At 60.8% G+C, this 115,343-nt stretch carries 101 protein-coding genes (2 of these 101 cut by a window edge); 46 read left to right on the top strand and 55 right to left on the bottom strand.

Annotated features, from left to right (window positions below; translation table 11 throughout):
• Positions 1-1,305 carry the 5' portion of a cation:proton antiporter gene (locus ACY4LX_RS00790; protein ID WP_463258920.1) on the bottom strand. Its footprint begins 459 nt before the window's first position, so the window shows 1,305 of its 1,764 coding nt (coding positions 1-1,305); it begins with the start codon at positions 1,303-1,305; its stop codon lies off the left edge, out of view.
• Between the two features lie 203 nt (positions 1,306-1,508).
• Between ACY4LX_RS00790 and ACY4LX_RS00795 the strand changes: the two genes are divergently transcribed.
• Entirely contained in the window at positions 1,509-1,991 is a 483-nt protein-coding gene (locus ACY4LX_RS00795; RefSeq protein ID WP_028620392.1) for an acyl-CoA thioesterase, read from the top strand.
• Positions 1,992-2,105: 114 nt separating this feature from the next.
• Here the strand turns inward: ACY4LX_RS00795 and pdxY are convergent, their stop codons facing one another.
• Positions 2,106-2,978: a pyridoxal kinase PdxY gene (gene pdxY / locus ACY4LX_RS00800; protein WP_463258921.1), complete on the bottom strand. Its 873-nt coding sequence runs from the start codon at positions 2,976-2,978 to the stop codon at positions 2,106-2,108.
• Between the two features lie 119 nt (positions 2,979-3,097).
• Here pdxY and ACY4LX_RS00805 point away from each other — a divergent pair, with 119 nt between their 5' ends.
• The gene (locus ACY4LX_RS00805) at positions 3,098-3,511 is read left to right on the top strand and encodes a DUF3301 domain-containing protein (RefSeq protein ID WP_054048264.1); all 414 of its coding nucleotides are present in this window, start codon (positions 3,098-3,100) and stop codon (positions 3,509-3,511) included.
• On the opposite strand, the gene ACY4LX_RS00810 is transcribed toward ACY4LX_RS00805, so the two are convergent.
• Positions 3,495-4,472 (bottom strand): CobW family GTP-binding protein, encoded by a 978-nt coding sequence (locus tag ACY4LX_RS00810; RefSeq protein WP_463258922.1) that lies wholly within the window; start codon positions 4,470-4,472, stop codon positions 3,495-3,497. The genes ACY4LX_RS00805 and ACY4LX_RS00810 overlap by 17 nt on opposite strands.
• A 27-nt stretch (positions 4,473-4,499) precedes the next feature.
• Between ACY4LX_RS00810 and ACY4LX_RS00815 the strand changes: the two genes are divergently transcribed.
• Entirely contained in the window at positions 4,500-4,856 is a 357-nt protein-coding gene (locus ACY4LX_RS00815; RefSeq protein WP_149659392.1) for an NADH:ubiquinone oxidoreductase, read from the top strand.
• On the opposite strand, the gene ACY4LX_RS00820 is transcribed toward ACY4LX_RS00815, so the two are convergent.
• Together ACY4LX_RS00820 and zigA are read right to left on the bottom strand one after the other, a co-directional pair.
• Positions 4,853-5,485, bottom strand: a complete 633-nt coding sequence (locus ACY4LX_RS00820) for a DUF1826 domain-containing protein (RefSeq protein ID WP_463258923.1) — start codon at positions 5,483-5,485, stop codon at positions 4,853-4,855. The genes ACY4LX_RS00815 and ACY4LX_RS00820 overlap by 4 nt on opposite strands.
• The gene (zigA, locus tag ACY4LX_RS00825) at positions 5,485-6,690 is read right to left on the bottom strand and encodes a zinc metallochaperone GTPase ZigA (RefSeq protein ID WP_149659390.1); all 1,206 of its coding nucleotides are present in this window, start codon (positions 6,688-6,690) and stop codon (positions 5,485-5,487) included. Before zigA ends, ACY4LX_RS00820 begins: the two co-directional genes overlap by 1 nt.
• Before the next feature lie 189 nt (positions 6,691-6,879).
• On the opposite strand from zigA, the gene ACY4LX_RS00830 reads away from it, so the two are divergent.
• Positions 6,880-7,257: a glutamine synthetase gene (locus tag ACY4LX_RS00830; RefSeq protein ID WP_463258924.1), complete on the top strand. Its 378-nt coding sequence runs from the start codon at positions 6,880-6,882 to the stop codon at positions 7,255-7,257.
• Here the strand turns inward: ACY4LX_RS00830 and ACY4LX_RS00835 are convergent.
• On the bottom strand, positions 7,254-8,444 hold the full coding sequence (locus ACY4LX_RS00835; RefSeq protein ID WP_463258925.1) for an N-acetylmuramoyl-L-alanine amidase: 1,191 nt from the start codon (positions 8,442-8,444) through the stop codon (positions 7,254-7,256). The two genes, ACY4LX_RS00830 and ACY4LX_RS00835, sit on opposite strands and share 4 nt — an antisense overlap.
• A gap of 86 nt (positions 8,445-8,530) precedes the next feature.
• Between ACY4LX_RS00835 and folE2 the strand changes: the two genes are divergently transcribed.
• The 7 genes from folE2 to ACY4LX_RS00870 are packed head-to-tail and all read left to right on the top strand — an operon-like array spanning position 8,531 to position 14,663.
• Positions 8,531-9,430 (top strand): GTP cyclohydrolase FolE2, encoded by a 900-nt coding sequence (gene folE2, locus ACY4LX_RS00840; RefSeq protein ID WP_463258926.1) that lies wholly within the window; start codon positions 8,531-8,533, stop codon positions 9,428-9,430.
• Positions 9,427-10,095, top strand: coding sequence for a metal ABC transporter ATP-binding protein (locus tag ACY4LX_RS00845; RefSeq protein WP_463258927.1), 669 nt, complete (start codon positions 9,427-9,429; stop codon positions 10,093-10,095). Before folE2 ends, ACY4LX_RS00845 begins: the two co-directional genes overlap by 4 nt.
• The gene (locus ACY4LX_RS00850) at positions 10,095-10,961 is read left to right on the top strand and encodes a metal ABC transporter permease (protein WP_463258928.1); all 867 of its coding nucleotides are present in this window, start codon (positions 10,095-10,097) and stop codon (positions 10,959-10,961) included. Before ACY4LX_RS00845 ends, ACY4LX_RS00850 begins: the two co-directional genes overlap by 1 nt.
• Before the next feature lie 11 nt (positions 10,962-10,972).
• A complete protein-coding gene (locus ACY4LX_RS00855; protein ID WP_463258929.1) occupies positions 10,973-11,848 on the top strand; it encodes a metal ABC transporter substrate-binding protein in 876 nt (291 codons plus the stop codon).
• Positions 11,845-12,405: a gamma carbonic anhydrase family protein gene (locus tag ACY4LX_RS00860; protein WP_149659383.1), complete on the top strand. Its 561-nt coding sequence runs from the start codon at positions 11,845-11,847 to the stop codon at positions 12,403-12,405. Before ACY4LX_RS00855 ends, ACY4LX_RS00860 begins: the two co-directional genes overlap by 4 nt.
• A gap of 2 nt (positions 12,406-12,407) precedes the next feature.
• Positions 12,408-13,745, top strand: a complete 1,338-nt coding sequence (locus tag ACY4LX_RS00865; protein ID WP_463258930.1) for a dihydroorotase — start codon at positions 12,408-12,410, stop codon at positions 13,743-13,745.
• Between the two features lie 24 nt (positions 13,746-13,769).
• On the top strand, positions 13,770-14,663 hold the full coding sequence (locus tag ACY4LX_RS00870) for a His/Gly/Thr/Pro-type tRNA ligase C-terminal domain-containing protein (RefSeq protein WP_463258931.1): 894 nt from the start codon (positions 13,770-13,772) through the stop codon (positions 14,661-14,663).
• Positions 14,664-14,739: 76 nt separating this feature from the next.
• Here ACY4LX_RS00870 and ACY4LX_RS00875 read toward each other — a convergent pair whose 3' ends face one another.
• Positions 14,740-15,261 carry a DUF3617 domain-containing protein gene (locus ACY4LX_RS00875; protein ID WP_054617102.1) on the bottom strand — a complete coding sequence of 174 codons (522 nt, stop codon included), beginning with the start codon at positions 15,259-15,261 and terminating at the stop codon, positions 14,740-14,742.
• Between the two features lie 131 nt (positions 15,262-15,392).
• Between ACY4LX_RS00875 and cls the strand changes: the two genes are divergently transcribed.
• Positions 15,393-16,832: a cardiolipin synthase gene (gene cls / locus ACY4LX_RS00880; RefSeq protein ID WP_149659382.1), complete on the top strand. Its 1,440-nt coding sequence runs from the start codon at positions 15,393-15,395 to the stop codon at positions 16,830-16,832.
• Here cls and cfaB read toward each other — a convergent pair.
• From cfaB to hflK (ACY4LX_RS00905), 5 genes are all read right to left on the bottom strand, one after another.
• Positions 16,829-18,013, bottom strand: a complete 1,185-nt coding sequence (cfaB, locus tag ACY4LX_RS00885) for a C17 cyclopropane fatty acid synthase CfaB (protein ID WP_149659381.1) — start codon at positions 18,011-18,013, stop codon at positions 16,829-16,831. The two genes, cls and cfaB, sit on opposite strands and share 4 nt — an antisense overlap.
• Before the next feature lie 227 nt (positions 18,014-18,240).
• Complete coding sequence (locus tag ACY4LX_RS00890; protein ID WP_463258932.1) at positions 18,241-20,151, bottom strand: heavy metal translocating P-type ATPase; 1,911 nt, start codon at positions 20,149-20,151, stop codon at positions 18,241-18,243.
• A complete protein-coding gene (hflK, locus tag ACY4LX_RS00895) occupies positions 20,148-21,206 on the bottom strand; it encodes a protease modulator HflK (RefSeq protein ID WP_463258933.1) in 1,059 nt (352 codons plus the stop codon). The genes ACY4LX_RS00890 and hflK (ACY4LX_RS00895) overlap by 4 nt, the downstream gene beginning before the upstream one ends.
• The gene (gene hflC / locus ACY4LX_RS00900) at positions 21,203-22,243 is read right to left on the bottom strand and encodes a protease modulator HflC (RefSeq protein ID WP_463258934.1); all 1,041 of its coding nucleotides are present in this window, start codon (positions 22,241-22,243) and stop codon (positions 21,203-21,205) included. Before hflC ends, hflK (ACY4LX_RS00895) begins: the two co-directional genes overlap by 4 nt.
• Positions 22,240-24,201, bottom strand: a complete 1,962-nt coding sequence (gene hflK / locus ACY4LX_RS00905; RefSeq protein ID WP_463258935.1) for a protease modulator HflK — start codon at positions 24,199-24,201, stop codon at positions 22,240-22,242. The genes hflC and hflK (ACY4LX_RS00905) overlap by 4 nt, the downstream gene beginning before the upstream one ends.
• A gap of 221 nt (positions 24,202-24,422) precedes the next feature.
• On the opposite strand from hflK (ACY4LX_RS00905), the gene lpdA reads away from it, so the two are divergent.
• Positions 24,423-25,823 carry a dihydrolipoyl dehydrogenase gene (gene lpdA, locus ACY4LX_RS00910; RefSeq protein ID WP_463258936.1) on the top strand — a complete coding sequence of 467 codons (1,401 nt, stop codon included), beginning with the start codon at positions 24,423-24,425 and terminating at the stop codon, positions 25,821-25,823.
• Positions 25,824-25,937: 114 nt separating this feature from the next.
• Here the strand turns inward: lpdA and ACY4LX_RS00915 are convergent, their stop codons facing one another.
• Positions 25,938-26,414, bottom strand: a complete 477-nt coding sequence (locus ACY4LX_RS00915; RefSeq protein ID WP_169372376.1) for an Lrp/AsnC family transcriptional regulator — start codon at positions 26,412-26,414, stop codon at positions 25,938-25,940.
• Between the two features lie 145 nt (positions 26,415-26,559).
• Between ACY4LX_RS00915 and ACY4LX_RS00920 the strand changes: the two genes are divergently transcribed.
• Positions 26,560-27,189 carry a LysE family translocator gene (locus ACY4LX_RS00920; protein WP_463258937.1) on the top strand — a complete coding sequence of 210 codons (630 nt, stop codon included), beginning with the start codon at positions 26,560-26,562 and terminating at the stop codon, positions 27,187-27,189.
• Between the two features lie 3 nt (positions 27,190-27,192).
• Here the strand turns inward: ACY4LX_RS00920 and ACY4LX_RS00925 are convergent, their stop codons facing one another.
• From ACY4LX_RS00925 to ACY4LX_RS00950, 6 genes are all read right to left on the bottom strand, one after another.
• Positions 27,193-29,334, bottom strand: a complete 2,142-nt coding sequence (locus ACY4LX_RS00925) for a hypothetical protein (protein WP_463258938.1) — start codon at positions 29,332-29,334, stop codon at positions 27,193-27,195.
• A complete protein-coding gene (locus ACY4LX_RS00930; protein WP_463258939.1) occupies positions 29,321-30,517 on the bottom strand; it encodes a DUF3142 domain-containing protein in 1,197 nt (398 codons plus the stop codon). The genes ACY4LX_RS00925 and ACY4LX_RS00930 overlap by 14 nt, the downstream gene beginning before the upstream one ends.
• 246 nt (positions 30,518-30,763) lie before the next feature.
• A complete protein-coding gene (locus tag ACY4LX_RS00935; protein WP_463258940.1) occupies positions 30,764-31,585 on the bottom strand; it encodes a class I SAM-dependent methyltransferase in 822 nt (273 codons plus the stop codon).
• On the bottom strand, positions 31,579-32,736 hold the full coding sequence (locus ACY4LX_RS00940; RefSeq protein WP_149659371.1) for an acyltransferase family protein: 1,158 nt from the start codon (positions 32,734-32,736) through the stop codon (positions 31,579-31,581). Before ACY4LX_RS00940 ends, ACY4LX_RS00935 begins: the two co-directional genes overlap by 7 nt.
• Complete coding sequence (locus ACY4LX_RS00945; protein ID WP_463258941.1) at positions 32,733-34,037, bottom strand: glycosyltransferase; 1,305 nt, start codon at positions 34,035-34,037, stop codon at positions 32,733-32,735. The genes ACY4LX_RS00940 and ACY4LX_RS00945 overlap by 4 nt, the downstream gene beginning before the upstream one ends.
• Positions 34,031-35,596, bottom strand: a complete 1,566-nt coding sequence (locus ACY4LX_RS00950; protein ID WP_463258942.1) for a glycosyltransferase — start codon at positions 35,594-35,596, stop codon at positions 34,031-34,033. Before ACY4LX_RS00950 ends, ACY4LX_RS00945 begins: the two co-directional genes overlap by 7 nt.
• A gap of 439 nt (positions 35,597-36,035) precedes the next feature.
• On the opposite strand from ACY4LX_RS00950, the gene ACY4LX_RS00955 reads away from it, so the two are divergent.
• Genes ACY4LX_RS00955 through ACY4LX_RS00990 form a run of 8 tightly spaced genes read left to right on the top strand, consistent with a single transcriptional unit; the run spans position 36,036 to position 45,021 of the window.
• A complete protein-coding gene (locus tag ACY4LX_RS00955; RefSeq protein WP_463258943.1) occupies positions 36,036-36,950 on the top strand; it encodes a GDP-mannose 4,6-dehydratase in 915 nt (304 codons plus the stop codon).
• Positions 36,947-37,918, top strand: coding sequence for a GDP-mannose 4,6-dehydratase (gmd, locus tag ACY4LX_RS00960; RefSeq protein ID WP_149659367.1), 972 nt, complete (start codon positions 36,947-36,949; stop codon positions 37,916-37,918). Before ACY4LX_RS00955 ends, gmd begins: the two co-directional genes overlap by 4 nt.
• 3 nt (positions 37,919-37,921) lie before the next feature.
• Positions 37,922-39,364 carry a mannose-1-phosphate guanylyltransferase/mannose-6-phosphate isomerase gene (locus ACY4LX_RS00965; protein WP_463258944.1) on the top strand — a complete coding sequence of 481 codons (1,443 nt, stop codon included), beginning with the start codon at positions 37,922-37,924 and terminating at the stop codon, positions 39,362-39,364.
• Positions 39,365-40,162, top strand: coding sequence for an ABC transporter permease (locus ACY4LX_RS00970; protein WP_149659365.1), 798 nt, complete (start codon positions 39,365-39,367; stop codon positions 40,160-40,162).
• The gene (locus ACY4LX_RS00975; RefSeq protein WP_149659364.1) at positions 40,162-41,412 is read left to right on the top strand and encodes an ABC transporter ATP-binding protein; all 1,251 of its coding nucleotides are present in this window, start codon (positions 40,162-40,164) and stop codon (positions 41,410-41,412) included. The genes ACY4LX_RS00970 and ACY4LX_RS00975 overlap by 1 nt, the downstream gene beginning before the upstream one ends.
• Positions 41,409-42,776 (top strand): glycosyltransferase family 4 protein, encoded by a 1,368-nt coding sequence (locus tag ACY4LX_RS00980; RefSeq protein ID WP_463258945.1) that lies wholly within the window; start codon positions 41,409-41,411, stop codon positions 42,774-42,776. Before ACY4LX_RS00975 ends, ACY4LX_RS00980 begins: the two co-directional genes overlap by 4 nt.
• Complete coding sequence (locus ACY4LX_RS00985) at positions 42,760-43,890, top strand: glycosyltransferase family 4 protein (protein ID WP_463258946.1); 1,131 nt, start codon at positions 42,760-42,762, stop codon at positions 43,888-43,890. The genes ACY4LX_RS00980 and ACY4LX_RS00985 overlap by 17 nt, the downstream gene beginning before the upstream one ends.
• Complete coding sequence (locus ACY4LX_RS00990) at positions 43,891-45,021, top strand: glycosyltransferase family 4 protein (RefSeq protein ID WP_463258947.1); 1,131 nt, start codon at positions 43,891-43,893, stop codon at positions 45,019-45,021.
• 118 nt (positions 45,022-45,139) lie between these two features.
• Here the strand turns inward: ACY4LX_RS00990 and ACY4LX_RS00995 are convergent, their stop codons facing one another.
• The 3 genes from ACY4LX_RS00995 to ACY4LX_RS01005 all read right to left on the bottom strand — a co-directional run bounded on the left by ACY4LX_RS00995 (position 45,140) and on the right by ACY4LX_RS01005 (position 49,021).
• Positions 45,140-47,170: a 2Fe-2S iron-sulfur cluster-binding protein gene (locus ACY4LX_RS00995; RefSeq protein ID WP_463258948.1), complete on the bottom strand. Its 2,031-nt coding sequence runs from the start codon at positions 47,168-47,170 to the stop codon at positions 45,140-45,142.
• 49 nt (positions 47,171-47,219) lie between these two features.
• Positions 47,220-47,846, bottom strand: coding sequence for a glutathione S-transferase family protein (locus ACY4LX_RS01000; RefSeq protein WP_463258949.1), 627 nt, complete (start codon positions 47,844-47,846; stop codon positions 47,220-47,222).
• A gap of 275 nt (positions 47,847-48,121) precedes the next feature.
• On the bottom strand, positions 48,122-49,021 hold the full coding sequence (locus ACY4LX_RS01005; RefSeq protein WP_463258950.1) for a LysR family transcriptional regulator: 900 nt from the start codon (positions 49,019-49,021) through the stop codon (positions 48,122-48,124).
• A 147-nt stretch (positions 49,022-49,168) separates the two neighbouring features.
• Here ACY4LX_RS01005 and ACY4LX_RS01010 point away from each other — a divergent pair, with 147 nt between their 5' ends.
• The 8 genes from ACY4LX_RS01010 (at position 49,169) to pbpC (ending at position 63,118) form a co-directional block, all read left to right on the top strand.
• Entirely contained in the window at positions 49,169-49,792 is a 624-nt protein-coding gene (locus ACY4LX_RS01010; protein ID WP_149659357.1) for a CDP-alcohol phosphatidyltransferase family protein, read from the top strand.
• 25 nt (positions 49,793-49,817) lie between these two features.
• Complete coding sequence (locus ACY4LX_RS01015; protein ID WP_149659356.1) at positions 49,818-51,575, top strand: bifunctional alpha/beta hydrolase/class I SAM-dependent methyltransferase; 1,758 nt, start codon at positions 49,818-49,820, stop codon at positions 51,573-51,575.
• Positions 51,575-52,888: a phosphatase PAP2/dual specificity phosphatase family protein gene (locus tag ACY4LX_RS01020; protein WP_463258951.1), complete on the top strand. Its 1,314-nt coding sequence runs from the start codon at positions 51,575-51,577 to the stop codon at positions 52,886-52,888. The genes ACY4LX_RS01015 and ACY4LX_RS01020 overlap by 1 nt, the downstream gene beginning before the upstream one ends.
• Positions 52,878-53,333, top strand: coding sequence for a hypothetical protein (locus tag ACY4LX_RS01025; RefSeq protein WP_463258952.1), 456 nt, complete (start codon positions 52,878-52,880; stop codon positions 53,331-53,333). Before ACY4LX_RS01020 ends, ACY4LX_RS01025 begins: the two co-directional genes overlap by 11 nt.
• A gap of 11 nt (positions 53,334-53,344) precedes the next feature.
• Positions 53,345-53,965, top strand: a complete 621-nt coding sequence (locus ACY4LX_RS01030; protein WP_149659353.1) for a lysophospholipid acyltransferase family protein — start codon at positions 53,345-53,347, stop codon at positions 53,963-53,965.
• A gap of 1 nt (position 53,966) precedes the next feature.
• Positions 53,967-54,899, top strand: a complete 933-nt coding sequence (locus ACY4LX_RS01035; protein ID WP_149659352.1) for a phosphatidate cytidylyltransferase — start codon at positions 53,967-53,969, stop codon at positions 54,897-54,899.
• Between the two features lie 78 nt (positions 54,900-54,977).
• Complete coding sequence (locus tag ACY4LX_RS01040) at positions 54,978-60,803, top strand: alpha-2-macroglobulin (protein WP_463258953.1); 5,826 nt, start codon at positions 54,978-54,980, stop codon at positions 60,801-60,803.
• A gap of 17 nt (positions 60,804-60,820) precedes the next feature.
• Positions 60,821-63,118: a penicillin-binding protein 1C gene (pbpC, locus tag ACY4LX_RS01045; RefSeq protein ID WP_463258954.1), complete on the top strand. Its 2,298-nt coding sequence runs from the start codon at positions 60,821-60,823 to the stop codon at positions 63,116-63,118.
• 71 nt (positions 63,119-63,189) lie between these two features.
• Here the strand turns inward: pbpC and glmS are convergent, their stop codons facing one another.
• Both glmS and ACY4LX_RS01055 read right to left on the bottom strand, forming a co-directional pair.
• Positions 63,190-65,025, bottom strand: coding sequence for a glutamine--fructose-6-phosphate transaminase (isomerizing) (glmS, locus tag ACY4LX_RS01050; protein ID WP_149659349.1), 1,836 nt, complete (start codon positions 65,023-65,025; stop codon positions 63,190-63,192).
• Between the two features lies 1 nt (position 65,026).
• On the bottom strand, positions 65,027-65,803 hold the full coding sequence (locus tag ACY4LX_RS01055; protein ID WP_149659348.1) for a DeoR/GlpR family DNA-binding transcription regulator: 777 nt from the start codon (positions 65,801-65,803) through the stop codon (positions 65,027-65,029).
• Between the two features lie 199 nt (positions 65,804-66,002).
• Between ACY4LX_RS01055 and shc the strand changes: the two genes are divergently transcribed.
• Complete coding sequence (shc, locus tag ACY4LX_RS01060; protein ID WP_463258955.1) at positions 66,003-67,931, top strand: squalene--hopene cyclase; 1,929 nt, start codon at positions 66,003-66,005, stop codon at positions 67,929-67,931.
• 3 nt (positions 67,932-67,934) lie between these two features.
• Positions 67,935-69,506 (top strand): isopentenyl-diphosphate Delta-isomerase, encoded by a 1,572-nt coding sequence (gene idi, locus ACY4LX_RS01065; protein WP_463258956.1) that lies wholly within the window; start codon positions 67,935-67,937, stop codon positions 69,504-69,506.
• 106 nt (positions 69,507-69,612) lie between these two features.
• Here idi and glmU read toward each other — a convergent pair whose 3' ends face one another.
• The 19 genes from glmU to rpmH all read right to left on the bottom strand — a co-directional run bounded on the left by glmU (position 69,613) and on the right by rpmH (position 87,078).
• Complete coding sequence (glmU, locus tag ACY4LX_RS01070; protein WP_149659346.1) at positions 69,613-70,980, bottom strand: bifunctional UDP-N-acetylglucosamine diphosphorylase/glucosamine-1-phosphate N-acetyltransferase GlmU; 1,368 nt, start codon at positions 70,978-70,980, stop codon at positions 69,613-69,615.
• 116 nt (positions 70,981-71,096) lie between these two features.
• On the bottom strand, positions 71,097-71,522 hold the full coding sequence (locus ACY4LX_RS01075) for a F0F1 ATP synthase subunit epsilon (protein WP_149659345.1): 426 nt from the start codon (positions 71,520-71,522) through the stop codon (positions 71,097-71,099).
• 45 nt (positions 71,523-71,567) lie between these two features.
• Positions 71,568-72,947: a F0F1 ATP synthase subunit beta gene (gene atpD / locus ACY4LX_RS01080; RefSeq protein ID WP_149659344.1), complete on the bottom strand. Its 1,380-nt coding sequence runs from the start codon at positions 72,945-72,947 to the stop codon at positions 71,568-71,570.
• A gap of 27 nt (positions 72,948-72,974) precedes the next feature.
• A complete protein-coding gene (gene atpG / locus ACY4LX_RS01085) occupies positions 72,975-73,835 on the bottom strand; it encodes a F0F1 ATP synthase subunit gamma (RefSeq protein WP_149659343.1) in 861 nt (286 codons plus the stop codon).
• 50 nt (positions 73,836-73,885) lie between these two features.
• On the bottom strand, positions 73,886-75,430 hold the full coding sequence (gene atpA, locus ACY4LX_RS01090) for a F0F1 ATP synthase subunit alpha (protein ID WP_121732610.1): 1,545 nt from the start codon (positions 75,428-75,430) through the stop codon (positions 73,886-73,888).
• Between the two features lie 21 nt (positions 75,431-75,451).
• Positions 75,452-75,988 carry a F0F1 ATP synthase subunit delta gene (locus ACY4LX_RS01095; protein ID WP_149659342.1) on the bottom strand — a complete coding sequence of 179 codons (537 nt, stop codon included), beginning with the start codon at positions 75,986-75,988 and terminating at the stop codon, positions 75,452-75,454.
• A 12-nt stretch (positions 75,989-76,000) separates the two neighbouring features.
• The gene (locus ACY4LX_RS01100; RefSeq protein WP_008027535.1) at positions 76,001-76,471 is read right to left on the bottom strand and encodes a F0F1 ATP synthase subunit B; all 471 of its coding nucleotides are present in this window, start codon (positions 76,469-76,471) and stop codon (positions 76,001-76,003) included.
• Positions 76,472-76,527: 56 nt separating this feature from the next.
• Positions 76,528-76,785, bottom strand: coding sequence for a F0F1 ATP synthase subunit C (gene atpE, locus ACY4LX_RS01105; protein ID WP_002555987.1), 258 nt, complete (start codon positions 76,783-76,785; stop codon positions 76,528-76,530).
• Between the two features lie 134 nt (positions 76,786-76,919).
• Positions 76,920-77,789, bottom strand: coding sequence for a F0F1 ATP synthase subunit A (gene atpB / locus ACY4LX_RS01110; RefSeq protein WP_123515495.1), 870 nt, complete (start codon positions 77,787-77,789; stop codon positions 76,920-76,922).
• A 16-nt stretch (positions 77,790-77,805) separates the two neighbouring features.
• Entirely contained in the window at positions 77,806-78,213 is a 408-nt protein-coding gene (locus ACY4LX_RS01115; RefSeq protein WP_054048155.1) for a F0F1 ATP synthase subunit I, read from the bottom strand.
• 148 nt (positions 78,214-78,361) lie between these two features.
• Positions 78,362-79,234 carry a ParB/RepB/Spo0J family partition protein gene (locus ACY4LX_RS01120; RefSeq protein ID WP_133835238.1) on the bottom strand — a complete coding sequence of 291 codons (873 nt, stop codon included), beginning with the start codon at positions 79,232-79,234 and terminating at the stop codon, positions 78,362-78,364.
• Positions 79,235-79,243: 9 nt separating this feature from the next.
• On the bottom strand, positions 79,244-80,041 hold the full coding sequence (locus ACY4LX_RS01125; RefSeq protein WP_133835237.1) for a ParA family protein: 798 nt from the start codon (positions 80,039-80,041) through the stop codon (positions 79,244-79,246).
• 18 nt (positions 80,042-80,059) lie between these two features.
• Positions 80,060-80,704, bottom strand: a complete 645-nt coding sequence (rsmG, locus tag ACY4LX_RS01130; protein ID WP_149659341.1) for a 16S rRNA (guanine(527)-N(7))-methyltransferase RsmG — start codon at positions 80,702-80,704, stop codon at positions 80,060-80,062.
• Entirely contained in the window at positions 80,701-82,599 is a 1,899-nt protein-coding gene (gene mnmG / locus ACY4LX_RS01135) for a tRNA uridine-5-carboxymethylaminomethyl(34) synthesis enzyme MnmG (protein WP_149659340.1), read from the bottom strand. Before mnmG ends, rsmG begins: the two co-directional genes overlap by 4 nt.
• A 550-nt stretch (positions 82,600-83,149) precedes the next feature.
• Positions 83,150-84,520, bottom strand: coding sequence for a tRNA uridine-5-carboxymethylaminomethyl(34) synthesis GTPase MnmE (gene mnmE, locus ACY4LX_RS01140; protein WP_463258957.1), 1,371 nt, complete (start codon positions 84,518-84,520; stop codon positions 83,150-83,152).
• A 79-nt stretch (positions 84,521-84,599) separates the two neighbouring features.
• A complete protein-coding gene (yidC, locus tag ACY4LX_RS01145) occupies positions 84,600-86,285 on the bottom strand; it encodes a membrane protein insertase YidC (RefSeq protein WP_149659338.1) in 1,686 nt (561 codons plus the stop codon).
• Between the two features lie 2 nt (positions 86,286-86,287).
• A complete protein-coding gene (yidD, locus tag ACY4LX_RS01150) occupies positions 86,288-86,533 on the bottom strand; it encodes a membrane protein insertion efficiency factor YidD (protein ID WP_080761984.1) in 246 nt (81 codons plus the stop codon).
• Positions 86,526-86,927: a ribonuclease P protein component gene (rnpA, locus tag ACY4LX_RS01155; protein WP_218585769.1), complete on the bottom strand. Its 402-nt coding sequence runs from the start codon at positions 86,925-86,927 to the stop codon at positions 86,526-86,528. The genes yidD and rnpA overlap by 8 nt, the downstream gene beginning before the upstream one ends.
• A 16-nt stretch (positions 86,928-86,943) precedes the next feature.
• Complete coding sequence (rpmH, locus tag ACY4LX_RS01160) at positions 86,944-87,078, bottom strand: 50S ribosomal protein L34 (protein ID WP_003213577.1); 135 nt, start codon at positions 87,076-87,078, stop codon at positions 86,944-86,946.
• Between the two features lie 566 nt (positions 87,079-87,644).
• On the opposite strand from rpmH, the gene dnaA reads away from it, so the two are divergent.
• From dnaA to ACY4LX_RS01185, 5 genes are all read left to right on the top strand, one after another.
• A complete protein-coding gene (dnaA, locus tag ACY4LX_RS01165) occupies positions 87,645-89,165 on the top strand; it encodes a chromosomal replication initiator protein DnaA (RefSeq protein ID WP_149659336.1) in 1,521 nt (506 codons plus the stop codon).
• 39 nt (positions 89,166-89,204) lie between these two features.
• A complete protein-coding gene (gene dnaN / locus ACY4LX_RS01170) occupies positions 89,205-90,308 on the top strand; it encodes a DNA polymerase III subunit beta (protein ID WP_054048133.1) in 1,104 nt (367 codons plus the stop codon).
• A 20-nt stretch (positions 90,309-90,328) separates the two neighbouring features.
• Positions 90,329-91,432, top strand: a complete 1,104-nt coding sequence (recF, locus tag ACY4LX_RS01175; protein ID WP_149659335.1) for a DNA replication/repair protein RecF — start codon at positions 90,329-90,331, stop codon at positions 91,430-91,432.
• Between the two features lie 5 nt (positions 91,433-91,437).
• Complete coding sequence (gyrB, locus tag ACY4LX_RS01180; protein WP_149659334.1) at positions 91,438-93,861, top strand: DNA topoisomerase (ATP-hydrolyzing) subunit B; 2,424 nt, start codon at positions 91,438-91,440, stop codon at positions 93,859-93,861.
• A 466-nt stretch (positions 93,862-94,327) separates the two neighbouring features.
• A complete protein-coding gene (locus ACY4LX_RS01185; protein WP_463258958.1) occupies positions 94,328-94,573 on the top strand; it encodes a hypothetical protein in 246 nt (81 codons plus the stop codon).
• 92 nt (positions 94,574-94,665) lie between these two features.
• Here ACY4LX_RS01185 and ACY4LX_RS01190 read toward each other — a convergent pair whose 3' ends face one another.
• Positions 94,666-95,385, bottom strand: a complete 720-nt coding sequence (locus ACY4LX_RS01190) for a response regulator transcription factor (RefSeq protein WP_463258959.1) — start codon at positions 95,383-95,385, stop codon at positions 94,666-94,668.
• Between the two features lie 176 nt (positions 95,386-95,561).
• Between ACY4LX_RS01190 and ACY4LX_RS01195 the strand changes: the two genes are divergently transcribed.
• Entirely contained in the window at positions 95,562-97,094 is a 1,533-nt protein-coding gene (locus ACY4LX_RS01195) for a sensor histidine kinase (RefSeq protein ID WP_463258960.1), read from the top strand.
• A gap of 171 nt (positions 97,095-97,265) precedes the next feature.
• Here the strand turns inward: ACY4LX_RS01195 and ACY4LX_RS01200 are convergent, their stop codons facing one another.
• The 4 genes from ACY4LX_RS01200 to glyQ form a co-directional block, all read right to left on the bottom strand.
• Positions 97,266-98,045, bottom strand: a complete 780-nt coding sequence (locus tag ACY4LX_RS01200; protein ID WP_149659331.1) for a lysophospholipid acyltransferase family protein — start codon at positions 98,043-98,045, stop codon at positions 97,266-97,268.
• Between the two features lie 81 nt (positions 98,046-98,126).
• Positions 98,127-98,660 (bottom strand): D-glycero-beta-D-manno-heptose 1,7-bisphosphate 7-phosphatase, encoded by a 534-nt coding sequence (gene gmhB, locus ACY4LX_RS01205; RefSeq protein ID WP_149659330.1) that lies wholly within the window; start codon positions 98,658-98,660, stop codon positions 98,127-98,129.
• A gap of 6 nt (positions 98,661-98,666) precedes the next feature.
• Positions 98,667-100,721, bottom strand: coding sequence for a glycine--tRNA ligase subunit beta (gene glyS / locus ACY4LX_RS01210; RefSeq protein WP_149659329.1), 2,055 nt, complete (start codon positions 100,719-100,721; stop codon positions 98,667-98,669).
• Positions 100,718-101,671, bottom strand: coding sequence for a glycine--tRNA ligase subunit alpha (glyQ, locus tag ACY4LX_RS01215; protein ID WP_008155694.1), 954 nt, complete (start codon positions 101,669-101,671; stop codon positions 100,718-100,720). The genes glyS and glyQ overlap by 4 nt, the downstream gene beginning before the upstream one ends.
• 81 nt (positions 101,672-101,752) lie before the next feature.
• Here glyQ and tag point away from each other — a divergent pair, with 81 nt between their 5' ends.
• The 3 genes from tag (at position 101,753) to ACY4LX_RS01230 (ending at position 103,646) form a co-directional block, all read left to right on the top strand.
• A complete protein-coding gene (gene tag / locus ACY4LX_RS01220; RefSeq protein ID WP_149659328.1) occupies positions 101,753-102,310 on the top strand; it encodes a DNA-3-methyladenine glycosylase I in 558 nt (185 codons plus the stop codon).
• Positions 102,311-102,350: 40 nt separating this feature from the next.
• Entirely contained in the window at positions 102,351-103,238 is an 888-nt protein-coding gene (locus ACY4LX_RS01225) for a lysophospholipid acyltransferase (RefSeq protein WP_149659327.1), read from the top strand.
• 168 nt (positions 103,239-103,406) lie between these two features.
• On the top strand, positions 103,407-103,646 hold the full coding sequence (locus ACY4LX_RS01230; RefSeq protein ID WP_149659326.1) for a PilZ domain-containing protein: 240 nt from the start codon (positions 103,407-103,409) through the stop codon (positions 103,644-103,646).
• Here ACY4LX_RS01230 and ACY4LX_RS01235 read toward each other — a convergent pair whose 3' ends face one another.
• The 5 genes from ACY4LX_RS01235 to def form a co-directional block, all read right to left on the bottom strand.
• Positions 103,647-103,961: a tetratricopeptide repeat protein gene (locus tag ACY4LX_RS01235; protein WP_149659325.1), complete on the bottom strand. Its 315-nt coding sequence runs from the start codon at positions 103,959-103,961 to the stop codon at positions 103,647-103,649.
• Between the two features lie 195 nt (positions 103,962-104,156).
• Entirely contained in the window at positions 104,157-105,530 is a 1,374-nt protein-coding gene (trkA, locus tag ACY4LX_RS01240; protein ID WP_149659324.1) for a Trk system potassium transporter TrkA, read from the bottom strand.
• A 24-nt stretch (positions 105,531-105,554) separates the two neighbouring features.
• A complete protein-coding gene (gene rsmB, locus ACY4LX_RS01245) occupies positions 105,555-106,865 on the bottom strand; it encodes a 16S rRNA (cytosine(967)-C(5))-methyltransferase RsmB (RefSeq protein WP_149659323.1) in 1,311 nt (436 codons plus the stop codon).
• Entirely contained in the window at positions 106,862-107,821 is a 960-nt protein-coding gene (gene fmt / locus ACY4LX_RS01250) for a methionyl-tRNA formyltransferase (RefSeq protein WP_463258961.1), read from the bottom strand. Before fmt ends, rsmB begins: the two co-directional genes overlap by 4 nt.
• 57 nt (positions 107,822-107,878) lie before the next feature.
• On the bottom strand, positions 107,879-108,385 hold the full coding sequence (def, locus tag ACY4LX_RS01255; protein ID WP_074872237.1) for a peptide deformylase: 507 nt from the start codon (positions 108,383-108,385) through the stop codon (positions 107,879-107,881).
• A 167-nt stretch (positions 108,386-108,552) separates the two neighbouring features.
• Here def and ACY4LX_RS01260 point away from each other — a divergent pair, with 167 nt between their 5' ends.
• The 3 genes from ACY4LX_RS01260 (at position 108,553) to tsaC (ending at position 111,371) form a co-directional block, all read left to right on the top strand.
• The gene (locus ACY4LX_RS01260) at positions 108,553-109,578 is read left to right on the top strand and encodes a LysM peptidoglycan-binding domain-containing protein (RefSeq protein ID WP_463258962.1); all 1,026 of its coding nucleotides are present in this window, start codon (positions 108,553-108,555) and stop codon (positions 109,576-109,578) included.
• A gap of 79 nt (positions 109,579-109,657) precedes the next feature.
• Positions 109,658-110,758, top strand: a complete 1,101-nt coding sequence (gene dprA, locus ACY4LX_RS01265) for a DNA-processing protein DprA (protein WP_149659320.1) — start codon at positions 109,658-109,660, stop codon at positions 110,756-110,758.
• Between the two features lie 55 nt (positions 110,759-110,813).
• A complete protein-coding gene (gene tsaC / locus ACY4LX_RS01270) occupies positions 110,814-111,371 on the top strand; it encodes an L-threonylcarbamoyladenylate synthase type 1 TsaC (protein WP_149659319.1) in 558 nt (185 codons plus the stop codon).
• Positions 111,372-111,497: 126 nt separating this feature from the next.
• Here tsaC and ACY4LX_RS01275 read toward each other — a convergent pair whose 3' ends face one another.
• The gene (locus ACY4LX_RS01275) at positions 111,498-112,475 is read right to left on the bottom strand and encodes an NADPH:quinone reductase (RefSeq protein WP_463258963.1); all 978 of its coding nucleotides are present in this window, start codon (positions 112,473-112,475) and stop codon (positions 111,498-111,500) included.
• Positions 112,476-112,639: 164 nt separating this feature from the next.
• On the opposite strand from ACY4LX_RS01275, the gene hemF reads away from it, so the two are divergent.
• Both hemF and aroE read left to right on the top strand, forming a co-directional pair.
• Positions 112,640-113,554, top strand: a complete 915-nt coding sequence (gene hemF, locus ACY4LX_RS01280) for an oxygen-dependent coproporphyrinogen oxidase (RefSeq protein WP_149659317.1) — start codon at positions 112,640-112,642, stop codon at positions 113,552-113,554.
• Between the two features lie 13 nt (positions 113,555-113,567).
• Positions 113,568-114,389 (top strand): shikimate dehydrogenase, encoded by an 822-nt coding sequence (gene aroE, locus ACY4LX_RS01285; protein ID WP_463258964.1) that lies wholly within the window; start codon positions 113,568-113,570, stop codon positions 114,387-114,389.
• A gap of 95 nt (positions 114,390-114,484) precedes the next feature.
• Here the strand turns inward: aroE and ACY4LX_RS01290 are convergent, their stop codons facing one another.
• Positions 114,485-115,343: the 3' portion of a SulP family inorganic anion transporter gene (locus tag ACY4LX_RS01290; RefSeq protein ID WP_463258965.1), read on the bottom strand. It continues 710 nt past the right edge of the window; the window shows 859 of its 1,569 coding nt (coding positions 711-1,569); its start codon lies off the right edge, out of view; it ends in the stop codon at positions 114,485-114,487.

Genomic DNA, 115,343 nt, shown 5'->3' on the forward strand with positions numbered 1-115,343 from the left:
CAGCGCCAGATTGACCCCCACCTGCAACAGAATCCGCCGAATCATCGACGCCAGCAGTGCGCCCTCGCCTTGCGGCTGAATGCTGCGCAGCCATTCGCCATACATCCCCAACACGCGGCTCAGGCGCCCCGGCATGACCGCCGCCAGCTTGATCGACAGTGGATCGGCGGCGCGGATCAGGTAGGGCGTCAGCAGCGTGGTAATCACCGATACCGCCACGGCCACTGGATAGAGGAAATTGCTGGTGACCTGCAGCGTCATGCCCAACGCGGCGATGATGAAGGAAAATTCGCCAATCTGTGACAGACCCATCCCGACCCGCAGTGAGGTACGTCCGTCATTGCCGGCGATAAAGGCGCCGAGGCCGCAGGACAACATCTTGCCCAGCACCACGGCCACAGTGATCACCGCGATCGGCCAGGCGTATTGCAGCAGGATCAGCGGGTCGAGCATCAGCCCGATGGCCACGAAGAAGATCGCGCTGAACAGGTCGCGAACCGGCTCGATCAGGCGTTCGATCTTCAGTAACTGCCGGGATTCGGCCATGATCGCGCCAATCAGGAAGGCGCCGAGGACCATGCTGTATTCGAGTTTGACCACCAGCAGGCAGAAGCCGAAACACAAGCCCAGCACGGTGATCAACAGCATCTCGTTGCTTTCGAACTTGGCCACGTAGGCCAACAATCGTGGCACCAGCAGGATGCCGATGACCAGTGCGACGATCATGAACAGCGAGAGTTTGCCGACCGTGGAGAACACTTCGCCCGAGCTGACGGTACCGCTGAGGGCGATGCTCGACAGCAAGGCGATGATGCCGATGCCGAGAATGTCTTCGACAATCAGCACGCCGAAGATCAACTGGGCGAAGCGCTCGTTCTTCATCTTCAGGTCGTTGAGGGCCTTGACGATGATGGTGGTCGAGGAAATCGCCAGGATCGCCCCGAGGAACAGCGAATCCATGGTGTTCCAGTCAAACCAGCGGCCGATTTCGTAGCCGATCCAGATCATCAGCACGATTTCCAGGAACGCCGCGATAAACGCCGTGGCCCCGACCTTGAACAGCTTGCGCAGGCTGAACTCCAGGCCCAGGCAGAACATCAGGAAAATCACCCCGAGTTCGGCGAGGGTCTTGATCGTCTCTTCGTCGTGGATCAGGCCGAACGGCGGGGTGTGCGGGCCGATGATGAAACCGGCGACGATGTAGCCGAGGACCACCGGTTGCTTGAACCGGTGAAAGAGCACGGTCACCACACCTGCGACCAACATGATCACTGCCAGATCCTGGATGAAACTGATGGCATGCATGGTATGGGGCTCCTTGAAATCGACTTCCCGGAGCGTAACACCGCGACTTCCGGCAGAAAGGCGGTGCAATATATGGAAACAGATCGATCCGCGCGTGACGGCAGCCCCCTGCCCGGCGTCCCGATAACTGTTGGTTTTGAAAAGCCGACCACGCACCCGCAGAGGTGCGCTCCCGAAATCCTGCCTTGACCCGTGAGAACGCTATGGAACCCGGAAACGCCCAACTGTCGATGACGGTATTGATGACCCCCGACATGGCCAACTTCTCTGGCAATGTCCACGGCGGCACCCTGCTCAAATACCTCGACGAAGTGGCCTACGCCTGCGCCAGCCGTTATGCCGGCCGCTACGTGGTGACCTTGTCGGTGGACCAGGTGATTTTCCGCGAGCCGATTCATGTCGGCGAGTTGGTGACCTTCCTGGCGTCGGTCAACTACACCGGCAACACCTCGATGGAGGTGGGTATCAAGGTGGTGACCGAAAACATTCGCGAGCGCTCGGTGCGCCACACCAACAGTTGCTTCTTCACCATGGTCGCGGTGGATGACCAGCGCAAACCGGCCGTCGTCCCGCCGCTGCAACCGCAGAACAGCGAGGACAAGCGCCGCTTCATCCAGGCCCAGCAGCGTCGGCAGATTCGTCAGGAACTGGAAAAGCGCTATCAGGAGATCAAGGGCGACGTCTGAAGCGTTTGGCTTGAGATCGCTTTCGCGGGCAAGCCTCGCTCCTACGGATTTGCGTCGTACACATGATGTGTGATCAACCCAAACCTGTAGGGGCGAGGCTTGCCCGCGAAGCTTTTAAAGGCTGATCGGCGTCGCCTCGAACCGCACCCGCGGATGCGCGATCCGGTCCTGCGCCCGCACCAGTTCCAGCTCATAGCTGGCGCAGGCCTGGGTTTCCAGCAGCACTTCATGCACGGCGGCCGCGGTGAATTCGAACGCCGCCACCAGGCTGTCCCCCAACAGCACGCGGGCCAGGAACAGCCCGGACGTCAGGTCACCGACCCCTACCGGCTGACGCGGAAACGCCAACAACGGCCGACGCAAATGCCAACTGCCCTCAGCGGTCACCAGCAGCATCTCGAACACTTCTTCCGGTTTGCCGGGATAGTCCAGATGCTTGACCAGTACTGCCTTCGGACCGCGCGCCAACAGCGCTCGCGCCATGGCCAGGCAATCGAACAACGACTGCGGCTTGCGCCCCGAGAAGCTGTCCAGCTCCAGCTGATTCGGGCACATGAAGTCCGCCACGGCGGCGGCTTCCTCCAGCAGGAAGTCGCTGACCTCGGCCGGTACGCTGCAACCCTTCTCCGGATGGCCCATTACCGGGTCGCACAGGTACAACGCCTTCGGGTTGACCGACTTGATCCGTGCCACGCCAGTAAGGATCGCCCGGCCCTGGGCCGCACTGCCAAGGTAACCGGACAGCACCGCATCGCAGTTGCCCAGTTCACCGATCGCGGCGATGCCTTCCACCAGCTCCGGGATCTGGTGCGGCGGCAGAATTTCCCCCGCCCACTGCCCGTATTGCGTGTGGTTGGAGAATTGCACGGTGTTGAGCGGCCAGACATTCACCCCGACCCGCTGCATCGGGAAAACCGCGGCGCTGTTGCCAGCGTGGCCGAACACCACGTGGGACTGGATGGCGAGCAGATGGGGCGTACGTTTCATGCGGTGAGTTTCCGTAAAACGATTGAAATTCGAGCCGCGCAGTATGCGACTAAACACAGCCTGTACGACAGACCGGCGACACAGTTAAGCTGGCACTATCTTGTTGGAGCACTTTGTTGATGCTGACCCTCGGAAATATCTTCGTGCTAATGCTGCTCGCCACCGGCGCCGCATGGCTGTGGCACAACCACGGCTTGCGCGAGCGCGCGCTGGAGCGGGTCAAGCAGCATTGCGCCAAGCTCGAGATCGAGTTGCTCGACGGCAACGTGGCGCTGAAAAAAATCGGTTTTATCAAAGATGCGAACGGTCGTCGACGGTTGGCGCGTGTGTATAACTTCGAATTCACCGTGACCGGCGAAACCCGCCATACCGGGACCATCACCCAATTCGGTGCGCACAGCGCGCAGATTGAACTGGCGCCCTACCCGATGCCGTTTGACGACACGCCGCCGGTAGTTGAAGTGGTGAAGCCGCGGGGTGAAGTGATTGAGATGAGCCAGTGGCGGCAGGAACACACTAAGTGGCGGCCTTGATTGTCCGGCAGTCGGCAAGTGCTCGTTGCAATGTATCTACATTCTGCGGCTCGCTAAAAATCAGCTCAATCCGCGAATCCTGACGCCATTCGCTCGGCCGCCACTCCAACGCCGAGTTATCCACCGCATTCGCTGAAATCCAACCACCGCCACTGTGGATAACCAGCTTCGCCCGCCGCCAGGCAAGGCTTTCAAGCCACTTGCCGATGAGCGCTGCATCAAACGTCTGGCTCGGGTGCCAACGCCAGCCAATGCTCCAGCCACCCTCCTGTTCCTGACTCAAGCAAATGGGGAACGCGGGGTCGGTCCAGATGGCCGGCATCTGCGCCAATCCCTTGGGCGCGACGAAGTTATCCACACCCGCGACAGCCTGACTCTCAAGCCCCGGCAACTCGCTCAATGGCAAGACCGCTTGCTGCGTCCAATACAGCCGACGTGCTGGCAACTGCCCAATGATTCGCTGACGATCAGTGTCATCGAGGTGTTCTGACTTGTTCAGCAGCAACAAACCCGCGCTGATTAACGCCTCCTGTTGCGCCGCCGGCAACGGTTTCCCGGCCGCCAGCGCCTGGGCATCCAGCACCAGCACACACGGCTGCACCGCCAGCACTCCAAGCCACGGCGCCTCGCTCAACTGCCGCAGCAACTGCGCCGGATGCCCCAGCCCGGAGGGCTCGATAAACAGCCGATCCGGTCGCGCCTTGCGCAGCAACCGCCCAAGGCCGATCTGGAACGGCGCACCATTGACGCAACACAAACAGCCCCCGGCCACTTCGCCCAGTGCGATACCATCGGCGTCCTGGGTCAGCAGCGCGGCATCGAGGCCGATCTGGCCGAACTCGTTGATCAGCACCGCCCAGCGCTCATTCGCCGGCCGCTGTGCCAGCAGGTGCTTGATCAGGCTGGTCTTGCCGGCACCCAATGGGCCGGCGATGACATGAGTGGGGATGTTCTGCAACATGGTCGAAGGTTTCTGAGGAGGTAGAGAATGCGGTTGATGGGATTGTCGTTGCTGTTGGCGCTGGTGTCGGGCGAGGCGCTGGCCCAGGCCTGCGTGGTACATAGCACGGCGGAACGACTCGACGTGAAAGTCTGCCAGCAGAACCGCAACATCCCGGAAAAACTCTTCGCTGACGGCTTCTGCCAGCCGAATCTTCCCGGGCAGAAAGTCGAGGTGCAATACGTCGACCAATGCCCCACCGGCGCTTTCGGGGTGTGCAACAACGCCCAAGTCGCCAATATGCCCTACCGCCAGGATATTCACTATTACGGCGTGGCCACCGATGCGGCGTATTTACAGCCGTTTTGCGAGGCACAGAGCCAGGGTCACTGGCTCAAGCCCTAGGCGAGCCAGTCGAGTGTCAGGATCAACCGACGCTCGCCGGGCGCCGGTTCCGGTGAACGATGGATCAAACCGAAGCCTTCGTTGCCGTGCCACTTCTCGCCTTTGAGCAACGCTACATCGCCGCTGCTGACTTGCTGGATCTGCGACTGCGGTTCTGCTTCCGGTTTGCCCAGTTGCCGGCGATCCATCGCGCCTTCTTTCAACCACTCGCTGCCGACGCCGGCATAAGTGGTGATCAGCCGAACTGGCACGTGATCGACGTGGAAGCGTGGGCACATGGCTTTGTCGAGCACGCGCAGGCGCAGGCCGATGCGCTTGGCGCCCAACAAACAGGCGAAGGCACTGACCAGCCAGGAGACGTCGGTGATAAAACCTTCGTAGCCTTGCAGATCGCTGAAACCTGAAGCCAATCCGCGCAGGTTGGGCTCGGCGTCTTCGCTGGCAAGTTCCAGTGATAGCGATTCGGCCAGGGGCTCGTTCAGCGACAGCAGCAGACGGGCGAAATCGGCGATGTGCACCGGGAGTTGGCGCTGCCAGACGGCGAGATTGGCGTCGTCGTGGAGGATTTTGGTCAGGACTTTCGGGTTGGCGCCGTGGTGCTGGAGAGTTGGCCGAATCAGGGTCAGCATCAGGCAGCCTCTTCGTGCCAAGGGCCAAACGGATCCGGCAACAGGCGCCAGCTCTCGATCCCTTGGGCCATTTCATCGTCGGTCAGCAGGCAGTTATCGAGCTCGGCGGTGAGTTGCGCGAAGTCGATGTTCTGGCCGATGAACACCAATTCCTGGCGGCAATCGCCGGTGCTGGCGGTCCAGTTTTCCATGATTGCGGCAGTGCTTTCTTCATCCTGCGGCCATTGGGTTTTCGGCACAAAACGCCACCAGCGGCCGGCAAATCCATGACGCATCAAGCCGCCGGCCTGGGACCAGCTGCCGGCGTCCATGTGCTTGCTGGCCAGCCAGAAAAAACCCTTGGAGCGCAGCAGTTTGCCGTTGACCCACGGGCGATCGATAAAGCTGAAAAACCGCTGCGGGTGAAACGGCCGGCGTGCGCGGTAGGCTGTCGAGGCGATGCCGTACTCTTCGGTTTCCGGCACGTGCTCGCCGCGCAATTCCTGCAGCCAGCCGGGTGCCTGAGCGGCTTTTTCGAAGTCGAAGCGGCCGGTGTTGAGGATTTTTTCCAGCGGGATTTCGCCCATGACCATCGGGATGATTTCCGCCTGTGAGTTGAGCCGTTCGAGGATCGCGATCAGCTCCTGGCGCTCGCTGCTGCTGATCAAATCGATCTTGCTGATCAGGATGACGTCGGCGAATTCGATCTGCTCGATCAGCAGGTCAGTGATCGAACGCTCATCCTCCTCGCCCAGGGTTTCACCCCGGGACGCGAGGCTTTCGGCGGCCTGGTAGTCGAGCAGGAAGTTCATGCCGTCGACCACAGTGACCATGGTGTCGAGCCGGGCGATGTCGGCCAGGCTCTGGCCTTCGTCGTCACGGAAGGTGAAGGTTTCCGCCACGGGCAGCGGCTCGGAAATGCCGGTGGATTCGATCAACAGGTAATCGAAACGACCCTCTTTGGCGAGTTTGCTGACTTCGTCCAACAAGTCTTCACGCAAGGTGCAGCAAATGCAGCCGTTGCTCATTTCCACGAGTTTTTCTTCGGCGCGGTTCAGGCTGACATCGCGCTGGACTTCGCTGCCGTCGATATTGATTTCGCTCATGTCGTTGACGATCACGGCAACACGCAGGTTTTCGCGATTACGTAGTACGTAATTGAGCAACGTACTCTTGCCGGCGCCGAGAAAGCCCGACAGGACGGTCACGGGGAGACGATGGGGCATCAGGTATTCCTCACAGGATGTGGCCGGTCGACGCCCGTTTGTGGCGTTCGCGCAGCTCTTCACGTTCTTGGGGCACAAGGGCAAGTATGTTTTTAATGTTATAGTATAACAACACAAATAAACCACTCCCCTCTTGTCCGCCAAGACAAAGGGCACGATGCTTGAGCCGTTCGCTCCTCGAGAAATGCCATGGGAAACGCCCTGAAGTGCGCGCTGTTGAGCCTATCGCTATTGATGACCGCCGATGCCTGGGCACAGATCCCGAGCCTGGCCGCCTGCACCCGCAGTGCCAATCTGCTCGCGTGTGTCGATCCCGATGGCAACGCCTACAGCGTCAATACCGTCGGCAGCACGATCTACCTGCGAGGCTTTGAAGTGCTCGGCAAACGCTATTGGGCGCAGACCAGCAGCCGCTACGGGCAACTGACCTTTTTCACCGGCCTCGCCTCCGACGGCGAAGCTTGGGTCGGCTACAGTCGCCGCGTCGGCTGGACCACCATCAATCGGTTTTCCAGCTCCGGCGGCAGCAGTGGCAAGTTCACCTGTAGCCGGATAACGGGCTGCTAGACCCGGGCTTTTTTCTGTTCCTGCTGCCAGGCGATGTAGCTGTTCATCGGCGGGTTCTTCTGGAAATAGCGCTGCAAACCTTCGAACAAACCGTCAGCGACAGCCTGCTGATGCCGCGCCGTGACCAGTCGCTGACTGTCGCGAGCGTTGGAAATAAAGCCGGTTTCCACCAGGATCGACGGCACGTCCGGCGACTTCAGCACCGCGAATCCGGCCTGTTCCACGCGTTTCTGATGCAGCGTGGTGATGCCCGCGAGGCTACCAAGCACGGTGCTGCCCAGTTGCAGGCTGGCGGCGATGGTCGCATTCATCGACATGTCGAGAATCACTCCGGCGAGCATCGGGTCTTTGTCCTTGAGATTGAGCAGGCTGGTTGCACCGAGCAAGTCCGCGCCGTTCTCGCGCTGCGCCATGAACCTGGCCGTGGCCGAAGTCGCGCCGCCTTCGGACAGGCAATACACCGAAGCGCCGGACGCGGAGAGCCGTGGCGCGGCATCCGCGTGAACCGAGATGAACATGTCGGCGTTGTGCTTGCGGGCAATCTCCACGCGCTTGCGTAGCGGGACGAAGAAGTCGTCGTTGCGCACCAGTTTCACGTCGAAGCCCTTCTCGCGTTTCAGTCGTTTGGCCAGCAACTGCGCGATCGACAGCACCACGTCTTTCTCCCGCTCACCTTTGGCGCCGACTGCGCCAGGGTCTTTGCCGCCGTGACCGGGATCGACCACCACGATGATGTCGCGCTTGGGGTGAGCCTTGTCGATGATCGGCGCAGCGGCAATTTGAAGTGGCGCGGCGGTCTTCAGATCGAGCACCAGTCGATGGCCCTGCCCGGCCTGTGGCGGTAGCTGGAAGCTGTTGAGCTGCACCGGTTCGCTGAGGTCGAGGACGATCCGCGTGTCGCCATGCCCGTAATGCCCGGAGCGAATGGAACGGATCACCGTGTTGTTCAGCACCAACTGACTGAAATCGCCGCTGAGACTGGCGCCATTCAGATCGATGATCAGCCGCTCGGGCGCGCTCAGGGAAAACGTCTTGAATTGCACCGGTCCGCTCAGATCGAACACCAATCGCAACTTGTCATCCGAACGCCAGAGCCGTGCGTTGCGTATCTGCGTGGCCGAAACACCAAAGGGTAAAGCGAAGGCCGCGCTGGCCAGAATCCAGTTGAGCAAGTGACGTCTGTGCATGGTGAAAGCCCGCTCGTGAAAAAGGCATCGTCGATTTTAATGTAATAATATAACATGCCAAATCAACTCCCACGATGGACCTGCTCATGAATGCGCTGACTCTGCCGGATATCGCCGCGCAGGCCTCACGCCAAGCCCTGCCACTGGAGTGGGTGGGCATGTGCGGCATTGCTCTTCCTGTTTTATTCGATGGCCAACGGCTGAGTGCGAAGGCGGATGCCGGCGTCAGTCTCGACGATGGAGAAGCGCGCGGTATCCATATGTCGCGGTTGTATCTGGCGTTGGAAATGCTTGAGCAGGGCAACCTCACGCCGGGATTACTGCGCAAAGTGTTGCGGCGTTTTCTCGACAGCCATGAAGGATTGTCCTCCAGCGCTTACCTGAAAATTCACGCTGACTTGCTGTTAAAAAGGCCGGCGCTGATCAGCCCATTGGCGGGCTGGAAAAGCTATCCAGTGAGCATCGAAGCGCGATTGAAAAACGACATGTTCCACGTGGAACTAAAAATCGACGTGGCTTATTCCTCGACGTGCCCGTGTTCAGCCGCGTTGTCGCGCCAACTGATCCAGCAGCAATTCGTCGATGATTTCGTCAACACACCCCTGCAACATGCCGACGTTTTGGCCTGGCTCGGCTCCACAAAAGGTATCGTCGCGACACCGCACAGCCAACGCAGCACCGCTCACTTACAGCTGCGTCTTGACGATTACCTCGACGACTTACCGTTGATTGCGATCATCAACGACGCCGAAGCCGCCCTCGGCACAGCCGTGCAAACCGCGGTGAAACGCGCCGACGAACAAGCCTTTGCCCTGGCCAACGGTCAGAACCTGATGTTCTGCGAAGACGCCGCGCGACGCTTGAACCTGGCCCTGAAACGCTCCCCCGGCATCAACGGCATCCACCTGCGAGTTGTGCACGCGGAAAGCCTTCACGCCCACGACGCCGTTGCCGAAAGTCGCTGGAACTGGGAGTCCGCCACATGATCCGCTGCCAATCCCTACGCTGGGGCGCACCCGGTCAACCGCTCACGCCCGCCGTGGATTTTGAGTTGCCCGACGGCAGCCTGACCGCCGTAATCGGCGCCAACGGCTCAGGCAAAAGCAGCCTGCTGAAAGTCATCGCCGGCCTGCAAAAACCACTGGCCGGAAAAATTGAACTGGATGTTCCCGGCAAGGGCGGCCTCTCGTTCCTGCCCCAGCAACAACACCTGGACCGACAATTCCCCATCAGCCTCCAAGAGCTGGTAGCCGCCGGATTCTGGGGCAGCAAGCAAACGCCTGAAGCGCGCAGCCAAAAACTCAAAGCCGTGCTGGAAGACTGGTGCCTGTCAGGCCTGGAACATCGCCCATTGATGGCCCTTTCCGGAGGCGAATTACAACGCGCCCTGCTCGCCCGTTTGAGTCTCGCCGAAGCGCCTCTTCTGCTGCTCGACGAACCCCACGCCGCCCTCGATGAACTTGGCCAGGAACTGCTGTGGAAACACATCCACGCCTGGCACGCCAACGGTCGAACCCTGGTGGTCGTGTGCCATGACCTCGCCGCCGTGCGCCAACACATCCCCCGAACCCTGCTGATCAAAAGCAGCGGCTGCAGCCTCGGGCTCAGCACCGAGCTGATCCGCCAACAACCGCAAACGCAGGTGGCTTGATGATTGTCGCCGCACAGCTTTGGCAACCGTTCCACGAGTTCGTGTTCATGCGCCGGGCGCTGCTTGGCGGTCTGGTCCTGGCGTGCAGCACCGCGCCACTCGGAGTGTTTCTGATCCTGCGCCGCATGAGCCTGATCGGCGATGCGGTCGCTCACGGCATCTTGCCCGGCGCGGCGTTAGGCTTCTGGTTTGCCGGCCTCAGTCTCCCGGCGCTGACCATCGGCGGCCTCGGCGCCGGCCTGAGCATGGCCGGTCTCGCCGCTTGGATCACCCGCCGCACCGGCCTGCGGGAAGACGCCAGCCTCGCGGCGATCTACCCAATCTCCCTGGCCAGCGGCATCCTGATCCTCGGCATCGCTGGCAAACGCCTGGACCTTTTGCACCTGCTGTTCGGCTCGGCGTTGGCCGTCGATGGCCCGACGTTGACCGGCATGCTCTGGGTCTCCGGCTTCAGCCTGATCGCCATGGCGCTGATCTACAAACCGCTGCTGCTGGACACCCTCGACCCGCTCTTTCTGCAAACCGTCAGCAGTCTCGGGCCACTCGCCCACGGGGTATTTCTGACGCTCGTGGTGCTGAATCTGGTGATCGGTTTCCAGGCCATCGGCGCGCTGATGGTGGTCGGTTTGATGATGTTGCCCGCCGCCGCTTCGCGATTCTGGAGCCGTCGTTTGCCGGTGCTGATGGCCATCGCCGCCATGCTCGGCTGCCTCTCGGTGTGGTTCGGTTTGCTGCTGTCGTTCTACTACTCGCTGCCCAGCGGCCCGGCCATCGTGCTGGTGGCTGGGGGTTTGTATCTGCTGTCCGTGGTGTTCGGTCCGGTGCACGGCTTGCTGCGCCGCCCGCCTTTGCTCACATCCCAATGAGGTGTTTCCCGATGCGCGCTTTACTCGTGCTGTTCAGTTTGATGCTGTCGATGTCGCTGTCCGCCGCAGAAAAACTGCAGGTGGTCACCAGTTTCAGCATCCTCGCCGACATGACCCATCAGGTCGGCGGCGAGCATATCCAGATCACCAACATGGTCGGCCCGGACGCCGATGCCCACACCTACGAGCCGACCCCGGACGATGCCAAAGCGCTGCTCAAGGCCAGGCTCATCATCAAGAACGGCCTCGGCTTCGAGCCGTGGCTGGACCGCCTGGTGACCAGCACCGAAACCAAAGCCCCGGTGATCAGCGCCAGCCACGGTGTGATTCCGCGCTCCCTGGATGAAGACGGCGAAACCGTTCCCGACCCGCACGCCTGGCACAACCTGGCGAACACCGAGTTGTACATCGCCAACATCACCAAAGCGTTGATCGCCGCCGACCCGGCCAACAAAGCCGACTACCAGCGCAACAGCCAGGCCTACCTGAAACAGATCTACGCCCTGCTCGCCGAAGCCAAGGCCAAACTCGGTTCGCTGCCACCGGGTAACCGCAAGATCGTCACGTCCCACGATGCGTTCGGCTATCTCGGCCAGGCTTACGGTATCGACTTCATGGCGCCCCAGGGTCTGTCCACCGAGCGCGAACCTTCCGCCGCCGAAGTCGCAGCGTTGATCACCCAGATTCGCCAAGCGAAGGTCAACGCGGTGTTTATGGAAAACATCAAGGACGCGCGCCTGCTCAAGCAGATTGCCAATGAAAGCGGCGCGCACATCGGCGGCACTCTTTACTCCGATGCGCTCGCGGCAAGCGGCCCGGCCAGCACCTTCGCCGGACTGTTCGAATACAACCTCAACACCCTCTACGACGCGTTGAGCAAGCCATGATCCGCAAGAACCCTTCAGGTCATCTGCCGGTGATTGCGGAGTCCGCGTACGTGGATAAAACCGCGATCATCTGCGGCAAAGTGGTGATCGGCGAGAACGTCTTCGTCGGTCCCTATGCAGTCATTCGCGCTGACGAAGTCGATGCCTCGGGCGACATGGAGCCGATCACCATCGGCGCCAATTCGAACATCCAGGACGGCGTGGTGATCCATTCCAAGTCCGGCGCGGCGGTGACCATCGGCGAGTTCAGTTCCATCGCCCACCGCTCCATCGTCCACGGTCCCTGCACCGTCGGCGACCGGGTGTTCATCGGCTTTAACAGCGTGCTGTTCAACTGTTCGGTGGGTAACGGCTGCGTGGTACGGCACAACTCGGTAGTCGACGGCCGGGACTTGCCCGCGGCCTTCTATGTGCCGTCCACTACGCGAATCGGCCCCGGCACCGACCTTTCGCAGTTCCCGCCGGTGAGCGTCAGCGCCTCGGAGTTTTCCGAGGATGTGGCGCGCACCAACGTTGATCTGGTGCGCGGCTACAAAGCCCTGCAGAACGAGTTCTGACCATGAGCAGCGTGCTGATTCGCAATGCCCGTTTGGTGAACGAAGGTCGCGTGTTTGACGGCGACCTGCTGGTGAGCAATGGCCGCATCGTCAAGATCGCCGGCAGCATTGAAGGCGAAACCGCGCGCGTGGAAATCGATGCGCGGGGCCAATGGCTGCTGCCCGGCATGATCGACGACCAGGTGCATTTCCGAGATCCCGGGGCGCCGGACAAAGGCAGTTTCTACACCGAATCCCGAGCAGCGGTGGCCGGTGGCATCACCAGTTTCATGGACATGCCCAACACCCAACCGGCCACCCTGACCCTCGAAGCACTGGACGATAAAAAGCGCCGCGCCGCGATCAATTCGGTGGCCAACTACGGCTTTCACTTCGGTGTGAGCAACGACAACCTCGACACCGTGGCCGCGCTCAATCCTTGCGAAGTCGCCGGGGTGAAGGTGTTCATGGGCGCGTCCACGGGCAACATGCTGGTGGACGATCCGCGGATTCTTGAACGCCTGTTCGCTGAAGTGCCAACCCTTCTGCTGGCCCACTGCGAACACACGCCCAGCATCGACGCCAATGCGGCCACCCTGCGAGCGCTGTACGGTGAACACCTGCCGGCCGAGGCCCATCCGCTGATCCGCAATGCCGAGGCCTGCTTTCGCTCCTCCTCAATGGCCGTGGACCTGGCCAAACGGCACGGCACCCGCCTGCACGTTTTGCACCTGACCACCGCGTTCGAACTGGCCTTGTTCGAAGACAAACCGCTGAACCAGAAACACATCACTGCCGAAGTCTGTCTGCATCATCTGCTGTTCGATGATCGCGATTACCCGAGCCTGGGCAACCTGATCAAGTGCAACCCGGCAATCAAGTCCCAGACCGACCGTGACGCGCTGCGCCAAGCCCTGTTGAGCAATCGGCTGGACGTGATCGGCAGCGATCATGCGCCGCACACCTGGGCCGAAAAACAGCGGCCTTACACTCAGGCGCCGTCCGGCCTGCCGCTGGTGCAACACGCCCTCCCCGCGCTGTTGGAACTGGTGGCGGATGACGTGCTGCCCATCACCACCCTCGTGGCCAAGACCAGCCACCGGGTCGCCGATCTGTTCGCGATTCCCGACCGAGGGTATTTGCGCGAAGGCTATTGGGCGGACCTGGTGCTGATCAAATCCGAGCCCGACGGCGTCGCCGTGTCCCAGCATCCGATCCTCTCGCAGTGCGGCTGGACACCCTTCGCCCAGCATCGTTTTCGCTACAGCGTCAGCACCACCCTGGTGTCGGGGCAAATTGCCTGGCACGCCAATCGTCTACATGACAGCTGCCAGGGTTTGCCCCTGCGCTTCATGCGTTAACACCCCAGTACCGAGAACCTGACCATGATCCACATCACCCTGCCCGACGGCTCACTGCGTGAATACGATCAGCCGCTGTCCGTGTACGAACTGGCGGCGAGTATCGGTTTCGCGCTGGCCAAAGCGGCTGTGGCCGGTCGGGTGGACGGCGTGTTGGTGGACTGTGGGTTCATGCTCCAGGGCGATGCGCGGGTCAGTATCGTCACGCCTCAGGAGCCCGATGGGCTGGAGATCCTGCGCCGTTCCTGTGCGCTGATGCTGGCCATGGCGGTCAAGCAACTGCACCCCAGCGTGCTGTTGCTCAAGGGGTCGGCAATGGGGGACGGGTTCTTCTATGAGTTTGCGTTGCAGCGGATGTTAACGGTGGCTGACCTGACACCGATTGAGGAGAGGATGCGCACGCTGGCCGCGACCAACCATTCCATTCGACAGCGGCCTCTGTCCGCAACCGAACAGCATTCGGTGTACCGCCTCGGCGACGGTGAATACTTGTCCAAGGGACCGCACGTTCCTGCCACCCGAGTGCTGCAAGCTTTTACCCTGGATCATGTCGGAGGCACGTCGCTGCAACGGATCTACGGCACTTGCTGGCCCACCCAACAGGAACTGGAGCAATGGCAAGTACCGCCTCAGGTGATGGTGGTGAACATCGATGAACGCCAGATCGATTACACCCAGTCGGTGACCGAGCAGCTGCGACGCAGTGGCGTGCGTGCCCATGCGGATCTGCGTAACGAGAAGATCGCTCACAAAATTCGCGTGCACAGTGAACGCAACGTGCCGTACCTGCTGGTGGTCGGAGCGAAGGAAAAGGACGGGGGGTTTGTCAGCGTGCGCAGTTGTGGCGGGGAGGATTTCGGGCGGATGCGGATTGATGAGGTGTGCGGGTTTTTACACCCTAAAGATTGTGGAGTTTGAAGGGACGCCTTCGCGGGCAAGCCTCGCTCCTACGGACATCACCGTCCGTATGAGCAAAGCTTGCTCGCGATCGCTTTTAGGCTCTCGGCTTAACAGTCCCGCAATCCTGCCCCAGCCAAACGGCGCGGGTATCCAGACTGCCCTTCTGCTGAATCCCGGTCGCATTGAACGTGCCGTTCACCTTGGTGGTGAACTCACGATCGCTGAGGAACGTCGCCACACCCGCACCCTGCGCTTTCGGGCAACTGAAGCGGAATTTCCACTGGTTACCGGTGCGATCCGTGATTTCCTGCTTGCAGCCCGATTGCGGATCGGTCAGCGGAATGTTGTCGGAGGCAACTTGCGCCTGCGTCAGGCACGCACGAATCCCTTTGCCACCCATGGTGATGCCCTGCTTCTCCAGCTGCGCCCGTTGTGCCGGGGTCATCTGGCCCTGCAACTGACCGAGGATCAGTTGCAGATCCGGCAGGTTCTGGTCATCGACTTTCATGTTGCTCGTGGTCAATTCCCACAAACCCGGTTGCAGCATCTGCGCCTGAGCCGCCACAGGAAGGGACAAACCAAGGGCCATGGCCAAACCCAGCAGACGAACGTTCATCGAGTAACTCCTGATCATTAGTGGCCGTTAGACGTCAGCCACGGGCTTCGGTTCATGGGCCAATTAAATAGCGACATTCTGCACGGAACATGGTCTGTTACGTATTGAATCTTCAGGAGCAAGGTTGCCCCATGGATTATTTTGGACCGCATGTTTTCGGATACCTGATCGCGCTATTGCACACGCTGGGCCTGATTGCCGCCATCCACGCCGTGTTGACCGTTCGGACCGCCCAAGGCTCGATCGCCTGGGCCCTGTCGTTGCTGTTCATTCCCTATCTGACACTTATCCCGTACCTGGTCTTCGGCCGCAGCACCTTCGATGGCTACATCAAGGCGCGGCGCCAGGCCAACGAGGAAATGCGCAAGGCCATCTCCGAGCTGAACTGGCGTCCGTGGGTCGAAGAAGCCCTGACCGCCCGCGCCTCCAATGCCTACGCCTCCTTGCGGGCGATGCCGAAACTGGGGCGCATGCCGTGCCTGGCGAACAATGAAGTGCGCCTGTTGATCAACGGCACGGCGACCTTCGAGGCGATTTTCCAAGCTATCAGCCATGCCAAAGAAGCCGTGCTGATCCAGTTCTTCATCATCCACGACGACCGACTCGGCCAGCGCCTGCAAAGCCTGCTGCTGAAAAAAGCCGCCGAAGGCGTGGCGGTGTACCTGCTTTACGACCGCATCGGCAGCCACTCGTTGCCCCACAGTTACGTGCAGCCGTTGCGTGATGCCGGTGTCGAGGTCAAGGCGTTTGCCACCCGCAGCGGCTGGCTCAACCGTTTTCAGGTCAACTTCCGCAACCACCGCAAGATTGTGGTCGTGGACGGTGTGCTCGGTTTTGTCGGCGGGCACAACGTCGGCGACGAATACATGGGCGAGAAACCGCCCCTGGCGCCGTGGCGCGATACCCACGTGCAAGTGAGCGGACCGGTGGTGGCATGCATGCAGGAATCCTTTGCTGAAGACTGGTTCTGGGCCGCCCGCACCTTGCCGCCGCTGATCCTGCCAGACGTCTACCCGGACGACGGCGTGCTCTGCCAATTGCTCGCCAGCGGTCCGGCGGATTCCTACGAAACCTGTTCCCTGTTCTTCGTCGAAGCCATCCACGCGGCGACCGAGCGGGTATGGATCACCAGCCCCTATTTCATTCCGGACGAAGCCGTTTTCGCAGCCTTACGCCTGGCCGTACTGCGCGGTGTCGATGTGCGATTGCTGCTGCCATCGCGCCCGGATCACCGCATTGTCTACGCCGCCTCCAGCCTCTACGCCTTCGAAGCCGTGCGCGCAGGCGTGCGGGTGTTCCGTTATGAACCCGGTTTCCTGCATCAGAAAGTGGTGTTGATCGACAGCGAAATCAGCGCCATCGGCAGCGCCAACCTGGACAACCGTTCGTTCCGGCTGAATTTCGAAGTGATGCTGCTGACCGTCGACAGCGCGTTTGCCGCCGAGGTGGAACAGATGCTCAACGACGATTTCGCCGTTTCCCACGAAATCGCCAAAGAAGAAAGCCGGGAGACCCACCGCCTGCAACAGATCGGCATGCGGGTCGCCCGGCTTATTTCCCCGATTCTCTAAGGGTTGTAGATGTCGTCACGGGTCCAGGGCAGTTCATGGCTGCCGTCCGGGTGCGCTTTGACCGCGAGAATCTGGTGCAGGTTGATCCAGCCCTTGGCGAACGCATACGCGCAGCCGGCCAGGTACAGGCGCCAGATCCGCAGCGCCTGTTGCGGCACCTCTTTGGCGGCGGCTTCGAGGTTGTCTTCCAGGCGTTCGCTCCAGTGGTCGAGGGTGCGTGCGTAATGCAGGCGCAGGCTCTCGACATCGACGATCTCCAGGCCGGCTTCGCTGATCTCGGCAGAGATCATCGACAGGTGCGGCAGCTCGCCGTTGGGGAACACGTACTTCTCGATGAAATCGCCGGCACCGCGTCCCACGGGACGGCCATCGGTGTACTTGGCGGTGATCCCGTGATTCATCACCAGACCGCCCTCCTTCACCGCGCCGAACAGGATTTTGCAGTACTCGGCCAGGTTCGCATGACCGACGTGTTCGAACATGCCGACGCTGACCACTTTGTCGAAACGCCCGTCCTGGGGCAGATCGCGATAGTCGAGCAGTTGAAGCTCAATCAAATCCTCCAGGCCTTCTTCTTTAACCCGTTCGCGGGCCAGGGCCAGTTGCTCTTTACTCAGGGTGATCCCGAACACCTTCGCGCCAAATTCCCGGGCCGCGTAGCGTGCCAACCCACCCCAGCCGCAACCGACATCCAGCAGATAGTCACCCGGTTGCAGGCGCAGCTTGCGGCACAGGTGGCGGAATTTGGCTTGCTGGGCTTGCTCCAGGGTTTCACTGCCGGTTTCGAAATAGGCGCAGGAATAGGCCATGTCGCTGTCGAGCCACAGCTGATAAAACGCATTGGAGAGGTCGTAGTGGTAGGAAATCGCCTTGGCGTCGGTTTCCTTGTCGTGGGCCAGGCGCACCGGCTGACTGTCGGCCTCGCCCAACAAGGCCTGACTCCACTCATCGCAGACGCGGATCACGTCGCTGATGGAGCCTTCAAGCTCAAGTTTGCCTTCGACAAACGCCGCTCCCAGCGAATCAAGGCTTGGGTGGGTCAACTGGGTAACCATCTGTGGGTCCTTTACCACAATGGTGACGCTGGGCGTCGGGCCCAGATTGAATTCATGGCCATCCCAGAGTCGCAGACGAAGCGGTAACTGCAGATTCTGTAAGGCCGGTGGAAGTTGCGCGAGCATGGAAAATCCCCCCTTATTTCAGACGTCTGATGTGAGGGTAGACCATCCTAGAAAAATAGCTGGCTATCGATTTAATAGCCTTTTTCTATATAGCTCGCGACGCTTCGAACCGCCGTCGTGATCTGAAAACCAATGGTCCACACCTAGATGACTACGAAGTGAGCACACAGTTCTAAAAAGTTTAGAGCGCCGATATCTCCCGGTTTAGAGCGTTCCCAAAGGGTATATCAGACTTCATCTTTCAATTTGAGCAGCGGCTCCTGAAACCGCAGCAACCGTCCGGCGTTGCCCAATACCAAGAGCGTGCTCAAGTTGTGCAGCAACGCGGCAATCATCGCCCCCGCTGCGCCGAGCCAGCCGAATGCGGCGAAGGCGACGATTGCCAGGGTCCAGCCTAATCCGATGATCACGTTGACCTGCAACGTCTGCCGGCACTGGCGACTCAAACGCACGCAAGTGCCGAGCCGGCGCAGGTCGCTGCCGATCAGCACAATGTCCGCCGAGGCCAGCGCAATGTCCGCCCCGCCGGCACCCATTGCCACGCCCACAACGCCGGCCTTCAGCGCCAGGGAGTCGTTGATACCATCGCCGACCACCATCGGCCGGAAGCCGTTGCCGATTTCCGTCATCACCCGATTGAGTTTGTCTTCGGGCAAGGCCTGGGCTTCGACGTCGCTGATGCCGACGTCCCGGGCCAGGGTATGCGCGACGCTTTGCCGATCCCCCGTGAGCAGCAACTGCCGTCCCAAACCCAGCTCGCGCAATTCATTCAAGGCAAAGCGTGCTTCCGGTTTGATCGTGTCTGCCAGTAGCAGCCACGCGAGGAATTCGCCATTGAGTGCCAACCCGGCAATCGGCCCGTCGTGATCGGGCACGGCCGAAGTGGCGATGCCCAATTGTGCGAACAACTCCGGACGCCCGAGCGCCGCTTCGCCCTGTTCGGTCATCGCCACCACGCCCAACCCCTGGCGCTCGTGAATGTCCGAGAGCAGCAGGAAATGCTCCTGCGTCACCAGACTGGCCAACGCGCGACTGACCGGGTGACTGCTCGCCGAGCCCAGACTGGCCGCGAGTTTGAGTACGTGGCTGCGATCTTCCAATGGACTGTCGATGGATTGCAGGCGCAAGGTGCCGAAGGTCAGCGTCCCGGTTTTATCCACCACCAGTGACGTCAGGTCCGCCAGCTCTTCGAGGAACGCCGAGCTGCGAATCAGGATCCCGTGACGCGCCGCCACCGCCACCCCGGCAATCGCCGTGGCCGGTGCCGACAACACCAGCGCACAGGGGCAAGCGGCGACCAACACCGCGAGCATCGCCTGCGCATCGTTGGTCACGAACCAAGTCACCGCCGCCAGCAACAACACCAACACCATGTAGCTGCCGGCGTAACGCTCCAGCAAACGGGTGATCGGCGGCTTGGAACGTTCGGCACTTTGCATCAGCGCGATGACTTTGCCGAGGGTCGATTCGTTGCCGGTGCGGGTCACTTCAATGCGCAGCAAACCATCGAGGTTGATCGCGCCACCGAACACGGTCATGCCGACCACCGCCTCCAACGGCACCGACTCGCCGGTAATCGATGCGGTGTCGAGGCTCGCCTGACCGGACAACACTCGGCCATCCGCCGGCACGCGATCGCCGGCGCGCACTTCGACAATATCGCCGGCCTTGAGCGTGCCGTTATCGACTTCGACAATGGCCCCGTCAGCCTGCACTTTGCGCGCGTGACTGCGGGTCAGTTTGCCGAGGGCATGAATCGCTTCCTGGGAACCGATCACGCTGCGCTCTTCCAGCACGTGGCCGAAGATCATGATGATCGGCAGCAACGCGGCGGTGAGCAAATCACCGGTGGCCCAGGCGCCGAGCATCGCCAGGGCGATCAACTGATCGGTGATCCCGTGCAGGCTCAGGTAACGCAAGCTGTACCAGGCCGAGCGCATCACCGGCACGGCCACCAGGATCGAGGCAAAACCCAATAGCAATTGGCTGACGCCGGTTTGCTCCGGCGAGACCCAACGCCAGATCAGCCCCAACGCGAGCAAGCCCAGGGCAAGCATGGCCAGGGTCAGTTGGCGCGCGGCGCTGCGTTGCTCGGCCGAGGACAACATGCTCGGTGCGGCGGCGGTTTGGGCGGTCATTGTGCAGCTCCCTGAATGATCAGGCGGGAATCGTCTTTCGGATCGACCGTGGTCACCGAGCCGGCCTGACCGAGAATCTTCGGCATCCGCTCACGGTAAATGCGCAGGAGCATTTGCGGGTCGGTGCCCTGCTGTTGCGCCTGAGCCAGACTCAATACCGTGGCGGTATCGGCCGACGCTTTGGCCAGTCGTTCACTGGCTTGGGCATGGGCAACCTGCAGGGTGCGGTCGGCTTGTTCGTTGGCGGTCTGGGTGAGCTTCTCGGCGTCGGTGCGAGCGTTGGCCACGGCTTTGTCGGCCTGCTGACTGGCAGTGAGTACGGCGTTGAACGCATTCACCGCCGGGCCGGGCAGACTCGATTGCACATCGACCCGGGCGACTTCAATACCAATCCCCTGCCCCGTCGCAGTCAGTTCGGCGAGGCGTTGATTGATGCTTTGCACCAAGTCACCGCGCAGGCGTTCGCGGCGTTCGGCGGCTTTGTTGTCGGTACCGATCAGTTCGGGGCGCGCCACCAGGATGGTGTCCAAGTCGCGAGCGGCAGTGAGCGCCACCGCGCTGCGCGTGACCAAGCGATCCAGCGCCGGCAGCACATGTTCGCCTTGCAGCACGAACGCGTACGGCTCGGTGACTTTGTAAAACACCCGCACATCCAGTTGCACCACACCGGCATCACCGGTCAGCAGATAACCGGAGCCGGCGAGTGCATCACTCAGCGGCGTGGCAAACGTCGCCACCCGATCCGCCTGTAACGCCACATCACTGCGCAGCAGATTTTCCACTCGACGCTCAATCACCCGATCCGCTGCCGGCAACAAAATCACCTGCTCAAACGGACGCGGCCACGCCAACAACAGACCGGCATTCTGAATGCGATCCAGCGCACCAAAGTGCAACACCACGGCGCGATTCTGCGGATCAATCTGCCGCACATTGGAGAATGCCCACGCCAAAGCCGCCAGCACCGTCACCGCGTAAAGCGCCAAAAACGCCAGACGCCCGGCCTGAATCCAGGGACTGCTTAACTCATTTGTTCCACGTGGAACCAAATTCATGGCTGCGACCCGGACTTGTTATCAAGGCTCGGCGGGCCGTCCACCAACACGCGGAATGGGGCGGCATCGGTGCGCAAAATCAGTTTGGTGCCCGGTGAAACAATCGTGCCCAAGGTGTCGAGGGAGCGCAGCAAGTTGTAGAGCTGCGGCGATCCGGCGTAAGCGTGGCCATAAATCTGTGCGGCTTCGACCCGGGATTGCGCCTCGATGTCGGCGGCTTTCACCGTGGCATCGGCCTGCACAATGCGCGCGTCCCGTTCGGCGGCAGAACGGATTTGCGCCGCTTCGCGTTTGCCGATGGCCGTGCGTTCGGTGGCGATTGTTTCACGCTCGGCGCGCATGCGATCGACGGTGGCGGTCAACGTCACGGAGGGCAACGTCAGGCGTTCGATGCCGACTTGCAGCACGCGCACGCCATAGGTGGTGAGCAACTGCTGATCGATTTGCTGACGCAACTGCGCTTCAAAATCGGCGATGTGCACTTGGTTGGCATCGGTGTTCACCAGGTTGGCCAGGTCAAAACTGCTGGCGGTGGTTTCCAGCGCGGAACCAACAAACGTGCGAATCTGCCGCGCCGCTTCATCCGGCTGGTTCTGCACTGCGCGCATAAAGCGCTGCACGTTGTCCGGGTCACCCTGCACCTGCCACGCCACGTACGCCTGCACGATGATGCGCAAACCGTCCCGCGTACCGACATCCTGCAAACCGCTGGACGTCGTGCGCAGGCGCAAATCCACCGGAATCGCCGCTTCAAACGGCGCCGGCCAACGCCAGCCCAATCCCGGTTCCAGCAACACCCGCGACGGATTGCCGAAACGGGTGATCACCGTGGCCTCCCCCGAACGCACTTGCACCAGGCTCGCCGCCGCAATGGCGAACGCCACCAGCAACGCCGCCCAGCCCATGCGTCGCCACGGGAATGGACCGGCTTCCTGGGGATCACCGTGGTGATGGTGATGATGACCGTGGTGATGCCCGCCGTGGCCGTGATCGTGGCCAGTGTGGTCATCGTGATCGTGAGTATTCGACTGGCTCAATGGGTGGCTCCTGGCTGAGCGGTGTTACGCGGCGACGCAGGGTCAGCCGGCAGCGTGAACGTACGCAGGTCAATGGTCGGCGCGTTGCTGCTGCCGCCCAGGCGATGATCGAGCACCAGCAACTTGGCATTGGCCAGGCCCTGGGTCAGTTGACTGAAATACTGCTCCAGCACAAAGGCCTGGCCGGCGCTGGCGTAGGCTTTGCGTTCGGCACTGAAGCGCAGGTCGGACGCCTGGGCCGTCGCGTTGATTTCCCGGGCGCTGGCGGTGGCTTGATCGCGGGCGATGCTGGCTTGCATCTGCGCCTGGTTGCTGGCTTGCGCTGCCGCACCGCGCTCACGCGAGATCAACGCTTGCGCACCGATCTGCGCCGCTTGCACCGCGTGATAGGCATTGGCGGCGCCGGCCGGCGGGTGAATCGCCTCGACCACGGTGGCGAGAATTTCCACGCCGCTGTCGAGTTTTTTCAGGTCAGCCTGCACGGCGCGACCGATCTCTTCGCCCAGCCCTACCCGGTCTGCACCGAGCAAACCGTCGAGGGTGCGCGAGGCGAAGTCGTGCACCAGAATCCGGCTGGCGGTGCTGCGAATCAGCGTCGGTACATCCGCGCTGTTGTAGGTCGCGGCCAACGCGTCCTTGTCGTTCAAGCCGATGCGATACACGAAACGCACGTCCATGTTGACGATCTGGAAGCTCTGTTTGTCGGCGCGGCTGCTGGCAATGACCTGGGATTTATCGTTCACATGACTGGCATCCCACAAGCGATTGGCAATCGCCGGCGCCGGGCCTTCTGCCGGTTCGAGCACCACGGGCGTGGTGGCTTCACCGCTAGTGGCCAACTCATGGACCACACCGTTCTCGACGCTCAGCACCCGGCCCAACGGCCACGGCAAACCGGCGTGCAAACCGGGACCGAACACCTCCACCGGTTTGCCGAAACGCTCGTAGATGCCACGCCCTTGCAGCGGTATTTCATGAATCCCGGTCAGCGCCCAACCAACCATCGCCACCACCGCCAGCACCGGCAAGAAGGCCCGGCGCATGTAGGTGAAGGCCCAGATTTGTCGCAGATCGATGCCGAAGCGGTTATGCAATTCGTGCTGCAAGGCCAGCAACGGTTGTGGCGGCCAGCGCAGCATGTCCGCGACAAAGCTGCGCGCCAGCAATGACGGTTCGAGTTGTTCCCGTTGCGGACTGAACAGCGACAGCACCGCGCGCAGCAACAATTCGATCGCCACCAGCCCCGGCAGCAAACCGATCAATACCGCCAGGCGTACCGGCCAGACTGAGGTTTCATTGCCGAACAGCAAGCACAGCGCGCTCAGGACCAGGCCGATAATCGCGACGCGCGTGAGCTGCGCCAACGCCCCGGCTTCGGGCCATTCGGCGCTGTTTTCCTGAGCCAGTTGACGTTCCAGCACCAGCAGACCGAACGCCAGCAGCAGCGACAGCACCGCGCCGACACTGGCGGACAAGCCCAGCGCTGCGGGGGTCAGCGCCAGGTTCCAGACCTGGCCGATGCTGTACAGCGTCAGCACGCTCCAACCGGCCAGCCACAACGTCGGCGCACCGATCTGCCCCAGCAGATGCACCCAGCGCTGGCCGATCCGGTCCAGCAAGCGTTCGTACCAACCTGCCGGCGCGACCACTTCTTCCTCCACAACCACCGGCGTCGACACCACCGGACTCATCGCGCGAGCTCGCCATTGCGTCACCCACCACGCCGATTGCAAACCGGCGACCAGCACCAGCAACCCGCCGCTCTGGTTGACCAACAGCGCGCCCCACAGTGATTGCGGCGCAAACAGCGCGACAAAAAACGCCAGTACCAGCCCAGCCGCCGCCAAAGCGCTCAAACCGATGGCGTACTGACGCAACCGTCGCCCGTGGAACAACGCCTGCTGAAAGCGCGGCAGCCCGGCTACTTGAGTTCCATCGACATCAAGATCAACTTGCATACCACCCCAGTGTTTATCGTTGCTGACGTCAAAGCCCGTCACATCTCGTTACCTTATAACGAAAGGCGTGAAATTTCCGTTCTAAATCGCTCTATCTAAAGGTGCACAACCTGTCGCTTGGCTGAAGCCTTGACCGAAATACCGTTGAGCGCACATATTACGTTCGTAATTTTTAGCAACAGCTACGACCGATCCGGTCCCTTCACTCCAGGAGTAACAGCATGAGCACCTATGACATCGTGATTCTGGGCGGAGGCCCGGGTGGTTATAACGCGGCGATCCGTGCCGGCCAACTCGGTTTGAAAGCCGCGTGCGTCGAAGGCCGTGCCACCCTCGGCGGCACCTGCCTGAACGTCGGCTGCATGCCGTCCAAAGCGCTGTTGCACGCCTCCGAACTGTATGACGCGGCCATGGGCGCGGAGTTTGCCAACCTGGGGATCGAGGTCAAACCGACCCTGAACCTTGCGCAGATGATGAAGCAGAAAGATGAAAGCGTTGCCGGGCTGACCAAGGGCATCGAGTTTCTGTTTCGCAAGAACAAAGTCGACTGGATCAAAGGCTGGGGCCATATCGACGGGCCGGGCAAGGTCACTGTCACCGACAGCCAGGGTGCCAAGACCGAGCTGAGCGCCAAGGACATCATCATCGCCACCGGCTCCGAGCCCACTCCCCTGCCCGGTGTCGACATCGACAACCGACGCATCCTCGACTCCACCGGCGCGCTGTCCCTGGCTGAAGTACCGAAGCACCTAGTGGTGATCGGTGCCGGGGTGATCGGCCTGGAGCTGGGTTCGGTTTGGCGGCGCCTGGGCGCGCAGGTGACGGTGGTCGAGTTTCTCGACCGGATCTGCCCCGGTGTCGACGGCGAGGCCGGCAAAACCCTGCAGCGCTCGCTGACCAAGCAAGGCATCAGCTTTAAGTTGAGTTCGAAAGTCACCAGCGCCACCACCTCGGCCAACGGCGTGCAGCTCAGCGTCGAACCCGCCGCCGGGGGCACCGCCGAGTTGCTCGAAGCCGACTACGTGCTGGTGGCCATCGGCCGTCGGCCTTACACCCAAGGCCTGGGGCTGGAGAACGTCGGCCTCGCCACCGACAAACGCGGCATGCTCGCCAACAAAGGGCATCGCACCGAAGCCGCTGGCATCTGGGTGATCGGCGACGTCACGTCCGGGCCGATGCTCGCGCACAAGGCCGAAGACGAAGCCATGGCCTGCGTCGAGCAGATCGTCGGCAAGGCCGGCGAGGTCAATTACGACCTGATCCCCAACGTGATCTACACCAAACCGGAACTGGCCAGCGTCGGCAAGACCGAAGAACAGCTCAAGGCTGAAGGTCGTGCCTATAAGGTGGGCAAGTTCCCGTTCACCGCCAACAGCCGGGCGAAGATCAATCACGAGACCGAAGGCTTCGCCAAAGTGCTGGCCGATGAGCGCACCGACGAAATCCTCGGCGTGCACCTGGTGGGTCCGAGCGTCAGTGAAATGATCGGTGAATATTGCGTGGCCATGGAGTTCAGCGCGTCCGCCGAGGACATTGCCCTGACCTGCCACCCACACCCGACCCGCTCCGAGGCGTTGCGCCAGGCGGCGATGAATGTGGAGGGGATGGCGACGCAGATGTAATTTTTCGCACATGATCGTTCCCACGCTCCGTGTGGGAATGCCTCAAGGGACGCTCCGCGTCCAGTGACGCGGAGCGTCACGGGCTGCATTCCCACGCGGAGCGTGGGAACGATCCTAGCTCGCGGGTAAATGTTCTAAAGGCAACGCCCCTGGCGTCTTCACCGTGTGAATCGCAAAGTTGCTGCGGATATCACTCACCCCCGGCAACTTCAGCAACCGCCCGGTGAGAAACCGGTCATAGGCGCGCAGGTCTGGCACCACCACTTGCAGCAGAAAATCCGATTCCCCGGACACCAGGAACGCCGAAATCACCTCCGGCAGCGCCGTCACCGCCTCGCGGAACGCGTCAGCCTGTTCATCGTTGTGCCGTTCGACCTTGACCCCGACAAACACCGTCAGCCCCAGCCCCACTTCGTCGCGATCGAGGTTGGCTTGATAGCCGCGAATCACCCCCGCCTCTTCGAGCATCCGCACCCGGCGCAAGCACGGTGACGCCGACAATCCGATCTCATCTGCCAATTGCACATTGCTCAGGCGCCCGTCCCGTTGCAGGGCGGCGAGGATTTTGCGGTCGTAGGCGTCCAGTTTCATGGTTTGGCAGATCCCGATAGTCAGCGCGTCATTGCGTGGCAGGTTATGCCAATCCACGAGACTTTAGTAGCCAACTACGCAAGCACCTGCCCCGCCCTCCCGCCCTAGACTGGCCCTACCAAATCGACAACGAATGGGGTGCGACATGGCGGGACTCTGGCTGTTTTTCATGGCGCTGGCGGTGGTCTATCTGCTGCCCGGCCCGGACATGATCCTGCTGCTGCAAACCGGTGCCCGCCAAGGCAAAAGCGCAGCGCTGGCCACGGCGATTGGTTTGGGCATCGCCCGGGCTTGTCATGTGGCGTTGGCGGCGCTGGGGCTGGCCGCGTTGTTCAAGGCTGCGCCCTGGACCTTCGACGTGGTGCGCCTGGCCGGGGCCGCGTACCTGTTGTGGATCGGCATTCAATGCCTGCGCAGCACGATGCTGCCGAACCTGAACGGCGCCGATGCAACGGTGGAAAAACCGCGCTGGCGCGAATCGATCCAGCGCGGTTTGCTGACCAACCTGCTCAACCCCAAGGCGTTGCTGTTCTGCTCGGTATTGCTGCCGCAGTTCATCAACCCCCAGGCCGGCCCGGTACTCGCGCAGTTCGCCACGCTGGGCGTGCTGCTGGTGGGCGTTGGCTTGCTGTTCGACAGCGCCTACGCCCTGGTCGGCGCCGCGCTGGGCCGTTGGCTGCAACGCAGTCCATCGGCCCAACGGGTCCAGCAATGGCTGTTCGGCAGCCTGTTGATCGGGTTCGCGGTAAGGCTGACCTTCGTGCAACAGGCGTGAGCCTTACTGCGCTTTGCGGCGCCGGCGGTTGATCAACAGCAAGGCCGCCGCCACCACGACCACCACACCGCCAAACTGCACTGGCTTCTTGTACGGCCGCAGTGCTGAACGCACGGAATCCGTGGCCTGGGTCACGTAGCGTTTGCTGGCATTCTGGAAGTCCGGGGAGCGACACTGATGGCCGAAGTCCCCGGCCCAGTACACATAAGGGCCTTCGTCGACGTAGCGTTGATAGATCGCGCTCTGCTCCTCAAGACTGGAGTTCCAGCTATACGCCGTGCACAGCACAGCCGCAAAGGCCTGACTGGTGTGCGGCAAGTTGTCGGCGGCGCGACTGGCCAGGGCCGTGGCGACGAATCGGTAGTGAAAGCGCACGTCTGGCTGAGCCGCGCTGGCCTGTTGGCGCTGGACCTCACCCTCGGACACCAGCGGCCCGACTTTCAGCTCGGCAGTCTCCAGGCTGAAGTTGCCACCGAACAAACTGGCGTAATCCGGTGACATCTCATAGCCGAGGATCTCCATCCCCCACTGTCGAGCCATGCTACCGGCGTTGAACAACGCGGCGGCGCGAGTGGTGGGCCACCAGGCCGCATCGGCCTCCTGACGTTGCTCTGCGTAGGCCTTGGCCTTGTTCTGCAATTCGACGTTGTCGAAGTACCCCGGCGCTTCGTCGTAACGCTCCTCGCGCAACAACCGCCGCCCGAGCAAATCGCGCAGGCTCGCGGCCACCGGCAACGGCACATAGTTGTCCCGTTGCTCCTGAGTCTGCGGCGGTACGGCCGGCACGTTGGTGTCGACGTAATGCTTGAGCTCATCCACGGTCAGCACCCGCTCGGCCACGGTGGCCGCGTCGAGCCAATAGACGCCATTGCTGCGATAGAGCTGATCGAAGGCTTGCAGGTAATCCCCGCGCTGCAAGGCGAGGATCGCGCTTTCGCCCTCGACCCGGCATTTGGGCTGGACGACGACGTCGTTGTAATCCCATTCCGGGAGACGCGCCTCGCCCCAGGCTTCATTCTGCGGGAACGCCTGGGCCGCTTTCGCATAGGCGGCGGTGGCGGCGGTTTTATCGCCCTCGCGCAGGGCCAGTTTGGCCCGCACCCACCAGGCCAGGCCGCCGTCGCCCGCGTGTTCGACGAAGGCCTTGGCGCTGGCGTAGTCGCCCTGTTGATAATTCAGGGCGGCCAGGCGATCCGCATTGTCGAGGCTGCCGCGCGTGCTGCCTTGCAGCAGTTGGATGAGTTTTTTCTCGCCCGGCGGTTGCCCGTCAAATGACCAGCCGACGCGACTGAGCAAGGATGCAGTGACCAATTGCTGCACGGTCTTGCCTTTGAGCAACGCGGTCAACTCATCGTCAGGCAGCGCCGTGAGTTCGCCCATCAACTGCTTGAGCGAGGCGTAACCCACCGCCGAACCGTGGATGTGTTGCGTGGCATAGAGTTCGATCGCGCGGTTCCAGTCACCCGCCGTGCGCACCACGCGCGCTTCTTCGCCGAGGCTGGCGACGCCCAGTTCCAGCGGATCGCTGAAGCCATCGATGCTCAGTTGACGGGTCTGCTCGAAGGCTTTCTGCGCCTGGGCTAACAGATCTGGCTCGGCGTCTGCCTCGGCGCTCATTTCATACAACGCCCGGCCCAGCGAATACGCGGCCCAGGTGCTGCGCAACGGCCGTTGCTCCACCGGCAGGGCCAACACCTTCTGGAAATACTCGGCAGCGAGCTGATACTCCCCGGCGTTGAACGCCACGGCGCCCGCCAGGTACAGCCGCAGATCCACCGGCAGGCTCGCGCCCTGAACCTCCACCTGATGCGCATCGGTCAGCGTGCGCAGTTGCTTGACCAGCGCTTGTTGTTCCGCGCTCAAACCGGCCTGCTCGGCCTGGTCCCGTTGCTCGGTGTAGGACGGCGTCTCGCCATAGCCGTTGTCCGGGCTGTTGGTGGCCGCCGTGACATTCTTCAGCCCGGCGATGGCATGCCCGAGGCGACTGATCTCGTATTTGAAGTTACCTTCCGGTAACTGCGCCAGTGACCCGGCGCGGTCTTCCAGCAGGCGCATCGGGAAATCCGGCCCGCAGGCCAGCGCCGAACCCAGCGGTAAACCGAGGCTCAGGCAGAGCAGATGGCGGGGCCAGTTACGGGTGAACATTCGAACCTCCTTGATCAATGTGGGTGCAGCGTGCCCAACCGATGGCGCGTTGGCCGCCGGCGGCAATTCGACCGTCGCGCAGGCGGGTGAAGGTAAGCAGATCCGGGCTTTGTTGCAACGCATAACCGGCCAGGGCATCGGCGCCGTCACAGCCGTGCACCGCCAGCGTCAGGCGTTCGGGCCAGGCGTTGTCGAGATTGCCCTGGTTGCTGACGGCGATGTCATAGAGGCCGCCTTGTTCGGAAAGTTGCAGGTTCAGGCGACTGTCGAGGGCATCACCGCGAGCGACGGCGCCGAGGGTGGTCAGGCTCCAGGCCCGGCGATCACCGGCCAACGGCAGGCGAAACCAGATCAGCCCGGCAAGGTGCGGCGGCGGACCGTTGCGCAGGTCCAGGGCCAGCGTGCTTAGTTGCAGTGGATCGGCCAACAGTTCCCGGCGCTCACCACCGCGTTCGATGGGCACTTCGCTTTCCACCACCGGTGCGCCGTCGGCCCCCGGCAACAACGCCACGCCATAGGCCGGCAGGGCCAGATAGAAGGGTTTCTGCGTCACGCGACCCCAGGCCTTGGCCCATTGCCGGGCCTGATCCACGTCGAACAAGCCCCGGCGCGGATCACTGACCGCATGCACCTGCAAGACGCTGCTATCGACGGTCGCCAACAAGTCGGGCAAATCAGGGCTGTCGAGCCAGGCCGGTAACGCGGTGATGCTCAGCGGCAGAGACGCCGGCAGTGCCGCTTTTAGTTGCGAGAGGAATGACCGATAAACCGGCAATCGAGCGTTGCCGGCATCGTGATCGATTTCCACGCCAGTCACGGTCAAGCCCTGGGTTTGCCAGTCGTCGAGCACTTGCCGGACTTGGGCAATGATCTCGTCCTGATCCAGCGCCTTGAGCTGGCCGTCCAGGCGAATTACCGCAATCAGCGGCCGCGCATCCTGATTGAGCAACGCCGAATCAATCCGCGCCCGCTTCCAGCCGTCCTGGGGAAAGGCCTGCAACGCCAGCACGCGCAAGGTCGAGAAATCGGCATGGCTGTCCCGCAGCGCGGCTTCGTGGGCCGGGGTCCATTGCCGTTGCCAGACATAGAGTTGTTGATCGAGTGGCGGGGCGTGGGGCTGGTCGCAGCCGTTGAGCAAGGTGAAAGCGGCAAACAGACCCCACAGGCGAATAAAGAACGACATCACATCCCTGATCCCTACAAACACAGGCCGACAGGGTAATGCAGTCTAATGCCTGACAGATAACCTGTGGCGAGGGAGCTTGCTCCCGCTGGGCTGCGAAGCGGCCCCCTGCACCCTTCCAGACAAACCGGGTTGTCTGATATTACGACTGCTGCGCAGTCGAGCGGGAGCAAGCTCCCTCGCCACCAAAGCCCCCTGCTCTCAGCAAGCCCCTCTCCACAAAAGCCCGCTCCCACAGGGATGTGCTTAGGGCTTACGCGCGATGATCACCTGACTTTTCGCCACCACCGCATCCAGCGCCTGTTTGATCTGCGCGCCCCGGGGCGAATCGAGGATCGCCTGCCAGGTATCGGCCCAATGATTGAGCAAGGGGTGATCGGGGCTGCTGAAATCGACCTTGGCTTCCCAGAACAACAGCATCCACATCGACCAGTAGAACCCGTACTGGCTGTGGCTCAGGACTTCCAGGCCGGCATCGCTGACCATGGCCTTGAACTGTTCTTCGCTGATGATGCGAATGTGGTTGGGCTTCTGGAAGTACTCCGGCGCGGCGATGTCTTTTTGCAGGTCTTCGGAGCTGGGGTGCGGCACGCTGAGCAGGTACAGCGCCCCCGGTTTGCCGACCCGCACCAACTCGGCAAGGAACTGCGCCGGGTCGTCGACGTGCTCAATGACTTCTGTGGACACCACGCGGGTGGCGGTGCCATCGGCAATCGGCAGCGGATTGCAGTCGGTGACATGGCATTCGACGTCCCGGGCCGGGGTGTCGCCCAGGCGCTGGCGAGTCGCCTCGACCTTGGCCGCGTCGATGTCGGCAATGATGATCTTCGCCCCACGCATGCCGCAGAAATGCACGTTACCGCCATCACCGCAGCCCACGTCGAGCAACGTGTCCTCGGCGGTCACCGGGAAACCGGTGAACAGCTCACCGGTTACCTGATTGAACCAGCCGCTGAGCATCGCATCGTGCAGACCGAGCATGTACGGGTCGACCTTGTCCGGCACCGGCGCCACGGGCTGCGAGGGCGCGGGTATGCCCGCCGTGAGTCTCTTCAAAATGCTCAGCATGAGGTAGCTCCAGGAGATGGGACGGCGTTTCGGGACGTGCCCAGGCGTTGCACCAACGCGGCGCCACGATTGCGCATGGGCATTTCGACGAAGCGGTAATTGAGCTCGCTCAACAGGGCGATCAGCCCGCCGGCGATAAGGATGGTCAGGATCGGATGACCCGCCGGGCTCGGCAGACCGGCACCCTGCAATCGGAAGATCACTTCTCGCACCAGTGCATAGGCAGGAATGTGGATCAGGTAAATCCCGTAGGAGCGACTGCCGATCCACACCATCAGATTTTTCAGCAGACCGCGCGGCATCAGGTAGTCACGGTTGTAGGACGCGACCCAGACCAGCACCGCGCTGAGCACGGCAATCGCACCGATGCGGTAGCTGGTGAAGGTGAAGCGATCGGTGGCAATCACGCTCAACGCCAGCGCTACCAGCACCAGGAATGACACACCCGCCCAAGGCCGGCGCAGGAAGGTCGGTTCCCAGCGCACATAACCTGGCCGGGCGCTCCACATCGCCAAGAGGATGCCCAGGGCCAGTGCGTCGGTGCGCACCACCATCAGCAGCGGTGTGCGCAGGGTAAACAACTGCACCGCGACCAACGCCAGCAAGGCCCAGACCAGGTGCTTGCGACAGATCAGGATCAGCAGCGGGAACAGCAGGTAGAACTGCTCCTCCAGCGACAAACTCCAGTACACGAAACTGGTGCCGTATTCGTAGCGATAGAAGCTGTCGGCGAAACGGAAGTTGGCAAACTGCGCGACCCCGGCCAGGGTCGCCTGGAGGTTGGCGTGTAACGTGCCGAACGCGCCGGAGCGGTTGATCAACACACAGGCCAGTAGCATCAGTGCCAGCCACAGCCACGCCGACGGCAACAAGCGAAAGGCCCGGCGCAGCCAGAAGTTGCGCGTCTGCTGCCAGTATTCCTGGCGTGTGCTGCAACCCTGCAAGGCGGGGATCAGGCTGCGGGCGATGACGAAACCGGAGATGGCGAAAAACAGATCGACGCCCCACCAGGGTTGGCCCCAGCCATGGATTTTTTCCAGCAGCGGCACCGGGTCGGTGAACAGGCTGCCCGTCAGGTGATGAAACAACACGCCCAGCACCGCAATGCCGCGCAGCAGCTCGATGTCCATGATTCGTTTGCTGCCGTTCATATCTCGGGGGTTTCCTCGGCAGAGACAGCGCGGGTTTCGAACAGGTCGGCCAAAAACACCTTCAACCGTTGTTCAGCAGTGGCCTGGCTGCAGAAGGTTTTGAGGCTGGCCACCGCGTGGGCGGACATCCGGCCATAGCGCTCGGGATCATCCCGGGCCACGTCATAACTGCTGCGATACGCCGTGCACAACGATGCCCAATGGGTGATGTAGCGCAACGTGCGGAACGCCCGGCGCGGGTCATGGGGCCAGGCGGTCAGTTCGTCGGTGGTGTCGATGATGAACGCGTTGTCGGCATCCAGGTAATCGAGCATCGCCGTGGTGCGTGGCGCCACCGCCGGTTTGCCGCAGGACATGAATTCCATCAGCGGCAAGCACTGCCCTTCGCCGTACGCGGTGTTGACCACGTAACTCGTGGCCTCAACCAGACGCTCGTAATCCACATCCGCCAGATAACCGTAGATCAGCACGATCCGGCAGCGGTAAGACTGGTTCTTGTACAAATGGTGAAGGATGTCGGCCAGGGCTTCTTCGGCATCGTGGTGGGTCAGTTTCAGCACCAGGGTCGCGTCCGGCGCTTCGCGGAACGTCACGCAAAAGGCACTGAGCATGTCTTCCCAGTTCTTGCGCCCGTCGCTGGGGTTGAACACCGAGGTGTAGATCACGCCATCGAGGAGCAACTCATGTTCACTGGCCGGCGCGTCGAAATCGATGCCCTCCCCCGTGCGCAAATGTGCCGGGCCAAAGGCTTGCAGATCGAGTTGGCGACTGTCCGCCACCAAGCCCTTGATCTTCAACGTCACCTGATTGGCCAGCGGTTGACGCTGCAACTGCGCGCCACGGGCGGCGAACCGGTCCCACACCGGGGCGGGCACGGCAACGATCGGATAATCCACCCCCATGGCCTCGCGCACGGCGTTGACCGTGTAGCTGGAATGGGTGATCGCCGCACCGCACGCCCGCAATACGCTGCGCCAATCATTGCGCGGCTCGCCGTCGAACGGTTCGTTGGGAATGGTGCTGAATTCCCACGCGAACACCGGCAGGGTCGGGCAGGACAGGTTGACCGGCGTGCGATGGGGCGGCGAGAACGACAGGAACACGCACGGTTCGCCCCGGGACAGGCAGTCGAGGTACAGGGCATCGACTTCGGTCTGGGGATCGCTGACTTCCACCACCCGACCCAAGCGTTCCAGCACCGGCCGGTATTCCTTGAGCACGAAGTAATAGCTGTACTCGGAACGGCCGAGGTTGAGGGCGATGGTGTGCTGGTTGGTTTCCGAATGAATGATGATCAGCATGAGGCGTTATCCGTCACGGTCGCAGGCGCCGGGGCCTGGGTGGCCAGGCCGAAGAAGTCCGCCAGGCGCTGCTGCACCGGGGTGAACGCGCAGTAAGCGTGCATGCGCTCGATGGCGGCCCGGGACATTTGCTGGTAGTCCTGGGGTTGTTCCTTGGCCATCCGGTAGCTGTTTTCGTAGGCGGTTTTCAGTGAACCCCAGTCCGGTCGATAACGCAGGGTGCGGTAGATGATGCGTGTGTCCTGGGGCCAGATCGTCAGTTCTTCGCTGGACTTGACCACAAACGCCACGTCCTCATCGATGTAGTCTTCCATCGCGGTGTGGTCCGGGGCGATCACCGGTTTGCCGCAGGCCATGAACTCCATCAGCGGCAGGCACAGGCCTTCGCAGCGTGAAGCATTGACGTAGAAACTCGCGGCTTCGTAGAGCCGGGCGTACTGCGGATCGTCCAGATAACCGTGCATCACCACCACCCGACAGCTGAACGGCGACAACTGCGCGAGCAGCGTCATCAGCTCGTCGTAGTAGGACGACAGGTCGCTCTGGGTAATCTTCAGCACCAGGGTGGCGTCGTCCTTATCGCGCAAGGCCCAGCAGAACGCGGTGATCAATTGGTGCCAATTCTTGCGACCGTCCTTGGGGTTGAACACCGTGGCGTAGACCACGCCATCGACTTGGGTTTCGACCAGGGCGGTGGTGTCCGGCCAGGTCCGTGGTACGGGTTCGGGCAACACAATCGGCAACGGGCCGGCGATGTTTGGCAGGGCGTTGGCCAGCCGGTCATGGGCCGCGTCCGATAACAGATCGCGGATCCCTTCCCAATACCACTGCTTGAGAAAATGCGTGCGATGCACCGGCACCGGTTGCCCTTTGCCCAGGTCCAGTGCCCACAGACGCAAGAAGTGACGGGCAATGACGAAGCGGCGCTTGAGCGTCAGCGGCGGTGGCCGCAGGGCCTCCAGCGCCGCCAACTCTTCAGCCGTGGGTGGCGCTGGAATCAATGCATCGGCATTGAGCCCGAGGGTACGCGTGTCGAAGAGGCAGCCCTTGATGTCCAGGGTCGAACCCGGATTGACCGGGGCGCTGGTATGACGGCTGCGAATGTCGGCGAAGTTTTCCCACAACGGCGTCGGCAAGACCAGCACCGGGAAGTCTTCGCCCATGGCCCGGCGAATGGCCCGGGCCGTGTGACTGGAGAGCGTGATCACCCGCCCCTGGCGCGCCAGCATGTGCGTCCAGTCCTGGCGTGGGTCGTTGTCCCACTGCTCATCGGGAATCGAATCGAACTCCCAGGCCACCACGCAAATCGTCGGGCATTCCAGGTCATTGGGGGTTTTCTGCGGCGGCGTGAAGGACAGGAACAGGCTGTCTTCGCCAGCGGCGAGCAATTGTCGATAGAGGGGATCGACCTCGGCGACGGAGGACACCACATGCACCCGCCCAAGGCTTTCGAGCACAGGGCGATAAGCCTTGAGCACGAAGTAATAGCTGTATTCGGGACGCCCGAGACTCTGGCTGATGGAGCTGTCGTTGACGTCCGAGTAAAGAATGAAATTCATGGCATCCCACGATGAAACCGCCAACCCGACGGCCCCACTCTATGACGGCCAAGCCAGGATCGAGTCGGTACTTACCGGTCGTCGTCCTTCGTCTTCTTGCCCGTCTACGTTCTTGTTTTAATGGTCAGCTTCACGAGGGCGGGAACGACTTTCATACCCCACCGCAAGAACGCTGAATAATCGTGACGAGGGGCATTCTAAACACATCCGTTGAGGATTCGTGAACCGCCCGGCGAGAATAAATCGAGCTACGCTAACGAGAACTGACCAGTCACGGTTGGACCTGTTGAAATTGCCGAGCAATTGGCACAGATTGGCAACCAAATAACTACAACAAAGCATTTCGCCTGTCTTTCGACCAAGGAATTTACCCGGTCCGTCAGACATCTCCGTAAAGCCTGTGGGGAATGGACGAAGTGTATGACCAGGGGATCGCTGTTTGAAAAAGCGTCTGTTCGTGACGGGTCTGAGTGGATTCGTAGGACAACACATCCAATCGCGTCTGAGTGCTGTCGCCTCGGAATGGGAACTGCTGCCTACCCCGTCACGCTATGACCTGGGCAACCCGCAAACCCTCGAAGGCCTGTGGCCCGAGATGCCCGACGCGGTCATTCATCTAGCCGGCCAGACCTTCGTTCCCGAAGCCTTCCGGGATCCAGCGCGCACCCTGAACATCAACCTGCTCGGCACCCTGAACCTGCTGCAAGCCCTCAAGGCGCGCGGTTTCAGCGGCACCTTCCTGTACGTCAGCTCCGGCGACGTCTACGGCCAGGTCAGCGAAGCCCAGTTACCGATCACCGAACTCCAGCCCCCCTGCCCGCGCAACCCCTACGCGGTGAGCAAACTGTCGGCCGAATTTCTCAGCCTGCAATGGGGTTTGAGCGAAGGCTGGCCGGTTTTGGTGGCGCGTCCGTTCAACCACATCGGCACCGGGCAGAAGGACAGCTTCGTCATCGCCAGCGCCGCGCGGCAAATCAACCGGATCAAACAAGGCCTGCAAGCGCCACAACTGGAAGTCGGCGACATTGATGTCACCCGCGACTTCCTCGACGTCGGCGATGTGATCTCGGCCTATCTCGCCCTGCTGGAAAAAGGCACGCCGGGCCAGGTCTACAACATTTGCTCGGGGCGCGAGCAAAGCATCCGCAGTCTGATCGAACAGCTGGGGGATCTGGCCCAGGTCGACCTGCAATTGATTCAGGACCCTGCGCGCATGCGTCGCGCAGATCAGCGTCGCGTTTGCGGCAGCCATGCCAGGCTGGCCCAGGCCACCGGATGGACGCCTGAAATCACAACACAACAATCCCTGCGGGCGATCCTGTCCGACTGGGAGAAGCGAGTGAAAGAAGAATGACAAAAAGTGCACTGATCACAGGGATCACCGGCCAGGACGGCGCGTACCTCGCCAAACTGTTGCTCGACAAGGGCTACAAGGTCCACGGTCTGGTCGCCCGGCGCAGCAGCGATTCGCGCTGGCGCCTGCGCGAGATGGGGGTCGAGGGCGACATCGTTTACCTGGACGGCGACATGGCCGATGCCTGCTCGGTGCAGCGCGCGGTGATCAAGTCGGCGCCGGACGAGGTCTACAACCTGGCGGCGCAAAGTTTTGTCGCCGCGTCCTGGGACCAACCCGTGACCACCGGCATCGTCGACGGTTTGGGCGTGACTCACCTGCTCGAAGCGATCCGCCAATTCAGTCCGCACACGCGCTTCTATCAAGCCTCCACCAGCGAAATGTTCGGCCTGATCCAGGCCGAGCAGCAGGACGAAAACACCCCGTTCTACCCGCGCAGCCCTTACGGCGTGGCCAAGCTCTACGGCCACTGGATCACCGTGAACTACCGCGAAAGCTTCAACCTGCACGCCAGCAGCGGGATCCTGTTCAACCACGAATCGCCGCTGCGTGGCATCGAGTTCGTGACCCGCAAGGTCACCGACGCCGCCGCGCGCATCAAGCAAGGCAAACAGCACGAATTGCGCCTGGGCAACATCGACACCAAGCGCGACTGGGGCTTTGCCGGCGACTACGTCGAAGCCATGTGGCTGATGCTGCAACAGGACAAGGCCGACGACTACGTGGTCGCCACCGGCGTGACCACCACCGTGCGTGAAATGTGCCGCATCGCCTTCGAGCACATTGGCCTGAACTACCGCGACTACGTGAAGATTGACCCGGCGTTTTTCCGCCCGGCCGAAGTCGACGTGCTGCTCGGCAACCCGGCCAAAGCCCAGCGTGTACTGGGCTGGAAGCCAAAAACCGATCTGGATACCTTGATCCGCGCGATGATGGACGCGGACATGAAACGCGTCGCCAAGGAGTAGGCCATGCTGATTCCTGTGATCCTCTCCGGCGGTGCCGGGACCCGTTTGTGGCCGGTGTCCCGCGAAGGTCATCCGAAGCCGTTCATGACCCTGCCCGACGGCCAGTCGCTGCTGGGCAAGACGTATCGGCGCGCGGCGGGCCTGCTCGATGGTTGGGGCGACATCGTCACGGTGACCAACCGCGAGTACTACTTCCAGAGCAAGGATCACTATCAGGACGCGCAACTGGCGCGTCATCGCGGGCACTTCCTGCTGGAGCCGACGGGCCGCAACACCGCCCCGGCCATCGCGGCGGCGGCGCTGTCGCTGCAAGCACTGCACGGTGACGAGGCGATCATGGTGGTGATGCCGGCCGACCACCTGATCGTCAATGTCAACGCGTTGCAGAGTGCGGTCGAGCATGCGGTGACGCTGGCCAAGAGCGGTCACCTGGTGACCTTCGGCGTGGTGCCGACGGCGCCCGAGACTGGCTTCGGCTACATCGAGACCGGTGCCCCGCTGGACGACAAAGGCGCGGCCAAGGTCCAGCGTTTCGTCGAAAAACCTGACCTGCAAACCGCGACACATTACCTGGAAAGCGGCAACTTCCTGTGGAACTCGGGGATGTTCTGCTTCTCGGTGGCCACGTTGCTGGCCGAGTTGCAGGTCCACGCCCCCGAATTGCTCGAACAGACCCGCGCCTGCATGGCCGTCAGCGCCCCGGTGGAAACCGGCGGTTGCTTGCAACAGGAATTGTCGCCGACGCTGTTTGCCGAGATCACCGACATCTCCATCGACTACGCCTTGATGGAACGCTCGGACAACGTCGTCGTCGTGCCCGCCGGTTTCGACTGGAGCGACATCGGTTCCTGGAGTGCACTGGCCGCGCTGATACCGCCGGACGCGCAGAACAATCGCGCCAGCGGCGATGCGGTGTTTGTCGACAGCCACAACAACTTCGTCCAGAGCGAAGGCCGGCTGGTCGCCGCCGTGGGTGTGGATAACCTGATCATCGTCGACACCGCCGACGCCGTGCTGGTGGCCCATGCCGACCGCGCCCAGGATGTGCGCCGGGTGGCCAAGCAGCTCAAGGACAAAAAGCACGAAGCCTATCGCCTGCACCGCACGGTCAGCCGGCCTTGGGGCACCTACACCGTGCTTGAGGAAGGTACGCGCTTCAAGATCAAGCGCATCGTGGTCAAGCCCGGCGGCAAGTTGTCGCTGCAAATGCACCATCACCGCAACGAACACTGGGTGGTGGTCGAAGGCATGGCCAAGGTCACCAACAACGGCACCGGCACCCACTTGGTGGCCAAGAACGAATCCACTTTCATTGCCGCCGGGCACAAGCATCGCCTGGAGAACCCGGGGGTGATCGACCTGGTGATCATTGAAGTGCAAAGCGGCGAATACCTGGGAGAGGACGACATCGTCCGCTTCGAAGACCAATACGGCAGGACGGTTTAAATGCTGCTTTCCCTGTACCGCTCGCTATGGGGTTATCGAGGTTTCATCCTCGGCAGCGTCCAGCGAGAGTTTCAAGCGCGTTATCGCAATTCGCTGTTCGGTGCCCTGTGGCCCGTGCTCAACCCGCTGTCGATGATCATCGTCTACACCGTGGTGTTTTCCCACATCATGCGCGCGCGCCTGCCGGGGGTGGATGACGGCATGGCCTACAGCGTTTACCTGTGTGCCGGCCTGCTGGCTTGGGGACTGTTTACCGAAATCACCCTGCGCAGCCAGAACATGTTTCTGGAAAACGCCAACCTGTTGAAGAAAATCAGCTTCCCTCGGATCTGCCTGCCGGTGATTGTGTTGATCAATGCCGGCATCAACTTCGCGATCATCATGGGCCTGTTCCTCGGTTTCCTGCTGATCACCGGGCGCTGGCCGGGCATGGCGATGCTGGCGCTGTTACCGTTGATGGCGTTGCAAATGATGTTCTGCGCCGGGCTGGGGATGGTGCTTGGCGTGTTGAATGTGTTCTTCCGCGATGTCGGGCAACTGTTCGGTATCTGCCTGCAATTCTGGTTCTGGCTGACGCCCATCGTGTACCCGATGAGCATCCTGCCGGACTGGGTCCAGCGCCTGCTGCAACTCAACCCCCTGACCAACCTGATCGCCAGCTACCAGAACATGTTCCTGTACGGGCAATGGCCGGTCTGGAGTTCGCTGCTGCCGATTTTCATCACCGGCGTGGTGTTCTGTCTGATCGGGCTGCGGCTGTTTCGCCAGCGGGTCGGCGAAATGGTGGATGAACTCTGATGGGGCATATTCGCGTCACGGGCCTGGGCAAGGCCTACAAGCAATACCCGAACCGCTGGAGCCGACTGGCCGAGTGGCTGATCCCGTTTTCCCGGCTGCGCCACCAGCAGCACTGGGTGCTGCAAGACGTCGAGTTCGAGATTGCCCCCGGTGAAGCGGTGGGCATCGTCGGGGCCAACGGTGCGGGCAAAAGTACCTTGCTGAAGATGATCACCGGCACCACCCAACCCACCTGCGGCAAGATCGAAACCGAAGGTCGCGTGGCGGCGCTGCTGGAACTGGGCATGGGTTTTCACCCGGACTTTACCGGCCGCCAGAATGCATTCATGGCCGGGCAATTGCTGGGCATGCAGGTCGCCGAGATTGAAGCGCTGATGCCCGAGATCGAGCATTTCGCCGAAATCGGCGAGGCCATCGACCACCCGGTCCGCACCTATTCCAGCGGCATGCAAATGCGCCTGGCTTTCAGTGTCGCCACCGCGCGGCGCCCGGACATCCTGATCGTCGACGAAGCGCTGTCCGTGGGCGATGCCTACTTCCAGCACAAGAGCTTCGAGCGCATCCGCAGCTTCCGCAAGGCCGGCACCACGTTGCTGATCGTGTCCCACGACCGCTCGGCGATCCAGTCGATCTGCGATTCGGCGATCCTGCTCAAGGACGGCCGCATGGCCATGTACGGTAAACCCGAAGCGGTCCTGGACTATTACAACGCCCTGATGGCCGAACGCGAAGGCCAGGTCGTGCGCCAGGAAATGCTCGCCGGTGGCGAAGTGCAAACCGTGTCCGGCACCGGCGAAGCCGGGATCCTCAGCGTGCGCCTGCTGGACGAAAACGATCGCTCCATCGACGCCGCCGAAGTCGGGCAAGCCGTGGTGCTGGAAGTGCAGGTCGAAGTCCGCCAGGACATCGAGCGCCTGGTCCTGGGCTTCATCCTCAAGGATCGCCTGGGCCAGATGATGTATGGCATCAACACCCATCGCCAGGACAAGGCGCTGACCGACCTGCACGCCGGCGAACGCTTCACCTACCGCTTTGCCTTCGTCATGGGCCTGGGCAAGGGCAACTATTCGGTGTCCCTGAGCCTGTCGCGGCTGGACTCGCACCTGGACCGCAACTACGAATGGCGCGATTACGGGCTGGTGTTCCACGTGATCAACAACCGGCATGAAGACTTCGTCGGCTGCTCGTGGCTGGCGGCGAAAACCACCATTGCCCGCACCGGCTCGACTGTCACGGAACGTTTGCCATGACCCGTCTATTGGTTGAATGCACCCACGTCTTCCAGCACCCCAAGGTCAACTCGGGCATTCAGCGGGTGGTGCGCAACGTCGTCAATCAACTGCCGCCCAGCGTGGACGGTGTCGAGTGCATTCCTGTGGTGATGCTCAAGGGCAAGCTCTATCGGGTGCTGAAACTGGGGGCTTTGAACATCCCGTTTTTCGATGGGCTGATGATGTTTGCCGGACGCCTGGAACGCCTGGCCCATCGTTTCTGGCAACTGCACCAGCGCCTCGATCAGCGTTGCACCTCACGATTCGCCCGGCGCCTGCTGTACGTGGCTTATCGTCTGACGGCGCTGGCCTGTTTCAGCGTGCCGTTGCGGCTGGTCGACCGGGTCAACCAATATCAACTACCCAAGCGTTGCGCGCCGTTACAGCATCAGCCCGGTGACCAACTGGTGTTGCTCGATTCCTCCTGGCACACCGATTTCTTTCCGTTTGCCGAACAGCTCAAACGCGACGGCGTGGGCATCGTGTCGGTGATCTACGACTTGATCCCGCTGACGCACCCGCAGTTCTACGACACACGGCTGGTGGAGGTTTTCAGCGAGTGGTTCGACTGGATCAGCAAGACCGCCGACGGCTATGTGGCGATCTCCGCCACAGTGCGTGATCAAGTGCGCGCGGAATTGCAGCGACGAGTCGGCCCAGCGAAAGCCGACGCTCTGTGGTTCGACTATTTCCACCTCGGCTCCGAACTCGACCTGCGCGAAGCCAATGCCGCCGTCGAGCCGCGCCTGATGCGCATGTTCGACACCCCGGAGCCGGTGTTCCTGATGGTCAGCACCATCGAACCGCGCAAGAACCACGACTACCTGCTGGACGCCTTTGAACTCGCCTGGGCGGCGGGCTCCAAAGCCCGGTTGTGCATTGCCGGGCGCATCGGCTGGAAGTGCGACGCCCTGCTCGCCCGGGTACGCAACCATCCGCAGCTGAACAAACGGTTGTTCATGTTCAACGACCTGAGCGACACCAGCCTCGAATACGCCTATTCCCACGCCCGTTCGCTGGTCTTTGCGTCCTGGGTCGAAGGCTTCGGCCTGCCCCTGGTGGAAGCCATGCAGCGCGGTTTGCCGGCCATGGGCAGCGACATTCCGGTGTTCCGTGAAATCGGTGGCGAGTTCATGGCCTACTTCGACCTGGCCGCGCCGCAAAGCCTGGCCGATCTGGTCGTCCGTTTCGAAAGCAGCGGCCAATTCCCGGCCGCCCGCGCCGTCGCCGACTGGCGCTGGATTGGCTGGCGTGAAGCCAGTGCGCAACTGGTCGAACGGACCCTGCGCAATCTTGAAGCAATACCGGCCGAGCCAGAGAGGCAACATGCAAATTGCCCTTAACGCCCGGATCCTACAGGCCCCGCGCACCGGCATCGGCCACTATGTCGCCGAACTGGTGGGCGCCCTCGCCGCCGAACCCGACGTCGAGCTGGCGCTGTTCCACGGCTGGGGCTGGAGTTCGACGCTGCCCGACGCGACCATGCCCGGCTACTCGCGCCTGACGCCGTTGCTGCGGCAAATTCCCGGGGCTTACCAGGCGCGACGCTGGCTGGCGCAGAAACGCTTCGATCAAGGCCGGCCGCCGTCGATTGACCTCTATCACGAACCCAGTCTGTGGCCGCTGTCGTTCGACGGCCCGACGATCATGACCCTGCATGACCTGACGCACCTGCATTACCCCGAGACGCAGCCGCCGGCACGCCTGCGCGAAATCGAGCGGCGACTGGCTGAAGGGGTGCAACAGGCGCGGCTGATCCTGACTGACTCGCAGTTCATTGCCGACGAAGCCCAGGATTATTTCGCCCTGCCGGCCGAGCGTTTTATCGTCGCGCCGCTGGGCGTCGCGGCGCGTTTTCATCCGCGCGACGCCGCCGACATCGACACGGTGCTCAAGGCGCATGGCGTCGAGGCGCGAGAATACTTCCTGTGCGTCGGCACCCTGGAACCGCGTAAAAACCTGACCCTGGCCCTGCGCGCCCATGCCCTGCTGCCGCAAGCGCAGCGCCAGCAATACCCGCTGTTGATCGTCGGCATGGCCGGTTGGCAGCGCGAGCACTTCAACGACGAGCTGCGACAGGCATTGGCCGCCGGTCACGTGTGTTTGCTCGGCTACCTGCCCGACGAGCACGTCGCGCAACTGCTGGCCGGGGCGCGGGCGCTGATTTTCCCGTCGATCTACGAAGGCTTCGGCCTCCCCGTGCTGGAGGCCATGGCCAGCGGCACGCCGGTGATTGTGGTGCGGCATTCGGCCATGCCGGAGGTTGCCGGCGCTGCGGGCAACTATATTGAACCCGACGACCCACAAGGCTTGCGCGATGCCATGAGCCGACTGATCGACGATAAAACGCATTGGCAGGTATGCCGAGAAGCGGGACTGCAACAAGCGAAGCTTTTTTCCTGGGAGCGTTGCGCGAAGATCACAGCCCGCGCCTACCGCCAGGCTTTGGGAGGTTAAATGCGCGTTCTTCATTTTTTCAAGACGTACTTGCCGGACTCCATGGGAGGTATTGAACAAGTTATCTTCCAGCTCTGCGAAAGCGGTGCACAGCACGGCATCGAGGGTCAGGTACTGACGTTGAGTACCGACCCGACACCCCCAGTGGTGCGACTCGGGCAGCATGAAGTGCATCGGGCCAAACTCGACATTCAGTTCGCCTCCACGGGCTTTTCCTGGAGCGTGTTCAAACAGTTTCGCGAGCTGGCCGCCGAAGCGGACGTGGTCAATTACCACTTCCCCTGGCCGTTCATGGACCTGGTGCATTTCGCCAGCGGCATGAACAAGCCCTGCGTGGTCACCTACCATTCGGACATCATTCGCCAGAAACACCTGCTCAAACTCTACCGCCCGCTGATGAACCGCTTCCTCGCCAGCGCCGACCGCATTGTCGCGGCCTCGCCCAACTACCTGCACACCAGCGATGTGTTGCAGCAGTTCCAGGACAAGACCCGGGTCATTCCCTACGGTTTGAACAAAGCCGGTTATCCACAGGCCGATACCGCGCGCATGGACCATTGGCGGCAGAAGCTTGGGGATAAGTTTTTCCTGTTCGTGGGCGTGATGCGTTATTACAAGGGCCTGCACATTCTGCTCGACGCCTTGAAAGACGTGGATTACCCGGTGGTGATCGTCGGCGCCGGGCCCCTGGAAGCGGAACTGCACGCCCAGGCGGCGGCCTTGGGCCTGCGCAATATCCATTTCCTCGGGCGCCTGGGCGATGAAGACAAAGTGGCGCTGCTGCAACTGAGCTACGCCATCGTGTTCCCGTCGCACCTGCGCTCCGAGGCGTTCGGTATTTCATTGCTGGAAGGGGCGATGTACGGCAAACCGATGATCTCCAGCGAGATTGGCACCGGCACCAGCTACATCAACATCCACAACGAAACCGGGTTGGTGGTGCCTCCGAGCAATGCACTGGCGTTCCGCGAGGCGATGCGAACCTTGTGGGACAACCCGGTTCGCGCGGCGCAGATGGGGATGAAGGCGGAGGCGCGGTATCGGCAGTTGTTCACCGCCGAAGACATGGGGCGTAAGTGGACGGCGCTGTATCAGGAGCTGTTGGAAGAGAAATCCCTGTCCTACGCCTGACCCCGTCACAACCTGTAGGAGCAAAGCTTGCTTGCGATGGCGGCGCCAGATTCACCCGTGTTGTCGACTGATACACCGCTTTCGCGAGCAAGCTCTGCTCCTACAGGGATCAGCGGAGTTATAAGTCCAACACCAGTGGCTGCGAACTCTGGGCCGGAATCGCACAACAAATCAGCACCTGCCCCTCATCCGGCACCTCGGCGGGAGGCTGTGGATAATTCACCTGGCCGCTGATCAACCGGGTCTTGCAGGTCCCGCACGATCCGCCGCGACAACTGAATTCCGGACGCAAGCCACGGCTCTCCGCCAATTCCAGCAAACTGCCGCCGTCCGGTTGCCAGCGGGCCTCTTTGGCCGAACGCTGGAACACCACCGGCACCGAGGTGGTGGCCGCCGGCGGTTGTTCGATGACGATGGCATCCGGGTCCGGCTGGCGACGCAATGTCGAAGGGCCGAACGTCTCGGCGTGAATTCTCGAATCGCGAATATCCAGTGCCCGCAGGCCGTCGTACACCCCTTGGGTGAATGCCCCCGGCCCGCACAGGACAAAATCCACTTCATCGAAATCTTCGACCTCAAGCATGCCGTGCAGCAACGCCGTGTCGATGCGCCCGGTCAGGTCGAAGTCCTCGCCCTCCCGCGCCTCGGCTTCCGGTTGGCTGAGCAGACGCAGCACGCGCACGGTATCGCCAGCGCCTTCCAGCAAACGATCCAGTTCTGCACGGAACGGCTGATCGGCCAGGGTCCGCGAACTCTGGAAGAACCAGGTCGGCCGAATCCGCCGCGTGCGCCAGCCCTGATAAACCACCTCGCGCAGCATCGACAGCAACGGCGTGATGCCAACCCCGGCGGCCAACAACACCAGCGGCCGACGCTCATGGGGCGCCACGGTGAAATGCCCTTGAGGCGCCCGGGCTTCCAGCACATCGCCGACACGGATCTGTTCATGCAGGTGCGAAGACACCAGACCGTCGCGCTTCACACTGATACGGAAAAAGTCGTCGGACGGCGCACTCGACAGGCTGTAGGTGCGGATATGCACCTCGTCGCCGATCTTGAAGCGCAGCGGCAAATGCTGCCCGGCCTGGAACACCGGCAATCCGGCGCCATCGGCAGGCTCCAGATAGATCGAGCGGATGTTCTGGCTTTCCGCTTCGATGCGCGTCACCCGCAGCGGCCGCCAGGCGTCACCCAGGGCTTGGGCTTGCAGGCGAGCGGCGGCCTGGTCCCAGGTGCCGGTCATCAAACTGTTGGGCGACATTCCGTCGAAACGCCAGCGCAGGGCCAACGCCGCCGGGCGCCGCACAACGCGTTCGACGTCCAGCGTCCACAACCGCTCGGCGCCCTGGAAGGCCTCGATCTGCGGGCCGTCGAGGATGACTTCGGTACGACCGCTGAGCTGCAGCACCTCGCCCGAATTGAAATCGATGAACAGCAAACCAGCCCGTGGATTGATCAGCAAGTTGCCCAAGGTGTTGAAAAACAAGTTGCCGGCAAAGTCCGGGATGGTCAGGCGATTGCCTTCGACACGGACAAAACCCGGTTGGCCGCCACGATGGGACACGTCCACCGAGCGCCGGCCCTCGACGTCCACGTAACTGGCGACAAACAAGGTATCGGCCTGGGTGATCATGGTTCTGGCCGCGTCATCCAGCGCGTCGAGGTGCTGGGCGATGCGGGTCGACGGATCCGCCAGCGGCACCGTACGAAACTGCCGCAATTGGATGTATTGCGGGCAATTGCCGAAAGACTGATCCACCGAGACACCGAAACCGCTCGCAGTCATCGCGCCGACCCGACCATTGAGCCGATTACGGCGCCGGGTGTGCAGTTCGATGCCGAGCAGGCCAATGGCGGCCCCGTCCTGCAATTGCGCCGGGTCATCGGCTGCCAGCAAACGCTCGAACTGCAACTCGCCAGGGGCAGGAGAATGCGCGAAACCCGGCGGCCCTTCGAGGATGCTCGCCCAAGGACGACCGTCGGCATCCACCGCGCCGAACAACATGAACGGCAGTTGCTGATAGAACTGGCGATGCTGGTCCGGCATTTCGTTGCGAATCACCCGGCGACCCAGGGTTTCCATGCGCTCGGCGACGCCCACGTGCTCCTGCAATTGTTTCTCGCCGGCGTGCCACGGTGAATGTTCCATCACAGCCTCTCCCCTGCGCCCAAGGCACAGCGTGTACCACTCAAGTAGGTCAAGCGCTTTGTTGCAGGCCGACGGCGGTGCGCGGCATGCCGACAAACCCGGGCAAGGCTTCGATCCGCGCCAGCCAGGCACGCACGTTGGCGTAATCCGCCAGGGACACGTTGCCTTCCGGGGCATGGGCGATGTAGCTGTAGGCCGCGACGTCGGCGATGGTCGGTTCGTTGCCCACCAGGTACTCGGAATGAGCCAATTCCTGATCCATCACTTTGAGCAGGTCGTGGGAACGGGCAATCACTTCTTCAGCGTTGTAAGACGCGCCAAACACGGTGATCAGCCGAGCCCTGGCCGGGCCGAAGGCAATCTGCCCGGCCGCTACCGATAACCAGCGCTGGACCTTTGCAGCCCCCACCGGGTCCGTCGGCAGCCAGCGGCCATTGCCATACTTCTGCGCCAGGTAAACCAGAATGGCGTTGGAGTCGGCCAGTATCACGCCTTGATCATCCAGCACCGGTACTTGGCCAAACGGGTTGATCGCCAGGAACTTCGGCTGTTTATGCTCGCCTTTGGCCAGATCGACGAGGATCAGCTCGGTCGGCAGTTGCAGCAGCGACAGCATCAACTCGGCACGGTGAGCATGGCCGGAGCGGGGGAAGTTGTAGAGTTTGATGGCGTGCATGAGCGGCTCCGCTGGGTGATGGCGCCGTCCAGGGATGATCAGCACCGATGGCACGCATCATCTACCCATCGCCAAAACAACAGAATCACCAGCAAACGCAATCAATTATTTCAGCCGGCGCAATAAACCAGCGCGCTGTCCTGTTTCTCTGTAGGAGCAAAGCTTGTGTGGCGAGGGAGCTTGCTCCCGTTCGGCTGCGAAGCAGTCGCCAAGCGTTGGGGCCGCTGCGCGACCCAGCGGGAGCAAGCTCCCTCGCCACACAATCCCACTGCGTCTTAGCCTAGGGCCGGGTGTTCACGCAGGGCCTTCACTGCAAAATCCACAAAACTGCGAATCCGCGCCGGGGCCTTGCGCCCGCCCTGATACACGACATGAATGGGCAACGGCGGCAGTTCGAAGTCCGCCAGGACAATTTCCAGTTCACCGTTCGCGACTTTGCTTGCCACTTGATAGGACAAGACTCTGGTCAGGCCCAGGCCCAGGCTAGCGGCGTTGATCGCCGCCTGGTTGGACGACACCACCAGCCGCGATTCCGCACGCACGCCCAGCGGCTGCCCGTCATCGAGAAAAGGCCAGGTCCTGAGTTGCCCGATGGCCGACGTAGCGACCACCGGCACGCCGTTCAAATCCTGGGGATGACGCGGCCGGCCATGGGTTTCCAGATAGGCCGGCGAGCCGCAAATCACCCGCCGCACTTCGCCCACCCGAATCGCGTGCTGGCTGCTGTCCGGCAGCTCGCCAATGCGCACGGCCACATCGATGCCCTCCTCGACCATGTTGACGATGCGATCCAGCAGCAACCCGTTGATCGTGACGTCAGGAAACCGGTTGAGATAACTCACCATCACCGGCGTGACAAACAACTCGCCGAACAACACCGGCGCCGTCACCGTCAGTTGCCCACGGGGTTGGGCGTGGCTGCCCGCCGCCGAATCCTCGGCTTCCTGCACTTCGGCGAGGATTCGGCGACAGTCTTCCAGATACCGCTGGCCCGCCTCGCTCAAATGCACGCTGCGGGTGGTGCGCGTCAGCAGCAGTGTGCCGATGCGTTGCTCCAGCGCCGCCACCGCCCGGGTGACGCTGGCCGCCGACATGCCCAAACGCCGTGCCGCCGCCGAAAAGCCCTGGTCCTGGGCGACGGCGGCGAAGACCTGCATTTCCTGGAAGCGGTCCATCGATGAACTCCTGAGCACTGAAAAACCCCAGGCCAAGTGTTCTCGATTGGCCCTGGATTCGCGGGAAGACGGGTTTTGCTGGCATTCTGATTAGTGTGACGTATAACCCTGAACGTTCGCGCTTTCAATTATTGAGACCGTCTCACGATGCCTTCCATTTACCAGCTCAAACCTGCCTTCCAGAATCTGTTGCGCCCGCTGGTGCAACGCTTGTTCGATAACGGCACCACCGCCAACCAGATCACCGTGCTGGCCGCCGTCATTTCGGTGGTGGTGGGCGTGGCGATTGCCTGTTTCGCCCAGCACCCGTGGGTGTTTGTGCTGATTCCCGTGTGGATGATCCTGCGCATGGCGCTGAACGCCATCGACGGTATGCTCGCCCGTGAGTTCGGCCAGCAGTCGCGCCTGGGTGCCTATCTCAATGAACTGTGCGATATCGTCGCCGACTGCGCGCTGATCCTGCCGTTTGCGCTGATTCCCGGCGTGAATCTGCTGGTTGTGCTGTTGGTCACGCTGCTGGCATTGTTCAGCGAGTACAGTGGCGTGCTCGGCCCGATGGTCGGCGCTTCGCGGCGCTATGACGGGCCGATGGGCAAAAGCGATCGCGCGTTTGTCCTCGGTGTCGTGGCCACCGGCATCGCCATTGGCTGGATCAACCCGTTGTGGATTAACGTGGTGTTTGGGGTGGTCGCCGTCCTGCTGGCATACACCTTGGTCAACCGGGTCCGTCAGGGCCTCAAAGAAGTGCAGGAAAACGTCCCCTCGGCGTAAGCCCTCTGAGCATAAGGAAGATGCAATGCGTGAACCCCAGCAGCAGACCTTCACCACCCACGACGGCGTCGAGCTGTTCTACCGCCACTGGCCGGCCACCGCAGCCAATCCGGGCGAGCCGCGCAAAGCCGTGCTGCTGTTCCACCGCGGCCATGAACACTCCGGGCGCATTGCCCACCTGGTGGATGAACTGGACCTGCCGGGCTTCGACTTCTTTGCCTGGGATGCCCGTGGCCATGGCCAATCGCCCGGTGCGCGCGGCGACAGCCCGAGTTTCGCCACCAGCGTGCGCGATGTGCAGACCTTCTGCGACCACCTGAGCGCCGCCCACCAGATCGACGCAGAGAACATGGCGGTGATCGCCCAGAGCGTCGGCGCCGTGATCGTCTCGACCTGGGTCCACGACTACGCGCCGCGCATCCGCTCGTTGGTGCTCGCCTCGCCCGCGTTCAAGGTCAAGCTCTACGTGCCGTTCGCCCGGTCGGGCCTGGGGCTGATGCGCAAGTTTCGCGGCAACTTTTTCGTCAACAGCTACGTCAAGGCCAAGTTCCTCAGCCACGACCCGGAGCGCGTGGCCTCCTACGACAGCGACCCGCTGATCACCAAGGCGATTTCGGTGAACGTGTTGCTCGGCCTGTACGAAGCCGCCGACCGCGTGGTGGCCGATGCCCAGGCGATCCAGGTGCCGACCCAGTTGCTGATCTCCGGCTCGGACTTCGTGGTGCACCGCAAACCCCAGGAACAGTTTTTCGAACGCCTGGGCAGCCTGAAAAAAGAGAAACACATCCTCCCCGGTTTCTTCCACGACACCCTCGGCGAACGTGATCGCGCCGTGGCCGTGGCCAGCGCCAAGCGTTTTATCCTGCAAAACTTCGACTACCCGCTGGACCGCGCCTCGCTGCTCGATGCCGACAAAATCGGCCTGACCTGCGCCGAATCCGAATCCCTCGCCGCCCCGCTGCCGCATAACTCGTTGCGTGACCTGTACTGGCGCATGACCCGCGCCAGCATGCGTTTGGGCAGCAAACTGTCCGATGGCGTGAAGCTCGGCTTCGACACCGGTTTCGACTCCGGCAGCACCCTGGACTACGTGTACCGCAACCAGCCCACCGGCAAGGGCGGGCTCGGGCGGATGATTGACCAGAACTACCTGAACTCGATCGGCTGGCGCGGCATTCGCCAGCGCAAACTCAACGTCGAAGAACTGCTGCGCCTGACCATGGCCAGACTGCGCGACGAAGGTCGCCCGGTGCGTATCGTCGACATCGCCGCCGGTCATGGCCGCTACATTCTCGAAGCCTTGCAGGGCGTCAGCCCGTTGCCGGAATCGATCCTGCTGCGCGACTACAGCGACATCAACGTACGCGACGGTGGCGCGCTGATCCGCGATAAAGGCCTGGGCGACATCGCGCAATTTGTGAAGGGCGACGCGTTTGACCGCGCCGACCTGGCCGCGCTGGAGCCCAAGCCAACCTTGGCGGTGGTGTCCGGGCTGTATGAATTGTTTGCCGACAACACGATGGTCGGCGGTTCGCTCGCGGGCCTGGCCGAAGCCGTGGAGCCTGGTGGTTATCTGGTCTACACCGGCCAACCGTGGCACCCGCAGCTGGAACTGATCGCCCGCGCCCTCACCAGTCACCGTCAAGGCCAGGCGTGGGTAATGCGTCGGCGCAGCCAGGCGGAAATGGATCAACTGGTGGAAGCCGCGGGTTTCCGCAAGATCACCCAGCGTGTGGATGAATGGGGGATCTTCACCGTGTCCCTCGCGCAACGGGTGCAATGATGCCGGACGCCTCAAGCGCAAGAGAGCCGGGGTTGCTGAAACCGGCGGTGCTTTGGTTGCTGTTGCTGGCGCCGCTGTTTTTCGCCAGCTACGGCTTTGCCACGTGGTTCACCACCCAACGCAGCGACGTCGGCACCTTCGTTTTCGAGTGGGAAAGCGCCATGCCCTTCTGGGCGTGGACCATCGTGCCCTACTGGACGATTGATCTGCTGTACGGCTTTTCGCTGCTGCTGCCCAACAGCCGGCATGAACTCAAACGCCATGCCCTGCGTTTGCTCAGCGCCCAGGTGATTTCGGTCAGTTGCTTCCTGTTGTGGCCGCTGCGCTACACCTTTGAACGGCCGGAACTGGACGGGGTGTTCGGCTGGCTGTTCGCAGTGCTGGCCGGGTTCGACAAACCGTTCAATCAGGCGCCGTCGCTGCACATCGCGCTGCTGGTGATTCTGTGGGTGATGTACCAACGGCACTCGCAGGGCGTGTGGCGTTGGTTGGTGCATGGCTGGTTCGCGCTGATCGGGATTTCGGTGCTGACCACTTATCAACATCACTTTATCGACTTACCCACAGGCGCCCTCGCCGGTTGGCTGTGCGTGTGGTTGTGGCCGCTGGATCGGCCGAGTCCGTTGAGCAGCCTGCGGTTGGCCAAGGATCCGAAGCGCTGGAGCCTGGCGTTGCGTTATGGCCTCGGTGCCGCCGTGTTGGCCATTCCAGCCTTTGGCCTGGGCGGCGAAGGGTTGTGGTTGATCTGGCCGGCCGTGGCGTTGCTGCTGGTGGCGCTCAACTACGCGGTGCTCGACGCCGCCGGGTTTCAGAAACGCGCCGACGGCCGCTTGAGCCCCGCCGCCCGTTGGTTGTTTGCGCCTTACGTGGCGGCGGCGTGGATCAACTCACGACTGTGGACACGCAAGCATCCACAGCCGGATGAGGTTGTGGATAACGTTTGGCTGGGCCGGCTGCCGAGTGCCGCGCAGCTGACGCCGTTCAAAGCGGTGGTTGATCTGTGTGCCGAGTTGCCGCTCGATCCCGGCGACCGCGCTTATCACAGCATTCCGGTCCTCGACCTGACAGCACCCAACGCAGAACAATGCCTCGCCGCCGCCCAGGCCATTGAACGCCTGCGCCAGCAAGGGCCGTTGCTGGTGTGCTGCGCGCTGGGTTATTCGCGCAGCGCCACGGCGGTGGCGGCGTGGTTGCTGCACAGCGGGCGAGCCACCACCGTCGATGGGGCCATGGCAATGATTCGAGCCGCACGCCCGCACGTGGTGCTGCACCCGGCCCATCGCCAAGCGCTGGAGAACGCCTATGCCGGTTGATATGGAACTGCAGGTGGTCGCCAGTCTGCTGCGCCGGGGCCGCGCCCTCGATCAGTTATCCACAGGGCTGACGTTGCTCGGGGTGGTGTTCGGTCTGCTGCAACTGCTGCTGATCACCCCGGTGGCGCTGGGCCTGCTCCTTAGCGCCTGGCTGATCGTCGTGGGTCTGGTGCAAAAATACTGGGCGCTGCGTGTCGCTTTCGATGCTGACTTGTTTGATGCGGTCGCCCAGGACGCTGACGCCGTGCCGCACCGCACGGTCGATCTCGATCAAGCCCTGCACAGCCTCGGCCTGCAACCGGCCAACCGTGCCGGGCGGCCCTGGGCCGAACGTGAGCGCGGGGCGCTGAACCTGCTGCGCAAACAAGCTGTCCTACTGGCCATGCAGGTGCTGCCGACATTGGCGCTGATCCTGGCCAGCCCTTGGCTGTCCTTCGCCGGATAAGGAAATCTTTTATGTTCGAACCTGTGGTCGCCACCCTCATCACCTCCATGGCCCGCACCGTCACCGGCGCCCGCAGCCTGTGGATGGGCTGCGCGCCGGAACCGGTGCAGCGGATTTATTTCGCCAACCACAGCAGCCACGGCGACTTCGTGCTGCTCTGGGCCTCGCTGCCGCCCGCCCTGCGCAAACTCACGCGCCCGGTGGCCGGCAGCGACTACTGGAACAAAAGCGCGGTACGCCGCTACATCATCAACCGGGTGTTCAACGGCGTGCTGATCGACCGCGAGCGCAAGGACCCTGTGGATAACCCTTTGCAGCCGATGCTCGACGCCCTGGCAACGGGTTATTCATTGATCATCTTCCCCGAAGGCACGCGCAACCCGGAAGACGGGCTGCTGCCGTTCAAAAGCGGCCTGTATCACCTGGCCAAAAGTTACCCACAGGCCCAGGTGATCCCGGTGTGGATCGCCAACCTCAACCGCGTCATGCCCAAGGGCCGGGTACTGCCGTTGCCGCTGCTGTGTACCACCAGTTTCGGCACGCCCCTGCAATTGGAAGAAGACGAGAGCAAAGAGCAGTTCCTGACACGCAGCCGCGACGCGCTGTTGGCCCTCGCCCCGGAGCATTCCTGACATGGATAGACAAACCCTGATGCTGTTCGGCGGGATCGGCCTGATTCTGGTGCTGGCGTCGCTGATCGGCCTGATCCTCAAGTTGCGCACCCGTGGCACACCGAATCCGGTGGTGGATAACCTCAACGCCCGCATCAATGCGTGGTGGGTGATGGTGGTGGTGATCGGCCTTGCCTTCTGGCTGGGCACCGGCGCGGTGATCCTGCTGTTCTACGCGGTGTCGTTCTACGCCCTGCGCGAATTCCTCACCCTCACACCGACCCGGCGCAGCGATTACCCGGCGCTGGTGGCCGCGTTTTACCTGGCGTTGCCGCTGCAATACCTGCTGATTTATTTCGATTGGTACGGCCTGTTTTCGATCTTTATCCCGGTTTATGTGTTTTTGCTGCTGCCGATCCTCGCCTCCCTGGGCGGCGACAGCACGCACTTCCTCGAACGGGCGTCGAAAGTGCAGTGGGGCTTGATGATCGCGGTGTTCTGCGTGTCGTTTGTGCCCGCCCTGCTGACCCTGGACATCGCCGGTTATGAAGGCCGCAACCTGCTGCTGATCGCTTACCTGGTGATCGTGGTGCAACTGTCGGACGTGTTGCAGTACGTGTGCGGCAAGCTGTTCGGCAAACACAAAATCGCGCCCAACCTGTCGCCGTCGAAAACCGTCGAAGGCTTTGTCGGCGGCGTGCTGCTGTCCTCGCTGATTGGCGCGGCGTTGTGGTGGACCACGCCGTTCAACCCGTGGCAGTCGTTCCTGATTGCCCTGCTGATCAACCTGCTGGGCTTTGCCGGCGGCATTGTGATGTCGGCGATCAAGCGCGATCGCGGCGTGAAGGATTGGGGGCACATGATCGAAGGCCACGGCGGGATGCTGGATCGGCTGGATTCGGTGTGTTTCGCGGCGCCGATCTTCTTTCATCTGGTGCGCTACTGGTGGACTTGAGAGCCTTGATCTAAAAGCCCCGTAACACTTTTCAGGTTCGCGTGTAGGATATGCCGCACTTTGCCAAGGATGCGCACCATGTTCGACACGTTCAAAAAAACCTGCCGCCGTTTTTTCGGTGTTTTTTTAAGCGTGATGGGTGCGCTTTTCAGCCTCATGGGCTGGCTGCTTAAAGCGGTCTTCGGCCAATGGCAGCCGCCGTCCTGGTTGGCTGCCCTCGGCAAACGCCTGGTTGCGTTGGGGCACAAGGCCCGGCCTTATCCAAAGCAGATTGCGGCGGCGGTGCTGGGTGTTGCCCTGCTGGTGGCGGCCGGTGTGTATGGCTGGCACTGGTATTCCCACCTGCCGCAACCGCACACCGTGACCTACTCGGTGCAATCGCCGAGCCTGACGAACTACGCCGTCACGCCGCCCACCGTCAACAACGTGCGAGTGCGCTTCACTGAATCCGTGGCGCCGTTGCAGGACATCGGTAAACCGGTCACCAAGGGCATCACCCTTAAACCCGCCGTCAAAGGCGTCTGGCGTTGGGAGGATGATCGCAATCTGGTGTTCACGCCGGAACAGGATTGGCCGATCAAGGCCGAATACAGCCTCGACCTCGCCAAGAAAGGCCTGCTGGCCGGCGGCGTGCTGCTGAACCAGTACGCCAGCAAGATAACCACGGACTCCTTCCGTGTGCGCCTGGTCCAGAACGAGCTGTATCAAGACCCGGTCAACCCGACGCTGAAGCAGCAAGCCGCAACCTTTGGCTTCACCCATCCGGTGGACGAAGACAGCGTGCGCAAACGCGTGACCGTCACCCTTGGCAAAGGCCTGGCCTACCGCGACGCCCAGGCCCCGAACAAGCCTGAAATCACCTTCGACGAACACAAGCTCAACGTCTACGTCCGCTCCGCCGCCCTCGCCACTCCGCTGGAAAGCGTGGCGGTGACGATCAAGCTCGATGAAGGCATCAAGGCCCGGGACGGCGGCAATGCCAGCCCTGCTCCGCTGAGCGCTGAAGTCACCGTACCCGGCCGCTATCGCCTGACCTTCGGCAACGCCGACGTGCAGTTTGTCGACAACGAACGCGGCGAGCCGGAACCGGTGCTGATGTTCAGCAGTTCCAGCGCCGTGGCCGATGAAATGCTGGCCGGCAAGGTGCAAGCCTGGCTGCTGCCGGAAAAACCCGCCGACGATCAAACGCCCTGGTACGGCCAGGACATCGACGAAAAGCTGCTGGCCCGCAGCACCAAGGTCGCGCTGACCCACGTACCGAGCATCGAACCGCTCAACACCCAGCACGCCTTCAAGTTCAAGGCGCCGGCGGGGCGTGCGTTGTACATCCGCGTCCCGGCCAACCTCGAAGCCATCGGCGGTTACCTGGCGAAGAATCCGACGGTGTCGCTGGTCAGCATGCCGGCCTACCCGCGCAGTTTGCGGTTCCTGTCCGACGGCGCACTGCTGAGCCTCACCGGCGAGAAACGCCTGGGCTTCATGTCCCGTGGCGTGCCCGGCGCCCATGTGGAAATCGCCCGTTTGCTGCCCAACCAGTTGCAACACCTGGTGGACCAGAGCAGCGGCAGCTTCGCCCGGCCCAATTTCAGCAATGACTATTTCGACCGGATGGTCGAGCGCATGTCCCTGGACATCCCGCTGAACGCCGCCGACCCGTCGAAAACCGTCTACGACAACGTCGACCTCAGCCGCTACCTCAACGCCAATGGCGGGCGCCGGGGGATTTTCGTGCTGAAGCTGAGCGCCCAGGATGATCAGGCCGAGCGCACCTTCGACCGCTACTCCGAGAGCACCACCAGCGACTTGCGCTTCATTGTGGTCACGGACCTGGGGATCATCGCCAAGCGATCCAGCGACGGCAGCCACGATGTCTACGTGCAATCCATCGGCAACGGCTCGCCGGTGAGCGAAGCTCAGGTCGACATCATCGGCCGCAACGGTTTGCCCGTGAGCAGCGGCAAAACCGACGCCGAGGGTCACGTGCACTTCGCCAAGCTCGATGAGTTGCGCCGTGAGAAAACCCCGTTGATGTACGTGGTGACCCGTGGCAACGACCAATCCTTCCTGCCGATTGCCCGCCAGTCCCAGCAACTGGACCTGTCGCGTTTCGACATCGGCGGCCTGGAAGAAGACGGCGCCACCGAGCGCCTGAGCGCATACCTGTTTACCGACCGTGGCCTCTATCGTCCCGGCGAAACGGCGCACTTGGGCATGATCGTCCGTAGTGGCAACTGGAAAGGTGGTTTGCAAGGCCTGCCGGTGGAACTGAAAATCCTCGACCCACGGGGCATGGAAGTCATTCGCCAGCCGCTCAAACTGTCGGCTTCGGGCTTTGAAAGCTTTGATTTCCCCAGCAGCGAAGTGGCACCCGCCGGGGACTACACCGCGACCCTGCAATTGATCGGCGAGAAGCAGTCGCGTACCGACCTGGGCAGCGTCAGTTTCAAGGTCCGCGATTTCGAGCCGGACCGCATGAAGGTCAGCCTGACCCTGCACGACACGCCTGTTGTCGGCTGGATCCCGCCCGAGCAAGTGGTGGCCAAGGTCACCGCCCTGCACCTGTTCGGCGCCCCGGCCACGGGCCGGCGTGTAACGGCAAAAATGTCCCTGAACCCGACGGCGGCGGCGTTTGATCGTTACCCGGATTATCGCTTCCACCTGCGCGATGCCCTGGAAGAAGCCAGTTCCGAAGACCTGGCGGAAGCCGAGGCCGACGACAACGGTCAAGCGGTGCTCGACCTCGACCTGCAACGCTTCGCCAACAGCACCTATCGCCTGCAAGTCATGACCCAGGTCTACGAGGCCGAAGGTGGCCGCAACGTTGCGGCCCAAAGCAGCCTGCTGGTGTCTTCCGCGCCGTATCTGGTGGGCGTGACCAGCCCGGATGCCCTCAGCTATGTCGCCAAGGACGCCCCACGCCAGGTGCAATGGCTGGCCATCGCGCCGGACCTCACGCCACGGGCGGTGGATGGCCTGAGCACCGAGCTGGTGGAACACCGCTACGTTTCGGTCCTGGTCAAACAAGCCAACGGCACGTTCAAATACGAATCGCGGATCAAGAACATCAGCCAACCTGCCGTGCCCCTGACCCTGGGCAAGGCCGGCGCCAAGCAGACGCTGAACACCGCCACCCCGGGCGATTACACCCTGCAATTGAAGGACCCGAGCGGCAACGTCATCAACGCCATCGACTACAGCGTCGCCGGGCGTGCCAACACCTCGCGCTCCCTGGAGCGCAACGCCGAACTGCAACTGCGCCTGGACAAGCGCAGCTACGCCACCGGCGACGAGATTGCGATCAGCATTCGCGCGCCTTACACCGGCGCCGGGCTGATCACCATCGAACGCGACAAGGTCTACACCCAGCAATGGTTCAAGGCCGACAGCACCAACAGCGTTCAACACATCCGCGTGCCGGCCGGGATTGAAGGCAACGCCTACATCAACGTGCAATTCGTGCGGGACATCGGTTCGTCCGAGGTCTACATGAGCCCGTTGTCTTACGGCGTGGTGCCGTTCAGCATCAACCTCGATGCACGGCGCATGGCGCTGAAGGTCGAAGGCCCGGCGAAAATCGAGCCGGGGCAAGTACTGGATATCAAGGTCACGGCGGACCGGCCTTCCCGTGCCGTGGTTTACGCGGTGGACGAAGGCATCCTGCAAGTCGCGCGCTACAAGGCGCCGGACCCGCTGGCCTTCTTCTTCCAGAAACGCGCGCTGGAGGTCAACACCAGCCAGATCCTTGACCTGATCCTGCCGGAATTCAGCCGCTTGCTCAGCGGCGCGGCACCGGGCGGCGATACCGAAAACGCCCTGGCCTCGCACCTCAACCCGTTCAAGCGCAAACACCAGCCACCCGTGGCCTGGTGGTCGGGGCTGATCGACCTGCCGGCGGGTGAAACCGTGCTGCATTACCAGGTACCGGACAGCTTCAACGGCAAATTGCATCTGTTCACCGTGGCCGTGGATGCCGACAGCGTCGGTGTCAGCGAGGCCGCCACCGAAGTGCGCGGGCCGCTGGTGATCACGCCGAACGTGCCGGCGTTTGTCGCGCCGGGCGATGTGTTCAGCGTCAGCGCCGGGGTGTTCAGCAACCTCGACACGGCCGCCAAGGTGAAATTCGAGCTGCAAACCAGCAGCGGCCTGAAAGTCGAAGGCGCTCAGGACAACACCCTGGAGCTGCAACCGCGCAAGGAAGGCGTGGCGCAGTTCCGCATCAAGGTCCTGGAAAACCTCGGCTCGGCGGACCTGCGCTTTATCGCGGTGCTGCCGGACGGCAAACGGATCCAGGTCGCCGAAACCACGTCGATCCGCCCGTTGACCGAACACCGGGTCGCCCTGAGCCTCGGCCGTTTCGACAGCGCCAGTAAAGAGCTGAAGCCGACTCGCGACCTGTTCGGGCAACTGCGCAATGTGCAAGTGGGTGTCGCCGCCTCGCCGCTGGTCTGGGCCAATGGCCTCAAGCATTACCTGGATGACTACGGGTACGCCTGCACCGAGCAATGGGTGTCCAAGGCCATGCCGGCGTTGATCTGGGGTGGCACCGCACCCGAGGCCGAACAAGCCTTTACCGGCGCGGTACGGATGCTGCGTCAGCGGCAGAATCAGGCCGGTGGTTTTGGTCTGTGGGCCGCCAACCCGGACGTTGCGCCTTACGCCAGCCTGTACGCCACTGACTTCCTGATCGAAGCCAAGGAACGTGGCCTGGCCGTGCCGGAAGATCTGCTGGTGCGCGCCAATGCCTACCTCACCGACCTGGCCAACGGCCCGAGCGAAGGTTTGGCCGAACTGCGCAACCGCGCCTACGCCAGCTACTTGCTGAGCCGTCAGGGGATTCTGGTCAGCGGCGCGGTGAGTGATATCCGCGAGCGTTACGAAACCTACTTCAAAGCCACCTGGACCAACGACCTGGGCGCCGCTTACCTCGCCGCCAGCTACAAATTGCTCAAGCAGGATCGCCAGGCCGACGCGCTGTTCCGCAAGATCCCGTGGCGCTCCGTCGCCGATGCCTGGGACAGCGACGGTCTGTATTACGACCCGCTGGTGCATGACGCCGAGCACCTGCATTTGCTCAGCCGCCATTTCCCCGAGTTGCTGGACGATGTGCCGGTGGCCTTGCTCGATAAACTCGGCAAACGCCTCAACGAGCAGCGCTACAACTCGCTGTCCGCCGCGCTGTTGTTGCGTGGCCTGGACAACTACGGCCAGCGTGCGCAAACCGACATGACCCTCAAGGCCTCGGCCTGGTTGGGCGACAAGCAGCAACAACTGTTGGAAATGGCCGGTCAACCGCCCCGCGCGCCCGTACCGGTCGGCACGAAGAAACTGCTGCTGGAAAAAACCGACGGCCCGGCGGCGTTCTACATGTTCAGTGAGGCCGGGTTCGATCGCGGCACCCTCAAGCCGATCAGCAATGGCCTGGAGATCATCCACGAATACCTCGACCTGGACGGCAAAGCGGTCAGCCAGGTGAGTGTCGGCGATGAGTTCCTGGTGCGCTTGCGGTTGCGCGCGACCGATCGCGACCAGGTGCAGCAAGTGGCTGTGGTCGATTTGCTGCCGGGCGGGGTCGAGCCGGTGTATCGCCTGCCACCGGAACCGAAAGCCGCCAGCGAGGAGGACGATGAGTCGCAATACAGCGACGACAGCGAAGAAGCCGAGGCCTGGCAACCTCCGGTCGGTGAAAGCGCGTTGAGCGACTGGTCGCCAAGCTACATCGATGTGCGTGATGATCGCGTGGTGTTCTACGGTACGGCGCGGCGCGATGTCGGCACGTTCGTCTACCGGGTACGCGCCACCAACGCCGGGACCTTCAAGACGCCACCGGCCTACGCTGAAGGCATGTACGAAACCACCCTGCAGGGCCGAGGCAAAGTCGGTCAGCTGGAAATCGTCAAACCTTGAGAACACCGGGGCGACGCTTGAAACCCCTGCTGGCCGTTGGATTGGCGGTGGGGGCGACGTTGCTGGGGCTGAGGCTGTGGCCCCATGCGCCGCTGAGCGAAACTACGTCATCGTCACGCCAGGTGTTGGCGGACGATGGCTCGCTGCTGCGCATGACCCTGGCCGCCGATTGCCAATATCGGCTTTGGCTGCCACTGGAGCGCCTCTCGCCGACGTTGGTTGAAGCACTGCTGCTCAAGGAAGACCGCAATTTCTTCTGGCATCCGGGGATCAATCCGCCCGCCCTGCTGCGCGCGGCCAGCGCCACGTACAGCGGTGGCCAGCGTCAGGGCGGCTCGACGCTGAGCATGCAACTGGCGCGGCGCCTGTGGGACCTCAACACTCGGCAGATCCCCGGCAAGCTGCAACAAATGGCCCTGGCCCTGTGGCTGGAGGCGCGCTACAGCAAGCACGAGATTCTTGAGGCCTACCTCAATCTGGCGCCCATGGGCGGCAACATCGAAGGCGCCGAAGCGGCGAGCCGGATTTACTTCGGCAAACCGGCGGCGCAGTTGTCGTTGTCCGAAGCCCTGGCGCTGGCGGTGATTCCCCAGCAACCGGGTCGCCGCGCCAGTTTCGGGCCGTCGTTGCAGAACGCGCGGCTGCGCTTGATGGCGCAGTGGCGCGACACTTATCCCGACGACCCACGCAACAGCAGTTTGCTGGAGCTGCCGCTGGAAGCACGCAACCGCCAGCAGATTCCGTTTCTGGCGCCGCATTTGAGCGAGCAATTACTGGCGGCCCAGACTGGCAACGAGCTCAACAGCACATTGAATCTGCCGTTGCAGCAGCTACTGGAACGGCTGATCGGCGGATTTATTGCCGAGCGCAAAAGCACCGGTGTCGAAAACGCCACCGCGATCCTGATCGACAGCCGCGACCAGAGCGTCAAGGCCCTGGTCGGCTCGGCGGATTACTTATCCACAGCCCTGCACGGGCAGGTCAACGGCATTCTGGCGCGACGCTCGCCGGGTTCGACCCTCAAGCCGTTTCTTTACGGGCTGGCGTTGGACCAGGGGCTGATCCACCCGATGAGCATCCTCAAGGACATGCCGAGCAGCTTCGGCTACTTCCAGCCGGAAAATTTCGACGGCAGTTATATCGGTCCGTTGACCGCCCGCGATGCCTTAATCCGCAGCCGTAATATTCCGGCGGTGTGGCTGGCCAGCCAGGTCAAATCCCCATCGTTGTACGGTTTTTTGCAGCAAGCCGGGATCAAGGGGATGCGCGGCGAAAGCCATTACGGTCTGGCCCTGGCCTTGGGCGGCGGCGAGATGACACCCGAGGAGTTGGCGCGGCTGTACCTGATGTTGGCGGGCGATGGGCATTTGCGGCCCCTGCGTTATCTGCGCGAACAACCGCAATGCAGCGGCGATGCCTTGCTGACGCCGCAAGCTGCGTTCATGGTCCGCGACATGCTGCGGCGTAACCCGCGCCCCGATGGCCTGCCCGCCGACAGCCGTGGCCGCCACTGGCGCACCGCGTGGAAAACCGGCACCTCGTGGGGTTTTCACGATGCCTGGAGCGCCGGCATCGTCGGGCCCTACGTGTTGGTGGTGTGGGTCGGCAATTTCGACGGCCGTCCCAACTCGGCGTTTATCGGCGCCAAAACTGCAGCACCGCTGTTCTTTCGCATCGCCGACGCCCTGCCGCTGGCCTTGCCCACGGTGGCGGATCGCGTCGACAAACCGCCCGCGGGCCTCAAGCGCATCGACATCTGCGCAGCTTCCGGCGAGTTGCCCAACCGCTGGTGCCCATTGACGCGCAAAACCTGGTACGTCCCCGGCGTCTCGCCGATCCGCGTGTCCAACCTGCATCGCCCGGTGCTGATCGACACCCGCACCGGCAAAGCCGCCTGCGCGCCATTCGACCCGCAATACACCCGCGAAGAAGTCTTCGAGTTCTGGCCCAGCGACGTGCAACGCCTGTACCGCGCCGCCGGCCTGCCCCGGCGCACACCGCCCAACGTGGTCAAGAACTGCCAGCCCAACCCCAGCGGCGATCAGAGCGAAGCGCCGCAAATCCGCTCGCCACTCACCCAGGTCAGCTATCAGCTGCGGCTTTCCCAACCACAGGACAGCCTCTCCCTGAGCGCGAATGCGGCCAGTGATGCAGTGAACCTCTATTGGTTTGCCGACCAGACCCTCATCGGCCAAGGCCCGCCGCAGACCGCGCTGAATTGGCGGCCGGGCAAGTCCGGGGTATATCAGTTGCGCGTCAGTGATGATCAGGGGCGAAGCGCGACGAGAGGGCTGCGCGTGGAGTTTGTGCCTTGAGCGACTGTATTAAACAGCCGCTCGATTAAGGCACTGCGCAGCAACCTCTATCCGTAACGTCTGTGGATAACTTATTCCACCGTCACCGACTTCGCCAGGTTGCGCGGCTGGTCGACGTCTGTGCCTTTCAACACCGCGACGTAGTACGACAGCAATTGCAGCGGGATGGTGTAGAGGATCGGCGACAGGATGTCGTGGATGTGCGGCATCTGTACCACGTGAGTGCCTTCGCCATTGGTCATGCCGGCCTTTTCGTCCGCGAAGACGATCAGCTCGCCACCCCGGGCGCGGACTTCCTGGAGGTTGGATTTCAACTTCTCCAGCAATTCGTTGTTCGGCGCCACGGTGACCACGGGCATGTCGTTATCCACCAGCGCCAACGGGCCGTGTTTCAGTTCGCCGGCCGGGTAGGCTTCGGCGTGGATGTAGGAGATCTCTTTGAGTTTCAGAGCCCCTTCCATCGCCACCGGGTATTGCGCGCCGCGCCCCAGGAACAAAGTGTGGTTCTTGTCGGCGAACAGCTCGGCGATTTTTTCCACGGTGCTGTCCATGGCCAGGGCTTCGCCCAGACGGGTCGGCAGGCGACGCAGTTCTTCGACCAGCGTGGCTTCGACGCCTGGGGCCAACGTACCGCGGACCTGACCGAGGGACAGGGTCAGCAGCAACAGGCCAACCAACTGCGTGGTGAAGGCTTTGGTCGAGGCCACGCCGATTTCGCGACCGGCCTGGGTCAGCAAAGTCAGGTCGGACTCACGCACCAGCGAGCTGATGCCGACGTTGCAGATGGCCAGGCTGGCGAGGAAGCCCAGTTCCTTGGCATTGCGCAGGGCCGCCAGGGTGTCGGCGGTTTCGCCGGACTGAGAGATGGTCACGAACAGGCTGTCGGGTTGCACCACGACTTTGCGGTAGCGGAATTCGCTGGCGACTTCGACCTGGCACGGAATCCCGGCCAGCTCTTCGAGCCAGTAACGGGCAACCATGCCGGCGTGGTAGCTGGTGCCGCAGGCAACGATCTGCACGTTGCGCACTTTGGCGAACAGCTCGGGCGCCTCTGGACCGAAGGCTTGCACCAACACTTGTTGCTGGCTCAAACGCCCTTCCAGGGTGCGTTGCACCACCGTGGGTTGCTCGTGGATTTCCTTGAGCATGAAGTGGCGGTACTCGCCCTTCTCGGCGGATTCGGCGTTGTCGCCATACTGCACCGCTTCGCGCTCAACGGCTTTGCCGTCGATGTCCCAGATCTGCACGCTGTCGCGGCGAATCTCGGCGATATCGCCTTCTTCCAGGTACATGAAGCGGTCAGTGACCTGACGCAGGGCCAATTGGTCGGAGGCGAGGAAGTTTTCCCCCAGGCCCAGGCCAATCACCAGCGGGCTGCCACTGCGGGCGGCGACCAGGCGATCCGGCTGATCGGCGCTGATCACCGCCAGGCCATAAGCACCGTGCAGCTCTTTAACGGTGGCTTTGAGGGCCACGGTCAGGTCGTGCAGGTCTTTGAGTTTATGCGCCAGCAGGTGGGCAATGACTTCGGTGTCGGTGTCCGAGGTGAACACGTAACCCTGGGCTTTCAATTGCTCACGCAGGGCTTCGTGGTTTTCGATGATGCCGTTGTGCACAACGGCCAGGTTCTGCCCGGAGAAGTGCGGGTGGGCGTTGCGTTCGCACGGTGCGCCATGGGTGGCCCAGCGGGTGTGGGCGATGCCCAGGCGACCGATCAGCGGTGTCTCGGCGAGGGCTTGATCCAGCTCGCTGACCTTGCCCGGACGGCGCAGGCGATCAAGGATCCCGTCATTGGTGAATACCGCCACGCCCGCGCTGTCATAGCCCCGGTATTCGAGGCGCTTCAGCCCTTCGAGCAGGATGGCGGTGATGTTACGTTCTGCGACGGCGCCGACAATTCCACACATGCTATTTCTCCTGACTGACAGCCGCGAGGATCAAATTGATACCGCGAGCCTGAATCTGATCCCGTGCCTCAAGTGGCAGGCGATCATCGGTAATAAGGGTATGGACGCTGCTCCAGGGCAGTTCCAGGTTGGGAATCTTGCGACCGATCTTGTCGGCTTCGACCATCACCACCACTTCCCGGGCGACTTCAGCCATCACGCGGCTCAAGCCCAGCAATTCGTTGAAGGTGGTGGTGCCACGGACCAGATCGATGCCATCGGCACCGATGAACAACTGGTCGAAGTCGTAAGAGCGTAGTACCTGCTCGGCGACCTGCCCCTGAAAGGACTCGGAATGCGGGTCCCAGGTGCCGCCGGTCATCAACAGCACCGGTTCGTGCTCCAACTCGCTCAGGGCGTTGGCCACATTCAGGGAATTGGTCATCACCACCAGGCCCGGCTGCTGGCCGAGTTCCGGGATCATGGCGGCGGTGGTGCTGCCGCTGTCGATGATGATCCGCGCATGCTCGCGAATCCGCAGCACGGCGGCACGCGCGATGGCTTGTTTGTACTTGGACACCGGTTGGCCGAGGTCAGCCACCAGTTCCTGGGGCATGGTGATCGCGCCACCGTAACGGCGCAGCAGCAGGCCATTGCTCTCAAGGGCGGCGAGGTCCTTGCGGATCGTCACTTCCGAAGTCTCGAAGCGCTTGGCCAACTCGTCCACGCTGACTTCCCCCTGCTCGGTGAGCAAGGCGAGGATGTTGTGGCGGCGTTGTGGTGTATTGCGCTTCGACATGGGCTGATAAGTTTCGATTCGAAAGATAACGAAAGCAATCAGAACCTATTGGCGAAACTTCGTCAAGGGGGGGTTTGAGGCGTCGAGGGACGATTTCTAAGATGACCATTCATCGCAACTGTTATTTTTGACAGTTACAACGCCCGGGCAATGACGTTTTTAATCTGCGTAGGTACCGCCACGACCAGAGCCTCCCTCAATGAACACTCGCGTTAAAGACGTACTGGACAACGCCTTGAGCGCCCTGCTGGGCAAACAGCAAGCCGACGGCCATTGGGTCTTCGAGTTCGAGGCCGATGCGGGGATAACCGCTGAATATGTGTTGCTGATGCATTTCCTGGGCGAATCCCTTGAACCCACCTTGCAAACCAGGCTCGCGCGCTACTTGCGAGACCGGCAACAGGCAGAAGGCGGATGGTCGTTACTGCAAGGAGGCCGTTTTAACCTCAATGCCAGTGTCAAAACCTACTTTGCGCTCAAGCTGCTCGGACATACGAAGGACGAGCCGCACATGCAACGTGCTAGCACGCTTATTCGCCAGCACGGCGGGGCCGCTAACTGCAACGTGGTCACCCGCATCTGGCTCGCCTTGTACAACGTCATCCCCTGGCGTGTATTGCCCCTGATTCCCGTGGAAGTGATGTTGCTGCCACGCTGGTTTCCGTTTCATCTGTCGAAGATTTTCTGCATCCCTCGCCTGTTCACGGTGGCTGTTTCCGTGTTGCAGGTCTTGCGGCCCACGGCGCGTAATCCCCAAGACGTCGGCATCACCGAGCTGTTTATCCACCCGGCAAACGAAACCACTCCATTACCCCGGGCCCCCCACCAAAACCGGGCCTGGTTTGTCTGTTTTTCCGCGATCGATCGTCTTTTGCACCGCATCGATCCGTGGCGTCCCAAGGGCCGACGTAAAAAAGCGTTGGATACAGCGGTGGCGTACGTGACCGGACAGCTCAATGGCGAAGATGGCTACGGCGCAACGCTGCCGACCATCGCGATCAGCTTGATCATGCTTCAGGCCCTGGGTTATCCCCGTGACCATCGCGCGATGCAAACGGCGCGTAGAGCCTGCGAAAAACTGTTGGTGGTGACCGAGCAGCAGGCTTACTGCCAACCATGCGTGTCGCCCGTCTGGGACACGGCATGGGCCTGTCAGGCATTGCTGGAAACCGGCAATCGCCGGGGATGGGAGGCGGCAGTGCGCGGCATCGACTGGCTCAAGCAACGGCAGATACTCGACGTGTACGGGGGCTGGGCGGTGACCAGGCCTCACCTGCGTCCCGGCGGCTGGGCGTTTCAATACGTGTTGCCCAACCATCCCGATGTCGACGACGCCGCTCTGGTCGCGACCGTCATGCACAAGGCCATGCAGGTCGTTCCCGGTGCTGACTACGGCGAGTCGATTGCCCGGGCACAGGAATGGATAAAGGGTATGCAAGGTCGCCATGGCGGCTGGGGCGCCTACGAGGCTGACAACACCCAGTATTACCTCAACAGTATTCCCTTTGCCGAACACGGCATGATGATTGATCATCCCACCGCCGATGTCAGCGGCCGCTGCCTGGCGCTGCTCGGGCAACTGGGTGCAACCCCGGTCTGCGATGACATCACGGGCAAGGCACTGAATTACCTGCTGGCGGAGCAGGAAACGAATGGCAGTTGGTACGGGCGATGGGGCATCAACTTCATCTATGGCACCTGGTCGGTGCTGGAGGGGCTTGCCGCCATGGGTTACGACACCCAGTCATCGGCTGTTCAAAAGGCTCGCCACTGGCTGATCCTGAGGCAGAACGAGGACGGAGGCTGGGGCGAAGATGCTTGCGGCTATTCCCTGGATCACCCACGCCATCAGCCTTCGGTCAGCACCCCATCCCAAACGGCATGGGCCTTATTGGGATTAATGGCGGCCGGTGCCGTGGAGCATCCCGTCACGGCAAAAGGCATTGAATACTTGCTCAAGGCGCAAAAAAACGAGGGCACCTGGACAGACCCGCATGCCACGGGCACCGGTGTACCTCGGGTGCTTTACACGACGTATCACGGATACGGTTTGTACTTTCCAATGTGGGCCCTGGCACGCTACTGCACGTTGCGCCAGGCCCGGACTCCAGCGACTGAGGTGATTTGAAGCATGGAAGAATCACTGATTCTGGTGGATCGCAATGATCAGCAAATCGGCACCGGTCACAAGTTGCCCATTCACCGCGAAGGGCTGCTGCATCGCGCGTTCTCGCTCTTCATCTTTGATGGCCAAGGGCGGTTGATGCTGCAGCAGCGCGCGCTGAGCAAATACCACTCCGGGGGCCTGTGGACCAACTCATGTTGTGGCCACCCGCGCCCGGGCGAGAGCACCGCCCAAGCGGCTCACCGCCGGCTTGGGGAGGAAATGGGCTTCGATTGCCCGCTGGAAGAAGTCACGACCCTGATTTACAAGTCTGAAGTCCCGGGGGATCTGATCGAGCACGAGTTCGATCATATTTTCATCGGTCGGTTTGACGGCGAACCCGAGGTAAACCCGGAGGAAGCCGCGCAATGGCGGTGGATTGAAACATCCGAGTTATTGCAGTGGATCGATGCCGAGCCCGAAGCCTTCACCGTCTGGTTCAAGACCATCCTGAGCGCCCCGGCCTGCCAGCTCGAACAATGGCGATTACGGGCACAGTCCGACGCCTATGTTGACCCGACCCGTTATCAGGACGAGATCCTCACCCGGGTATCGCGCAGTTTTGCCCTGACCATCCCCCAGTTGCCGCCCGAACTTTACCCGGTGGTGACCAACGCCTACTTGCTCTGTCGGATCGCCGATACCATCGAAGATGAACCCGGCCTCACGGCCCGGCAGAAACGCCAGTACGAAAATGCGTTCCTGAATGTTGTATCAGGCGAGGCGGATGCCCAGGCCTTCAGTGATGATCTGAGTGAGCACCTGACGGATCAGACCCTTCAGGCTGAACACGACCTGGTCCGCCATCTGCCACAGATGTTGACGATATTCCACGCCCTGCGCCCTTTTCAGCAGGAGGCGATCCTGCAGTGCCTCAGCGTGATGACCCAGGGCATGAGCGAATTTCAGGAGAATGCCGGCGTGCAGGGTTTGGACACCTCTGAGCAGCTGGACCGTTATTGCTACTGTGTGGCTGGTGTCGTGGGAAAGCTGCTGACAGAGCTGTTCATCGATTTTGAACCCGCCCTGCTGCCCCAGCGAGCGAACCTGCATCGGCTGGCCCTTTCCTTTGGCATGGGCCTGCAGTTGACCAATATCCTCAAGGATCAGTGGGACGACCGTTTACGGGGCGCCTGCTGGCTGCCTCGGGACCTGCTCGCCAAGCATGGTGTCCAGTTCACACAGCTCAAGGCCGGGCACAACGATCCACTTTATGCACAGGCCGTTGCGGAGCTGATTGGCACCGCCCATTCCCATTTGCAGCGGGCGCTGCAATACGCCCTGCTCATACCGGCCAGGCATACGGGTATTCGGCGTTTTCTGCTGTGGAACATTGGCCTGGCGCTGTTGACCCTGCGTAACGTCCATAAAAATCCGCTCAGGCCGGTCAAAGTGTCCCACGCCGGTGTCGCGTGGATCATGCTGCTGACACGACTGTCCCAGCGCTCGGATTCGGGCTTGCGCATGCTCTACAAAATCGCTTCGCGCGCACTGCCAGTGACCCCGCTGGAAGCCGGGTGGAACACCACCTGTGGATAACCCATAAAAAAGATCGCAGCCTTCGGCTGCTCCTACACGGGATACGTATCACCCTGTGGGAGCTGCCGAAGGCTGCGATCTTTTTATTTTACGAGCTGTGGATAACTCAGCTCTTCTTGATTTTTTCCGGCCGCTTCCAGCCATCTATGTTCTTCTGCCGCGCCCGGCCTACAGCCAACTGCGCGTTATCCACATTCTGCGTGATGGTCGAACCCGCCGCAGTGGTTGCGCCGGACGAGATATCCACAGGCGCTACCAACGAGTTGTTGGAGCCGATGAACACATCTTCACCCAGCACGGTTTTCCATTTGTTCGCGCCGTCGTAGTTGCAGGTAATGGTGCCGGCGCCGATGTTGGTGCGCGCGCCGATTTCGGCATCGCCCAGGTACGTCAGATGACCGGCCTTGGCGCCTTCGCCCATATGCGCGTTTTTCAGCTCGACGAAGTTACCCACATGGGCCCGCGCCTCAAGCACGGTACCCGGACGCAAACGGGCGAACGGGCCGGCATCGCTGCCCTCGCCCAGAATCGCGCCTTCGATGTGACTGTTGGCCTTGATCACCACGCCTTTACGCAGGGTGCTGTCCTTGATCACACAGTTCGGGCCGATGACCACGTCGTCTTCGATCACGACGTTGCCTTCGAGAATCACGTTGATGTCGATCAGCACGTCGCGACCGACAGTCACTTCACCGCGCACATCGAAGCGAGCCGGATCGCGCAGGGTTACGCCCTGGGCCATTAACCGGCGACCGGCGCGCAACTGATAGTGACGCTCCAGTTCCGCGAGTTGCTTGCGGTCGTTGGCGCCCTGCACTTCCATGGCGTCATGGGGTTGTTCGGTAGCCACCACCAGACCATCGCTGACGGCCATGGCAATCACGTCGGTCAGGTAGTACTCGCCCTGGGCATTGTTGTTGGAGAGCCGGCTCATCCAGTCGCCCAGACGCTCAAACGGCACCGCCAGAATCCCGGTGTTGCCTTCGGTGATCTTGCGCTCGTCTTCATTGGCGTCTTTCTGCTCGACGATGGCGGCGACCTTGCCGTCGGCATCACGCACGATACGGCCGTAACCGGTCGGGTCGGTCAGCTCTACGGTGAGTAAGCCCAGTTGCTGCGGCGTCACCTGCTTGAGCAGGCGTTGCAGGGTTTCGACTTCGATCAGAGGCACGTCGCCGTAAAGGATCAGCACGGTATCGGATTTGATAAATGGTACGGCCTGGGCCACGGCATGCCCGGTGCCCAGTTGCTTGTCCTGCAACACGAAATTCAGGTCATCCGCTGCCAGGCGTTCACGCACGGCGTCGGCGCCGTGGCCGATCACCACATGGATGCGCTGTGGATCAAGTTGCCGGGCGCTGTGGATAACATGGCCCAGCATCGAGTTGCCGGCAATCGGGTGCAACACCTTGGGCAACGCCGAGCGCATGCGAGTGCCTTGGCCGGCAGCGAGGATTACGATTTCAAGAGACATGACTGGCTACCAATCCTGGGTGGTCAGCAATTGCGACCGGGTTATGAACATCGGAAAAGAAAAAAGGGTAGCCGAGGCTACCCTTTTTAATCAATCACACAACAAGCACCGGCCTATTAGTGGCCGAACTTCTTGCGGATCTGCTGGACGGTGCGCAGCTGAGCTGTCGCCTCGGCCAGACGTGCGGCAGCAGAACCGTAATCGAATTCTGCGCCACGTTCATGCAAGGCCTTCTCGGCAGCCTTAACGGCTTCCTGAGCGGAGGCTTCATCCAGGTCGGCAGCACGTTGCACGGTGTCGGCAAGAACCTTGACCATGTTCGGCTGAACCTCGAGGAAACCACCGGAGATGTAGAACACCTCGGTTTCCCCGCCCTGCTTGATCAGGCGGATCGGGCCTGGCTTGAGATTAGTGATCAGCGGCGCGTGACCCAGGGCGATACCAAGATCACCCAGTGCACCGTGCGCAATCACCATCTCGACCAGGCCGGAAAAGATTTCCCCTTCCGCGCTGACGATATCGCAATGGACTGTCATAGCCATCTGATTGCCTCAACCTAAATTAGCGCCCGTTGCCGGGCGCCGGGATTACAGTTTCTTGGCTTTCTCGATCGCTTCTTCGATGCCGCCGACCATGTAGAACGCTTGTTCTGGCAGGTGGTCGTAGTCACCGTTGAGGATGCCTTTGAAGCCAGCAATGGTGTCTTTCAGGGAAACGTATTTACCCGAGGCACCGGTGAAGACTTCAGCCACGAAGAACGGCTGCGACAAGAAGCGCTGGATCTTACGAGCACGGTTTACCAACTGCTTGTCGGATTCCGACAGCTCGTCCATACCCAGGATCGCAATGATGTCCTTCAGTTCTTTGTAACGCTGCAGAACGTACTGGACGCCGCGAGCGGTGTCGTAGTGGTCCTGGCCGATCACGTTCGGGTCCAGCTGGCGCGAAGTCGAGTCGAGTGGATCGACCGCTGGGTAGATACCCAGGGAAGCGATGTCACGGGACAGAACGACGGTGGCGTCCAAGTGGGCGAAAGTGGTCGCTGGCGACGGGTCAGTCAAGTCATCCGCAGGTACGTATACCGCTTGGATCGAGGTGATCGAACCGTTTTTGGTCGAAGTGATACGCTCTTGCAGAGTACCCATCTCTTCGGCCAGGGTCGGCTGGTAACCTACTGCCGAAGGCATACGGCCCAGCAGTGCGGATACTTCAGTACCGGCCAGGGTGTAACGATAGATGTTGTCGACGAACAGCAGAACGTCGTTACCTTCGTCACGGAACTTCTCGGCCATGGTCAGGCCGGTCAGTGCTACGCGCAGACGGTTACCCGGCGGCTCGTTCATTTGACCGTAAACCAGTGCCACTTTGTCCAGAACGTTGGAATCCTTCATCTCGTGGTAGAAGTCGTTACCCTCACGAGTACGCTCACCCACACCGGCGAACACGGAATAACCGCTGTGCTCGATGGCGATGTTACGGATCAGTTCCATCATGTTTACGGTTTTGCCTACACCGGCACCACCGAACAGACCGACTTTACCGCCCTTGGCGAACGGGCAAACCAGGTCGATAACCTTGATGCCGGTTTCCAGCAGGTCGTTGCCGCCCGCTTGTTCAGCGAAGGTTGGCGCAGGACGGTGAATGCCCCAGCGCTCTTCGGTGTCGATCGGGCCAGCTTCGTCGATCGGGTTACCGAGGACGTCCATGATCCGGCCCAGGGTCGCTTTACCGACCGGTACGGAGATGGCTGCGCCAGAGTCGGTGACTTCCAGACCGCGCTTCAAGCCCTCGGTGGAACCCATCGCAATGGTACGAACCACGCCGTCGCCCAGCTGCTGCTGAACTTCCAGGGTGGTTTCGGCCGCGCTTACAACTTTCAACGCGTTGTAGATGCTCGGTACGCTGTCGCGTGGAAATTCCACGTCGATAACGGCGCCGATGATTTGAACGATACGTCCGCTACTCATAGCTGGATCCTCTGAATATTTGAACCGTTAAACCGCGGCAGCGCCGCCGACGATTTCCGAGATCTCTTGGGTGATCGCAGCCTGACGCGCCTTGTTGTAGATCAGCTGCAAATCGCTGATCAAATCACCGGCGTTGTCGGTAGCGTTCTTCATCGCGATCATCCGCGCAGCTTGTTCAGCCGCGTTGTTCTCGACCACCGCCTGGTAGACCTGCGACTCCACGTAGCGAACCATCAAGCCGTCAAGCAGCTCTTTGGCGTCCGGCTCGTAGAGATAGTCCCAGTGGTGCTTGAGGCCTTGATCCGGGGTTGCAACCAGTGGAATCAACTGCTCCACGGTAGGCTGCTGCGTCATGGTGTTGATGAACTTGTTGGACACAACGCTCAAACGGTCGATACGACCATCGAGGTAGGCATCCAGCATCACCTTGACACTGCCAATCAGATCATTGATCGATGGCTCTTCACCCAGGTGGCTGATAGCGGCGACGACGTTACCGCCGAAGTTGCGGAAGAAAGCCGCACCCTTGCTACCAACAACACACAGATCGATCTCGACGCCGTTTTCACGGTTTTTCGCCATGTCCTTGACCAGGGCCTTGAACAGGTTGGTGTTCAAGCCACCACACAGACCACGGTCACTGCTCACCACGACATAACCGACGCGCTTGATTTCACGGTCGATCATAAATGGGTGGCGATATTCCGGGTTAGCGTTGGCCAAATGACCAATAACCTGGCGGATGCGCTCCGCGTAAGGACGGCTAGCAGCCATGCGCATTTGTGCCTTGCGCATTTTACTGACCGCCACTTTTTCCATGGCGCTGGTAATCTTTTGCGTGCTTTTGATGCTCGCAATCTTACTGCGAATCTCTTTTGCGCCTGCCATGTAACACCTATCAGGTTAGCAAGCGGGAGCCTTGCGGCTCCCGCTGCGGCTTACCAGGTTTGGGTGGCCTTGAACTTCTCGATACCGGCTTTCATGCCAGCGTCGATTTCGTCATTGAAGTCACCCTTCACGTTGATCTTCGCCATCAAATCGGCGTGATCGCGGTTGAAGAAAGCAATCAGCGCTTGTTCGAAGCTGCCGATCTTGGCGATTTCAATGTCAGTCAGGAACCCACGCTCAGCGGCATACAGCGACAGCGCCATGTCAGCGATCGACATTGGTGCGTATTGCTTCTGCTTCATCAGCTCGGTAACGCGCTGACCATGCTCAAGTTGCTTACGGGTCGCTTCGTCCAGGTCAGAAGCGAACTGGGCGAATGCCGCCAGTTCACGGTACTGAGCCAGAGCGGTACGGATACCACCGGAGAGCTTCTTGATGATCTTGGTCTGAGCGGCACCACCCACACGGGATACCGAAACACCGGCGTTCACAGCAGGACGGATCCCGGAGTTGAACATGGCCGATTCCAGGAAGATCTGACCGTCGGTGATGGAAATCACGTTGGTCGGAACGAACGCGGAAACGTCGCCAGCCTGGGTTTCGATGATCGGCAGTGCGGTCAGGGAACCGGTTTTGCCGGTCACTGCGCCGTTGGTGAACTTCTCTACGTATTCTTCCGAAACGCGGGATGCGCGCTCCAGCAGACGGGAGTGGAGATAGAACACGTCGCCTGGGTAAGCTTCACGGCCTGGTGGACGGCGCAGCAGCAGGGAAATCTGGCGGTAAGCCACTGCTTGCTTGGACAGATCGTCATAAACGATCAGCGCGTCTTCACCGCGGTCGCGGAAGAATTCACCCATGGTGCAACCGGAGTACGGTGCCAGGAATTGCAGTGCTGCAGATTCCGAAGCGCTCGCTGCCACGACGATGGTGTTAGCCAGTGCGCCGTTTTCTTCCAGCTTGCGAACAACGTTGGCGATGGTCGATTGCTTCTGACCGATCGCTACGTAGACGCAGAAAATGCCGCTGTCTTTCTGGTTGATGATCGCGTCGATCGCCAGAGCGGTTTTACCGATCTGACGGTCACCGATGATCAGCTCACGCTGGCCACGGCCGACAGGGATCATGGCATCGACAGCCTTGTAGCCAGTCTGTACAGGCTGGTCTACCGACTTACGCCAGATCACGCCTGGAGCAACTTTCTCGACCGCGTCGGTCTCGGTGTTGCCCAGTGGACCTTTACCGTCAACAGGGTTACCCAGTGCGTCGACTACGCGACCCAGCAGTTCCTTACCAACCGGAACTTCGAGGATGCGGCCAGTGCACTTGGCGCTCATGCCTTCAGCCAGAGACTGATAGGAGCCCAATACAACGGCGCCTACAGAGTCTTGCTCAAGGTTGAGGGCCATACCGAAGACGCCGCCCGGAAACTCGATCATCTCGCCGTACATGACGTCGGCCAGACCGTGAATCCGCACGATACCGTCAGATACGCTGACGACTGTGCCTTCGTTACGGGCTTGGGAGGTCACATCGAGCTTGTCGATGCGGCCCTTGATAATTTCACTTATTTCGGAAGGATTGAGTTGCTGCATTGCTCTGCTGCCCCTTCAAACTCAAGATTTCAATGCTTCGGCAAGGCTTGCGAGTTTTCCGCGAACCGAGCCATCGATAACCAGGTCGCCGGCGCGGATGACAATGCCCCCAATAAGGGATTTGTCTTCCTCGACTTGCAGGCGCACTTCCCGGTTGAGTCGTGCACTGAGAACCTTGGCGAGTTTGTCTTGCTGTTCTTGGTTCAATGCAAAAGCACTGGTCACTTCAACGTCTACCGACTTCTCTTGTTCGGCCTTGTACAGGTCGAACAGAGCGGATATCTCCGGCAAAAGCGGGAGACGGTCGTTTTCGGCAACGACGTGAATGAAGTTCTGTGCCTTGGCATCAAACTTGTCGCCACACACGTCAATAAACGTGGTGGCCTTGTCTGCGCTCGTCAGTCGCGGGGCCTTGAGCACGCGCTGCATGGTGTCATCTTGCGACACTGCTGCAGCCAGGCCGAGCATGGCTGACCAAGAGGCCAGTTGCTGGTGGGCCTGGGCGTGCTCGAAGGCTGCCTTAGCGTAAGGTCGGGCCAACGTGGTCAATTCTGCCATGATCGCCCTCGCTTAAATTTCAGCAGCCAGTTTGTTTACCAGCTCCGCGTGCGCGTTTTGATCGATTGTGGCACCCAGGATCTTCTCGGCGCCGCCGACGGCCAGTGCACCCAGTTGGGCACGCAGCGCGTCTTTGACACTGTTCAGTTCCTGCTCGATCTCGGCCTGAGCCTGGACCTTCACACGGTCAGCGTCGATACGGGCTTTTTCAACAGCCTCTTCAACAATCTGGTTACCGCGTTTCTTGGCTTGCTCAATGATTTCGGCTGCCTGAGCTTTTGCTTCGCGCAGTTGCTGACCCGCTTTATCTTGGGCCAGCTCCAGGTCGCGAGCTGCTCGGGCGGCAGCGTCCAGTCCATCCGCGATCTTCTTCTGACGTTCGTGCAAAGCCGCGATGACCGGAGGCCACACGAACTTCATGCAAAACAGTACAAAAATGAAGAACGCAACGGACTGGCCAATCAGGGTTGCATTAATGTTCACGCCAACACCTCGCTCGTTCGTTGCACATCAAACCAATCACTCGAAGGTTCGAGTGATTAGCCAGCGAGTTGACCAACGAATGGGTTCGCGAAGGTGAAGAACAGAGCGATACCAACACCGATCATGGTTACGGCGTCGAGCAGACCGGCAACGATGAACATTTTGACTTGCAGCATTGGAACCATTTCTGGCTGACGCGCTGCGCCTTCCAGGAACTTGCCGCCCAACAGGCCGAAACCAATTGCGGTACCCAGTGCGCCCAGGCCGATCAACAGTGCAACAGCGATAGCGGTTAGACCAACTACAGTTTCCATCTTTCCTCCCGACTTTTACGTCGTATGGTTTAGGTTTTTTAGATTTTAAAGCGGTAAAACAAATCGTTTCATAAGCCCTGTTCGGGCACCCACCCGCTTGACCGGGTGGGACATCAGACTAGTCGAGACTGGTCTTAATGGTTCTCTTCGTGCGCCATCGACAGGTAAACGATGGTCAGCATCATGAAGATAAACGCCTGCAGGGTGATGATCAGGATGTGGAACACAGCCCACGCCCACTGCAGAACTACGCCCAGGCCGCTAAGCCAGAGCAGACCGCTGCCGAACATCACGGCGATCAGAATGAAGACCAGTTCGCCGGCGTACATGTTGCCGAACAGACGCAGTGCCAAGGAGATTGGCTTGGCGATCAGGGTGACGAATTCCAGCAGGAAGTTCACCGGGATCAACAGCGCTTGCAGGAAAATGTTCTTGCTGCCAAACGGGTGCAGGGTCAGTTCGCCGATGAAGCCGCCGATGCCCTTGACCTTGATGCTGTAGAAAATGATCAACGCGAACACCGACAGGGCCATGCCCAGGGTAGCGTTCGGGTCAGTGGTCGATACGGCACGGAATGGAATGTGCGAATCGCCAGTGATCAGGATGGCCAAATGAGGAATCCAGTCGACCGGGATCAGGTCGACGGCGTTCATCAGGAAGACCCAGACGAAGATGGTCAGTGCCAGCGGTGCAATCACCGGGCTACGGCCATGGAAGCTGTCTTTCACGCTGCCATCGACGAATTCGACCAATACTTCAACGAAGTTCTGCAAAGCACCTGGTTGACCGGAAGTCGCCTTCTTTGCCGCCATGCGGAAAATCAGAACGAAGATCAGACCCAACGCGACCGACCAGCCGAGAGTATCGACGTGGAAAGCCCAGAAGCCCATTTCTTTGGCCTCTGCTGCGGTGTGGGCAAAGCCCCAGCCGCCGGTAGGATGCTGACCGAAGGTCAGGTTCTGCAAGTGGTGCTGGATATAGCCCGAAGCGGTTGTCTCTGCCATGGTTGCCTCAAACGCCCTAAGGTCTCGAAAGTCTTGTTCTCATCAGCAGGGGCGCGAACCAGCTGACCAGTTGGGTCAACACGAAGACGCCGAATACAGCTAGCGGCGCCAATGGCTTCACACCTGCAAACGTCAATGCAAAGAGCACTGCCGTCAGAATTAATTTGCCCGCCTCGCCAGCATAAAAAGACCGGACGATGGCTTGAGCTGCTCGGGCGCCGGAAAACCGAAATGCCCTGTGAGCGAAATAAACATTGGGTAACAAGGCTATCAGGCCTCCGCAGAGTCCTGAGTACCCGGCAACGACTCCGTACCATTGCCACAGCGCCAAAGCAGCGATGAGCAAAACGATAAATTGAGCCATTAGCACCGGAAAAACTGCCAGGCGATGGAACGGCAAGCGGTTTGGCGTGCGGGTTTCCATCACTTTTACTCCCCAATGGTCGGCTGCCAGAATTCAATAACTTGGCATAATTTGTGCCGACAAAATGCGCGCAGAGTATAGGGGCGGTTCAGCCCCTATTCAACTGTCAGGTAGTGATTTCCGACTGCGCGCTACATGAGGAAATGTTTCAGCGGATGTGCGCAAGCACACCTTGAAGCTCGTCGAGAGAGTTATAACCAATCACCAGCTGCCCTTTGCCCTTCTTTCCGTGGCGGATCTGCACCGCAGAGCCTAGGCGCTCGGCCAGGCGCTGCTCAAGTCGAGCGATATCCGGGTCGGGTTTTGCGGCTTCCACAGGCTCCGGTTTGCCACTCAGCCACTGGCGAACCAGTGCCTCAGTCTGGCGCACGGTCAGCCCGCGTGCGACAACGTGTCGCGCCCCCTCAACCTGCTGATTCTCCGGCAAACCCAGTAAAGCACGTGCGTGGCCCATTTCAAGGTCGCCGTGGGACAACATGGTCTTGATGACTTCCGGCAACGCGATCAGGCGCAGCAAATTGGCGACGGTGACGCGGGACTTACCCACAGCCTCGGCGACCTGTTGCTGGGTCAGCTGGAACTCCTGCTGCAAACGCTGCAGGGCCACCGCTTCTTCGATTGGATTGAGGTCTTCGCGCTGGATGTTCTCGATCAGCGCCATGGCGATGGCGGTTTCATCCGGCACATCGCGCACCATCGCCGGGATGGTTTCCTGGCCGGCCTGCTGGCTGGCACGCCAGCGGCGTTCGCCGGCGATGATTTCGAAACGACCGTTGCCAATCGGGCGAACCACGATCGGCTGCATGACGCCCTGGGCCTTGATCGACATCGCCAGCTCTTCCAGCGCCTGGGGATCCATGTCCCGGCGCGGCTGGTACTTGCCGCGCTGGATCAGGTCCAGGGGCAGGTGCTGCAGCTCACGCTGATCGGCTTGTACCGCTTGCTCTTCGAGCGAGCTGACAGTCGGACCACTCAGCAGTGCATCCAGTCCACGTCCGAGACCTCGTTTCTTGACGGCCATGGGGATTCCTTAAGTTGCCTGAGCGGCGGCGGTGCGTGAGTTTTTGCGCTGGCGGCGAACCAGTTCGCCCGCCAATGCCAGGTAGGCGATGGCGCCACGCGATGATTTGTCGTACGCCAGCGCCGGCATGCCATAGCTTGGCGCTTCGGCCAGGCGGATGTTGCGCGGAATCACGGTGTCGTAGAGCTGTTCGCCGAAGTGTTCCTTGAGCTGGGCCGAGACATCGTTCATCAGGCTCAGGCGCGGGTCATACATGGTCCGCAACAGGCCTTCGACTTTCAGGTTCGGGTTCAGCAGTTCGGCGATGCGCTTGATGTTATCCACAAGGTCGCTCAAACCTTCGAGCGCAAAGTACTCGCACTGCATGGGGATAATGACCCCGTCAGCGGCGACCAGTGCGTTCAGGGTCAACATCGACAGCGACGGCGGGCAGTCGATCAAAATGTAATCGTAGTTTTCACGGATTGGCGCCAATGCGCTGCGCAGACGACTTTCTTTCATCTGCATTTCCAGCAGCACCACTTCGGCCGCCGTCAAATCGCGGTTGGCCGGCAACAGCTGGTAACCACCGTGCTCGGAGAAGTGCATGGCCTGGGCCAGGTCGCACTCACCGATCAACAGGTCATAGACCGAGTTTTCCAGGCCGTGTTTATCCACACCGCTACCCATGGTGGCGTTGCCCTGTGGATCGAGATCGATCAACAACACCCGGCGCTTGGTAGCGACCAGGGAAGCTGCGAGGTTGATGCAGGTGGTGGTCTTGCCCACACCACCCTTTTGGTTCGCTATCGCGAATACCTTAGCCATTCTTGCTTGTGTTCCCAATCATGCCGTGCGGCGCAGTATCAGCAGATGGCGTTGGCCTTGGCAACCAGGTACGGCCAGGGCGTGTTCGCTATCGAGGTGGAAGTCTGCCGGCAATGCTACCAGCTCATCGGCGGGATGAACGCCCTTCATTGCCAGCCAACGTGTATCGCGGTCGCCGAGGTGGCGCGTCCAGTTGCTGAAGTTTTCCATGCTGCTGAACGCCCGGGAGATGATCCCGTTGAACGGCTGTTCTGGCTGGAAACTTTCAACGCGACTGTGGATAACTTGCAGGTTATCCAGTTTGAGTTCGAGTTTGACCTGGGTCAGGAAGCGGGTTTTCTTGCCATTGCTGTCCAAGCAGGTCACTTGAGACTCTGGAAACAGGATGGCCAACGGAATGCCCGGCATGCCGCCGCCGCTGCCAACGTCCAGCCAGCGGCCGTTTTCCACAAACGACATGATGCTCAGACTGTCGAGCAAATGACGGGACACCATTTCGTCCGGATCACGCACGGCAGTCAGGTTGTAGGCCTTGTTCCACTTTATCAACAGGGCCAGATAACCCAGCAGCAACGCGTGCTGGGTTTCTGTCAGCGTGACACCGAGCTGGCGAGCACCTGTGGATAACTCTTCTGCATGTTGCGAGGTGACCAACGAACTCAAGCGCTTTGCTCCAACTGACGGCCCGCGCCGCGTTTTTTCAAATGAATCATCAACAGCGAAATCGCTGCCGGGGTCACGCCCGGGATACGCGACGCCTGGCCCAACGTCTCTGGACGGGTCGCACCGAGCTTGCTCTGGATCTCTTTGGAGAGACCGGAGATGTTCGTGTAATCGATATCCACAGGCAACTTGGTATTTTCGCTGGCCCGCAGACGAACAATTTCATCCTGTTGGCGATCGATGTAGCCAGCGTACTTGGTCTTGATTTCGACCTGTTCCGCGACCTGTGGATCTTCTGCACCACCGCCCGTCACGGCGATCAGACCAGCGTAGTCGATTTCCGGACGGCTCAAGAGGTTGAGCAAGTTGTATTCGTGGGTCAGCGGCGTGCCGAACTTCTCGGAAATCGCATCGCCCTGCTCGGTGCCCGGGCGAACCCAGGTACTTTTCAGGCGCTGCTCTTCCAGATCGATGCTTTCGCGTTTTTTGCAGAACGCTGCCCAACGGGCATCATCGACCAAACCGAGTTCGCGACCTTTTTCGGTCAGACGCAGGTCGGCGTTGTCTTCGCGCAAGATCAGGCGGTATTCGGCCCGGGACGTAAACATCCGGTACGGTTCCTGGGTACCCAGGGTAATCAGGTCATCGACCAACACCCCGATGTACGCCTCGTCGCGACGCGGACACCAGGCGTCTTTGCCCTGGGCACGCAGCGCGGCGTTGGCTCCGGCCAGCAAGCCTTGGGCGCCGGCCTCTTCGTAACCGGTGGTGCCGTTGATTTGTCCGGCGAAGAACAGACCGCCAATCACTTTGGTTTCCAGGCTGTACTTCAGGTCACGCGGGTCGAAGTAGTCGTATTCGATGGCGTAGCCCGGGCGAACGATGTGCGCGTTTTCCATGCCGCGGATCGATTGCACGATCTGCAATTGCACGTCGAATGGCAGGGAAGTGGAAATCCCGTTCGGGTACAGCTCGTGGGTGGTCAAGCCTTCCGGTTCGATGAAGACCTGATGGCTTTCCTTGTCGGCAAAGCGGTGGATCTTGTCTTCGATCGAGGGGCAATAACGCGGACCGATGCCTTCGATCAGCCCGGCATCGGAATACATCGGCGAACGGTCGAGGTTCGCGGCGATGATTTCGTGGGTCCGGGCATTGGTGTGGGTAATCCAGCAGCTGACCTGTTTCGGGTGCTGCTCTTTGGAGCCCATGAACGACATCACCGGGATCGGCGTATCGCCTGCTTGCTCGGTCATCACCGAGAAATCCACGGAACGGCCGTCGATACGCGGCGGCGTACCGGTTTTCAAGCGACCAACGCGCAGCGGCAACTCACGCAAGCGGCGAGCCAGGGCAATCGATGGCGGATCACCGGCGCGACCGCCGGAATAATTCTGCATGCCGATGTGGATAAGTCCACCGAGGAAGGTGCCAGTGGTCAACACCACAGAATCGGCGAAGAAACGCAGACCCATTTGGGTGACAACACCGCGCACCGTTTCCTGTTCGACGATCAGGTCATCAGCGGCTTGTTGAAATATCCACAGGTTGGGCTGGTTTTCCAGGGCTTCGCGGACAGCGGCCTTGTACAAAACCCGGTCGGCTTGAGCGCGAGTCGCTCGCACGGCCGGGCCTTTGCGGCTGTTCAACACGCGAAACTGGATACCCCCCTTATCGGTGGCCATGGCCATCGCGCCGCCGAGGGCGTCGATTTCCTTGACCAGGTGGCTTTTGCCGATCCCGCCAATGGCAGGGTTGCAACTCATGGCACCGAGGGTTTCCACGTTATGCGTCAGCAACAGGGTTTTTGCCCCCATACGTGCTGACGCCAGTGCTGCCTCGGTACCGGCATGACCGCCGCCGATGACGATCACTTCAAAACGGGAAGGGAAATCCACCACGCACCTCGTGCCTGCTTCAGTTAGGTAATCCGGAATAGGTTGGTCTCAGGTTTTTGGACCTGGTCGGCAAGTATAGGGACTTCGCCCTTCCTAAAGAACCCTTTGCACAAAATTTAACCAGCTGTGGAGAAGTCGGGGTTATAGAAATTAAAAAGAGAGAAATTTATTAAATCTTTGTTTTTATGTTTATTTCTACTGAGCACCATTTCTGTGGATAGATCTCTACAGGCCTTTATATTCAATATGTACAGAGATTCAAAACCCTGTGGTCATGTGCCAAGGAGGCCCTTGGATAACCGGTGTAAGCCTGTGGATGAAAGGGGTGGTTATCCACAGAGGGGTTTATCTTCAGTTTTCAGGCCCTGTTATCAACTGCCCTTAGTGGCAGTTATTCACAGGGCTTAATTCACAGAAAAGCGGCGAAAGGACGATTTCCGGGCAGGAGAAATCCGCTCAAGCAGAAAGAATCTGCTCGGCACTGGGGGAAGTTTTCAGAAAAGGAGGGAACAGACAGGCACGAATGGCCTGTCTGTGAACAACGAAGGGGCTATTTACCGATGCAGAAGCTGGAAAAGATCCGCCCCAACAGGTCATCGGAGCTGAAAGCGCCGGTGATTTCACCTAAAGAGTGCTGCGCTTGACGCAGATCTTCAGCCAATAGCTCGCCGGCACCTGCCAACGTCAGCTGCGCACGGCCGTGCTCGAGGGAGGCACTGGCATGGCGCAGCGCCTCCAGGTGACGCCGGCGTGCGCTGAAGCTGCTTTCCGAGGTCTGCTCGTAGCCCATGCAGGTCTTGAGGTGTTCACGCAGCAGCTCAAGGCCCTCGCCCGCAGACTTGGCACTCAAGCTGATGGTGACATGGCCATCGTCGCTGACTTCCAGGGCAATCGCTTCGCCCGTCAGGTCAGCCTTGTTACGGATCAGCGTGACTTTGGCCGGGTCTGGCCGGGTTTCGAGGAATTCTGGCCACAGGGCAAACGGATCCAGGGCTTCCGGCGCGGTGGCATCCACCACCAGCAACACCCGATCCGCTTCGCCGATGGCTTTCAACGCTCGCTCAACGCCGATTTTTTCCACTTGGTCATCGGTATCGCGCAGGCCTGCAGTGTCGACCACGTGCAACGGCATGCCGTCGATGTGGATATGTTCGCGAAGAATGTCCCGGGTGGTGCCGGCAATCTCGGTAACAATCGCCGCTTCACGACCGGCCAAGGCATTGAGCAGGCTGGATTTGCCGGCGTTCGGCCGTCCTGCGATAACGACGTTCATGCCGTCCCGCAGCAAGGCACCCTGCCCGGCTTCGCGAAGCACTGTGGATAATTCATCGCGGACCTTGTCGAGCATGTTCAGCACATGGCCATCGGCGAGGAAGTCGATTTCTTCTTCCGGGAAGTCGATGGCGGCTTCAACGTAGATGCGCAAACCGATCAATTGCTCGGTGAGGTTATGCACACGCTGGGAAAACGCACCTTGCAAGGAACGCAGGGCATTACGCGCAGCCTGTGCAGAACTGGCCTCGATCAAATCGGCAATCGCCTCGGCCTGGGCCAGGTCGAGTTTGTCGTTGAGGAAGGCGCGTTCGCTGAATTCACCCGGTCGGGCCAGGCGACAACCCAATTCCAGGCAGCGCTTGAGCAGCATATCCAGGACGATCGGACCGCCGTGGCCCTGGAGTTCCAGCACATCTTCGCCGGTGAACGAGTTTGGACCGGGGAAATACAAGGCGATGCCTTCGTCCAGTACCTCTTCGGTTTCACTCAGGAACGGGCCGTAATGGGCGTAACGCGGTTTCAGTTCGCGACCGCTGATGGCTTTGGCCGCCACACTCGCCAGCGGCCCGGAAATACGGACGATGCCCACCCCGCCGCGACCTTGAGCGGTGGCGACGGCGGCGATGGTTTCACGAGGAACGCTCATAAACCGGTATCCAGACAAAAGTGACAGATAGCAAAACGCCCCACTAGGGGGCGTTTTGAGTGGTTATCCACAGAGTAAGTTACGCAGCGGCTTTTTTGGTAGCCGCTTCGATCTTACGCGTGATGTACCACTGTTGGCTGATGGACAGGCAGTTGTTGACCACCCAGTACAGCACCAGACCCGCCGGGAACCACAGGAAGAAGAAGGTGAAGATGATTGGCATCAGCTTCATCACCTTGGCCTGCATCGGATCCGGAGGCGTTGGGTTCAACCGCTGCTGGATAAACATGGTTGCACCCATGATGATCGGCAGAATGAAGAACGGGTCCTTGATCGACAGGTCAGTAATCCACAGCATGAACGGCGCTTGGCGCATTTCCACGCTTTCCAGCAGAACCCAGTACAGCGAAAGGAAAACCGGCATCTGCACCAGGATCGGCAAGCAGCCGCCCAGCGGATTGATTTTCTCTTTCTTGTACAGCTCCATCATGGCTTGGGACATTTTCTGCCGGTCGTCGCCATGCTGCTCTTTCAGCAACGCCAGTTTCGGTGCCACTGCACGCATGCGCGCCATGGATTTGTAGCTGGCAGCCGACAGAGGGAAGAAAAGCCCCTTGATCAGCATGGTCAGGAAGATGATCGACCAGCCCCAGTTACCGACAATGGCGTGGATATGTTGCAGCAACCAGAAGATTGGCTGGGCAATAAACCACAGAATGCCGTAGTCGACGGTCAGTTCCAGACCTGGGGACAACTCTTTCAGCACTGCCTGGCTTTTCGGGCCGGCGTACAGAACAGCGCTGATTTCACCTTTGGCACCTGGCGCAACGGTCACTGCCGGAGCGGTGTAACCGATGATGTAGTTGCCTTTGCTGTCTTTACGGGTCTGGACGACATTGTTTTCGCCCTTGGCCGGAATCCAGGCGGTCACAAAGTAGTGTTGCAACCAGGCAACCCAACCACCGTTCACGGTTTCTTTCAGCTGAGCCTTGTCCATGTCCTTCATCGACACTTTCTTGTACGGCTCGTTACTTGTCCACAGGGCGGCGCCCAGGTAAGTCGCGGTACCGGTGGCCGTGCTGGAAGAAGGATCGGAACTGGCATCACGCTTCAGTTGCGCGAACATCGCGCCGGACCAAGGCTTGGCGCTTTCGTTGTCGATCAGGTAGGAAACGGTTACGTCATACAGGCCACGTTTCACGGTGAAACGCTTGATGTAGTTGACGCCGTCCTTGCTGAACTTCAGGTCCACGACCAATTGGTCCTGACCGTCAGCCAACTGATAAATCTTCTTCTCCGAAGCGTAAACCGGACGACCGGTTGGACTTGCGTCCGGACCGTCGGCGCCGATCAAACCGCTCTGGGCCAGATAAGTCCGCTCGTTGCCGTTATCAAACAACTGGAATGGAATTTCCGGATGGTCCTGGCGACGTGGATACAGCGGCAGCGTCAGCTGGGCAACATCACCACCTTGTGGATCGATGGCCAGGTTGAGCACATCCGTTTTGATCTGGATGAGGTCTTTACTGACAGCTACCGGAGTTTCGGCAGGTGCAGTGCTGGTATCGCTTGCGGCGCGGGGAATGTCGTCACTGACAGAAGCATTATTGCCAGTCGCCGTGTCCGGTAGGCCCGGTGCGGTAGTACTGGAAGCAACATTCTGAGTCGGCAGGGCAGCCTGGCCATAGTCCTGGTTCCATTTAAGAACCATAACGTAGGACACGATTGCCAGGGCGACGATCAGGATCGTGCGTTTGATATCCATGATTACTCGGCCATCGAAGAAGAACGGGAGGTAGGGATAGGCGGAACCGGGTCATAACCACCGGGATTCCACGGATGACAGCGACCTAAACGACGAAAGGCCAGCCAGCCACCGCGCAGAAGGCCATGATTTTCTATGGCTTCGTACGCGTAGCAGGAACAACTGGGGTAGAAACGACAGTGACTGGCCATCAGGGGACTAATGGCATAGCGATAAAACTGGATCGGAACGAGTGCCAGTTTACGCATCAGGACTGTCTACCCCTACAGTTTCGGTTTTAACTGCTGGTACTGGCGTGCTGCGTGCCAGACGCTTCCAGAGTTTGCCGAAATGCTGAATCAATTCGGGGTTTTCTACGTCCCCCAAACCTTTGCGCGCGACGATAACAATGTCCCAACCGACCAGTGAATCCTGGTTCAGGCGAAACGATTCGCGCATCAGACGTTTGAGGCGATTGCGCTCGACGGAGAGCTTTACGCTCTTTTTCCCGATAACCAACCCGAGACGGGGGTGATCAAGATCGTTGTTGCGCGCAAGGAGCAAGAGATTTTTCCCCGGAACCTTGCCGGTAGGGGAGTCAAAGACTGCTTTGAAATGCCGGGGCGTAAGCAAACGCTTGTCCCGACTGAAGTCCTGACTCACCTCCAGTGCCGGATTATCAAACTGCCAGACGCGCACGACCTTTGGCGCGACGACGCGACAGGACGGCACGACCGTTTTTGGTAGCCATGCGAGCACGGAAACCGTGGGTACGAGCGCGTTTGATAGTGCTTGGTTGGAAAGTACGTTTCATTGTCGTGTTACCTGGTTCGTCCACAACGGGCCGGAATGGCCCCCGTTTTAAGAGACCGGGGATTCTAGAGAAAGCAAGCCTCTAGGTCAATTTCCAACCAGCGTTTCCTTATAAATAGATCTCCAGGGGTTTCTCGCCCGACGCTCCTTCGCTAGATATAGAAATAAAGAAGGGAATTATTTAAAGCTTTTCTGTAAAGCTTATAAAAGCTAGGGACGCCATCTGCTGTGGATAACTACCTTTAGCCCTTCTAATCCGTGATGTACAGGGAATGACAACTACGGTGGAAAACGGTGGTCAGCCTGTGCTGCGCTGTTGGATAAGCTGTGTGTGGAATGGTCAGTTATCCACAGGTCAGTTATCCACCGAGTTTACCCCCCACTTGTCCAGTGCCCTCATGGGCGGTTATCCACAGAGCTTATGCACATACCGCTGGTCGCCTTTTAAGTAGTTAACGCGTTGATAATTCATGGGCTGTGCGCAACCTGCATGTGGATAAGTGCGCGTCTGGCCGCTACAATGGCCGCTTGTTTTTGCCTCACCGGCTTTCAACTTAGGGGATATCCGTGTCAGTGGAACTTTGGCAGCAGTGCGTGGAGCTTTTGCGCGATGAGCTGCCTGCCCAACAATTCAACACTTGGATCCGTCCACTACAGGTCGAAGCCGAAGGCGATGAGTTGCGTGTCTACGCACCGAATCGTTTTGTTCTCGACTGGGTCAACGAAAAGTACCTGGGCCGCGTCCTCGAACTGATGGATGAGCATGGCAATGGCATGGCGCCGGTGCTTTCCTTATTAATAGGCAGCAAACGCAGTTCGGCCCCGCGTGCGGCACCCAACGCCCCGCTGGCCGCTGCGGCGTCCCAGGCGCAAGTCTCCCAGGCACCGGTCAGCGCACCCGCGCCTGCCCCGGCCGCCACACAGACCAAACGCGCAACCCAAAAGATTGCCGACGTCAGTGAAGAGCCATCCCGCGACAGTTTCGATCCAATGGCCGGCGCCAGTTCGCAACAGGCCCCGGTTCGCGCCGAACAACGCACCGTCCAGGTGGAAGGCGCGCTCAAGCACACCAGCTACCTGAACCGAACGTTCACGTTCGAGAACTTCGTCGAAGGTAAGTCCAACCAACTGGCCCGGGCTGCGGCCTGGCAAGTGGCGGACAACCCGAAGCATGGTTACAACCCGCTCTTCCTTTATGGTGGCGTCGGCTTGGGTAAGACCCACTTGATGCACGCTGTGGGTAACCACCTATTAAAGAAGAACCCGAATGCCAAGGTCGTGTACCTGCATTCCGAGCGTTTCGTGGCCGACATGGTCAAGGCGCTGCAGCTGAACGCGATCAACGAGTTCAAGCGCTTCTACCGTTCGGTGGACGCCCTGCTGATCGATGACATTCAGTTCTTCGCTCGCAAGGAACGTTCCCAGGAAGAGTTTTTCCACACCTTCAACGCCCTGCTTGAAGGTGGCCAGCAGGTCATTCTCACCAGTGACCGCTACCCGAAAGAAATCGAAGGCCTCGAAGAGCGCCTCAAGTCCCGCTTCGGCTGGGGCCTGACGGTGGCTGTCGAGCCGCCGGAGCTGGAAACCCGCGTGGCGATCCTGATGAAAAAGGCCGACCAGGCCAAAGTCGATCTGCCCCACGATGCGGCGTTCTTCATTGCCCAGCGTATTCGCTCCAACGTCCGTGAGCTCGAAGGCGCGCTGAAGCGCGTGATCGCCCACTCGCACTTCATGGGCCGCGACATCACCATCGAGCTGATTCGCGAATCCTTGAAAGATCTGTTGGCGCTGCAAGACAAACTGGTCTCTGTGGATAACATTCAGCGCACCGTCGCCGAGTACTACAAGATCAAGATCTCCGACTTGCTGTCCAAGCGTCGTTCACGCTCGGTCGCACGTCCGCGTCAGGTTGCAATGGCCCTCTCCAAAGAGTTGACTAACCACAGCCTGCCGGAAATCGGCGATGTGTTTGGCGGCCGCGACCACACGACCGTTTTGCACGCCTGCCGCAAGATCAACGAACTTAAGGAATCCGACGCGGACATCCGCGAGGACTACAAGAACCTGCTGCGTACACTGACCACTTGATGAACACCAGCGCAGCTTATTAAGGCAAGGGACTAGACCATGCATTTCACCATTCAACGCGAAGCCCTGTTGAAACCCCTGCAACTGGTCGCAGGCGTCGTCGAGCGCCGACAGACCTTGCCGGTGCTCTCCAACGTGCTGCTGGTTGTCGAAGGCCAGCAGCTGTCGCTGACCGGTACAGACCTGGAAGTCGAGCTGGTCGGTCGTGTGCAACTCGAAGAGCCGGCTGATCCAGGTTCCATCACCGTGCCTGCGCGCAAGCTGATGGACATCTGCAAGAGCCTGCCGAACGACGCGCTGATCGACATCAAGGTCGATGAGCAGAAGCTCGTGGTGAAGGCTGGCCGTAGCCGCTTCACCCTGTCGACCTTGCCGGCCAACGATTTCCCGACGGTTGAAGAAGGCCCGGGTTCGCTGACTTGCAGCCTGGAGCAAAGCAAACTGCGTCGTCTGATCGAACGCACCAGCTTCGCCATGGCCCAGCAGGACGTGCGTTACTACCTCAACGGCATGCTGCTGGAAGTGTCCGAAGGTATCATCCGCGCCGTGGCCACCGACGGTCACCGTCTGGCCATGTGCTCGATGAAGGCCGACATCGGTCAGCCGGATCGTCACCAGGTGATCGTGCCGCGCAAGGGTATCCTTGAGCTGGCGCGCCTGCTGACCGAGCCGGATGGCCTCGTCAGCATTGTCCTGGGTCAACACCACATCCGTGCGACTACCGGCGAATTCACCTTCACCTCGAAACTGGTCGACGGCAAATTCCCGGATTACGAGCGCGTTCTGCCGAAGGGTGGCGACAAGCTGGTACTCGGCGACCGCCAGGCCCTGCGTGAAGCCTTCAGCCGCACCGCGATCCTGTCCAACGAGAAGTACCGCGGTATTCGTCTGCAATTGGCCAACGGTCAGTTGAAGATCCAGGCCAACAACCCGGAGCAGGAAGAAGCGGAAGAAGAAGTCGGCGTTGAATACAACGGCGGCAATCTGGAAATCGGCTTCAACGTGAGCTACCTGCTCGACGTGCTGGGCGTGATGACCACCGAGCAGGTTCGCCTGATCCTGTCCGACTCCAACAGCAGTGCGCTGGTGCAAGAGTCCGACAACGACGACTCGGCTTACGTTGTCATGCCGATGCGTCTGTAATCATGCTCAGCAGAAGCTAGATGTCCTTAAGTCGCGTCTCGGTCACCGCGGTGCGCAATCTGCACCCGGTGACCTTCTCCCCCTCTCCCCGAATCAACATTCTTTACGGCGCCAACGGCAGCGGCAAAACCAGTGTTCTGGAAGCCATTCATCTGCTGGGGCTTGCCCGTTCGTTTCGTAGCAGCCGTCTTTTGCCCGTCATTCAGTACGAGCAATTGGCGTGCACGGTGTTTGGGCAGGTGGAATTGTCCGAGGGCGGGCACAGCGCCTTGGGGATTTCCCGGGACCGGCAAGGCGAGTTCCAGATCCGCATCGATGGGCAGAACGCCCGTAGCGCGGCGCAGTTGGCGGAGATCCTGCCATTGCAACTGATCAACCCCGACAGCTTCCGGCTGTTGGAGGGCGCGCCGAAGATTCGCCGGCAGTTTCTCGACTGGGGTGTGTTCCACGTGGAACCGCGATTCATGTCCACCTGGCAGCGCTTGCAGAAGGCCCTGCGCCAGAGAAACTCTTGGCTGCGGCATGGTACACTTGACGCCGTTTCGCAAGCGGTTTGGGACAGGGAACTGTGCCAGGCCAGTGCAGAAATTGATGAATACCGCCGCGCTTATATCAAAGCCTTGAAACCAGTCTTTGAACAGACCTTGAGCGAACTGGTTGAGCTCGAAGGTTTGACGCTCAGCTATTACCGCGGATGGGACAAGGACCGCGAGTTGAGTGCAGTGCTCGCCGGGTCCCTGCAGCGGGATCAGCAAATGGGTCATACCCAAGCCGGACCACAACGCGCTGATTTGCGTCTTAGATTGGGCGCACATAACGCCGCGGACATTTTGTCCCGGGGTCAGCAGAAGTTAGTGGTCTGTGCATTGCGGATTGCCCAGGGGCACTTGGTTAGCCAGGCCCGACGCGGCCAGTGTATTTATCTGGTGGATGACCTGCCGTCCGAACTGGACGAGCAACACCGCCGTGCGCTTTGCCGCTTGCTGGAAGACTTACGCTGCCAGGTGTTTATCACCTGTGTAGATCACGAATTATTGAGGGAAGGCTGGCAGACGGAAACGCCAGTCGCTCTGTTCCACGTGGAACAGGGCCGTATCACCCAGACCCACGACCATCGGGAGTGAAGGCATTGAGCGAAGAAAATACGAATACCTACGACTCAACGAGCATTAAAGTGCTGAAAGGCCTGGATGCCGTACGCAAACGTCCCGGTATGTACATTGGTGACACCGACGATGGTAGCGGTCTGCACCACATGGTCTTCGAGGTAGTCGACAACTCCATCGATGAAGCGCTCGCTGGCCACTGCGACGATATCAGCATCATTATCCACCCGGATGAGTCCATCACCGTGCGCGACAACGGTCGTGGCATCCCGGTAGACGTGCATAAAGAAGAAGGCGTTTCCGCAGCCGAGGTCATCATGACCGTGCTGCACGCCGGCGGTAAGTTCGACGACAACTCCTATAAAGTTTCCGGCGGCCTGCACGGTGTGGGCGTATCGGTAGTGAACGCCCTGTCCGAAGAGCTTGTTCTCACGGTGCGCCGCAGCGGCAAGATCTGGGAGCAGACCTACATCCACGGTGTTCCGAAAGAGCCGATGAAAATCGTTGGCGAGAGCGAAACCACCGGTACCCAGATTCACTTCAAGCCGTCCGACCTGACCTTCAAGAATATCCATTTCAGCTGGGACATCCTGGCCAAGCGGATTCGTGAACTGTCCTTCCTCAACTCCGGTGTCGGCATCGTCCTTAAGGACGAGCGCAGCGGCAAGGAAGAGTTGTTCAAGTACGAAGGCGGCCTGCGTGCGTTCGTTGAATACCTGAACACCAACAAGACTCCGGTCAACCAGGTGTTCCACTTCAACATCCAGCGTGAAGACGGCATCGGCGTTGAAATCGCCCTGCAGTGGAACGACAGCTTCAACGAGAACCTGTTGTGCTTCACCAACAACATTCCACAGCGCGACGGCGGTACTCACCTGGTGGGTTTCCGTTCCGCGCTGACGCGTAACCTGAACACCTACATCGAAGCGGAAGGCCTGGCGAAGAAACACAAAGTTGCCACCACTGGTGACGATGCCCGTGAAGGCCTGACCGCGATCATTTCGGTGAAGGTTCCGGATCCGAAGTTCAGCTCCCAGACCAAAGACAAGCTGGTTTCTTCCGAAGTGAAGACCGCGGTCGAACAGGAAATGGGCAAGTACTTCTCCGACTTCCTGCTGGAAAACCCGAACGAAGCCAAGCTGGTCGTCGGCAAGATGATCGACGCGGCCCGTGCCCGTGAAGCGGCGCGTAAAGCCCGTGAGATGACCCGTCGTAAAGGCGCGCTGGATATCGCCGGCCTGCCGGGCAAACTGGCTGACTGCCAGGAAAAAGACCCTGCCCTGTCCGAACTGTACCTCGTGGAAGGTGACTCTGCTGGCGGCTCCGCCAAGCAGGGTCGCAACCGTCGCACCCAGGCCATCCTGCCGTTGAAAGGCAAGATCCTGAACGTCGAGAAGGCGCGCTTCGACAAGATGATCTCTTCGCAAGAAGTGGGCACCTTGATCACTGCGCTGGGTTGCGGCATTGGCCGTGACGAATACAACATCGCCAAACTGCGTTACCACAACATCATCATCATGACCGATGCTGACGTCGACGGTTCGCACATCCGTACCCTGCTGCTGACCTTCTTCTTCCGTCAGTTGCCGGAGCTGATCGAGCGCGGTTACATCTACATCGCCCAGCCGCCGCTGTACAAGGTCAAGAAAGGCAAGCAAGAGCAATACATCAAAGACGACGACGCCATGGAAGAGTACATGACGCAGTCGGCCCTGGAAGACGCGAGCCTGCACCTGAACGAGGACGCTCCGGGTATCTCCGGACCAGCCCTTGAGCGCCTGGTGAATGACTTCCGTCTGGTCATGAAGACCCTCAAGCGTCTGTCCCGCCTGTACCCACAGGAACTGACCGAGCACTTCATTTACCTGCCTGCTGTCACCCTGGAGCAACTGTCCGATCACGCAGTGATGCAAGACTGGATGGCCAAGTTCGAAGTTCGCCTGCGTACCGTCGAGAAGTCCGGCCTGGTCTACAAAGCCAGCCTGCGTGAAGACCGTGAACGTAACGTCTGGCTGCCAGAGGTCGAACTGATCTCCCACGGCCTGTCGAACTACATCACGTTCAACCGCGACTTCTTCGGCAGCAACGATTACAAAACTGTCGTTTCCCTCGGAGCTCAACTGAGCACCTTGCTCGACGACGGCGCGTACATCCAGCGCGGCGAGCGCAAGAAACCGGTCACCGAATTCAAGGAAGCCCTTGAATGGCTGATGGCTGAAAGCACCAAGCGTCACACCATCCAGCGATACAAAGGTCTGGGCGAGATGAACCCGGATCAGCTGTGGGAAACCACCATGGACCCAGCTCAGCGCCGGATGCTCAAAGTGACCATCGAAGACGCCATTGGCGCGGACCAGATCTTCAACACCCTGATGGGTGATGCGGTCGAACCCCGTCGTGACTTCATCGAAAGCAACGCCTTGGCGGTTTCCAACCTGGACTTCTGATCCAGATGACGACGAAACATTAAATGTCACAAATGGCCGTCTATTCCGGCTCAGAAAAACAAAAACCCCGGCTCTCGAGTCGGGGTTTTTGTTTTAGGATCTGTGAATTAATAAAGAGGCTAGATGTGTAGCGCTGTTTGATAAATAGCGCATCGTACGTTGCTAAGAAGGAGGGTTAGCATTGGCAGTCTTCGCCAGTGCTGCTGATTTATGAACAACGAGGAATAAGGCTAATGAACGAGCAGCATCAGTCTTTCGAGGAACGGAAGCAGATCGACGCAAACGGCGCGGAATTTTGGTCAGCAAGAATCCTGTCAAAACTGCTCGAATACTCGGAATATCGACACTTCCAATCTGTTTTGGCCCGGGCTAAAGATGCCTGCAGAAACAGTGGGCACGCGACCGATGGCCATTTCGAGGATACGCTCGCAATGGTCAATATTAGAATCAGAAGATTCTTGACCATATGGGCGCTACTGAATTGGCTGCCAATCTGTTCCGAGCTACTCAGGCTGAAGAAAAACTTCGCCGCGATGAGGTTAAGGGTAAGCACCGCGCTAACCAAGTACATCTTGAGGTTGGCAGGAAAGTACGCGAAACCATTGCTGATTTAGGAGGCACGATGCCGGAGGATCTCTCTACTCCGGAAAGCAGCATCAAAGAAATTTCATCTGCAGTTGGAAAGCTGCAAGGCGACTCCATCGTGAAATGAGCTGCAGTGGTGTACCAGATTCAAATTGAAGGCGGCGAGTATCTCAAACAAATGCCAACGCACATCCGTTGGCTTTTTTATGGATTTTGATCTTATTCGCTCACTGCCCCCACACTCTCCAACCGATACCCATACCCATAAATCGTCAGCAACTGCCAACCCCGATCCGCCGTCAGCCCCAACTTATTGCGCAGGCGATAAATGTGCGTGTCCAGCGGCCGTGAAGACACCATCTCTTCATGACTCCAGAACCGCCCATACAGATACTCCCGGGACAATGGCCGGCCGAGATTGGTAAACAAGCAACGGGCCAGGCTGTATTCCCGCTCGGTCATGCCGATTGGCGTGCCGGCGCGGGTGACGGTCAGGTCGGCGTCGTCGAATACCAGGTCATTGAAACTCAAGGCTTCGGTGGCCGTCGCCCGTTGTTGGCTATGTCTGCGCAACACGGCAGCGACCCGGGCTTTCAATTCGTTGGGACGGAACGGTTTGCTGACGTAGTCGTCGGCCCCGGCATTCAGAGCCTGGACGATGTCGCTCTCGGCGTCGCGGCTGGTGAGCATGATGGCCGCTGGCGGCGCGTCCATGTGTTCGCGGGTCCAGCGCAGCAGCGAGAGTCCGCTGAGGTCCGGCAGTTGCCAGTCGAGGATCAACAGGTCGAAGGTTTCCCGGCGTAGCTGGCGCAACAGGTCTTCCCCGCGCTCGAAGCTGTGCAATGACCAGGGCTGTTCGCCCGGTTCGGCCATTTGCCGCAGGGTCTGTTCCACCCGGCGTAATTCGGCGGGTTCATCGTCCAGTATCGCGACGCGCATGTGCGGCAGTTCCTTGATGGCGGGTGGGCGGTAGACGATACCGGCTCGGCCTGGGGAGCGAAAGTAAGCGGCGCCCCATTGGTCGTCGTCCGCTATGATTCTCCAGGTTCAATCTACCAATCAGACCAGTGACTCATGAACCTAATTCCCCGGCCCCTCCCCTATCCTTTTTTTCCATGACGAATCAGCGTCGCCGCGAGAGTCGCGAGCCCACTCAAGTTCAGCGTTTGTTCCGGCAATTGGTCCGTGAATGGTTGTGGATAAGTCTGACCCTGCTGCCGCTGACGGCGCTGCTTTCCTACAGCGCCCAATCGGATGGACCCGAAGGTTCGGGCGCGATGGGAGCGTTGATCTCGGTTAGCCTGGTGGCCTGTGTACTCGGCTTAATGTTGCTGCGCCCGCGCCTGGCGCTTTGGTTGACCTTGGGCGGCATGAGTTGCGCGCTACTGATCAGCGCCGGTCTGGCCGAGTTGCGTTGGTGGTGGTCCCCGACAGCGAGCCTGACGGGCATGCTGTTTGGCTACCTGATCTGGAACTGGCGGCGCTTGAGTGTGGTGCTGACCTATTTCGGCTGGGAGCTGGCCCGTCTGGACAACGAACCGAAAGTGTTCCCGGAGCGCCGCCGCGTGCAGTTTCCTACGGGGGATCATTTGCAGCGGCAAATCATGGCCCTGGAACAAGCCATGAGTCGCACCCGCGACACCCGACGCTTTATCGCCGATGGCCTGGAGTATTTGCCGGTCGCGACGTTGATCAGCGATCCCCAAGGCCGGATTTTGCTCGGCAACCGCAACGCTCGAGACGTGTTTGGCGCTGAGCTGGCCGGTGATGACGTGCTCGAGCAATTGGCGCGCCTGGGTTACCCGGAACTGCTCGATGGATCGCGCCCGCCCTTGTCGACTTTGGCCCTGGTCGAGTTCAGGGATATCAAGGGTCGTAGCCTGCGCCTGGAGCGTGCGGCACTGCTGCCAGTGGACGGTGAGACGCCGATCGGTTGGCTGCTGAGCCTGACCGACCTGAGTGTCGAACGCGATGCCGAGGAACAACGTGGCGTGCTGCTACGTTTTTTGTCCCATGACCTGCGCGCGCCGCATTCGGCGATCCTGGCCCTGCTCGATGTGCATCGCCAGCAAATCGGCGGCGATACGCAGCTGTTCGATCAGATCGAGCGCCAGGTGCGCAGGGCGTTGGACCTCACGGACGGTTTCGTGCAATTAGCCAGAGCCGAGTCCGAGACCTATGAATTCCAGCCCAGTCTGTTCGCCATGCTGGTGCTGGATGTGTTCGACCAAGCCCTGAGCATCGCGCAGCTGAAACAGATCGAGTTGGTCCATCACCTGGAGGACGATGCCCAGGAAAGCCTGATCATGGCCGATCAGGGGCTGCTGACCCGTGCGTTGTTCAACCTGTTGGAAAACGCCATCAAGTACAGCGATGCCGGCACGCGCATCAGTCTGCAAGTCAGTTGCAGTGCAGGATGGCTGAAGTGTGAACTGGCCGATCAAGGCAAAGGCATCGCCGCCCATGAGTTACCTGAGCTGTTCAACCAGTACCGACGCTTTTCCTCGGCTCAAGGTATTGATGGCGTGGGATTAGGGTTGTCGATGGTTAAAGCCGTGGTGGATCACCACGGTGGGCAGATCGAGTGCCAGAGTGAGGTGGGCAAAGGCACCCGTTTCAGCCTGCATTTTCCCCTGCTGGATCAGTAAATCGCGGGCATAAAAAAACCGGCTATATCAGCCGGTTTTTTTACGTCCGAAAAAAACTTATGCACCTTTTCCGGAATTTTATGAGCTTAAGAAATATGTATATAAATCATAGCCATACAAACCAAATCCGCTGTTTTTCAACAAAACGGTACACAGGTTATCCACAGAATCTCAGACAGCCACTTGATCCGTCGCGGCGGGGGCCTGAGGGGCCGGTGGCAGCGAACCCATATCGCGTTGCATCTGTTCATTCCAGGCCTGGACGCGATCGTTCAGCGCAGCAATGGCTCGCGGCCCGCTGCCCTCGGCGTACATCGGTTCGCCGATGATTACGGTGATCACACCTTGCTTCTTTGCCCAACCGGTTTTCGGCCAAAACTTGCCAGCATTGTGTGCAATCGGCAGCACCGGAAGTGCGGCGTTGACCGCCAAAGCGCTACCGCCCCGTGAGAACTTTCCGACAGTGCCGTAGGGAACACGAGTGCCCTCAGGGAAGATCAGCACCCAGACGCCGTCCTTCAGCAACTCATCGCCCTTTTTCGCCACATGCTTGAGCGCGGCTTTCGGGTTATCGCGGTCGATGGCGATCGGTCGCAGCATCGCCATCGCCCAACCGAAGAACGGCACAAAGAGCAGGGAACGCTTGAGAACCTGGCTCAACGGCTCGAAATAAGCCGAGAGAAAGAACGTCTCCCAAGTGCTCTGATGATTCGATTGAATCACGCAAGGTTGGTCCGGCACGTTCTCGGCACCCTTCACTTCATAGCTGATGCCCAGGAACACTTTGCTCAACCACAGCGCGCAACGGCACCAGTACACGTTGATAAAGCGATAACGCGCCTTGAACGGCAGAAATGGCGCGATAAAAAAGCTCAGGCTGCACCAGAGCAACGAGCTGGTGCCCAGCAGCAGGTAAAAGAGGAAGGTTCTGATGGCCTGCAATATCGACATGGTGACGGTTACCGTGCGGGCTCTGCCCGTCTATATAAAGCGCAATCCCGATCAATCCTTGGTCAGGAATCTCGAAACGCTCTAATTGTGGATAAGTTCTGCGGCAATCGCCGCCAGATCGTCAAAAATCAAGGTGCCTGCCGGTAGGGCCTTGCCCAAAGTCTTTTCGCCTTTCCCGGTCTTTACCAAAACTGGCTGAGAATCGACGGCTTTTGCGGCTTCCAGGTCACCAAGGGTATCGCCGACAAACCATAGATCAGTCAGCGACACGTTGTAATGCGCGGCGATGGTTTTCAACATCCCGGGTTTTGGCTTGCGGCAATCGCAGCCGTCGTCCGGCCCGTGGGGGCAATAGACGATCAGCCCGACCTCACCACCCTGCTCCGCCACCAGTGAGCGCAAGCGCTCGTGCATGGCGTCCAGGGTGGCGATGTCGTAATAGCCGCGAGCGATGCCCGACTGGTTGGTAGCGACCGCCACCGTCCAGCCGGCCTTGCTCAACTGCGCGATGGCTGCGATCGAACCGGGGAGCGGAATCCACTCCTCCACCGACTTGATGTAAGCGTCGGAGTCGTAATTGATCACCCCGTCCCGATCGAGAATCAGCAGTTTCAAACTGTCTTACCCCAGCAGCGAAATGTCGGCAACGCCGAGGAACAGCCCACGCAGACGCGACAGCAAGGCATAACGGTTGGCGCGCACCTTGGCATCCTCCGCATTGACCATCACCGCTTCGAAGAACGCATCCACCGGCTCGCGCAAGGCAGCCAGGCGCGCCAGCGATTCGCTGTACTGACGCGCAGCGGCCATCGGCTGGACAGCCTGGTCAGCCTGCTGGATCGCCGAGTACAGGGAGAACTCGTTGGCGTTGTCGAAGTACTTGGCTTCCACTACCGACGGAATCGAGCCTTCGGCTTTGCTCAGCAGGTTCGAAACGCGCTTGTTCACCGCGGCCAGGGCGGCGGCTTCCGGCAATTTGCGGAACGCTTCTACCGCTTGAACACGCTGATCGAAGTCCAGTGCGGAACCCGGTTTCAGCGCACGCACCGACAGGTAAGTGCCGACATCCACGCCTTCGTCTTCGTAACGGGCACGCAGACGGTCGAAGATAAACTCCAGCACCAAATCGTTCAGGCCGGCAGCCTTGATCTTGGCGCCGAACGCGTTCACGGCAAAAGCCACGGCGTCGTTCAGGTCGAGGTCGAGCTTCTTGTCGATCAGGATGCGCAACACGCCCAGTGCCGCACGGCGCAGGGCATACGGGTCTTTGCTACCGGTAGGCAGCATGCCGATGCCGAAGATGCCGACCAGGGTGTCGAGCTTGTCGGCGATGGCCACGGCCGCACCGGTCAGGGTGGTCGGCAGTTCAGCGCCGGCACCGCGAGGCATGTACTGCTCGTTCAGGGCCAGAGCGACTTCTTCCGGCTCGCCGTCGTTGAGGGCGTAGTAGTAACCGGCGACGCCTTGCATCTCCGGGAACTCACCGACCATCTCGGTCGCCAGGTCGCACTTGGACAGCAGGCCGGCACGGGAGGCCCAGGCTGCGTTGCCGCCAATGCGCTGCGCGATGTACGCGGCCAGTTTGGAAACGCGCTCGGCCTTGTCATAGACGCTGCCGAGTTTTTCCTGGAACACCACGTTTTGCAGGCGCAGGTTGAAGTCTTCGAGTTTCTGCTTCTTGTCTTGCTTGAAGAAGAACTCGGCGTCGGTCAGGCGTGGGCGAACCACTTTCTCGTTACCGGCGATGATCTGCTGCGGGTCTTTGCTTTCGATGTTGGCCACGGTAATGAAACGTGGCAGCAACTTGCCGTCGGCATCCAGCAGGCAGAAGTACTTCTGGTTGTCCTGCATGGTGGTGATCAGGGCTTCTTGCGGCACATCGAGGAAACGCTCCTCGAACGAGCACACCAGCGGCACCGGCCATTCAACCAGCGCGGTCACTTCATCGAGCAAGGCTGGAGGAACGATGGCGGTGCCTTCCTGCAGGGTCGCCAGTTCTTCGGTGCGCTTGCTGATGATGGCGCGACGCTCGTTGGCATCGGCCAGCACGTAAGCTGCACGCAGGTCGGCCAGGTAGTTGGCCGGCGCCGTGATGCGCACGCTTTGTGGGTGATGGAAGCGGTGGCCACGGGAATCGCGGCCAGCCTTCTGGGCGAGGATCGTGCAGTCGATGACCTGGTCACCGAGCAGCATCACCAGCCACTGGGTCGGACGCACGAATTCTTCCTTGCGAGCACCCCAGCGCATGCGCTTCGGGATCGGCAGGTCGTTCAGGGAGTCTTCGACGATGGTCGGCAGCAGGCTCGCGGTCGGTTTGCCGGCGATGCTCTGGCTGTAACGCAGTTTCGGACCGCTCTGATCGATTTCGCTCAGGTCGACGCCGCACTTCTTGGCAAAGCCCAGTGCTGCTTGGGTCGGGTTGCCATCGGCATCGAAGGCAGCCTGACGCGGCGGGCCGTCGAGGTTGATGCTGCGATCCGGTTGCTGGGTCGCCAGTGCGGTGATGAGCACGGCCAGGCGACGCGGCGCGGCGTACACGGTTTTGGCTTCGTAGTTCAGGCCAGCGGCTTGCAGGCCTTTGTCGATACCGGCCAGGAACGCATCGGCCAGGGTGTTCAGGGCTTTGGGTGGCAGTTCTTCGGTGCCCAATTCAACCAGGAAATCCAGAGCACTCATTGTGCAGCCTCCAGCTTAGCCAACACTTCATCACGCAGGTCCGGGGTTGCCATCGGGAAGCCCAGCTTGGCGCGAGCCAGCAGGTAGGCTTGCGCAACGGAACGCGCCAGGGTGCGAACACGCAAAATGTATTGCTGACGCGCAGTCACCGAGATTGCCCGGCGCGCATCCAGCAGGTTGAAGGTATGGGACGCCTTCAACACCATTTCGTAGCTTGGCAACGGCAGCGGCTGGTCGAGTTCGATCAGGCGCTTGGCTTCGCTTTCGTAGAAATCGAACAGCTCGAACAGCTTCTCGACGTTGGCGTGTTCAAAGTTGTAGGTCGATTGCTCGACTTCGTTCTGGTGGAACACGTCGCCGTAGGTGACTTTGCCCATCGGGCCGTCAGCCCAGACCAGGTCGTAAACCGAGTCCACGCCTTGCAGGTACATGGCCAGACGCTCAAGACCGTAAGTGATCTCGCCGGTCACCGGGTAGCATTCGATGCCGCCCGCTTGCTGGAAGTACGTGAACTGCGTCACTTCCATGCCGTTGAGCCAGACTTCCCAGCCAAGACCCCAGGCGCCCAGGGTTGGCGACTCCCAGTTGTCTTCGACGAAGCGAATGTCGTGGACCAACGGGTCCAGGCCAACGTGCTTGAGGGAGCCCAGGTACAGTTCCTGGAAGTTGTCCGGGTTCGGCTTCAGGACTACCTGGAACTGATAGTAGTGCTGCAGACGGTTCGGGTTTTCGCCGTAGCGGCCGTCAGTCGGGCGACGACTGGGCTGCACATAAGCGGCGTTCCAGGTTTCCGGGCCGATGGCGCGCAGAAACGTGGCTGTGTGGAAAGTGCCGGCGCCTACTTCCATATCGTAGGGCTGAAGTACCACGCAACCTTGCTCGGCCCAGTATTGCTGGAGGGCGAGGATCAAGTCTTGGAAGGTACGCACGGCTGGCGTAGGCTGGCTCACGTAATTCACCTGTTTCTTGGGCTGCGATTTAAAGAGCGGGAGTATACCCGATTCGTTGCTGCGCACGCCCCCTGGAGCCTTATGCCACGCTGCTTTTGGTGTTCCGAAGATCCGCTGTACATGGCTTATCACGATCAGGAGTGGGGCACGCCGCTACGCGATGCGCAGGGATTGTTCGAGTTGCTTTTGCTCGAAGGGTTCCAGGCCGGCCTTTCATGGATCACCGTGTTGCGCAAACGTGAGCGTTATCGCGAGGTGTTGTTCGGCTTCGACGTACAACGCGTGGCGCAGATGAGCGACGCGGAAATCGATGAATTGATGCTCGATCCCGGCATTATCCGCAACCGCCTCAAACTCAACGCGGCCCGGCGCAACGCCCAGGCCTGGCTGGTGCTGGAGGACCCGGTGGCGTTTCTCTGGTCCTTCGTGGGTGGCAAACCGCTGATTAATCATTTCAAGGATCGCAGCCAGGTGCCGGCCGTGACGCCGGTCGCCGTGGAGATGAGCAAAGGCCTGAAAAAGGCTGGCTTTACGTTCGTTGGCCCGACCATTTGTTACGCGCTGATGCAGGCCTCGGGCATGGTCATGGACCATACCCAGGATTGCGATCGCTACGCGACGCTGGCGAACGGCGGTTAGAATGGCCGCCTCGCACACAGCACAAGATCAGGAGTGACCTGTGGATAAGTTTAAAGGCGCCTTGCTGGTAGGCGCTCTGCGGCTGTTTGCCCTGCTCCCGTGGCGGGCCGTGCAAGCCGTCGGTTCGGCCATTGGCTGGATGATGTGGAAAACCCCCAACCGTTCCCGCGACGTGGTGCGGATCAACCTGGCCAAGTGCTTCCCGGACATGGACCCGGCCGAACGCGAGCGTCTGGTGGGCCAGAGTCTGAGAGACATCGGCAAGTCCCTGACCGAAAGCGCCTGCGCCTGGATCTGGCCGGCCCAGCGCTCCATCGACCTGGTGCGTGAAGTCGAAGGCCTCGACGTATTAAAAGACGCACTCGCTTCCGGCAAAGGTGTGGTGGGCATCACCAGCCACCTCGGCAACTGGGAAGTGTTGAACCACTTCTATTGCAACCAGTGCAAACCGATCATTTTCTATCGTCCGCCGAAATTGAAAGCCGTGGACGATTTGCTGCGCAAGCAGCGGGTGCAATTGGGCAACCGCGTGGCCGCTTCCACCAAGGAAGGCATCCTCAGCGTGATCAAGGAAGTGCGCAAAGGTGGTGCAGTGGGCATCCCCGCTGACCCGGAGCCGGCCGAATCCGCCGGGATCTTCGTGCCGTTTTTCGCCACCCAGGCGCTGACCAGTAAATTCGTACCGAACATGCTCGCCGGCGGCAAAGCGGTCGGCGTGTTCCTGCATGCCCTGCGCCTTCCGGACGGTTCGGGGTACAAAGTGATCCTCGAAGCCGCACCAGACGCCATGTACAGCACCGATACCGAGACGTCCTGCGCAGCGATGAGCCAGGTGGTCGAGCGCTACGTGCGGGCGTATCCGAGCCAGTACATGTGGAGCATGAAGCGCTTCAAGAAGCGTCCACCGGGTGAAGAACGCTGGTACTGACATAAATGGCACGATCTGTGGATAACTACGCCCTGTAGGAGCGAGGCTTGCCCGCGAAGAGGCCATCAAATTCAACATTGATGTTGGATGGGATGTCGCCTTCGCGGGCAAGCCTCGCTCCTACAAGTCCAGGTTATCCACAACCCACGTTCAGCAAGGGCGCAGAAGATGTCCGAACACCGCAAATCATTGCGCATCAAGATCAGTCACGAAAGCTTCGGCGAATGCCTGGGCCAGACCCGTAACCTCTCGACGACGGGCGTCTACGTCCAGCACCCGAGCCTGTCGGCGTTGCCCAAGGGCGCGGTGGTTTATGGCCAGGTGCAGGGCTTACCCACAGGCGCGCCGCGCGTGCGCATGGAAGTGGTGCTGGTGGACGCCGAGGGGATTGGCCTGCGCTATCTCTGATCAGTGGGCCTGACGATCAAGCTTCTTCAGGAACACCGTCATCTCCTTTTCCGCCTGCTTGTCGCCATGGGCGCGGGCGGCTTCCAGGCCTTGTTCCCAGGCCTGACGCGCGGCGGCATGATCCGACAGCGCCAGATGGGCCTTGCCCAGCAACTTCCACGCCGCCGAATACTTCGGATCGAACTCGACGCAACGCTGGAAATGCTCGGCGGCCTTGGCATTTTCCCCAAGATCCAGATACCCCTTGCCCAGGCCGAAGCGCAGCAATGAGTTATCCACACCCTTGGCGAGCATTTTTTCCAGGGATTCGAGCATGGTTGGCACCTTTGGGTTATGTGGAAAGGTTCAGCGATCGTTCCCACGCTCCGCGTGGGAATGCAGCCCGGGACGCTCCGCGTCCCATCCAAAGCCGAACGCGGAGCGTCCGTTGAGGCATTCCCACGCAGAGCGTGGGAACGATCAGCTATTCAATCTGTAGGAGCGAGGCTTGCCCGCGAAGAGGCCCTCGGATCAGAAGAAGCTCAACCCGACATGAAACAGCTTCTCCACATCCCGAATATGCTTCTTATCCACAAGGAACAGAATCACATGGTCGCCGGTTTTGATCACCGTATCGCCGTGGGCAATGATCACTTCTTCGTCACGAATGATCGCGCCGATGGTGGTGCCCGGCGGCAAACCGATGTTCTCGATGGCCTTGCCAATCACCTTGCTCGACTTCGCATCGCCATGGGCAATCGCCTCGATGGCTTCCGCCGCGCCCCGGCGCAGTGAGTGCACGCTGACGATATCGCCACGGCGCACGTGGGCCAACAGGGTGCCGATAGTCGCCAATTGCGGGCTGATGGCGATGTCGATGTCGCCGCCCTGGATCAGATCAACGTAGGCCGGGTTGTTGATGATCGTCATCACCTTCTTCGCGCCCAGGCGCTTGGCCAGCAACGACGACATGATGTTGGCTTCGTCGTCGTTGGTCAGGGCCAGGAACAGGTCGGCGTCGGCGATGTTCTCTTCCAGCAGCAGGTCCCGGTCCGAAGCGCTGCCCTGCAGGACGACGGTGCTGTCGAGGGTGTCCGAGAGATGACGGCAGCGCGCCGGGTTCATCTCGATGATCTTCACCTGGTAACGGCTTTCAATGGCCTCGGCCAGCCGTTCACCGATCTGTCCGCCACCGGCGATGACGATGCGCTTGTAGCTTTCATCGAGGCGGCGCATTTCGCTCATCACTGCGCGAATATTCGCCTTGGCCGCGATGAAAAACACTTCGTCGTCGGCCTCGATTACCGTATCGCCCTGGGGCAGGATGGGTCGGTCGCGACGAAAAATCGCCGCTACGCGGGTTTCGACGTTCGGCATGTGCTCGCGCAATTGTCGCAGTTGCTGACCCACTAACGGCCCACCGTAATAGGCCTTCACCGCCACCAATTGCGCTTTGCCTTCGGCGAAGTCGATCACCTGCAAGGCGCCGGGGTGTTCGATCAGGCGCTTGATGTAGTTGGTGACCACTTGTTCCGGGCTGATCAGCACGTCCACCGGGATCGCGTCGTTGTTGAACAGCCCGCCGCGCGTCAGATACGCGGCTTCGCGAACCCGAGCGATTTTGGTCGGGGTGTGGAACAGGGTGTGGGCGACCTGGCAGGCGACCATGTTGGTTTCGTCGCTGTTGGTCACGGCGACCAGCATGTCCGCGTCGTCGGCGCCGGCCTGACGCAGCACCGTCGGAAACGACGCGCGGCCCTGCACGGTGCGGATGTCGAGACGATCACCGAGGTCGCGCAGGCGTTCGCCATCGGTGTCGACCACGGTGATGTCGTTGGCTTCGCTGGCCAAGTGTTCCGCCAGCGAACCGCCGACCTGCCCCGCGCCGAGGATGATGATCTTCATCCAGTCACTCCCTTGAAAATCCGGTTAACCGCGTGCGGCGGCAATCTTGATCAGCTTGGCGTAGTAGAACCCGTCGTGACCGCCCTGCTGGGCCAGCAATTGGCGACCATGGGGCTGCTTGATCCCGGCTGTGGTGGCGAGGTCCAGTTCACGGGCACCCGGCGTGCGGGCGAGGAAGGCTTCGATGACTTCGGTGTTCTCGGTCGGCAGCGTCGAGCAGGTGGCGTAAAGCAGAATCCCGCCCACTTCCAGAGTTATCCACATGGCGTCGAGCAATTCGCCTTGCAGCACCGCGAGTGCGGCGATGTCGTCCGGTTGGCGGGTCAGCTTGATGTCCGGGTGGCGACGGATCACGCCGGTGGCCGAGCACGGCGCGTCGAGCAGGATGCGCTGGAATGGCTTGCCGTCCCACCAGGTCGCGGTGTCGCGGCCGTCGGCGGCGATCAGTTCGGCGCTCAGGCCCAGACGCGCGAGGTTTTCCCTCACCCGCACCAGACGCTTGGCTTCCAGGTCCACCGCCACCACGCCGGCCAGTGCCGGCTCGGCTTCAAGGATGTGGCAGGTCTTGCCGCCGGGGGCGCAGCAGGCGTCGAGCACCCGTTGGCCCGGCGCCAAGTCAAGTAGATCGGCGGCCAGTTGCGCGGCTTCGTCCTGCACGCTAATCCAGCCTTCGGCGAAACCCGGCAGGCTGCGTACGTCGGCGGCGGCGTCGAGAATGATGCCGTCGCGGCTGTACACACATGGTGTGGCGGCGATGCCCGCGTCACTCAGCAAGCCGAGGTACGCATCGCGCGTTTGATGGCGACGGTTGACCCGCAGAATCATCGGCGGATGCGCGTTGTTCGCCGCGCAGATGGCTTCCCACTGCTCAGGCCAGAACGCTTTCAGGGATTTTTGCAGCCAGCGAGGATGGGCGGTGCGCACTACCGGGTCGTGTTCCAGCTCGGCCAACAGCGCTTCGCTTTCCCGTTGGGCGCGGCGCAGCACGGCGTTGAGCAAGGCCTTGGCCCAGGGCTTCTTGAGCTTGTCGGCACAACCGACGGTTTCGCCAATGGCGGCGTGGGCCGGGACGCGGGTGTAGAGCAATTGATAGAGGCCGACCAGCAACAGCGCCTCGACGTCTGCGTCCGCCGCTTTGAACGGCTTCTGCAGCAACTTGGCCGCCAGTGCCGACAAGCGTGGCTGCCAGCGCGCAGTGCCGAACGCCAGGTCCTGGGTGAAGCCACGATCGCGGTCTTCGACCTTGTCCATCTGCGTCGGCAGGGAACTGTTGAGCGAAGCTTTTCCGTTCAGGACAGCGGCAAGTGCCTTGGCGGCGGCCAGACGCGGGTTCATTGAGCGTCCACCACTTGGCCGAGCACGGTGCCGACGGCGAATTTCTCACGGCGGCTGTTGAACAAGTCGCTGAAGTTCAGCGCCTTGCCGCCGGGCAATTGCAGACGGGTCAGGCACAGCGCCTGTTCACCGCAGGCGACGATCAGGCCGTCCTTGCTGGCGCCGAGGATTTCCCCCGGATTGCCCTGCCCTTCGGCGAGATTGGCGGCCAATACCTTCAGCGCTTCGCCATTCAGCGTGCTGTGGGTGATCGGCCACGGGTTGAAGGCGCGGACCAGGCGTTCCAGCTCAACCGCCGGACGGCTCCAGTCGATGCGTGCTTCGTCTTTGTTCAATTTGTGAGCATAAGTGGCGAGGCTGTCGTCCTGCACTTCGCCTTCCAGCGTTCCGGCAGCGAGACCGGCAATCGCTTGAATCACGGCGGGCGGGCCCATTTCGGCCAGACGGTCGTGGAGGCTGCCGCCGGTGTCTTCGCCAGTGATCGGCGTGGTGACTTTGAGCAGCATCGGGCCGGTATCCAGGCCCAGTTCCATGCGCATCACCGTCACGCCGCTTTCGGCATCGCCCGCTTCAACGGCGCGCTGGATCGGCGCCGCCCCACGCCAGCGTGGCAGCAGCGAGGCGTGGCTGTTGATGCAACCCAGGCGCGGAATATCCAGCACCACTTGCGGCAGGATAAGACCGTAGGCGACCACCACCAGCAAGTCGGGCTTGAGTGCGGCCAGTTCAGCCTGGGCGTCTTCGTTGCGCAGAGTCGGCGGTTGCAGCACCGGGATGTTGTTTTCCACAGCCAGTTGCTTGACCGGGCTCGGCATCAGTTTTTGCCCGCGGCCCGCCGGACGGTCCGGTTGGGTGTAGACCGCGACGATCTCGTAAGGGCTGGCGAGCAGGGCCTTGAGGTGTTCGGCGGCGAATTCCGGGGTGCCGGCAAAGACGATGCGCAGTGGCTCAGTCATGGGAGCAATCTCTGAAAAGAAAAAGGCTTGCCGCAGCAAGCCTTTGAAAGGAGGGCATCAAGCGTTCTGGCGATGGAGCTTTTCCAGTTTCTTCTTGATTCGGTCGCGTTTGAGGTTCGACAGGTAATCGACGAACAACTTGCCGTTGAGGTGGTCGCATTCATGCTGGATGCACACGGCGAGCAGGCCTTCGGCGATCAGTTCGTAGGGTTGGCCATCGCGGTCCAGGGCTTTGATCCTGACCTTTTGCGGGCGATCGACGTTTTCGTAGAAGCCCGGCACCGAGAGGCAGCCTTCCTGGTATTGCTCCATCTCGTCGGTCAGGGTTTCGAACTCGGGGTTGATGAACACCCGCGGTTCGCTGCGGTCTTCGGAGAGGTCCATCACGACGATACGTTTGTGCACGTTGACCTGGGTCGCGGCGAGGCCGATGCCTGGCGCTTCATACATTGTTTCAAACATGTCATCGACCAACTGACGCACTTCGTCGTCCACTACGGCCACGGGTTTGGCGATAGTGCGCAGGCGCGAGTCGGGAAATTCGAGGATGTCTAAAATGGCCATAAGCTTAATTGCTGCACATGTGAGGTAAAGTCGGGTCGATGGCCTGGCGGGTCCGAAGATGCAGGCTACCGTTGTAAAACGTAGCTCCTTTCTTTGTGAAGAGCCAGGAGCGAGCCACGGGGGCTCTGGCGTTTTACGCGAACGCACATAATAAAGGGATTCACCGCATGAGGAAATCACTACTCGCCTTGCTCCTTCTGGCCTCGGCCGGTTTGGCGCACGGGCAAGTGCAGCTCAAGGAAGGTTTTCCGCAGCAATACACAGTGGTAAGGGGCGACACACTTTGGGACATCTCCGGCAAATTCCTGCGTGAGCCGTGGAAATGGCCCGAACTCTGGCAGGTCAATCCGCAAATCCAGAATCCCAATCTGATCTATCCCGGCGACTTGCTGACGCTCACTTACGTCAACGGCCAGCCGCGCCTGACCCTCAATCGCGGCGAGTCCCGCGGCACCATCAAGCTCTCGCCACGGATCCGCAGCAGCCCGGTGGCCGACGCGATACCGAGCATTCCGCTGCAATCGATCAATAGCTTTCTGTTGAGCAACCGCATCGTCGACAAGGTAGAGGACTTCGACAAGGCGCCTTACATCGTCGCCGGCGATGCCGAACGCGTCCTCAGCGGCACCGGCGACCGCATCTTCGCCCGCGGCCACTTCGACCCGAACCAGCCGGTGTACGGCATCTTCCGCCAGGGCAAGGTCTACACCGATCCGCAGAGCAAGGAGTTCCTGGGGATCAACGCCGACGACATCGGCGGCGGCGAGATTGTCGCGACCGAGGGCGATGTCGCCACCCTGGCGCTGCAACGCACCACCCAGGAAGTGCGCCTCGGTGACCGCTTGTTCAGCGGCGAAGAACGGGCGATCAATTCGACCTTCATGCCCAGCGCGCCGAAGAACGACATCAACGGCTTGATCATCGATGTGCCGCGCGGGGTCACGCAGATTGGCGCGATGGACGTGGTCACGCTGAACAAGGGGCAACGGGACGGCCTGGTCGAAGGCAATGTGCTGGTGGTGATGAAAACCGGCGAAACCGTGCGTGATCGCGTGACCGGCCAACCGCTGAAAATTCCCGATGAACGCGCCGGTTTGCTGATGGTTTTCCGCACCTACGACAAACTTAGTTACGGGTTGGTCCTTAATGCATCGCGCTCGCTGGCGGTGATGGATAAGGTGCGAAATCCTTAGCCTGCTCCACAAGTTACCAACAGAGTTATCCACAGCTTATTCCCGATTAAACGGGGCTCATAACGATCAAGGATGATCCATGTCGCTCACTGCTTTTACCCCGGTTTCTCCTGCGGAACTGGAAGCCCGTCTACGCCTGCATCGCCTTCCCGAACTCGGACCGGCGCGATTTAAAAAACTCCTCGAAGCCTTTGGTTCGGCCTCAAAAGCCATTAGCGCGCCCGCCAGTGCCTGGCGTGCGTTGGGGTTGCCGGCGGCCAGTGCCGAGGCTCGACGCTCCAGTGAAATCCGCGACGGCGCCAGCCACGCATTGGCCTGGCTAGAGCGTCCGGCCCAGCATTTACTGATGTGGGACCAACCCGAGTACCCGGCGTTACTGGCGGAAATCAGCGATGCACCGCCGCTGTTATTTGTAGCCGGCGATCCGGGCATCCTCGAAAAACCGCAACTGGCGATGGTCGGCAGCCGCCGTGCTTCACGGCCGGGGATGGACACGGCCGCTGCGTTTTCCCGCAGCCTGGCCGGTGCCGGATTCGTCATCACCAGCGGCCTGGCTCTGGGCATCGATGCTGCCGCACATCAGGCGGCTTTGGACGTGGGCGGGCGAACGGTCGGGGTACTTGGCACGGGACTTGAAAAGTTTTATCCACAGCGCAACCGTCGACTGGCGGACGCCATGATTGCCTCGGGCAGCGCGGTGCTTTCCGAGTTCCCGCTGGACGCCGGCCCGAGCGCCAGCAACTTCCCCCGGCGCAACCGGATCATCAGCGGTTTATCCCTCGGCGTGTTGGTGGTCGAGGCCAGTGTCGCCAGCGGTTCGTTGATTACGGCCAGGCTTGCGGCGGAACAGGGGCGCGAGGTGTATGCGATTCCGGGATCGATTCATCACCCCGGCGCCAAGGGCTGCCATCAACTGATCCGCGACGGCGCGATGCTGGTGGAAACCATCGACCACATTCTCGAAGCCCTACGCGGCTGGCAACAATTGCCGTTATCCACAGAAACTCCGCAGGCGACCCATCCGTTGCTGATGTTGCTGCACGCGGCGCCGCACACCAGTGAAGCGTTGGCCCACAGTAGCGGGTGGGCCCTGCCCAAAGTGCTGGCGGCGTTGACGGAACTGGAAATGGACGGCCGGGCCGTGTGCGAAAGCGGACGCTGGTTTGCGCGGGTGAGCTAGGTTTTATAAGGAAGATCGGTAAACTGCGCAGAGCCTTATTCCGGAGAGTTTTTTCATGGTCAACAGTTGGCGTGTGCAACAAGCCGCGCAAGCCGTTCGCGCAGGGGCGGTGATTGCCTATCCAACCGAAGCCGTCTGGGGCCTGGGTTGTGATCCGTGGAACGAAGAAGCGGTCAGCCGTTTGTTGATGATCAAGGGCCGGGCCATGGGTAAAGGCCTGATCCTGGTGGCCGACAATATTCGGCAGTTCGACTTCCTGTTCGAAGATTTCCCTGAACTGTGGATGGACCGTATGGCCAGCACTTGGCCGGGGCCGAACACTTGGTTGGTGCCACACCAGAATCTGTTGCCGCAATGGATTACCGGCGTGCATGAAACCGTGGCGCTGCGGGTCAGCGATCACCCGTTGGTGCGGGATTTGTGCGCAGCAGTGGGGCCGCTGGTGTCGACGTCTGCCAACCCGCAGGGCCGGCCGGCGGCGCGCACGCGGATTCGCGTCGAGCAGTATTTCCGTGGGCAAATCGATGGCGTGCTGGGCGGTAATCTCGGTGGGCGCAAGAACCCGAGTGTGATTCGGGATGTGGCGACCGGGCATGTGGTGCGCCCGGGCTAACACCTGAGTGACTTGTGGCGAGGGAGCTTGCTCCCGTTGGACTGCGCAGCAGTCCCCTTCTTTTTAGGGAGAAGCGGGGCCGCTTCGCAGCCCAGCGGGAGCAAGCTCCCTCGCCACAGTGCGGCGTTACGGCAACAACACCGTAGAACCTGTCGTGCGCCGCGCCGACAACTCGGTCTGCGCCTTCGCCGCTTGCGCCAATGGATACTTCTGGCTGATATCGACCTTCAACTTGCCGCTGATGATCATCTCGAACAGTTCATCGGCCATGCGCTGCAGGTTCTCGGCATTGTTGGCGTAAGTCGCCAGGGTTGGCCGGGTCACGTACAGCGAACCCTTCGCCGACAGAATCCCCAGGTTCACCCCGTCCACCGCGCCCGACGCATTGCCGAAACTCACCACCAATCCCCTAGGCGAAACGCTGTCGAGCGACGTCAGCCAAGTGTCCTTGCCCACGCCGTCGTACACCACCGGGACTTTTTTCCCGTCAGTCAATTCCAGCACGCGTTTTGCGACATCTTCGTGGCTGTAATCGATCGTCGCCCAGGCGCCGTTGGCCTTGGCCAGCGCGGCTTTCTCCGCTGAGCTGACAGTGCCGATCAGCTTCACGCCCAGAGCCTTGGCCCACTGGCAGGCCAGGGAACCGACACCACCCGCTGCTGCATGGAACAGGATGGTTTCGCCACCTTTGAGTTCATACGTTTGACGCAACAGGTACTGCACGGTGAGGCCCTTGAGCATCACGCCGGCGGCCTGTTCGAAGCTGATCGCATCCGGCAGGCTCACCAGATTGGCTTCCGGCAGCACATGGACTTCGCTATATGCACCCAGCGGTCCGCTGCCATACGCCACGCGATCACCGACCTTGAAGCGGGTGACTTCACTGCCCACGGCTTCGACGATGCCGGCGCCTTCCGAACCCAGACCGGACGGCAACGCTGGCAGCGGATAGAGGCCGCTGCGGTAGTAGGTGTCGATGAAGTTCAGGCCGATCGCCTTGTTGGTGACGCGCACTTGCTGCGGGCCGGGCTCGGCGGGCTGGTAATCGACATACTCGAGCACTTCGGGGCCGCCATGGGCGCGGAATTGAATACGCTTTGCCATCAGAACTCTCCTTAGGTCGCATTACGAAGCTCCCTATCGAACTCCTATGCTTGATCTTCGTCAACTGCGGCAGGTGTATCGGCGATGTTATGCTACGCGCCCATTTGCGCCGGCCCCCGCTCCCGTGGCGCGCCGCGTAGTTTTGCCCGATTCAAGGTGATGACATGACGACCCGCACCGAGGCCGTAAAAGCCTACCTGCTCGACCTGCAAGACCGCATTTGCGCCGCCCTGGAAACCGAGGACGGCGGCACGCGCTTCGTCGAAGACGCCTGGACCCGGCCGGCCGGTGGTGGCGGTCGCACCCGGGTGATCGAAAACGGCGCCGTGATCGAAAAGGGCGGCGTCAACTTTTCCCACGTCTTTGGCAGCGGTCTCCCACCGTCCGCCAGCGCTCATCGGCCGGAACTGGCCGGGCGCGGCTTCGAAGCACTGGGCGTGTCGTTGGTGATTCACCCGCACAACCCCCATGTGCCGACGTCCCACGCCAATGTGCGCTTTTTCATCGCCGAAAAAGAAGGCGAAGAACCGGTCTGGTGGTTCGGCGGCGGCTTCGACCTGACCCCTTACTACGGCAATGAAGAAGACTGCGTGCACTGGCACCGCATCGCCGAGCAGGCCTGCGCGCCGTTCGGGGCGGACGTCTACCCGCGCTACAAGGCCTGGTGCGACACGTACTTCCACATCAAGCATCGTCACGAACCTCGGGGCATCGGCGGTCTGTTTTTCGATGACCTGAACGAATGGGACTTCGACACCAGTTTCGCCTTCATGCGCGCCATCGGTGATGCGTTCATCGACGCCTACCTGCCGATCGTGCAGCGGCGCAAGAACGATGCGTTCACTGAGAAACAGCGTGAGTTCCAGGAATTCCGCCGGGGTCGTTATGTCGAGTTCAACCTGGTTTACGACCGTGGCACGTTGTTCGGCCTGCAATCGGGTGGGCGTACCGAATCGATCCTCATGTCTCTGCCGCCGCAAGTGCGCTGGGGCTATGACTGGAAGGTCGAACCGGGCAGCGAGGAAGCGCGGTTGACCGAGTATTTCCTGCAAGATCGTGATTGGTTGGCCAAGGCTTGAACGAGGAATCCTGATGGATCGTTATGTCGTATTCGGTAACCCGATTGGCCACAGCAAGTCGCCGTTGATCCATCGCCTGTTTGCCGAGCAGACCGGTGAGCAATTGGACTACAGCACGTCGCTGGCGCCACTCGACGACTTTTCCGACTTTGCCCGGGCATTTTTCGCTGAAGGGCGTGGGGCGAATGTCACCGTGCCGTTCAAGGAAGACGCCTTTCGCCTGGCCGACAGCCTGACCGAGCGTGCGCAACGGGCCGGTGCGGTGAACACCCTGAGCAAACTGGCTGACGGCACGTTGTTGGGCGACAACACCGACGGCGCCGGGCTGGTGCGGGACCTGACGGTCAACGCCGGTTTCAGCCTCAAGGGCAAACGCATCTTGCTGCTGGGTGCTGGCGGCGCGGTGCGCGGTGCGCTGGAGCCTTTGCTGGCCGAGCAACCGGCGTCGCTGATCATCGCCAACCGCACCGTGGAAAAAGCCGAGTTGCTGGCGCATTTGTTTGCCGATTTGGGGCCGGTGTCCGCCAGTGGTTTCGACTGGTTGCAAGAGCCGGTGGACCTGATCATCAACGCCACGTCCACCAGCCTGTCAGGCGATGTACCACCGATTGCCGCAAGTTTGATCGAACCGGGCAGGACGCTGTGCTACGACATGATGTACGGCAAGGAACCGACCTCGTTCTGCCGCTGGGCCAGCGAACACGGCGCGGCAATGGCGATGGACGGCTTGGGGATGCTGGCCGAGCAGGCGGCGGAAGCCTTCTACCTGTGGCGCGGCGTGCGGCCGGATACGGCGCCGGTGTTGGCCGAACTGCGCCGCCAACTCGGCGCCTAACCCCGCCCTTGTAGGAGCGAGGCTTGCCCGCGAAGCTTTTGGCGTACCTGAGGACGCCTTCGCGGGCAAGCCTCGCTCCTACAGGGGGTCGTGTTTCAATCTTCGAATCGGATTGGGCACCTCTCGGCCCCTTCGAGTTTCCGCAACTCCTCCACCACCGGCGGCCGTGCCCCGCGCAACGTCAGGCTGCGATCCTGTTTAAGCAACCGCCGCGCCTCCTGGTGCAGCATCTCCACGCCTGAATAGTCGATGAAGTTGATGTGCTGCGCCTCGATCACCACCCGCGCACCATGCATCCGTTGCAGACGCACTTGCAGGTAATGGCTGGCGCCAAAGAAGATCGAGCCGCCGACCCGCAGGATGTCTTCATCGCCATCACGCCAATGCTGCACCCGCGGCTGCGAGGTGCGTTTGAGGTAGAAGAACAGCGAGGCCAGCACCCCGGCATAGATCGCGGTTTGCAATTCCAGCAGCAAAGTCGCGACACAGGTCAGGGCCATGACCACGAATTCGGCGCGGCTGACCCGCAGCAACGCACGAATACCGCGATGGTCCACCAGCCCCCAGGCGATCAACAAAATGCTGCCGGCCATGGCCGGGATCGGAATGTGCGCGATCAACCCGGCACCGAAGATCGCGAACAACGCCACCCACAACGCCGAGAACACCCCGGCCAGCGGTGAGCAGGCGCCCGCTTCATAACTCAGCCCCGAGCGAGTGAATGAACCGGCGGACAGCGACCCGGAAAAAAACGCCCCGACGATGTTGGATAACCCTTGGGCGCGGACTTCCTGGTTGGCGTCGAGCAATTGCTGCGAACGTGCCGACAGGGAACGGGCGATCGACAGGCTCGTCACCAACCCGAGCATGCCCACGGCGACCGCGCTCGGCAGCAGACGCAGGATCAATTCGAGGTCCAGCGGCAGCGCGCTGAAGGGCGGCAAGCGTCCGAAA

This window comes from Pseudomonas sp. Emmai (assembly GCF_055179735.1).

Excerpts from the sequence above, each read along its gene's own strand:
- ACY4LX_RS00795 (WP_028620392.1), top strand. The coding sequence starts at position 1,509 with ATGGAACCCGGAAACGCCCAACTGTCGATGACGGTATTGATGACCCCC.
- pdxY (WP_463258921.1), bottom strand. The coding sequence starts at position 2,978 with ATGAAACGTACGCCCCATCTGCTCGCCATCCAGTCCCACGTGGTGTTC.
- ACY4LX_RS01200 (WP_149659331.1), bottom strand. The coding sequence starts at position 98,045 with ATGTCGATATTGCAGGCCATCAGAACCTTCCTCTTTTACCTGCTGCTG.
- hemF (WP_149659317.1), top strand. The coding sequence starts at position 112,640 with ATGACGACCCGCACCGAGGCCGTAAAAGCCTACCTGCTCGACCTGCAA.
- cfaB (WP_149659381.1), bottom strand. The coding sequence starts at position 18,013 with ATGCTCGCGCAACTTCCACCGGCCTTACAGAATCTGCAGTTACCGCTT.
- glyS (WP_149659329.1), bottom strand. The coding sequence starts at position 100,721 with ATGAGTGCTCTGGATTTCCTGGTTGAATTGGGCACCGAAGAACTGCCA.
- ACY4LX_RS01235 (WP_149659325.1), bottom strand. The coding sequence starts at position 103,961 with ATGCTCGAATCCCTGGAAAAAATGCTCGCCAAGGGTGTGGATAACTCA.
- ACY4LX_RS00805 (WP_054048264.1), top strand. The coding sequence starts at position 3,098 with ATGCTGACCCTCGGAAATATCTTCGTGCTAATGCTGCTCGCCACCGGC.
- hflK (WP_463258935.1), bottom strand. The coding sequence starts at position 24,201 with ATGCAAGTTGATCTTGATGTCGATGGAACTCAAGTAGCCGGGCTGCCG.
- folE2 (WP_463258926.1), top strand. The coding sequence starts at position 8,531 with ATGAATGCGCTGACTCTGCCGGATATCGCCGCGCAGGCCTCACGCCAA.
- ACY4LX_RS00820 (WP_463258923.1), bottom strand. The coding sequence starts at position 5,485 with ATGCTGACCCTGATTCGGCCAACTCTCCAGCACCACGGCGCCAACCCG.
- lpdA (WP_463258936.1), top strand. The coding sequence starts at position 24,423 with ATGAGCACCTATGACATCGTGATTCTGGGCGGAGGCCCGGGTGGTTAT.
- zigA (WP_149659390.1), bottom strand. The coding sequence starts at position 6,690 with ATGCCCCATCGTCTCCCCGTGACCGTCCTGTCGGGCTTTCTCGGCGCC.
- ACY4LX_RS01035 (WP_149659352.1), top strand. The coding sequence starts at position 53,967 with ATGGATAGACAAACCCTGATGCTGTTCGGCGGGATCGGCCTGATTCTG.
- ACY4LX_RS00945 (WP_463258941.1), bottom strand. The coding sequence starts at position 34,037 with ATGCTGATCATCATTCATTCGGAAACCAACCAGCACACCATCGCCCTC.
- ACY4LX_RS01125 (WP_133835237.1), bottom strand. The coding sequence starts at position 80,041 with ATGGCTAAGGTATTCGCGATAGCGAACCAAAAGGGTGGTGTGGGCAAG.
- ACY4LX_RS00990 (WP_463258947.1), top strand. The coding sequence starts at position 43,891 with ATGCGCGTTCTTCATTTTTTCAAGACGTACTTGCCGGACTCCATGGGA.
- tsaC (WP_149659319.1), top strand. The coding sequence starts at position 110,814 with ATGGTCAACAGTTGGCGTGTGCAACAAGCCGCGCAAGCCGTTCGCGCA.
- ACY4LX_RS01275 (WP_463258963.1), bottom strand. The coding sequence starts at position 112,475 with ATGGCAAAGCGTATTCAATTCCGCGCCCATGGCGGCCCCGAAGTGCTC.
- gmd (WP_149659367.1), top strand. The coding sequence starts at position 36,947 with ATGACAAAAAGTGCACTGATCACAGGGATCACCGGCCAGGACGGCGCG.
- ACY4LX_RS01005 (WP_463258950.1), bottom strand. The coding sequence starts at position 49,021 with ATGGACCGCTTCCAGGAAATGCAGGTCTTCGCCGCCGTCGCCCAGGAC.
- ACY4LX_RS01120 (WP_133835238.1), bottom strand. The coding sequence starts at position 79,234 with ATGGCCGTCAAGAAACGAGGTCTCGGACGTGGACTGGATGCACTGCTG.
- ACY4LX_RS01095 (WP_149659342.1), bottom strand. The coding sequence starts at position 75,988 with ATGGCAGAATTGACCACGTTGGCCCGACCTTACGCTAAGGCAGCCTTC.
- idi (WP_463258956.1), top strand. The coding sequence starts at position 67,935 with ATGGAAGAATCACTGATTCTGGTGGATCGCAATGATCAGCAAATCGGC.
- hflK (WP_463258933.1), bottom strand. The coding sequence starts at position 21,206 with ATGAATTTGGTTCCACGTGGAACAAATGAGTTAAGCAGTCCCTGGATT.
- ACY4LX_RS00935 (WP_463258940.1), bottom strand. The coding sequence starts at position 31,585 with ATGCTGAGCATTTTGAAGAGACTCACGGCGGGCATACCCGCGCCCTCG.
- ACY4LX_RS00940 (WP_149659371.1), bottom strand. The coding sequence starts at position 32,736 with ATGAACGGCAGCAAACGAATCATGGACATCGAGCTGCTGCGCGGCATT.
- ACY4LX_RS01040 (WP_463258953.1), top strand. The coding sequence starts at position 54,978 with ATGTTCGACACGTTCAAAAAAACCTGCCGCCGTTTTTTCGGTGTTTTT.
- cls (WP_149659382.1), top strand. The coding sequence starts at position 15,393 with ATGGATTATTTTGGACCGCATGTTTTCGGATACCTGATCGCGCTATTG.
- aroE (WP_463258964.1), top strand. The coding sequence starts at position 113,568 with ATGGATCGTTATGTCGTATTCGGTAACCCGATTGGCCACAGCAAGTCG.
- ACY4LX_RS01185 (WP_463258958.1), top strand. The coding sequence starts at position 94,328 with ATGGGCGCTACTGAATTGGCTGCCAATCTGTTCCGAGCTACTCAGGCT.
- rsmB (WP_149659323.1), bottom strand. The coding sequence starts at position 106,865 with ATGAACCCGCGTCTGGCCGCCGCCAAGGCACTTGCCGCTGTCCTGAAC.
- ACY4LX_RS01000 (WP_463258949.1), bottom strand. The coding sequence starts at position 47,846 with ATGCACGCCATCAAACTCTACAACTTCCCCCGCTCCGGCCATGCTCAC.
- ACY4LX_RS01055 (WP_149659348.1), bottom strand. The coding sequence starts at position 65,803 with ATGTCGAAGCGCAATACACCACAACGCCGCCACAACATCCTCGCCTTG.
- ACY4LX_RS00950 (WP_463258942.1), bottom strand. The coding sequence starts at position 35,596 with ATGAATTTCATTCTTTACTCGGACGTCAACGACAGCTCCATCAGCCAG.
- ACY4LX_RS01010 (WP_149659357.1), top strand. The coding sequence starts at position 49,169 with ATGCCTTCCATTTACCAGCTCAAACCTGCCTTCCAGAATCTGTTGCGC.
- ACY4LX_RS00915 (WP_169372376.1), bottom strand. The coding sequence starts at position 26,414 with ATGAAACTGGACGCCTACGACCGCAAAATCCTCGCCGCCCTGCAACGG.
- glmS (WP_149659349.1), bottom strand. The coding sequence starts at position 65,025 with ATGTGTGGAATTGTCGGCGCCGTCGCAGAACGTAACATCACCGCCATC.
- ACY4LX_RS00975 (WP_149659364.1), top strand. The coding sequence starts at position 40,162 with ATGGGGCATATTCGCGTCACGGGCCTGGGCAAGGCCTACAAGCAATAC.
- fmt (WP_463258961.1), bottom strand. The coding sequence starts at position 107,821 with ATGACTGAGCCACTGCGCATCGTCTTTGCCGGCACCCCGGAATTCGCC.
- ACY4LX_RS00995 (WP_463258948.1), bottom strand. The coding sequence starts at position 47,170 with ATGGAACATTCACCGTGGCACGCCGGCGAGAAACAATTGCAGGAGCAC.
- yidD (WP_080761984.1), bottom strand. The coding sequence starts at position 86,533 with ATGCGTAAACTGGCACTCGTTCCGATCCAGTTTTATCGCTATGCCATT.
- ACY4LX_RS00930 (WP_463258939.1), bottom strand. The coding sequence starts at position 30,517 with ATGTCGTTCTTTATTCGCCTGTGGGGTCTGTTTGCCGCTTTCACCTTG.
- ACY4LX_RS00890 (WP_463258932.1), bottom strand. The coding sequence starts at position 20,151 with ATGACCGCCCAAACCGCCGCCGCACCGAGCATGTTGTCCTCGGCCGAG.
- ACY4LX_RS01015 (WP_149659356.1), top strand. The coding sequence starts at position 49,818 with ATGCGTGAACCCCAGCAGCAGACCTTCACCACCCACGACGGCGTCGAG.
- ACY4LX_RS00810 (WP_463258922.1), bottom strand. The coding sequence starts at position 4,472 with ATGTTGCAGAACATCCCCACTCATGTCATCGCCGGCCCATTGGGTGCC.
- ACY4LX_RS00965 (WP_463258944.1), top strand. The coding sequence starts at position 37,922 with ATGCTGATTCCTGTGATCCTCTCCGGCGGTGCCGGGACCCGTTTGTGG.
- ACY4LX_RS01075 (WP_149659345.1), bottom strand. The coding sequence starts at position 71,522 with ATGGCTATGACAGTCCATTGCGATATCGTCAGCGCGGAAGGGGAAATC.
- mnmE (WP_463258957.1), bottom strand. The coding sequence starts at position 84,520 with ATGAGCGTTCCTCGTGAAACCATCGCCGCCGTCGCCACCGCTCAAGGT.
- ACY4LX_RS00835 (WP_463258925.1), bottom strand. The coding sequence starts at position 8,444 with ATGCACAGACGTCACTTGCTCAACTGGATTCTGGCCAGCGCGGCCTTC.
- ACY4LX_RS01030 (WP_149659353.1), top strand. The coding sequence starts at position 53,345 with ATGTTCGAACCTGTGGTCGCCACCCTCATCACCTCCATGGCCCGCACC.
- ACY4LX_RS00920 (WP_463258937.1), top strand. The coding sequence starts at position 26,560 with ATGGCGGGACTCTGGCTGTTTTTCATGGCGCTGGCGGTGGTCTATCTG.
- ACY4LX_RS00925 (WP_463258938.1), bottom strand. The coding sequence starts at position 29,334 with ATGTTCACCCGTAACTGGCCCCGCCATCTGCTCTGCCTGAGCCTCGGT.
- tag (WP_149659328.1), top strand. The coding sequence starts at position 101,753 with ATGCCACGCTGCTTTTGGTGTTCCGAAGATCCGCTGTACATGGCTTAT.
- atpD (WP_149659344.1), bottom strand. The coding sequence starts at position 72,947 with ATGAGTAGCGGACGTATCGTTCAAATCATCGGCGCCGTTATCGACGTG.
- ACY4LX_RS00865 (WP_463258930.1), top strand. The coding sequence starts at position 12,408 with ATGAGCAGCGTGCTGATTCGCAATGCCCGTTTGGTGAACGAAGGTCGC.
- ACY4LX_RS00850 (WP_463258928.1), top strand. The coding sequence starts at position 10,095 with ATGATTGTCGCCGCACAGCTTTGGCAACCGTTCCACGAGTTCGTGTTC.
- ACY4LX_RS00855 (WP_463258929.1), top strand. The coding sequence starts at position 10,973 with ATGCGCGCTTTACTCGTGCTGTTCAGTTTGATGCTGTCGATGTCGCTG.
- dprA (WP_149659320.1), top strand. The coding sequence starts at position 109,658 with ATGTCGCTCACTGCTTTTACCCCGGTTTCTCCTGCGGAACTGGAAGCC.
- atpA (WP_121732610.1), bottom strand. The coding sequence starts at position 75,430 with ATGCAGCAACTCAATCCTTCCGAAATAAGTGAAATTATCAAGGGCCGC.
- yidC (WP_149659338.1), bottom strand. The coding sequence starts at position 86,285 with ATGGATATCAAACGCACGATCCTGATCGTCGCCCTGGCAATCGTGTCC.
- atpG (WP_149659343.1), bottom strand. The coding sequence starts at position 73,835 with ATGGCAGGCGCAAAAGAGATTCGCAGTAAGATTGCGAGCATCAAAAGC.
- ACY4LX_RS00985 (WP_463258946.1), top strand. The coding sequence starts at position 42,760 with ATGCAAATTGCCCTTAACGCCCGGATCCTACAGGCCCCGCGCACCGGC.
- ACY4LX_RS01190 (WP_463258959.1), bottom strand. The coding sequence starts at position 95,385 with ATGCGCGTCGCGATACTGGACGATGAACCCGCCGAATTACGCCGGGTG.
- glmU (WP_149659346.1), bottom strand. The coding sequence starts at position 70,980 with ATGTCTCTTGAAATCGTAATCCTCGCTGCCGGCCAAGGCACTCGCATG.
- ACY4LX_RS01115 (WP_054048155.1), bottom strand. The coding sequence starts at position 78,213 with ATGGAAACCCGCACGCCAAACCGCTTGCCGTTCCATCGCCTGGCAGTT.
- ACY4LX_RS00860 (WP_149659383.1), top strand. The coding sequence starts at position 11,845 with ATGATCCGCAAGAACCCTTCAGGTCATCTGCCGGTGATTGCGGAGTCC.
- trkA (WP_149659324.1), bottom strand. The coding sequence starts at position 105,530 with ATGAAGATCATCATCCTCGGCGCGGGGCAGGTCGGCGGTTCGCTGGCG.
- recF (WP_149659335.1), top strand. The coding sequence starts at position 90,329 with ATGTCCTTAAGTCGCGTCTCGGTCACCGCGGTGCGCAATCTGCACCCG.
- rpmH (WP_003213577.1), bottom strand. The coding sequence starts at position 87,078 with ATGAAACGTACTTTCCAACCAAGCACTATCAAACGCGCTCGTACCCAC.
- atpB (WP_123515495.1), bottom strand. The coding sequence starts at position 77,789 with ATGGCAGAGACAACCGCTTCGGGCTATATCCAGCACCACTTGCAGAAC.
- ACY4LX_RS00875 (WP_054617102.1), bottom strand. The coding sequence starts at position 15,261 with ATGAACGTTCGTCTGCTGGGTTTGGCCATGGCCCTTGGTTTGTCCCTT.
- ACY4LX_RS00870 (WP_463258931.1), top strand. The coding sequence starts at position 13,770 with ATGATCCACATCACCCTGCCCGACGGCTCACTGCGTGAATACGATCAG.
- ACY4LX_RS01260 (WP_463258962.1), top strand. The coding sequence starts at position 108,553 with ATGAGGAAATCACTACTCGCCTTGCTCCTTCTGGCCTCGGCCGGTTTG.
- ACY4LX_RS01025 (WP_463258952.1), top strand. The coding sequence starts at position 52,878 with ATGCCGGTTGATATGGAACTGCAGGTGGTCGCCAGTCTGCTGCGCCGG.
- ACY4LX_RS01020 (WP_463258951.1), top strand. The coding sequence starts at position 51,575 with ATGCCGGACGCCTCAAGCGCAAGAGAGCCGGGGTTGCTGAAACCGGCG.
- ACY4LX_RS00980 (WP_463258945.1), top strand. The coding sequence starts at position 41,409 with ATGACCCGTCTATTGGTTGAATGCACCCACGTCTTCCAGCACCCCAAG.
- ACY4LX_RS00970 (WP_149659365.1), top strand. The coding sequence starts at position 39,365 with ATGCTGCTTTCCCTGTACCGCTCGCTATGGGGTTATCGAGGTTTCATC.
- ACY4LX_RS00830 (WP_463258924.1), top strand. The coding sequence starts at position 6,880 with ATGGGAAACGCCCTGAAGTGCGCGCTGTTGAGCCTATCGCTATTGATG.
- dnaN (WP_054048133.1), top strand. The coding sequence starts at position 89,205 with ATGCATTTCACCATTCAACGCGAAGCCCTGTTGAAACCCCTGCAACTG.
- ACY4LX_RS00845 (WP_463258927.1), top strand. The coding sequence starts at position 9,427 with ATGATCCGCTGCCAATCCCTACGCTGGGGCGCACCCGGTCAACCGCTC.
- def (WP_074872237.1), bottom strand. The coding sequence starts at position 108,385 with ATGGCCATTTTAGACATCCTCGAATTTCCCGACTCGCGCCTGCGCACT.
- shc (WP_463258955.1), top strand. The coding sequence starts at position 66,003 with ATGAACACTCGCGTTAAAGACGTACTGGACAACGCCTTGAGCGCCCTG.
- ACY4LX_RS01195 (WP_463258960.1), top strand. The coding sequence starts at position 95,562 with ATGACGAATCAGCGTCGCCGCGAGAGTCGCGAGCCCACTCAAGTTCAG.
- ACY4LX_RS01230 (WP_149659326.1), top strand. The coding sequence starts at position 103,407 with ATGTCCGAACACCGCAAATCATTGCGCATCAAGATCAGTCACGAAAGC.
- ACY4LX_RS00815 (WP_149659392.1), top strand. The coding sequence starts at position 4,500 with ATGCGGTTGATGGGATTGTCGTTGCTGTTGGCGCTGGTGTCGGGCGAG.
- atpE (WP_002555987.1), bottom strand. The coding sequence starts at position 76,785 with ATGGAAACTGTAGTTGGTCTAACCGCTATCGCTGTTGCACTGTTGATC.